At 61.9% G+C, this 115,343-nt stretch carries 93 protein-coding genes and 6 tRNA genes (2 of these 99 cut by a window edge); 43 read left to right on the top strand and 56 right to left on the bottom strand.

Going from position 1 to position 115,343, the window contains the following annotated elements; genetic code table 11:
* Positions 1 to 374: the beginning of a glutamine--fructose-6-phosphate transaminase (isomerizing) gene (gene glmS, locus H6A15_RS03925; RefSeq protein ID WP_204672390.1), read on the bottom strand. The gene continues 1,492 nt to the left of window position 1, outside the view; 374 of the gene's 1,866 nt are visible here — the first part of the coding sequence; it begins with the start codon at positions 372 to 374; the stop codon falls past the left edge of the window.
* 395 nt (positions 375 to 769) lie between these two features.
* On the opposite strand from glmS, the gene H6A15_RS03920 reads away from it, so the two are divergent.
* Entirely contained in the window at positions 770 to 1,897 is a 1,128-nt protein-coding gene (locus H6A15_RS03920; protein WP_204672389.1) for a LacI family DNA-binding transcriptional regulator, read from the top strand.
* Positions 1,898 to 1,909: 12 nt separating this feature from the next.
* On the opposite strand, the gene H6A15_RS03915 is transcribed toward H6A15_RS03920, so the two are convergent.
* Positions 1,910 to 2,560 (bottom strand): HAD family hydrolase, encoded by a 651-nt coding sequence (locus H6A15_RS03915; RefSeq protein ID WP_204672388.1) that lies wholly within the window; start codon positions 2,558 to 2,560, stop codon positions 1,910 to 1,912.
* A gap of 125 nt (positions 2,561 to 2,685) precedes the next feature.
* Between H6A15_RS03915 and H6A15_RS03910 the strand changes: the two genes are divergently transcribed.
* Together H6A15_RS03910 and H6A15_RS03905 are read left to right on the top strand one after the other, a co-directional pair.
* Complete coding sequence (locus H6A15_RS03910) at positions 2,686 to 3,579, top strand: ATP-dependent sacrificial sulfur transferase LarE (protein ID WP_204672387.1); 894 nt, start codon at positions 2,686 to 2,688, stop codon at positions 3,577 to 3,579.
* A 43-nt stretch (positions 3,580 to 3,622) separates the two neighbouring features.
* Positions 3,623 to 3,835, top strand: coding sequence for a hypothetical protein (locus H6A15_RS03905; RefSeq protein WP_204672386.1), 213 nt, complete (start codon positions 3,623 to 3,625; stop codon positions 3,833 to 3,835).
* A 127-nt stretch (positions 3,836 to 3,962) separates the two neighbouring features.
* Here H6A15_RS03905 and H6A15_RS03900 read toward each other — a convergent pair whose 3' ends face one another.
* The 9 genes from H6A15_RS03900 to H6A15_RS03860 form a co-directional block, all read right to left on the bottom strand.
* A complete protein-coding gene (locus H6A15_RS03900) occupies positions 3,963 to 6,032 on the bottom strand; it encodes an elongation factor G (protein ID WP_204672385.1) in 2,070 nt (689 codons plus the stop codon).
* A gap of 376 nt (positions 6,033 to 6,408) precedes the next feature.
* The gene (locus H6A15_RS03895; protein ID WP_204672384.1) at positions 6,409 to 8,037 is read right to left on the bottom strand and encodes an S-layer homology domain-containing protein; all 1,629 of its coding nucleotides are present in this window, start codon (positions 8,035 to 8,037) and stop codon (positions 6,409 to 6,411) included.
* A 209-nt stretch (positions 8,038 to 8,246) separates the two neighbouring features.
* Positions 8,247 to 8,768 (bottom strand): 50S ribosomal protein L9, encoded by a 522-nt coding sequence (gene rplI / locus H6A15_RS03890; RefSeq protein ID WP_204672383.1) that lies wholly within the window; start codon positions 8,766 to 8,768, stop codon positions 8,247 to 8,249.
* 39 nt (positions 8,769 to 8,807) lie between these two features.
* Positions 8,808 to 9,788 carry a DUF2232 domain-containing protein gene (locus tag H6A15_RS03885; RefSeq protein WP_204672382.1) on the bottom strand — a complete coding sequence of 327 codons (981 nt, stop codon included), beginning with the start codon at positions 9,786 to 9,788 and terminating at the stop codon, positions 8,808 to 8,810.
* Positions 9,789 to 9,806: 18 nt separating this feature from the next.
* Positions 9,807 to 10,073, bottom strand: a complete 267-nt coding sequence (gene rpsR, locus H6A15_RS03880) for a 30S ribosomal protein S18 (RefSeq protein WP_087410249.1) — start codon at positions 10,071 to 10,073, stop codon at positions 9,807 to 9,809.
* A gap of 67 nt (positions 10,074 to 10,140) precedes the next feature.
* Positions 10,141 to 10,602 carry a single-stranded DNA-binding protein gene (locus H6A15_RS03875; protein ID WP_204672381.1) on the bottom strand — a complete coding sequence of 154 codons (462 nt, stop codon included), beginning with the start codon at positions 10,600 to 10,602 and terminating at the stop codon, positions 10,141 to 10,143.
* Positions 10,603 to 10,677: 75 nt separating this feature from the next.
* Entirely contained in the window at positions 10,678 to 10,971 is a 294-nt protein-coding gene (gene rpsF / locus H6A15_RS03870) for a 30S ribosomal protein S6 (RefSeq protein WP_204672380.1), read from the bottom strand.
* A 419-nt stretch (positions 10,972 to 11,390) separates the two neighbouring features.
* The gene (locus H6A15_RS03865; protein WP_204672379.1) at positions 11,391 to 12,680 is read right to left on the bottom strand and encodes a DUF4013 domain-containing protein; all 1,290 of its coding nucleotides are present in this window, start codon (positions 12,678 to 12,680) and stop codon (positions 11,391 to 11,393) included.
* A 44-nt stretch (positions 12,681 to 12,724) separates the two neighbouring features.
* Positions 12,725 to 13,264: a hypothetical protein gene (locus tag H6A15_RS03860; protein ID WP_204672378.1), complete on the bottom strand. Its 540-nt coding sequence runs from the start codon at positions 13,262 to 13,264 to the stop codon at positions 12,725 to 12,727.
* Positions 13,265 to 13,524: 260 nt separating this feature from the next.
* On the opposite strand from H6A15_RS03860, the gene H6A15_RS03855 reads away from it, so the two are divergent.
* From H6A15_RS03855 to H6A15_RS03840, 4 genes are all read left to right on the top strand, one after another.
* Positions 13,525 to 13,615, top strand: a tRNA-Ser gene (locus H6A15_RS03855).
* Between the two features lie 44 nt (positions 13,616 to 13,659).
* Positions 13,660 to 13,752: transfer RNA gene (locus H6A15_RS03850), tRNA-Ser, on the top strand.
* Positions 13,753 to 14,301: 549 nt separating this feature from the next.
* Positions 14,302 to 16,260 carry a BMP family ABC transporter substrate-binding protein gene (locus H6A15_RS03845; RefSeq protein WP_204672377.1) on the top strand — a complete coding sequence of 653 codons (1,959 nt, stop codon included), beginning with the start codon at positions 14,302 to 14,304 and terminating at the stop codon, positions 16,258 to 16,260.
* Complete coding sequence (locus tag H6A15_RS03840; protein ID WP_204672376.1) at positions 16,257 to 16,907, top strand: metallophosphoesterase family protein; 651 nt, start codon at positions 16,257 to 16,259, stop codon at positions 16,905 to 16,907. The genes H6A15_RS03845 and H6A15_RS03840 overlap by 4 nt, the downstream gene beginning before the upstream one ends.
* Before the next feature lie 90 nt (positions 16,908 to 16,997).
* Here the strand turns inward: H6A15_RS03840 and H6A15_RS03835 are convergent, their stop codons facing one another.
* The 7 genes from H6A15_RS03835 to H6A15_RS03805 all read right to left on the bottom strand — a co-directional run bounded on the left by H6A15_RS03835 (position 16,998) and on the right by H6A15_RS03805 (position 26,395).
* Positions 16,998 to 18,251 carry a galactokinase gene (locus H6A15_RS03835; protein ID WP_204672375.1) on the bottom strand — a complete coding sequence of 418 codons (1,254 nt, stop codon included), beginning with the start codon at positions 18,249 to 18,251 and terminating at the stop codon, positions 16,998 to 17,000.
* Positions 18,252 to 18,263: 12 nt separating this feature from the next.
* Complete coding sequence (locus H6A15_RS03830; protein ID WP_204672374.1) at positions 18,264 to 19,853, bottom strand: UDP-glucose--hexose-1-phosphate uridylyltransferase; 1,590 nt, start codon at positions 19,851 to 19,853, stop codon at positions 18,264 to 18,266.
* Positions 19,854 to 19,895: 42 nt separating this feature from the next.
* Positions 19,896 to 22,082 (bottom strand): alpha-galactosidase, encoded by a 2,187-nt coding sequence (locus H6A15_RS03825; RefSeq protein ID WP_204672373.1) that lies wholly within the window; start codon positions 22,080 to 22,082, stop codon positions 19,896 to 19,898.
* A 165-nt stretch (positions 22,083 to 22,247) separates the two neighbouring features.
* On the bottom strand, positions 22,248 to 23,096 hold the full coding sequence (locus H6A15_RS03820; protein ID WP_204672372.1) for a carbohydrate ABC transporter permease: 849 nt from the start codon (positions 23,094 to 23,096) through the stop codon (positions 22,248 to 22,250).
* On the bottom strand, positions 23,096 to 23,965 hold the full coding sequence (locus tag H6A15_RS03815; protein ID WP_204672371.1) for a carbohydrate ABC transporter permease: 870 nt from the start codon (positions 23,963 to 23,965) through the stop codon (positions 23,096 to 23,098). The genes H6A15_RS03820 and H6A15_RS03815 overlap by 1 nt, the downstream gene beginning before the upstream one ends.
* A gap of 12 nt (positions 23,966 to 23,977) precedes the next feature.
* A complete protein-coding gene (locus H6A15_RS03810; protein ID WP_204672370.1) occupies positions 23,978 to 25,261 on the bottom strand; it encodes an ABC transporter substrate-binding protein in 1,284 nt (427 codons plus the stop codon).
* 18 nt (positions 25,262 to 25,279) lie between these two features.
* The gene (locus H6A15_RS03805) at positions 25,280 to 26,395 is read right to left on the bottom strand and encodes an ABC transporter ATP-binding protein (protein ID WP_204672369.1); all 1,116 of its coding nucleotides are present in this window, start codon (positions 26,393 to 26,395) and stop codon (positions 25,280 to 25,282) included.
* 457 nt (positions 26,396 to 26,852) lie between these two features.
* Here H6A15_RS03805 and H6A15_RS03800 point away from each other — a divergent pair, with 457 nt between their 5' ends.
* Both H6A15_RS03800 and H6A15_RS03795 read left to right on the top strand, forming a co-directional pair.
* Positions 26,853 to 27,722: an AraC family transcriptional regulator gene (locus tag H6A15_RS03800; protein ID WP_204672368.1), complete on the top strand. Its 870-nt coding sequence runs from the start codon at positions 26,853 to 26,855 to the stop codon at positions 27,720 to 27,722.
* Positions 27,723 to 27,851: 129 nt separating this feature from the next.
* Entirely contained in the window at positions 27,852 to 28,781 is a 930-nt protein-coding gene (locus H6A15_RS03795) for a trimeric intracellular cation channel family protein (RefSeq protein ID WP_204672367.1), read from the top strand.
* Between the two features lie 218 nt (positions 28,782 to 28,999).
* Here the strand turns inward: H6A15_RS03795 and typA are convergent, their stop codons facing one another.
* The 9 genes from typA to H6A15_RS03750 form a co-directional block, all read right to left on the bottom strand.
* Positions 29,000 to 30,838 (bottom strand): translational GTPase TypA, encoded by a 1,839-nt coding sequence (gene typA, locus H6A15_RS03790; protein WP_204672366.1) that lies wholly within the window; start codon positions 30,836 to 30,838, stop codon positions 29,000 to 29,002.
* 230 nt (positions 30,839 to 31,068) lie between these two features.
* Positions 31,069 to 31,521, bottom strand: a complete 453-nt coding sequence (locus H6A15_RS03785; protein WP_204672365.1) for a hypothetical protein — start codon at positions 31,519 to 31,521, stop codon at positions 31,069 to 31,071.
* Between the two features lie 184 nt (positions 31,522 to 31,705).
* On the bottom strand, positions 31,706 to 32,299 hold the full coding sequence (locus H6A15_RS03780) for a J domain-containing protein (protein WP_204672364.1): 594 nt from the start codon (positions 32,297 to 32,299) through the stop codon (positions 31,706 to 31,708).
* A 155-nt stretch (positions 32,300 to 32,454) separates the two neighbouring features.
* A tRNA-Lys gene (locus tag H6A15_RS03775) sits at positions 32,455 to 32,530 on the bottom strand.
* A gap of 49 nt (positions 32,531 to 32,579) precedes the next feature.
* On the bottom strand, positions 32,580 to 33,860 hold the full coding sequence (locus H6A15_RS03770; RefSeq protein WP_204672363.1) for an aminopeptidase: 1,281 nt from the start codon (positions 33,858 to 33,860) through the stop codon (positions 32,580 to 32,582).
* Positions 33,861 to 33,957: 97 nt separating this feature from the next.
* Positions 33,958 to 34,635, bottom strand: coding sequence for a hypothetical protein (locus H6A15_RS03765; protein ID WP_204672362.1), 678 nt, complete (start codon positions 34,633 to 34,635; stop codon positions 33,958 to 33,960).
* The gene (locus H6A15_RS03760) at positions 34,636 to 35,514 is read right to left on the bottom strand and encodes a phosphoribosylaminoimidazolesuccinocarboxamide synthase (protein ID WP_204672361.1); all 879 of its coding nucleotides are present in this window, start codon (positions 35,512 to 35,514) and stop codon (positions 34,636 to 34,638) included.
* 85 nt (positions 35,515 to 35,599) lie between these two features.
* Positions 35,600 to 37,237: a sensor histidine kinase gene (locus H6A15_RS03755; protein WP_204672360.1), complete on the bottom strand. Its 1,638-nt coding sequence runs from the start codon at positions 37,235 to 37,237 to the stop codon at positions 35,600 to 35,602.
* A gap of 7 nt (positions 37,238 to 37,244) precedes the next feature.
* Positions 37,245 to 37,967 (bottom strand): response regulator transcription factor, encoded by a 723-nt coding sequence (locus H6A15_RS03750; protein ID WP_087410225.1) that lies wholly within the window; start codon positions 37,965 to 37,967, stop codon positions 37,245 to 37,247.
* Between the two features lie 157 nt (positions 37,968 to 38,124).
* On the opposite strand from H6A15_RS03750, the gene H6A15_RS03745 reads away from it, so the two are divergent.
* Positions 38,125 to 38,718, top strand: coding sequence for a GNAT family N-acetyltransferase (locus H6A15_RS03745; protein ID WP_204672359.1), 594 nt, complete (start codon positions 38,125 to 38,127; stop codon positions 38,716 to 38,718).
* Between the two features lie 17 nt (positions 38,719 to 38,735).
* Here the strand turns inward: H6A15_RS03745 and H6A15_RS03740 are convergent, their stop codons facing one another.
* The 6 genes from H6A15_RS03740 to H6A15_RS03715 all read right to left on the bottom strand — a co-directional run bounded on the left by H6A15_RS03740 (position 38,736) and on the right by H6A15_RS03715 (position 46,029).
* Positions 38,736 to 39,989: a hypothetical protein gene (locus tag H6A15_RS03740; protein WP_239462325.1), complete on the bottom strand. Its 1,254-nt coding sequence runs from the start codon at positions 39,987 to 39,989 to the stop codon at positions 38,736 to 38,738.
* 4 nt (positions 39,990 to 39,993) lie between these two features.
* A complete protein-coding gene (locus H6A15_RS03735) occupies positions 39,994 to 40,266 on the bottom strand; it encodes a TIGR03905 family TSCPD domain-containing protein (protein ID WP_204672358.1) in 273 nt (90 codons plus the stop codon).
* A 172-nt stretch (positions 40,267 to 40,438) separates the two neighbouring features.
* Positions 40,439 to 41,119 (bottom strand): cytochrome c3 family protein, encoded by a 681-nt coding sequence (locus H6A15_RS03730; protein ID WP_204672357.1) that lies wholly within the window; start codon positions 41,117 to 41,119, stop codon positions 40,439 to 40,441.
* Positions 41,120 to 41,140: 21 nt separating this feature from the next.
* Positions 41,141 to 43,390, bottom strand: coding sequence for an aldehyde ferredoxin oxidoreductase (locus H6A15_RS03725; RefSeq protein WP_204672356.1), 2,250 nt, complete (start codon positions 43,388 to 43,390; stop codon positions 41,141 to 41,143).
* Positions 43,391 to 43,405: 15 nt separating this feature from the next.
* Positions 43,406 to 44,131, bottom strand: a complete 726-nt coding sequence (locus H6A15_RS03720) for a 4Fe-4S binding protein (RefSeq protein ID WP_204672355.1) — start codon at positions 44,129 to 44,131, stop codon at positions 43,406 to 43,408.
* Positions 44,132 to 44,385: 254 nt separating this feature from the next.
* Positions 44,386 to 46,029 carry a helix-turn-helix transcriptional regulator gene (locus H6A15_RS03715; RefSeq protein WP_204672354.1) on the bottom strand — a complete coding sequence of 548 codons (1,644 nt, stop codon included), beginning with the start codon at positions 46,027 to 46,029 and terminating at the stop codon, positions 44,386 to 44,388.
* A gap of 153 nt (positions 46,030 to 46,182) precedes the next feature.
* Between H6A15_RS03715 and H6A15_RS03710 the strand changes: the two genes are divergently transcribed.
* Both H6A15_RS03710 and H6A15_RS03705 read left to right on the top strand, forming a co-directional pair.
* On the top strand, positions 46,183 to 46,965 hold the full coding sequence (locus H6A15_RS03710) for a hypothetical protein (RefSeq protein ID WP_204672353.1): 783 nt from the start codon (positions 46,183 to 46,185) through the stop codon (positions 46,963 to 46,965).
* Between the two features lie 88 nt (positions 46,966 to 47,053).
* On the top strand, positions 47,054 to 47,647 hold the full coding sequence (locus tag H6A15_RS03705) for an iron-sulfur cluster assembly scaffold protein (RefSeq protein ID WP_204672352.1): 594 nt from the start codon (positions 47,054 to 47,056) through the stop codon (positions 47,645 to 47,647).
* Positions 47,648 to 48,007: 360 nt separating this feature from the next.
* Here H6A15_RS03705 and purB read toward each other — a convergent pair whose 3' ends face one another.
* The 3 genes from purB to H6A15_RS03690 form a co-directional block, all read right to left on the bottom strand.
* On the bottom strand, positions 48,008 to 49,354 hold the full coding sequence (gene purB / locus H6A15_RS03700) for an adenylosuccinate lyase (protein WP_204672351.1): 1,347 nt from the start codon (positions 49,352 to 49,354) through the stop codon (positions 48,008 to 48,010).
* Between the two features lie 281 nt (positions 49,355 to 49,635).
* Positions 49,636 to 49,710, bottom strand: a tRNA-Gly gene (locus tag H6A15_RS03695).
* A gap of 160 nt (positions 49,711 to 49,870) precedes the next feature.
* The gene (locus H6A15_RS03690) at positions 49,871 to 50,278 is read right to left on the bottom strand and encodes a heavy-metal-associated domain-containing protein (RefSeq protein WP_204672350.1); all 408 of its coding nucleotides are present in this window, start codon (positions 50,276 to 50,278) and stop codon (positions 49,871 to 49,873) included.
* Positions 50,279 to 50,656: 378 nt separating this feature from the next.
* Between H6A15_RS03690 and H6A15_RS03685 the strand changes: the two genes are divergently transcribed.
* On the top strand, positions 50,657 to 51,166 hold the full coding sequence (locus H6A15_RS03685; protein ID WP_204672349.1) for a bifunctional nuclease family protein: 510 nt from the start codon (positions 50,657 to 50,659) through the stop codon (positions 51,164 to 51,166).
* A gap of 141 nt (positions 51,167 to 51,307) precedes the next feature.
* Here the strand turns inward: H6A15_RS03685 and gyrA are convergent, their stop codons facing one another.
* The 7 genes from gyrA to H6A15_RS03650 form a co-directional block, all read right to left on the bottom strand.
* Entirely contained in the window at positions 51,308 to 54,049 is a 2,742-nt protein-coding gene (gene gyrA, locus H6A15_RS03680; RefSeq protein WP_204672443.1) for a DNA gyrase subunit A, read from the bottom strand.
* Between the two features lie 87 nt (positions 54,050 to 54,136).
* Complete coding sequence (gene gyrB, locus H6A15_RS03675; RefSeq protein ID WP_204672348.1) at positions 54,137 to 56,161, bottom strand: DNA topoisomerase (ATP-hydrolyzing) subunit B; 2,025 nt, start codon at positions 56,159 to 56,161, stop codon at positions 54,137 to 54,139.
* A gap of 123 nt (positions 56,162 to 56,284) precedes the next feature.
* On the bottom strand, positions 56,285 to 56,848 hold the full coding sequence (locus tag H6A15_RS03670; RefSeq protein WP_342635806.1) for a DciA family protein: 564 nt from the start codon (positions 56,846 to 56,848) through the stop codon (positions 56,285 to 56,287).
* A complete protein-coding gene (recF, locus tag H6A15_RS03665) occupies positions 56,838 to 58,001 on the bottom strand; it encodes a DNA replication/repair protein RecF (RefSeq protein WP_204672347.1) in 1,164 nt (387 codons plus the stop codon). Before recF ends, H6A15_RS03670 begins: the two co-directional genes overlap by 11 nt.
* A gap of 66 nt (positions 58,002 to 58,067) precedes the next feature.
* On the bottom strand, positions 58,068 to 59,171 hold the full coding sequence (gene dnaN, locus H6A15_RS03660) for a DNA polymerase III subunit beta (protein ID WP_204672346.1): 1,104 nt from the start codon (positions 59,169 to 59,171) through the stop codon (positions 58,068 to 58,070).
* Positions 59,172 to 59,414: 243 nt separating this feature from the next.
* Complete coding sequence (locus tag H6A15_RS03655; RefSeq protein WP_204672441.1) at positions 59,415 to 61,172, bottom strand: DnaA ATPase domain-containing protein; 1,758 nt, start codon at positions 61,170 to 61,172, stop codon at positions 59,415 to 59,417.
* A gap of 41 nt (positions 61,173 to 61,213) precedes the next feature.
* Complete coding sequence (locus tag H6A15_RS03650) at positions 61,214 to 62,536, bottom strand: ATP-binding protein (RefSeq protein WP_204672345.1); 1,323 nt, start codon at positions 62,534 to 62,536, stop codon at positions 61,214 to 61,216.
* A 339-nt stretch (positions 62,537 to 62,875) separates the two neighbouring features.
* Here H6A15_RS03650 and rpmH point away from each other — a divergent pair, with 339 nt between their 5' ends.
* The 9 genes from rpmH to H6A15_RS03605 all read left to right on the top strand — a co-directional run bounded on the left by rpmH (position 62,876) and on the right by H6A15_RS03605 (position 68,431).
* Positions 62,876 to 63,010 (top strand): 50S ribosomal protein L34, encoded by a 135-nt coding sequence (gene rpmH, locus H6A15_RS03645; protein ID WP_019127408.1) that lies wholly within the window; start codon positions 62,876 to 62,878, stop codon positions 63,008 to 63,010.
* Between the two features lie 14 nt (positions 63,011 to 63,024).
* Positions 63,025 to 63,354 (top strand): ribonuclease P protein component, encoded by a 330-nt coding sequence (rnpA, locus tag H6A15_RS03640; protein ID WP_204672344.1) that lies wholly within the window; start codon positions 63,025 to 63,027, stop codon positions 63,352 to 63,354.
* Entirely contained in the window at positions 63,347 to 63,583 is a 237-nt protein-coding gene (gene yidD / locus H6A15_RS03635) for a membrane protein insertion efficiency factor YidD (protein WP_204672343.1), read from the top strand. The genes rnpA and yidD overlap by 8 nt, the downstream gene beginning before the upstream one ends.
* A 29-nt stretch (positions 63,584 to 63,612) precedes the next feature.
* On the top strand, positions 63,613 to 64,383 hold the full coding sequence (locus H6A15_RS03630; protein ID WP_204672342.1) for a YidC/Oxa1 family membrane protein insertase: 771 nt from the start codon (positions 63,613 to 63,615) through the stop codon (positions 64,381 to 64,383).
* 27 nt (positions 64,384 to 64,410) lie between these two features.
* Positions 64,411 to 64,968, top strand: a complete 558-nt coding sequence (locus H6A15_RS03625) for a protein jag (RefSeq protein WP_204672341.1) — start codon at positions 64,411 to 64,413, stop codon at positions 64,966 to 64,968.
* A 98-nt stretch (positions 64,969 to 65,066) separates the two neighbouring features.
* Entirely contained in the window at positions 65,067 to 65,816 is a 750-nt protein-coding gene (gene rsmG / locus H6A15_RS03620) for a 16S rRNA (guanine(527)-N(7))-methyltransferase RsmG (protein WP_204672340.1), read from the top strand.
* Positions 65,817 to 66,496: 680 nt separating this feature from the next.
* On the top strand, positions 66,497 to 67,297 hold the full coding sequence (locus H6A15_RS03615) for an AAA family ATPase (protein WP_342635804.1): 801 nt from the start codon (positions 66,497 to 66,499) through the stop codon (positions 67,295 to 67,297).
* Positions 67,298 to 67,340: 43 nt separating this feature from the next.
* The gene (locus H6A15_RS03610) at positions 67,341 to 68,177 is read left to right on the top strand and encodes a ParB/RepB/Spo0J family partition protein (RefSeq protein WP_204672440.1); all 837 of its coding nucleotides are present in this window, start codon (positions 67,341 to 67,343) and stop codon (positions 68,175 to 68,177) included.
* A gap of 2 nt (positions 68,178 to 68,179) precedes the next feature.
* Positions 68,180 to 68,431, top strand: a complete 252-nt coding sequence (locus H6A15_RS03605; RefSeq protein WP_204672338.1) for a hypothetical protein — start codon at positions 68,180 to 68,182, stop codon at positions 68,429 to 68,431.
* A gap of 177 nt (positions 68,432 to 68,608) precedes the next feature.
* Here the strand turns inward: H6A15_RS03605 and rlmN are convergent, their stop codons facing one another.
* Positions 68,609 to 69,655 carry a 23S rRNA (adenine(2503)-C(2))-methyltransferase RlmN gene (rlmN, locus tag H6A15_RS03600; RefSeq protein WP_204672337.1) on the bottom strand — a complete coding sequence of 349 codons (1,047 nt, stop codon included), beginning with the start codon at positions 69,653 to 69,655 and terminating at the stop codon, positions 68,609 to 68,611.
* 113 nt (positions 69,656 to 69,768) lie between these two features.
* On the opposite strand from rlmN, the gene H6A15_RS03595 reads away from it, so the two are divergent.
* Both H6A15_RS03595 and H6A15_RS03590 read left to right on the top strand, forming a co-directional pair.
* Complete coding sequence (locus H6A15_RS03595; protein ID WP_204672336.1) at positions 69,769 to 70,728, top strand: D-alanine--D-alanine ligase family protein; 960 nt, start codon at positions 69,769 to 69,771, stop codon at positions 70,726 to 70,728.
* 32 nt (positions 70,729 to 70,760) lie between these two features.
* Positions 70,761 to 73,658, top strand: a complete 2,898-nt coding sequence (locus H6A15_RS03590; protein WP_204672335.1) for a helicase C-terminal domain-containing protein — start codon at positions 70,761 to 70,763, stop codon at positions 73,656 to 73,658.
* Positions 73,659 to 73,764: 106 nt separating this feature from the next.
* Here the strand turns inward: H6A15_RS03590 and H6A15_RS03585 are convergent, their stop codons facing one another.
* The gene (locus tag H6A15_RS03585) at positions 73,765 to 74,706 is read right to left on the bottom strand and encodes a WYL domain-containing protein (RefSeq protein WP_204672334.1); all 942 of its coding nucleotides are present in this window, start codon (positions 74,704 to 74,706) and stop codon (positions 73,765 to 73,767) included.
* Positions 74,693 to 75,742: a helix-turn-helix transcriptional regulator gene (locus tag H6A15_RS03580; RefSeq protein WP_204672333.1), complete on the bottom strand. Its 1,050-nt coding sequence runs from the start codon at positions 75,740 to 75,742 to the stop codon at positions 74,693 to 74,695. The genes H6A15_RS03585 and H6A15_RS03580 overlap by 14 nt, the downstream gene beginning before the upstream one ends.
* A 215-nt stretch (positions 75,743 to 75,957) precedes the next feature.
* On the opposite strand from H6A15_RS03580, the gene H6A15_RS03575 reads away from it, so the two are divergent.
* Positions 75,958 to 79,185 (top strand): M28 family peptidase, encoded by a 3,228-nt coding sequence (locus H6A15_RS03575; RefSeq protein ID WP_204672332.1) that lies wholly within the window; start codon positions 75,958 to 75,960, stop codon positions 79,183 to 79,185.
* A 202-nt stretch (positions 79,186 to 79,387) separates the two neighbouring features.
* Here H6A15_RS03575 and H6A15_RS03570 read toward each other — a convergent pair whose 3' ends face one another.
* The gene (locus H6A15_RS03570; RefSeq protein ID WP_204672331.1) at positions 79,388 to 79,630 is read right to left on the bottom strand and encodes a glutaredoxin family protein; all 243 of its coding nucleotides are present in this window, start codon (positions 79,628 to 79,630) and stop codon (positions 79,388 to 79,390) included.
* 156 nt (positions 79,631 to 79,786) lie between these two features.
* Between H6A15_RS03570 and H6A15_RS03565 the strand changes: the two genes are divergently transcribed.
* Complete coding sequence (locus H6A15_RS03565; protein ID WP_204672330.1) at positions 79,787 to 79,942, top strand: hypothetical protein; 156 nt, start codon at positions 79,787 to 79,789, stop codon at positions 79,940 to 79,942.
* On the opposite strand, the gene H6A15_RS03560 is transcribed toward H6A15_RS03565, so the two are convergent.
* Both H6A15_RS03560 and H6A15_RS03555 read right to left on the bottom strand, forming a co-directional pair.
* Positions 79,912 to 80,736: a class B sortase gene (locus H6A15_RS03560; protein WP_204672329.1), complete on the bottom strand. Its 825-nt coding sequence runs from the start codon at positions 80,734 to 80,736 to the stop codon at positions 79,912 to 79,914. The genes H6A15_RS03565 and H6A15_RS03560 overlap by 31 nt on opposite strands.
* An 88-nt stretch (positions 80,737 to 80,824) precedes the next feature.
* Positions 80,825 to 85,627 carry an isopeptide-forming domain-containing fimbrial protein gene (locus tag H6A15_RS03555; protein WP_204672328.1) on the bottom strand — a complete coding sequence of 1,601 codons (4,803 nt, stop codon included), beginning with the start codon at positions 85,625 to 85,627 and terminating at the stop codon, positions 80,825 to 80,827.
* 590 nt (positions 85,628 to 86,217) lie between these two features.
* Between H6A15_RS03555 and H6A15_RS03550 the strand changes: the two genes are divergently transcribed.
* The 3 genes from H6A15_RS03550 to H6A15_RS03540 all read left to right on the top strand — a co-directional run bounded on the left by H6A15_RS03550 (position 86,218) and on the right by H6A15_RS03540 (position 88,387).
* Positions 86,218 to 86,294, top strand: a tRNA-Ile gene (locus H6A15_RS03550).
* Positions 86,295 to 86,357: 63 nt separating this feature from the next.
* Positions 86,358 to 86,433 (top strand) — tRNA-Ala (locus tag H6A15_RS03545).
* A gap of 259 nt (positions 86,434 to 86,692) precedes the next feature.
* The gene (locus H6A15_RS03540) at positions 86,693 to 88,387 is read left to right on the top strand and encodes a phospho-sugar mutase (protein WP_204672327.1); all 1,695 of its coding nucleotides are present in this window, start codon (positions 86,693 to 86,695) and stop codon (positions 88,385 to 88,387) included.
* Positions 88,388 to 88,612: 225 nt separating this feature from the next.
* Here H6A15_RS03540 and H6A15_RS03535 read toward each other — a convergent pair whose 3' ends face one another.
* Both H6A15_RS03535 and H6A15_RS03530 read right to left on the bottom strand, forming a co-directional pair.
* The gene (locus tag H6A15_RS03535; protein WP_204672326.1) at positions 88,613 to 89,839 is read right to left on the bottom strand and encodes a cysteine desulfurase family protein; all 1,227 of its coding nucleotides are present in this window, start codon (positions 89,837 to 89,839) and stop codon (positions 88,613 to 88,615) included.
* A gap of 37 nt (positions 89,840 to 89,876) precedes the next feature.
* Complete coding sequence (locus H6A15_RS03530; protein ID WP_239462323.1) at positions 89,877 to 90,440, bottom strand: hypothetical protein; 564 nt, start codon at positions 90,438 to 90,440, stop codon at positions 89,877 to 89,879.
* 308 nt (positions 90,441 to 90,748) lie between these two features.
* Between H6A15_RS03530 and H6A15_RS03525 the strand changes: the two genes are divergently transcribed.
* Entirely contained in the window at positions 90,749 to 91,174 is a 426-nt protein-coding gene (locus H6A15_RS03525) for an Hsp20/alpha crystallin family protein (protein WP_204672325.1), read from the top strand.
* Between the two features lie 178 nt (positions 91,175 to 91,352).
* Here the strand turns inward: H6A15_RS03525 and H6A15_RS03520 are convergent, their stop codons facing one another.
* Positions 91,353 to 92,204 carry an MBL fold metallo-hydrolase gene (locus tag H6A15_RS03520; protein WP_204672324.1) on the bottom strand — a complete coding sequence of 284 codons (852 nt, stop codon included), beginning with the start codon at positions 92,202 to 92,204 and terminating at the stop codon, positions 91,353 to 91,355.
* Between the two features lie 47 nt (positions 92,205 to 92,251).
* Here H6A15_RS03520 and tilS point away from each other — a divergent pair, with 47 nt between their 5' ends.
* From tilS to H6A15_RS03485, 7 genes are all read left to right on the top strand, one after another.
* Positions 92,252 to 93,865 (top strand): tRNA lysidine(34) synthetase TilS, encoded by a 1,614-nt coding sequence (gene tilS, locus H6A15_RS03515; RefSeq protein ID WP_204672323.1) that lies wholly within the window; start codon positions 92,252 to 92,254, stop codon positions 93,863 to 93,865.
* A gap of 167 nt (positions 93,866 to 94,032) precedes the next feature.
* Positions 94,033 to 94,581: a hypoxanthine phosphoribosyltransferase gene (gene hpt / locus H6A15_RS03510; protein ID WP_204672322.1), complete on the top strand. Its 549-nt coding sequence runs from the start codon at positions 94,033 to 94,035 to the stop codon at positions 94,579 to 94,581.
* A gap of 169 nt (positions 94,582 to 94,750) precedes the next feature.
* The gene (gene ftsH, locus H6A15_RS03505; RefSeq protein WP_204672438.1) at positions 94,751 to 96,793 is read left to right on the top strand and encodes an ATP-dependent zinc metalloprotease FtsH; all 2,043 of its coding nucleotides are present in this window, start codon (positions 94,751 to 94,753) and stop codon (positions 96,791 to 96,793) included.
* Between the two features lie 207 nt (positions 96,794 to 97,000).
* Positions 97,001 to 98,209, top strand: a complete 1,209-nt coding sequence (locus H6A15_RS03500) for a pyridoxal phosphate-dependent aminotransferase (RefSeq protein WP_204672321.1) — start codon at positions 97,001 to 97,003, stop codon at positions 98,207 to 98,209.
* 69 nt (positions 98,210 to 98,278) lie between these two features.
* Positions 98,279 to 99,085, top strand: a complete 807-nt coding sequence (locus H6A15_RS03495) for a phosphatase (RefSeq protein ID WP_204672320.1) — start codon at positions 98,279 to 98,281, stop codon at positions 99,083 to 99,085.
* A gap of 86 nt (positions 99,086 to 99,171) precedes the next feature.
* A complete protein-coding gene (locus H6A15_RS03490; protein ID WP_204672319.1) occupies positions 99,172 to 99,771 on the top strand; it encodes an FmdE family protein in 600 nt (199 codons plus the stop codon).
* A 179-nt stretch (positions 99,772 to 99,950) separates the two neighbouring features.
* Positions 99,951 to 101,525 (top strand): lipase family protein, encoded by a 1,575-nt coding sequence (locus tag H6A15_RS03485; RefSeq protein WP_204672318.1) that lies wholly within the window; start codon positions 99,951 to 99,953, stop codon positions 101,523 to 101,525.
* Here H6A15_RS03485 and rlmD read toward each other — a convergent pair.
* Entirely contained in the window at positions 101,508 to 102,857 is a 1,350-nt protein-coding gene (gene rlmD, locus H6A15_RS03480; RefSeq protein WP_204672317.1) for a 23S rRNA (uracil(1939)-C(5))-methyltransferase RlmD, read from the bottom strand. The two genes, H6A15_RS03485 and rlmD, sit on opposite strands and share 18 nt — an antisense overlap.
* Positions 102,858 to 103,127: 270 nt before the next feature.
* Between rlmD and H6A15_RS03475 the strand changes: the two genes are divergently transcribed.
* Entirely contained in the window at positions 103,128 to 105,812 is a 2,685-nt protein-coding gene (locus tag H6A15_RS03475; RefSeq protein ID WP_342635803.1) for an ABC transporter ATP-binding protein/permease, read from the top strand.
* Positions 105,813 to 106,089: 277 nt separating this feature from the next.
* Entirely contained in the window at positions 106,090 to 107,571 is a 1,482-nt protein-coding gene (locus H6A15_RS03470) for an RNA-binding domain-containing protein (protein ID WP_204672315.1), read from the top strand.
* Positions 107,572 to 107,635: 64 nt separating this feature from the next.
* Here H6A15_RS03470 and H6A15_RS03465 read toward each other — a convergent pair whose 3' ends face one another.
* The 3 genes from H6A15_RS03465 to H6A15_RS03455 form a co-directional block, all read right to left on the bottom strand.
* Positions 107,636 to 108,418, bottom strand: a complete 783-nt coding sequence (locus H6A15_RS03465) for an amino acid ABC transporter ATP-binding protein (RefSeq protein ID WP_342635802.1) — start codon at positions 108,416 to 108,418, stop codon at positions 107,636 to 107,638.
* 82 nt (positions 108,419 to 108,500) lie between these two features.
* Positions 108,501 to 109,154, bottom strand: coding sequence for an amino acid ABC transporter permease (locus H6A15_RS03460; RefSeq protein WP_204672314.1), 654 nt, complete (start codon positions 109,152 to 109,154; stop codon positions 108,501 to 108,503).
* A gap of 181 nt (positions 109,155 to 109,335) precedes the next feature.
* A complete protein-coding gene (locus H6A15_RS03455; protein WP_204672313.1) occupies positions 109,336 to 110,214 on the bottom strand; it encodes an amino acid ABC transporter substrate-binding protein in 879 nt (292 codons plus the stop codon).
* 168 nt (positions 110,215 to 110,382) lie between these two features.
* Between H6A15_RS03455 and H6A15_RS10650 the strand changes: the two genes are divergently transcribed.
* The 4 genes from H6A15_RS10650 to H6A15_RS03435 form a co-directional block, all read left to right on the top strand.
* A complete protein-coding gene (locus tag H6A15_RS10650; protein ID WP_204672312.1) occupies positions 110,383 to 111,126 on the top strand; it encodes a GNAT family N-acetyltransferase in 744 nt (247 codons plus the stop codon).
* A 698-nt stretch (positions 111,127 to 111,824) separates the two neighbouring features.
* Positions 111,825 to 113,228 carry a replicative DNA helicase gene (dnaB, locus tag H6A15_RS03445; RefSeq protein ID WP_204672311.1) on the top strand — a complete coding sequence of 468 codons (1,404 nt, stop codon included), beginning with the start codon at positions 111,825 to 111,827 and terminating at the stop codon, positions 113,226 to 113,228.
* A gap of 195 nt (positions 113,229 to 113,423) precedes the next feature.
* Positions 113,424 to 114,710, top strand: a complete 1,287-nt coding sequence (locus tag H6A15_RS03440; RefSeq protein WP_204672310.1) for an adenylosuccinate synthase — start codon at positions 113,424 to 113,426, stop codon at positions 114,708 to 114,710.
* A gap of 113 nt (positions 114,711 to 114,823) precedes the next feature.
* A protein-coding gene (locus tag H6A15_RS03435; protein ID WP_204672309.1) for a DegV family protein crosses the window boundary here: on the top strand, positions 114,824 to 115,343 show its 5' portion. It continues 392 nt past the right edge of the window; 520 of the gene's 912 nt are visible here — the first part of the coding sequence; its start codon is at positions 114,824 to 114,826; its stop codon lies off the right edge, out of view.

The raw sequence follows: 115,343 nt of genomic DNA, 5'->3' as shown, positions 1-115,343 counted from the left end.
AAATGATGGCCGCGTGCCTGCAGCGCCTCGCGGAGTTCGGCGAAATTCTCGATGATGCCGTTGTGCACGATGGCGATCCTGCCGTCACAGCTTGTGTGCGGATGTGCGTTTGCCACACTTGGGCGGCCGTGCGTCGCCCAGCGCGTGTGGCCGATGCCGCAGGTCGCGTCTGCATCGACGGCAGCGAGTTCTGACTCGAGGCCCGCCACCTTGCCGACGCGTCGAATGACATCGATCGACGTCGAGCCGTTTGGGGCGACGCGCTCCAGGGCCACGCCCGCCGAGTCATATCCGCGATACTCGAGACGCTTCAAACCGTCGACGAGGATGTTTTTCGCCACGTCCAAGCCGGTATAGCCCACGATTCCACACATACCGCACGCTCCTTCGTTTCTGCTGCCATCGGCGGCTTCGCATGAGGCAATTCTAGCGGAGTGTCGCCCCGGTGGCGATATCTGGTATGTAAATCACGATACCAGCATGACCCCTCATTCACTTTGGTGTCGCGAGCGACCAGAGCATGACGGTCGGCCACCCGAATCGTTTTGCGCCAGAGCACCTGAAAGAGCCGCCCCGCACGCCCCTGCGCGTGACCCATCGGCCTTTCGGCACCCGCCTTCTCGGGGTGGCTCGATCACAGCCCTCCCAAGATATGCCCCTGCGCCGCACTCAAGCCGGCAAGGACCGCCATACACAGGATTAAAGCGCTTCAATCTTTGCTATCATGACCTGTATCTACGCTGCAGGGACACCATTCATGGGGGGCACCATGGCAAAGGTGAAAATCATCGACGTCGCACGCGCCGCGGGCGTGAGCCTTGGCACCGTTTCCAACGCGCTCAACCATCCAGAAAAAGTTCGGCCCGAGACACGTCGTCTTATCGAGGAGACCATCCGGGAGCTAGGATATACGCCCAACCAGAGCGCCCGCATGCTCGCCGGAGGCCACAACAACATGATCGGGCTGGTACTGCCCCAGCTCAACCACGGCTTTTGCCTCCAGATCATCAGCGGGGCGCAGAACGAGGCGCAGAAGCATGGATACTCCTTGATCTTCGCCGTGTCGGGACGCGACGAAGATCTTGAGGAGCAGCTGCTGCGCCACTTCATGGGCACCCAGCTTGCCGGCATGCTCTTCCAGCCCATCCCCCGTCCCACATGGACACCACGTCCCAACCCGACCGTGCCCATCGTATACCTCGATGCCGAAGGCCCCGACGAAGGCGCGTTCGTGACGGCGGACAACGAGGCCCAGGGTCGCCTCATCGCCGAGCATGCGGCATCATGCGGCGCGCGCCGCGTCGCCGTGATCGGATGCGCGCATGAAGGCGTGCTTTCACGACGCGTCACCGGAATCCGCGAGTCGCTCTCGACGCGCCCCGACATCGAACTCGAAGTTCTCGACGCAGGCGAATGGGACGTGTCGGGAGACGGATTTGGGTTGGGGCAGCAGCTCTCACGACGCGACGGTGCCGAGCGACCCGACTTCATCATCGCCCTCAGCGACGTGTTGGCAACGGGCGCCATTGCCGGAATTCGCGCCGCCGGACTCTCGGTCCCCGAAGACATCCGTGTGGCAGGCTGCGACGGCAACCCCCTCGCCTGGAGCGGAGCCGTCTCGCTTACCACCTGCGCGCCCGCAGGCTATGAGATGGGTCGAAAAGGGGTGCAGCTCCTCGTCGAGATGATTGAGGCCGAGCAGGAGCCGCAGGCAAGCCATGTACGCCTTGGAAACAGAGTGCAGAGCCCTCGTACGGAGGACCATCCCGCGCGGCGAATCGAGACCGTGCGCCCCTTCCTGCTTGAGCGAGCGAGCACCCGCGGCGCAGCAGCCACGACCAGCTCCGCCCATCGTTCCCCCCAGGTTCCTGAGACCAATCTGGGCGCCTACCTATAGCCTCTCCCCGCGCTACCCCAGCCGCTCGATGGCAGGCAGAAGGTCAAAGAGACTTTCCAGCACCCCGTCGCACATCCCTGCGATCTCGGGCGTGGGAGCAATTCGATCGGGCACCATGAAGACGTGCAGGCCGGCTGCGTGTGCAGAGCGGACCCCGTTGGGGGAATCCTCTACCGCCACGCACTCGCTCTTGCCCACGCCTGCGCGTCGTGCCGCAAGCTCATACATCTCGGGATCGGGCTTGCCGTGGACGACCTCGTCGCCGCAGGTCACCGTCTCGAAGCGGTCCATAAGGCCGAAGCGGGCGAAGTTTCTTTGGACGGTCGGCAGACGGGAAGAGGTTGCCAGGCCGACATGGGTTCCGGCGTCGCGCAAGGCATCGAGCACCTCGCGAGCACCCGGCTTGAGCTCAAGACCTTTGTCGGCAAGGTCGTTCTCGATCTTGCGATGCAGGCCGTACAGCTCTTCGGCACGGCCGTGATCGCCAACCTGGTCAGCGATGATGTCGATGACGCCCTCACGCGTACGGCCGATGAAGCTCTCCACCGTATCGGAGCTGAGACGGATGCCCGTCTGCTCGCTCATGATCCTCCACGACTCGACGCTCAGCCGCTCTGAATCTACCAAGGTGCCGTCCATATCGAAGATGACCGCCTTGATCATATCGCTTTCCCTCCGTGACGTTGGCGCCATGCCAATCCCGTTCGATTCCGCCGCCTATTGTGCCAGAATACGGGACGTTGATGGCCATAGCCGGCACACAGCGCCGATTTATCCCAAGGAGCACCATGACCAGCGATCTCACCCACAAGCTTGAAGAGCTTGTCGCGCTGCTCAAAAGCTACGGCGGCGTGGCACTCGGGTTCTCCGGCGGCGTCGATAGCACCTTTCTCGCCGCGGTGGGCGCGCGTTTCATGCCGCGGTCGACAACCCTCGTGCACCTCATCAATCCCTTTGCCGCAACGCCCGAGCAGAACTCGGTACGACAGCTCGCGCACGTCGAAGCCGACGGCACCAAAAGCGCGATGGGCCTTCCCCTCATCGAGATTCCCCTCGACACCCTCTCCATGCCCAAGGTTGCATGCAACGCACCCGACCGCTGCTATCAATGTAAGCTCGCAGGCTTCTCGCTCGTGGTTGCAGAAGCCCGGGCGCGCGGCATCCAAAGCGTAATCGACGGCAGCAACGCCGACGACGTCGATGACGATCGACCCGGCATGCGGGCCTTGCGTGAGCTTGGAGTACGCTCGCCCCTTCAAGAGACGGGCTGGCACAAAAGCGAGGAGCGCGCGTTGCTGAGGAGCTGGGACGTCCCCGTCTGGAACCTGCCTGCCGGCGCATGCCTCGCCACGCGCGTGAAGACAGGGGAGCCCCTGACCTCCGAGAAGCTCAACGTGGCCCGCGCGTGCGAGGACTACCTGCACGGCCTTGGCCTCAGACAGGTCCGCGCCCGCATCGAGGACGGCTCGGTTCGCATCGAAGCCGCCTATGAGGACCTGTCCTGCCTCGAGGCGCTCGCCGCAGGCGGGGCCGAAGACGTCGGGGCCGCGCCAGAACGGCGCTCGAGCGAATCCTCGGGGAACGATCGCGGAATCGGGCTTTCCCCCGCCATCCTCCACGAGCTCCGGCGCCTCAGCAATCGCAGGGTCGCCGCACGCGCCGAGGTATATCATTCTGGATAGAGAGCGTCGGCCGGCTCGTTCAACTTAAGGGGGCCGACGGCACATGAGCAAGAACGACCAGACTCCAAAAGAACTGAACACCATGCGAGCTGTTCTAGCCGGTATTCTCCTGCTCATACTCCTTGCACTTTTCTTCTTTCCAGAACTTCTCACCAACGACGCGCTCACCGCCGTCGTCGCGCTTGCCGGCGTTGCCGGCATAGTCCTTTCAGCTGCGGCGCTCCGCCTCACTCGCAAAAGGAAGGGCGACAAGTAAGAACAGGGTGAGCGGCAGGTCTGTCTCACTCCCGGAAACGTCCGCGCAAGCAAGCAGAGGGGCGCCCGAGAGCGCCCCTCTGCTACGTTTTCAAACCTTGCACTTCGCGCAAAGCGCTCCGCACAACCTACTTGTTGCCAGCGGCGCGGGCGTCCTGGTACTCCTTCACCAGGCGCTCCTGCACGTCGTGCGGAACCTGCTCGTAGCCGGCGGGCTCCGTGGTGAAGTCACCGGTGCCGCGGGACAGCGAGCGCAGGCGGGTTGCATAGTCCGTGAGCTCGGCATAGGGCACGGTCGCCGTGACCACGGTGTCGCCGCGATCGTTGGTGTCCATGCCTGTCACGCGGCCGCGGCTCGCAGACACATCGCCCATGACCGCGCCCGCATAGCTCTCAGGAATGGTCACGGTGATGTTCTCCATGGGCTCAAGCACGACGGGGCTCGCGTCGGCACACGCCTTCTGCAGGCCGATACGGGCGGCGGTGCGGAACGCCATCTCGTTGGAGTCGACCGGGTGATACGAACCGTCGTAGACGGCAACACGGATGCCCGTAAGCGGGAAGCCGGCGATCACGCCGCCCTTCATGGTCTCCTGGACGCCCTTGTCGACCGCGGGGATGAGGGCGCGAGGAATGTGGCCGCCGACGACCTCGTCCACAAACTCGTAGTCCGTGCCGTCGGTGAGCGGCTCGACGCGCAGCCAGCAGTCGCCAAACTGTCCGGCACCGCCGGTCTGCTTCTTATGGCGACCCTGGGCGCTTGCGACGCGGCGGATGGTCTCGCGATACGGAATCTTGATCGGCACGCTATGAGCCTTGACCTTCGTACGCTCCTCAAGCCTGTTGAGCAGCACGGAGACCTGCGCCTCACCCACCGCAGAGATGATCGTTTGGGCGGTCTCCTCGTCACGATCGATATGCATGGTGGGATCGGCGTCGCAGGCGCGCTCGACAAAGGTGAAGAGCTTCTCCTCGTCGCCACGATTCTCGGCCTCGATGGCGATGCGGTACTGCGAGTTGGGGAACTGGAAGGCAGCGGCCTCTACCTTGCCGGAGACCGACAGGGTGTCGCCGGTGTCGGCAGCGATCTTGGTGGTCACGATAATATCGCCCGCCTCGGCCTTGCCGACCTCGGTCATCTCGCGGCCGCACATGACATACAGGTGTGCCAGGCGCTCGCCCTTGCGGGTGCGCGCGTTCACCAGCTCGATGCCCGGCGTGAGGGTACCGGTAAGGACCTTGATGAAGGAGATGCGTCCCTGCTGCGGGTCGTTCAGGGTCTTGAAGACGAAGGCAACCGGACGGTCGTCGGTCGAGGAGATCTTCAGGGTGTCGCCGTCGACAAGCGGCATCTCGCCGTAATCCGTAGGGCTCGGGAAGTAGGTGACGATGTCATCCATGACGGAGTGGACGCCGAGCTCGCGCGTGCAGGAACCGACGAACACGGGGACGAAGAGGCGCTGGGCGATCGCCTTGCCAAGAAGGTTCTCGACCTCGTCCTGCGTGAGCGGCTCGCCCTCGAGATACTTCTCCATGAGGTCATCGTCCGCCTCGGCAACGAGCTCGCAAAGCGTCTCGCGCGCGGCCTCGGCCTGGGCGCGGTACTCCTCGGGAATGTCGTATTCGGTCTGCTTCACGCCCTCGCAGTGGCGCGCCTTCATGCGCACGATATCGATGACGCCCTCAAAGTCGTCTCCCGTGCCCCACGGCAAGGTCACGGCGCCCAAACGCATGCCAAAACGCTCGCGCAGCAACGCCATGGTCGAATCGTAGTCGGCGTTCTCCTTATCGATACGATTGATGAAGACGGCGCGGGCGAGGCGCAGGTCCTCGGCGGCATACCAGAGCTTGACGGTTGTGGGCTGCGGCCCCTCGGCAGCGTCAACCACAAAGAGCGCGGTCTCGCACACGCTCATAGCCGCATAGGCGTCACCGATGAAATCGGGATAGCAAGGCGCATCCAACACGTTGATGCGGTGGTCTTTCCAGTCGATCGGAGCGATCGATGTGGAGATGGAAACGCCGCGCTTGACCTCCTCGGCATCATAGTCAAGCGTAGGCTTCGTGCCCGCATGACCACCCAGGCGGGCAGTTTTGCCTGAAAGGTGCAACATCGCTTCTGCCAGAGAGGTCTTTCCTACTCCTCCCTGGCCAACCAAGACGACGTTCCTCACTTTGGCAGTCTCGGGTGCACCCATGGCAACCTCCTTTGGTTGGGGCGCACGGCTGCAAAGCCCCGCAGGCACAAGGCGACGCGGGAGAGCTTGGGCTGGCACCGTGCGCGCACAAACTCATACATTACTGACGAGACTACCCGTTGTTCCCAGGCGGCATGCCCACCTTTCGCCCAGCGCGCACTCGTTTGCGGTAAAGGGGGAGCGGCGCTCGATTGCAGGCGCCGCGTCAAACGAGAAAGGCCCCCGCGCCGCTGCGCAGGGCCCGTCTCGCCGCAAGTGCCCAAGATCGATGGACATGGGAGCTCTCCGCCCCCTGAACACACGACTCCCCGCCCCAGAAATGGCGACGGCTCCAGAGCTGGTCGGCCTGCGTGGACAACGGCAGGTCCCAACGTGGTCATTCGCCCAGCAACCCCTGCTGAATCGCGCGCATGATAAAGGTAGCCCCTTCGGCCCTGGTGCAACTGGAGGCGGTGCGGAGCTCGCCGTTGTTCCCCTTTAGGAGACCAATCTCCAAGGCCTGCAGAACGTTGTCTCTCGCCCACGCCGAAGTCGCCGGCGCATCACGATAGCCGGCGAACGCCGCCAGCGTCTCGTCGCTCACCGGGAACTGTCTGCCCGATGCCCTCAGCAGCATGGTGACGACCTGTTCGCGCGTAACGGGATCGTCCGGACGGAACCACTGCCCGCCAGCGGCCTCTACACCGCTGATGACGCCGGCCTGCACGGCCCAGTTGGCTGCACCCGTATACCATTGGCCGCCTCCAATGTCGGGCAGGTCCGTCTCGTTAACGGCGGTTGCCGCGTTGTAGCTCGCATCTGCCTCCGGCTCGAAGTAGCGCCACAGAATCGTTGCGAACTGAGCACGCGTCATATTGCCGTTGGGGTCGAATGCCGTATCGCTCACCCCGGACATCAGGTTGTTTTCAACCATAAATTCCAGGACTCCCGAAGTCACGTACCAATCGTTCTCATGAACGTCGCGGAACCCGTATGGATGCACCACCGCAGGCTCCCAATACGTCTGCCAGGTTACGCTGTCATAGCGCGTGTCCGGGCTCGAGAAATACTGATACCAATCATAGTGATCGAAGGAGAAGTAGTCTTCGGACTTCAGGAAGTATGTCTGGCGCACCACGGCCGGCGAGCCACCGATCGGGTCGTCCCACGTAACGTCGACGTGATACCACTGGTCGCCGACCATGATCTGGTTCCAAGCATGATTCATGTTGGGAGACTCGACGCCGCAGGCACCAAGACCGGCGCGGGCGCACAGGTCGCGGTATAGGTTGGCGTATCCCTCGCACACCGCGCTTCCATTGACCAAGGCGCCGTAAGCGCTGTGGATGTACTGGAAGGTGTCAGATGACCATGACTGTGCATAGGAGCAGTGGATGACGATGTAGTCGTGCAACGCCTTCGCTTTCTCCGCCTGCCCCATGCCGGCGTCTACCCAGTCGAGCGCTTCTGCGATCTTCGCCTCATATGTCGCCTTCATTGCGGGAATCTGTTCCATGGGAAAGTCGTACATGGGGATGATGTAGTCCGCCATGCCTGGCCGGTAGCCGGCATATCCGCCGCCGCTCACATAGAAGAGGTCCGGAAACGAGTTCTTCACCAGGTCGTACAGCGCCATCGCCTCATCGCCCGTCAGGTTGAACCGGCTGATATCGATCATGGTCTCGAGGCGCTGAATCGCCTGGCCGACATAGACGATCGCATCCGTCGAGACTTCGAGCGGCTCAACGACGGCTTGCGGCTCAAGGCCATAGGAGCCATCGGGGTTTTGCACCTGAACACATGTGTACGGAACCTCGACCACACCGTTTTCCTCGACCAGGTCCAACCACGGGGAGGGACCGGGATCCTCTTGGGCAAAGAGAGGGGTGGGCAGCGCGGCGGTCAGAGCAAGCGCAAGCATCGTCGCCAGAGCAACCACGAGGGCACGGCTCGATCCTGCCCGCTCTCCATGCATCCCTCGCTGGGCACATGGCGTCGCCGCCGTCACGTTTCGCAACACACCCATATGAAACCCCTTCCCACAGAGCGTTCGCGCCTGCTGCTATCGTAAGGGGTGTTATTCGATGTTGGGACGCCAAAGGCGCAGGCGGCACTGGCGGCTCGGCAAATGAGCGGATCGGCGCAGAGACGAATGAGGCGCACGGTACGAAAAAGGCCCCGCGCCGTTGCGCAGGGCCTTATCGCTCAAAAGCATATGTGCCAAGAGGCGCGAGGCTACTCGGCGGTCTCCTCGGCTGCGGCCTCCTCTTCGGCGACCTCGGCCTCGGCATCCTCGGAGACGAGCTCCTCGGGCTTGACGCCGACGAGCACCACGACGGTGGTGCGGATGTCACGATAGAGCGAAATCGTAACCTCGTGGGCACCGGCAACCTTGATGGGCTTGCCGAGCTCGACGCGCTTGCGATCGATCTCGGTACCCAGCTGCTCCTTGATCGCGTCGGCGATCATGGCAGCGGTGACCGAACCAAACAGGACGCCCTCGTCGCCAACCTTGACGTCAACGGTGACCTGCTTGCCATCGAGGGTCTCCTTGAGCGCGGTGGCGTCGGCCAGACGGACGGCCTCGCGCTTCTCGATGTTGTTGCGGCGCTCCTCAAGCTGCTTCAGGTTGCCCTTGGTAGCCGCAACGGCGAGCTTCTTCGGGAAGAGGTAGTTCTCGGCGTAACCCTGAGCGACATCGACGATATCGCCCTCGCCACCCTTGCCCTTGATCTCACCAAGAAGAACGACTTTCATGAGATCTCCTTCGAACGCACCGCGTGTGCGGCGCTTTGATTACGTAAGTGCCTCTGCGTCAGAACCACCGCGAGCAAGCTTGCGGAAGTTGGCCCAGACGTCGATGAGGCCGACGATGCTCAGGATAAAAGACATCGCCTCAATCCAGACTGCAAAGCAGATGATAAGCGGCCGAAGCATGCAACCCGTGCGCAGGCGCATGAGCATGCTGGAGAGCACGCCCAACCCCTGGGCAGCGAAGATGATACGGACGTTCATGAATACCGTCGCCGACACCGTGCGAACCACGTCTGCGTACGGAATGTCCGCAAACGAGGCGCCCATCCCCAGGATGGAGAGCGCGAGCGCTGCAACCGACCAAAGGGGGGCGTCGAAGTTCGCGAGCTGGGGAGCCCGGCAGGGAGCTGTCCCGCGAGGTGCGGCGACAAAAGCGCCGATGCCAGCGCCAACAGCATTCACCATGACCGTCAAAGAGTACACGAGAGGCCATAAGGCCCGCACGAGAGGCTCAGCGGCGCTGACGATTGCGTCGGAGGCGACGCCGTCTCCTGCCGCCAGGCGCACGGTCTCAAGCAAGGCCCCGCAGGTGGTCTCGGCAACGCCGAGGCCTTGTCCCGCGAGAATGATCGCGTCGACCGCCAAGCTTGCGAGAGTTCCCGCAACCACGACGGAAGACACGGCCGTGACGCTCGCGCGTCCGCGACACATGAGCGTCGCAAGCGCGAGCGAGGTGAATGCAGCGGGCACCAGGACCAGGCCTTGGGACAGACCGAGCATCGCCGCAAATGCGACGATGGGCACCACTGCTGCGAGCACCACGCCCACAAGAGCGCGGTGACCGCCACGATCGACGATAGTACGCGCCACGCCAGCAAGCAGCATGACGCCAAACAACGGGTACCAGCTCACCATCGCAACCGAGAGCGCAACGCCCACATACCACAGCGGCGACAGCGCGCCGCCCTGCTTGGGCGCTGGAACCAGCTCGTTTCCCGGGATGTTCTGGCTACCCTGAACCATCTGCTACGCTACAGCCTGTTAGCCGCGATCACGGCCGCCGCGGGAAGAAACCACGGGGACGGTGTACGGCAGCAGGGCCATCTCGCGGGCGCGCTTGATGGCGTTCGCGATGTCGTGCTGATGCTGCGTGCAAGCGCCAGTGACGCGACGGGGCTTGATCTTGCCGCGGTCGGTCATGTACTTACGGAGGAGCTGAGTATCCTTGTAGTCGATGTACTCAGTGCCCTCCTTGCAGAACTGGCAGTACTTACGACGCGGCTGACGTGCTGAATAATCATTAGCCATGTCAAAATACCTTTCTTGCGGCGCGGGAGCAGATGCTGCGCGCGCCCTCACTGAAGTCTGACGATCCCTAGAACGGGATGTCCTCATCGTAGACGTCCACCGCAGGCGGAGCCTGGACGGGCGCCGCAGGTTGGGGCTGAGACGCATACTGACGCGGCGCCGGGGCAGCAGGCTGCCCGTAACCGCCGTCAGGCGACTGCTGGCCGCGGCTCATGAACTCGATTTCATCGACGATGACCTCGAGCTTGCTGCGGCGCTGGCCGTCGCGTTCCCAGGAGCTGTAGCGGAGCTTTCCCTCGATCGCGACCTTGGAACCCTTGCTCAAAAAGCGGTTCACGGCCTCGGCGCGGGTCCCGAACATGGTGCAGTCCACGAAGTTGGGATAGTCCTCCCAGTCACCCGTCTGCGGATTGCGGCGACGGTCGTTGACCGCCACGCCAAACGAAAGCACCTGGGTGCCGCCGCTGGTCATACGCAGCTCGGGATCACGCGTGAGATTGCCCGAAATATTCACTCGGTTGATGCTCATGTGACTCACTACCTCTCAAACCTACTGCACGCATTCGCGTGCCGGGGCGCAGGCGCCCCCATCCGACGCTGTCGCTTACTCCTTGTCGTCGCGACGAACGATCATGTGACGCTCCACCGCATCGGTGATGCGAAGAACGCGATCGAGCTCGGCGATCTGGGTGGGATCTGCGTGGAAGTTGATGAGGGTGTAGTCACCTTCGGTGAGACCGTTGATCTCGTAGGCGAGCTTGCGCTTGCCCCACTCGTCAACGTTGTCAACCTTGCCGTTGCCCTCAGCGATCGTGGTGTCGATACGCTTCATGACGGCGAGACGGGTCTCGGGGTCGAGAGCGGGGTTGACGAAGAACAGCAGTTCATAGGCCTTCATGTGGTCACCTCCTCTGGGCATAAGGCTTCAGGTCGTGAAGGTGCGCCTGAAGCAGGAAAGGACTCAGAAACTATACCTTCTTGGACCGGAATTCTCAAGAAGTCGTTGAGCCCCATCATGACCTCCACAATTTGGCCTCCACCTGGCTTTCCTGGCCACGCGCTCGAAGAGGGCGCGCCTGGAACCACATCTTGCTACACCCCTCTTGCCACAATCTTTCACATCTCTTGTCGAAACCATCGCTCAGGCCTTGCCAATATCCAACAAAGGCATCGCTCGCCTGCTTGCGCGCGCCGACTGATGCAAATTCCCAATCGGGCAACGTGCACCGCCTGCGGCAGCTCCAGAGACTCTCCATGAAAAGACCCTGCAGGCATCTGCCCACAGGGTCCGCCATCAGCTATGTTCAAGCGCGTCCGCTAGCCCTCCGAAATCGGGCCGCCACCCTCGCGATCTGTCGAAGCGATCGGGCCGAACGCTTCATCGTCCTCGCCCTTCTCAGAGCCATCAACTGAGGACTGCTGGGGCAACACGGTAGTCGGAGCAACGCCGCTTTCCGAAGATGACGGCGAGGCGAAACCCGCCGCGGCATCGCTCGGCTTGTCGGGCGTCCTCGGCGTTGCCAGCGATCCCCCTGAAGAGTATTCGGAGGCCGAAGCGGACGCGGCGTATGCCGCAGGCGACCAGTCGCTAGGCGCGGCTCCGGCAACGGATGGGGCATCGGCGGCAGTCGCGCCCGGCTGTACCGGGATGTCAGAGGGCGCCGCGGGACCACCGCTTGCGGCGGCGTGGGTCGGCTCGCCCTGCGGGCTAAAGCCCGTCACCGTGGGCGCGCCGTCAGGCAGCGGATCCGAAGACAGCCCCCAACGATCGACCGAGAAGCGGCTGAACCACTGTCCGCACGCATTGATGTTGACGAGCTCCATAGACACCGTCACCACGGCACAGGCAAACACGGCAAGGATCATCAGCAGCACCGCCACGAGCATGAACGACGGGCCAAGCGAGAACAGCTGATGCAGCAGGTAGCCCATGCCATCGTGGCCCCACGAGTCGTAGCTGTAGCCTCCAGAGAAGACGATGCCCAAGGCGCCCCCTGCGATGAAGATGCCCCCGATGATGGCGAGCACCGCGCCGCACGCAACCACGATGGCAGTCGACGCAAGGGAGACTACGCACACCCGCAGAAAGCCGCCGAAATCTCGACCGACCATCTGGCACAGGCGATCGAGGCGCCAACCGGCGCCAAAGCTGTCATACAGCGTCGCGCGCATCATCGCCATATGGATAAAGGTCCCGAGCATCATTCCGACGGCCGCGCCCAAAAGGCCGATCCCGCGCAGGTTCATGTCGAAGTCCAAAAACCACGTCCGAAGGCCGACCGAAAGGGGCGTGAACGTAAAGCTCACCGCGCCCGCAGTAAGCACCCCGCACACAAGAGACGCCGCGATCCCCAGCGTGAGATACACCGCAAAGGCGCGGGCGCCGGTACCGAGAACCTTGCCCACATCGACGCCGCGCTGCTTGGGCGCCGCGTCGATTCCCCATGCGGTCAGGCGCGCCCATTCAAAGCCAAAGCCCAGAATCGCCATGGGTCCCACGATGGGAACCCATCCCACGAGCGCCAAGATCAGCACCGGCTTGATCCACCCCTTGTCGCGCGTGAGCATGTGCCACGACGACGTGAAACCAACTTGTTGAGAAAGCATCGTCACTCCTTGCTCGCCCTCGTACCTCGACCCGTAATTCAACGCTAAACGAACAGCAGCGTCCCCGAAAACGCCCCCAGCCGAGCATTCGGCGACATGGTTCTTCGCTGCAGCTGACTTGTCACGCCGACGCAGGCGTACGCATCGTCAAATACGTATCCATTTTCTCCGATTGTATAAGGCAGCGCGAGAAGGGTCGCCTCCGAATCGCCGCGCCGCGCGGCCTCGCACACCACCGCATCGGTATGTCGGCCATCCACATCGATCGAGCCGTCGTAGCACAGCACATACGCTTCGGGGGCGACGCGCGCAAGAAGCGTCTTGACCCCCTCGTACACCTCGTCGCTGCTGGCGGCTGGATGATCGGCCATCTCCATGCCGCTTGGGGTGCACACGACGGTGAACGGCATGAGCGCCCCATCGCGACGCAAGAGCTCGCATGCCTCCCAGAATGCATGGCGAACAGCCATCTCGAGGGCGCCGGCGTCTTCCAGCGCCCGGTCCGAGACCGATATCGCCGATGCCTTCGGCACCTCTCTTACCGAAGCCTGCCATGTCAGCGTATGTCGCATATCCTGTGTCATTCGTACATCTCCTCACGTTATCTGTGAGTGTAGATGCCATCCTGACGTCAGAACGTCCGATTCCGTGGTATTAAGAACAGCTTCCGCGCGATATAAGGGCGCCTTAAGTAATTTGAGCGACCTGCATCCTACCCAGAAGCGTGAGCACCACCTCTAGCTGCGACGTCCACAAAACGCCCGCAAACTGCATCAAATGCGGACCGTATGAAAAATCGCATTTGCATTGCGGGCGATATACGGTACAATTTCCTGTGCTTTACGGAGAGTTGTCCGAGTGGCCGAAGGAGCACGATTGGAAATCGTGTAGGCGTCAAAAGCGTCTCCAGGGTTCAAATCCCTGACTCTCCGCCAGATCATCCCACGGCGCACCACGGTGCGCCGTGTTCACCCCATGCGGAGGGGTGGCAGAGTGGTTGAATGCGGCGGTCTCGAAAACCGTTTATCCGGTGTTCCCGGGTACGAGGGTTCGAATCCCTCCTCCTCCGCCAGTTTCCCTTTCTACAACCAAATCATTTGAGACCTATAGCTCCTTGCAACTGGTTGCAGGAGGGATTCGAACCCGTAGGGCGCGGAGCGGAGCAAACGTGATAAACGTTTGCCGCGCAGCGCGCAAGGAGGCCACAGGCCTCCGCAGCGACCCGGGGCTTGCGCAGCAAGACCCGGACATCCCTCCTCCTCCGCCAGTTTCCCTTTCTACAACCAAATCATTTGAGACCTATAGCTCCTTGCAACTGGTTGCAGGAGGGATTCGAACTATGGCGCTCTCGCCATGATGTCGATTTCACATGGCAGCCCTCCGCTGGAACCGCACGACTCCGGCTCGACCCATGTCATCAAGACGAATAACTGTATATTGATATATTTCTATATAATATACGTTCTTTTTCATATATACCGAAAAAGAATCTACCACCATTTGCCGAAATGATATTCAAACCCGCCCAATCCCGACGCCAGCTTCTGTACGATGGTCCCATCGGCCGCGCTCACCGACACCCCTGAGCGGGCGCACACCAGACGAAGAAGTGGAGGGCATCATGCTGGAGGATTATCGCAAGGCGCGCAAAGCTGGCATCAAGCAGATCCAACGCGACGTCGCAGCAGGCCGCTATCCTTATCCTCCGGCACTCGACGATATTCTGAAAGGCCAGGGCTCACAAGGCGAAATCCCCATAGGCCTTACCGAAATCGATACGGCACTCATCGCCGGCACCAAGACGCGTGGCCGGCAGAATATGTTTTCAAGCGACTTCATGCCCCTTCCCGAAGCATCTTCGGAGTTTGCGGGAAAATGGAGCAGCCTCATCGATTCCCAGCGCGAAGAGGGCCTTCGAGACCCCATCATCGTCTATGAGTTCATGCAGCGCTTCTATGTGCAGGAAGGCAATAAGCGCGTCTCGGTCATGCGCTATCTCAACATGCCGACGATCCTCGCCAGCATAACGCGTGTCGTCCCCATGCCTTCCGACTCCAAGGCGTTTCGTGTCTATCAGGAATTTACGCGCTTCTATGCGGTCGCTCCCGTCTACGGCATTCTTTTCGATGAGGAGGGGTCCTATGTTCGCCTAGCGGCAGCCCTGGGCGAGACGCTCGACCGCGCCTGGCCGGACGAGAAAGTCAAATCTCTCAGCACGGCCTTCTATACCTTCTCTTCTGCCTGGAGGCGCAAGGGCGGCACCTATTTGGACATGGCGGTGGGCGAGGCGTTCCTCATCTACCTGAAAGTCTACGGCCTGGGCGAAGCGGCGGGAAAAAGCGAGCGTGAAGTCGATGACATGGTCGAACGCATGTGGAGCGAGTTCGTGGTGTCGTCGAAACCGGACGCCATAGACTATCTGGAAAACCCCACCCCTTCAAAGCCTAAGCTCCTGCCCGAACTCAAGACCATCTACAAGGGGGCAGTGCTTGCCAAGCCTTTCCGCGTGGGATTCATATACGAGGGAAACCCCGTGCTCGATGGATGGGAGGCCCTCCACGATCAAGGTCGACGCACGCTCGAGGCGCGTTTGGGGGCTACGGTGAAGACGGCGGCCTATCCCGACTGCAAGGCAGACGACGAGTTCGACTGGGCAGTCGACGAAGCGCTCGACGCTGGATGCGACCTCATCGTGACCGTCCATCCGACCCAGATGACCCAGGCGCTGCGCGCTGCGGTGGCACACCCCGACGTCGACGTCATCAACTGCTCGGTAAGCCTTTCACATAGCGCGGTCCGCACCTTTTACGGCCGCATGTACGAAGCGAAGTTTCTGCTGGGAGCGCTCGCCGCCTCTATGGCGGAAAACCACAAGGTGGGCTATGTCGCCGAGACCCCGGTGTTCAGCACCGTGTCGGAAATCAACGCCTTCGCCATCGGCGCCGCCATGATCGACCCCAAGGTCACGGTGTACCTGAAGTGGTTCTCGGCAAAGGACTATGACTGGAAACGCGAGCTCCATGAAGAGGGGGTGCGCATCGTCTCGGGGCGCGACTATCCCGTCCCCGCAAAACCCGACGAGCCCTGGGGCCTGTACCGCGTCGAAGACGATGAGACGGCCACGCATCTCGCAGAGCCCGTATGGCAATGGGGTCGGTATTACGAGCTCATCGTGCAATCCATCCGCAACGATGCCTGGAATCGTGAAAGCAGCGTGCGGCCAGACAAGGCCCTGAACTACTGGTGGGGCATGCGGACGGGCGTCCTGGACGTCAAGCTATCGGGAAGCCTTCCCCGAGGGCAGCGCGTACTTAACGAGGTGATTCGACAATCCGTCTTGAGCGGGCGCATCAACCCGTTCGCCGGCGAACTCGTTAGCCAAAGCGGCGTCATCCAGCAGGAAGGCGACGGACGCCTCTCGAGCGAGGAGATCGTTCGCATGCGCTGGCTGAACGAGAATGTCGTAGGGCGCCTTCCCGAACAGCGAGAACTCTCTGAGGACGGCCTGGAGAAGGTCGAGGTCGCCGGAGTGATACCGCTCGACCCCAGCGCCCTTGTACAGTCGGGAACCGCGCAATGAGGATCTTGGGCATCTCGGATGTCGAGGAGGACTGGCTCACCACCTATTACGACCACGAGCGTATGCGCGACGTCGACCTCATCATCTCATGCGGGGATCTGCCCGCGCGCTACCTGGAGCACATCGTGACGCTCGCCAACGTTCCCTTGCTCTACGTGCCCGGCAACCACGATACCGACTATGCTCGCCATCAGCCCGAGGGATGCATATCCATCGAGGGCGGCATTCGGTCTTTCCGGGGGCTCCACATCATGGGCCTCGGCGGCTCGCTGAAATACAACGGGACGGTCTATGGCTTTTCCGAACAGGAGATGCGCTGGCGCGCGGCAAAGATGTCGCTGCTCGCGCAGTCGACGGGAGGGGTCGATATCCTGGTCACCCATGCCCCGATTCGCGGATTCGGAGATCTCGACGACCTCCCCCACCGCGGATTCGAGGCCTTCGATACGCTCGTGGAGCGTCTGCGCCCGCGCCTCATGCTGCACGGGCACATTCACATGGCATATGGCCGCGTGGCGCGCACGCGCACCCATCCTGTAGGAACCACGGTTATCAATGTCTGCGGCGCCCATATCATCGACATCCCCGACGACGAGCTGCCTGCCGCAGGAGAGAGACGCGGGCTGCTCAAGGTGGACGAAGTCTAGAATGCGGCGGCGCGCCGAGAGGTCCACATCCCGGCGCGCCGCCTTGTCGGGCAAGACGAGCCCGACCCATCGCATGAGGCAGGCGCTTGCCTACATGCTTCCCAAGCACACGGCACCAGTCTGGCGGATGCCGGTACGGTAAACGTTCTGTGCGCCAAAGTAACCGGCCATGAAGTCCACATAGGCATCGGTCTTGTCCTTGGGCACCGCACACATGATCACACCGGCGAACCCGCCGCCGTGCAGGCGGCACACGCCCGCGCCGGCGCGACGCAGGAAGATTTCAGTAAGCGCGAGCGCGAGCGGAATCGACTGTTCAGAGGGGTCGCTCGCGACATAGGCATTCTGCAGCCACTTCCACGAGGAGTTGCCCGAAGCCTCGATCATCTCGAGCACCTTGGCCTTGTCGCCGGCCTCGAGCGCCGCCACGGCGGTGTCCACCCGGCCGCACTCCTCGAAGTAATGCAGGGCGCGCAGAATGGCACGGTCGTTGCCCACGCCCTCGCGCACGGCCTCCAGGTTCTCAAGCAGCACGTCCTCGTTGGTCTCGCAGAGGTTCTTCACGCCCAGGGCGGCGGCGACCTCACGCATCTCGCCCGGCACCGAGGAGTACTCGGCCGAGAGGTCCGCATGGCCCTTGCCCGTGTTCACGATCACCAGGTCAAGGCCCAAGGCGTCGTAGGAGAAATCGACCTTGCGATACCTCACGCCGTCTGAGAAATCCAGCAGGATGGTACCGCCCACCGCGCAGGCCATCTGGTCCATGAGGCCCGAAGCCTTGTCCCAGAAATGGTTCTCGGCGTACTGGCCGATGCGGGCATAGTCCGCGCTCGGGATGGAATCGCCGTTGAACAGGTGGTCGATGATGGTGCACACGAGCATCTCGAACGAGGCCGAGGAGCTCACGCCGGCGGACGGGATGACCTCAGAGGAGACGGTAGCGTTGAAGCCGCCCACCTCGTAGCCCATATCGCGGGCCGCGACGATCATGCCCGCCACGAGCGACACGGTGCCCTCGCAGTGCGGGGTCTCGGCGGCGGTGGCGACGTCGATGACGACCTCCTTGTCGTAGCCCTCGCTCGTGATGTGCACCTCGCCGTCGGCACGCTTGGCAGCCGCTGCGACCGTGTCCATGGTGATGCTCGCCGCGAGAATCTTGCCGCCGTTGTGGTCGGTGTGGTTGCCGATGATCTCGGTGCGGCCCGGAGCGGAGTAGAACTCGAGCTCTGCCTCGCCATAGAGCTCGTGATACCACGTCTCCAGGTGCTCGAGGCGTTTGCGGGCCACCTCGGCCGCCTTGCCGTACACCAGCGGCAGCATAACGCTGTCCTCGTTACCCATCATGTCCTCCGTCTCTTATTTGACGCTTTCGATAAAGCGAGCGAACGCCTTGCGTCCCTCATGCGTGTCGGCAAAGACCGCACACTGCTCGAGCACCTTCGAGAACACCTGGCCGATTTCTTCCTGGAGCACGTCATCGAGCGCGTCCGCGTCGGCCTGCTTGATGCCCGACAGGTTCTCGGGCCGGTACTGCGGATACTTCTCCAAGATCTCGGCCGCCCAGGCGGCGTGCGCGGCGACCTCGGGCACCTGGGCGGGGTCCTCGCCGGCAAGAATCACCTTGCGCAAGCGCTGCATCTCGCCCAGCAGGCGGGAGGGCAGGACCGCAAGCCCCATGACCTCGATGAGGCCGATGTTCTCTTTCTTGATGTGGTGCAGCTCCGCGTGCGGGTGGAAGATGCCGAGCGGATACTCGTCGGTGGTGCGGTTGTTGCGCAGCACCAAGTCGAGCTCAAAGAGCTTGCCGCGGCGGCGCGCGATGGGCGTGATGGTGTTGTGCGGGGTGCCGCCCGTGTGCGAGAGCACCCCCACCGACTCGTCGGAGTAGCCGCGCCAGGCGGCGAGGATCTTCTCGGCGAGCCTCACGAGCGGCGTGGGCTTCTCGGCATCCAGACGGATGACCGACATAGGCCACTCGACGATACCCGCCTCGACCTCCTCGAAGCCCGGAAAGGTGAGCCGCTCGCGCAGCTGCGCCTTGGCCATGGCGAAGGTGTAGCGGCCTCCCTGGTAGTGCTCATGCGTGAGGATGGAGCCGCCCACGATGGGCAGGTCGGCGTTGGAGCCCAGCGTGTAGTGAGGGAACTGGTCCACGAAGTCCAGCAGGCGCACAAAGGTGGTGCGGTCGATCTTCATGGGCACGTGCTGCTCGGAGAGCACGATGCAGTGCTCGTTGTAGTACACATACGGGCTGTACTGCATGTACCAGCGCTCGCCGCCTGCCAGGCGCAGCGGCATGAGGCGGATGGTCTCGCGCGCGGGGTGGTCGAGGCGCCCCGCGTAGCCCTCGTTCTCGCGGCAGAGCTGGCAGCGCGGATACGGCTCGGGGCCACCCTCCTTCTGCTTCTCGAGCGCAGCGGCGATGGCCTTGGGGTCCTTCTCGGGCTTGGACAGGTTGATGGTGATGTCCAGGTCGCCGTAGCGCGTAGAGGTGACCCACTTGCGGTCGCGCGCGATACGGTAGGTGCGGATGTAGTCGGAGTCGAGCGAGAGCTTGTACAGATAGTCGGTGGCCTTCTCGGGCGAGACGCGCAGCCGCTCGCGGAACTCGCGCACCACGTCGCTCGGACGCGGCGTGACCACGCCCATGAGGCGCGTGTCGAGCAGGTCGCGACTTGCGATGCCGCCATCGATGACGCCGCGCGAGACGGCATCGTCCAGCAAGGCCGCGAGGATCTCCTCGAGCGAGGGACAGGCCGCTGCCGCCGTAAAGCGGGCGCACGCCCGCTTGGGCACAAAGGTTCCGGCTGGCTCATAGCGCAGAATGTCAAACATGCCGTTTGACGCATAGGTGACATCGCTCTTGCCGATCAGGCCCCGCTCCAATGCGTAGGCGACGAGCGCCGCCACGCCGTCCTCGGGACCCGAAAACCACGTACGGTCCATGTTGGCTTCCCTTCCCCGCCGGCTCTCAAACCGGCGGAAACCTTAGTCGATTCGCTCGAATCGGTACATGCGACTCGCATACGGTGCACACGACACCGGCAGCGGCAAACCCGCATCCATGAGGGCATCCGCCATGAAGATGCGCCCCGAGACCGCCTCACGGTAGGCGGCTCCAGGAGTCAGGCCGCGCGGCGTGACATATTCGGCCTCGCCGTAGCCCTCGACCTTCATCACGACGGCAAACACCACGGCGCAAGATCCGTCTTCGGTCGCATATTCCCAGGCAAAGACGTCGTCTTTTGGCGTGGTGAGACGGTATAGCAGGCCCTCGCGCACGAGCGGCTCGATCTCGCGATAGGTCGATACCTGGCCGCGGATGATCTCGCAAGCGCGCTCGGGAAGTTCGAGCAGGTCGAGCTCGTATCCAAAGCCGCCGCCAGCCATTGCCACAAGGCCGCGCGCCCCCAGCGGAACGTCGCGCCCGTTGACCTCATTGGGACAGGCGGAGACGTGCGCGCCCATGGTGCTCGCCGGATAGATGAGCGACGTGCCGTACTGTATGGTCATGCGGTTGTCCGCGTCGGTGTTGTCGCTCGTCCAAATCTGAGGCGTGTAGTACATCATGCCCGCATCAAAACGGCCGCCGCCAGCCGAGCAGCCCTCGAAGAGCATGTTGGGATAGCGCTCGTGCAGCCGCTCGAGTAGATCGTACAGGCCGAGCATGTAGTCGTAGAGCACCGTGCCCTGGTTGCGGGTGCCATGCGAATACACATCCACGATGCTGCGGTTGTAGTCCCACTTTACATACTCGATGTTCGCCGAGTCGAAGACGGCGCAGAGCTGCTCGTAAAGATTGTCGCGCACCTCGGGGCGCGAGAGGTCGAGCACGAGCTGGTCGCGGCCGAGCACCGGCTCTTTTCCTGGCAGGGCGAGCACCCAGTCGGGATGAGCGCGGAACAGGTCGCTGTCCTCGCTTACCATCTCGGGCTCCACCCAGATGCCGAATTTGAGCCCGAGCGCGTTCACGCGTTCCACCAGATCGTGCAACGAGCCGCCGAGCTTCCCCTCGTTCACCGTCCAGTCACCAAGCGCGCGGAAATCGTCGATTCGGTTGCCAAACCAGCCGTCATCCATGACGAGCATGTCCAAACCGAGCTCGGCGGCCTTCTCGGCAAGCCGCAAAAGTGAGTCGCCGGTAAAGTCAAAGTAGGCGGCCTCCCAGCTGTTGATGAGCACCGGGCGCGGGCGGTCACGCCAAGGGCCGCGCACGATGTGCTCGCGAATGCAGCGGTGCAGATTCTGCGAGAGGCGACCGAGGCCGGCGTTGGAGTAGGTGAGCATGACCTCGGGGGCGACGAGCTCATCGCCCGGCTGGAGCGGATAGGAGAACTGGTTGTCAGAAAGTCCCATCTGCATGCGGGTCTGCTCGTACTGGTCGCGCTCCACCTGTGCCTCAAAGCCGCCGCTGTACACGAAGTTCATAGACCAGCAGCGACCCGCGGTCTCGGTGGTGTGGCGCTCGGTCAAGATCATGGCAGGGTTGTACTGGTTTGAGGACATGCCCCGGCGGCTCCCCACGCGGAAAGCGCCGTTACCCACCGGATGGCGGTCTGGGCGGCGCTCCATGGCATGGCGACCGTTCAGCGTGATCACATCATAATCACCATGGACAAAATCCAGGCAGGCCGTCTGCGCGCGCGTGACCGTGACCGCTTTTTGCCCAACGTTTCTGATGACCGCGGCACGGGTGATGACATCCATATGTGGCAGGACGCCGTACAGAAGCTCCACCTCAAGCCCCAGGCGCGGGTCACCGAGTGTGATGGAGAGCGTCTTCGCGTCGTCCCCCTCACCAGCATAGGCCGCCGGCAGCCCCGGCAGGCCGTACTTGCCCTCGCGCAGCTCGTGACGCACGTAGCGCAAGTCGCAGCCCCACGCGCCCTCGGCGTCGCGCACCTCGAACAGCGGGCAGCGCATATCTCCCGTGCCTTGGAAGGGGTACTCCTGAGGGAGCACGTCGAGCGAATAGGTCCTGTCGGCCACATCATGCGGAGATCCGCACATGCCGCTGCGGTCGGCATAGGTGATGAGGTAGTCCATGGTGCCCTCGGTACGAGAGCCATAGTAGAGATGAAGCAGGTATCCAAACCGGTCGACCTGCATCTGATAGGTCGATCGATCCGTATGGATAGTAAAGGTCTTCGTCTCGGAGTCATAGACAAGCGGCATGGTTCCTCAGGCTTTCTGTATCGTTACAGGGTGTTTGAAGTTTCTATCGCCCCACACCGTCGGGCCCTGTTGCCAGGGCCCGACAGGGGGGTGAGAATCTGCATCAGTATAGCTGCGGCACCTAGAATATCCAGCGGATTTATGCCCCGATGCCAAGGCTCACCGCTACTTCACGGCACCGTTGGTGACACCGCCGATGATCTGCTTCTGCGCCACGATGTAGAAGATAATCATGGGCAGCATGGCAAGCAGGTAGCTGGCAAATGCCAAGTTGTAATTGGTGGAGAAGGCGGTCTGGAAATTCATCTGCGCGAGCGGCAGCGTGTTCACACCCGAGCCTCCCATGATGACGAGCGGCGTCATGACGTCGTTCCACACGGCGAGACCGGTGATGACGGCCACGGTGGCATGCATGGGCTTCATGAGCGGGAAGATGACCTTCCAATAGGTGGTCCAGGTGCTGGCGCCGTCGACGCGGGCGGCCTCCTCCAGCGCGATGGGGATGTTCTTCAGGTAGCCGGTGTAGAGCATCATGTTCATGGGCATGTAGAAGACCACATACAAGATCATGACGCCCACCATGTTGTCCAGGTGCATGATGGCGGTCTGCTTGACGAGCGGCATCATGAGGATCGCGAAGGGCACATACATGCCGGCGATGATGAAGTAATACGACCACTTGAAGATGCGCTTCTTGTCCATGTTGCGCCCGATGGCGTAGGCGGCGAGGCTATGGATCAAGATGGACACGACCACGGCGACCACCGTGATGATGAGCGAGTTCAGGAAGGAATTGAAGAAGTCCGTAACCTGAATCGCCTCAATGAAGTTGTCAAGGCTCCAAGAGCTCGGCAGCGAGAGGATGCCGGCGATGTCGTTGGTCATCTCGGACGGGTCCTTGAAGGCGATGACCACCGCCATATACAGCGGGAAGATGATGGTGATGAGACCGATGATGAGCAGGATGGTGATTGGCCAGTTAACCCGCTCTTTGACCTTTTCGGTGTTAGCCATTAGAGCTGCTCCTCCTTACTGTTCAAGAACTTGGTCTGCAGGATGGAGACCACGGCGATGAGGATGAAGAAGATCACCGCGTTGGCGCACTGGTAGCCAAACTGGCCGCCGGCAAGGCCGTTGTTGTAGATGAGGTAGGAGATGGACTCCGTCGACTGGGCCGGGCCGCCCGACGTCATGGAGACGATCTGGTCGAAGACCATGAGCATGTCCTTCATGACAAGAACCATGTTGGTGGTGACGCTTGGCATGATGAGCGGGAACGTGATGTAGCGGAACTTGTCCCAGCCGGTCGCGCCGTCGAGCGCTCCTGCCTCGTAGACATCCTCGGGAACCGATGAGAGGCCGGTCAGATAGATGATGGTGGTCTGGGCGCATGCCTGCCACACCACCACGATCACGATGGCGACCCATGCCCACTCGGTACTCGCGAGAATCGATTCGGTGCCGGTGATAGCCGGGACGATATAGGTGAAGAAGTAGCTGAACACGTAGCCGACGACCAGGCCGCCCAGAATGCGGGGGACGAAATACAGGCCGCGCAGGGCACTCTTGAACTTGATCTTGCTCGACAGCCCGATAGCCAGAATGAGCGAGATGATGTTTGTGCCGAGCGTTGCCACCACGGCAACCTTAAACGTGAACAGATACGAGTTGAGCACGCGGGCGTCACTGAACAGGTCCAGGTAGTTCTGCACGCCCACGATGTTGAACGCGCCGTACCCCTTGGAGTCGGTAAAGCTATAGAAGAAGCCCGTGAGCAGCGGGAATGTGTTGAATGCTACAAAGAGCACAAGCACCGGGATGAGGATCAGCATGAAGGTGCGATTGCGATCCGACCCGTTCTTGGCCATTGCGAGATTTGCCATGTCCTCTCCTCCTTACTCTTGGCTCTCGGCAGCTTGGACCTTACGGATGACGCTGCGGTTATAGCGCTGCCAGTCGGTATCCCACTTCTCCAAGAACGCGTCGATGTCCTTGCTGAGCAGCATGGTCTGGAGCTGTGCATCGCACGCCATGGCTGAGGGATAGGAGTGGTCGAGGTAGTCGAGCACCTTGCCCTCTTCAATCCACTCGGCAACGCCGTCGAACAGCGGATCGAGCGTGAAGTCACCCTCCAGGCACGGGATGGCGCGCTGGTCGTCGATATAGGTCTGGATGTTCTCCGGCTGAGCCAGGAAGGAGATCATCTCATAGACGGCATCCTTGTGCTGGCAGCTCTCGGCCACGCACCACTGCAGGTCGACGCCGGAAACCACGATGCGGTCGTCGGGATTCTTTGCAGAGGGCATGGGGAACATGCCGATATTCATCTCGGGATTCACCGAGAGAATCTGCGGCACGGCGAAGCTGCCGCATGGATACATCGCCGCCTGCCCACGTGCGAAGGCGGTGCAGGCGTCGTTGTAGCTGTAGGCAAAGGGGCCTTCCTCGGCGTAGTCGAGCATCTGCAGCATCATCTCGGCGGGCTCGCGATAGTAATCCGAGAACTTCGCGGTTCCGGCATTCACCTGTCGCGCCAGATCGGAGGGCACGAGGTTGGTGGTGATGGAGTTCCACGGCGACAGGATCGTCCACGTGTCGAGGTAGCCGAGGTAGAACGGCAGCACCTCTCCCTCTGCCTTGATCTCGTCGCACAGGGCGATGAGCTCGTCCCAGGTGGTGGGAATCTCCCAGCCCTTTTCCTCAAACATGTCCACGTTGTAGAGCATGCCTGCGGCATTGGCCACATACGGCACGCCAAAGACGCCGTCCATGGGCACGTAGGTGACGCTCTCCAAGATGTCGCGATAGGCAGGGTTGACTTCCTCCATGGTGGGGCAGTCCGACACGTCGGCAAGGATGTTTGAGTCGGTAAAGCTCGCGTAGTCGGCGTCGCCACCGATGCCGATGACGTCAGGATAGTTCTCGCGCACAAAGCGGGTCTTCATGACGGTCACGGCGTCGGCGGGACTTTGGATATTGAGATAGATGTCGTCGTGGGTCGAGTTGAACTCATTCATGAGCTGCTCGAAGATGCTCACGGCCTCCTGCTTATAGGAGACGATCTCCACTTCGACCTTGCCGTCCGAGCGCTCGGTTGTGCAGCCGCTGAACAGAAGCGAAGCCGCCCCGGCAGCGCCGAGGCCCAGAAGCGAGCGTCGTGTGATTGGCTTATGCAGCATGCTTTACGCTCCTTCCGCTTAGTGAACGATGGCCAGCTCGGACTGCTTGTCGAAGACGTGCAGCTTGTCGACGTCGAAGGCGACCTTGATTCGGCTGCCCACGCGCGCCGGATTGGTGGCGGAGACATGGCTGGAAATGGCGCCGCCATCGACGTCGGCGTAGATCATGGCCTCAGATCCCAGCAGCTCGTAGACGGTGACCACGGCGTCGATCGTTTCGGAGAGGTTCTTGTGCTCAGAGTATTCGTTGGAGTCCACGACGTCCTCGGGCCGGATGCCGGCGACGACGACCTTGCCCACATACCCCTTGTCCTTAAGGACCTTGCCCTTGGCGTCAGGAAGCGTGATGACGTTTTTGCCAAAGGTGAGGGTCACCTTGCCGGCGGCCTCGCCCACCGCGGCGTCGATGAAGTTCATCTGCGGAGAGCCGATGAAGCCGGCCACGAACAGGTTGCACGGCTCGCCATACAGCTTAGACGGAGTGTCTACCTGCTGCATGACGCCGTCTTTCATGACGACGATGCGGGTGCCGAGCGTCATGGCCTCGGTCTGGTCGTGCGTGACATAGATGATCGTTGCGCCCAGACGGTCATGGAGCTTGGAGATCTCGGCGCGCATCTGGACGCGAAGCTTGGCGTCGAGGTTGGAGAGCGGCTCGTCCATGAGGTAGACCTTGGGGTTGCGCACGATGGCGCGGCCCATGGCGACGCGCTGGCGCTGACCGCCGGAGAGCGCCGAAGGCTTGCGGTCGAGAAGCTTCTCAAGGTCGAGAATGCGGGCGGCCTCGCGCACGGCCTTGTCGATCTCGGCCTGCGGAGCCTTGCGCAGCTTCATGGGGAAAGCCATGTTGTCGTACACCGTCATGTGGGGATACAGCGCATAGTTCTGGAATACCATCGCGATGTCGCGATCCTTGGGCTCGACATCGTTTACGACGCGGCCATCGATCTTGAGGGTGCCCGAGGTGATGTCCTCAAGACCGGCGATCATGCGCAGCGTGGTCGACTTGCCGCAACCAGAAGGGCCGACGAAGATGATGAACTCCTTGTCGGCAATCTCCAGGTTGAAGTCCTTGACGCCCTCATAGCCGTTTGGGTACTTCTTTCCAATGTGTTCGAGTGAAAGTCCTGCCATGACACAGCCCCTTCCTGCGCGCTCGGCCTCCTCCGGACCGGCGGCATATCTTTACCGTGTCTTCATTCTATGTTGTCATTATTCTTTCTTTTATTATAAGTTTGATATATTTTATTCATAAATTAGTGTTATTGCAGGTATATAGGTATATATTTCCTAATACTCTTTCTCACATCTTTCGCCAAACGGTATCTTTTACGCTGCCAACGGACTACTTCCGATATGCTATCTAGGCCTATTACCTCGTAGTTTTTTATCTTTAGCACTATCAAGTCATCAGTTGAGCATTTCTCGCATAATGGGTTATATATCATTATACTAGTTGTATTCCATAATAATTTATTGTATTTGGAGTTAAATAGTGCTTTCTGGTATATATAGTTGGTAACGGGTTTGGCCTGACAACGCAGTAGGGGTATTGTCTTGGCATATTGTATGAACAAATAGGAGTTGTCCCATGCCTGTTCATGACCTGCAGTTCGCTACGTTCTCCGGCAGCAACTTCATCGACCTCATGCCATATCAATATGGCCGCGAGATCTGCGAGCCCGGACATGCCTTCGGTCCCGCTCAGAGGCGGCACTACCTCTTCCATTACATCATCTCGGGTCGCGGGACGCTCATCGCTACTGACGACAACGGCGAGCAAAGGCGCTTTGAGCTTTCAGCGGGCGAGGGCTTCCTCATCTTACCCGGACAGGTCAACACATACCTCGCCGATATGGAGGATCCCTGGGAATATACCTGGGTCGAGTTTGACGGCGCCGTGGTAAAGGAGACCATTCGCGCAACCGGCCTAACCAGCTCGTCCCCCGTCTATCGCTCTGCCGACAACGACCTGCGCGACGCCATGGAGCAAGAGATGCGACACCTCGTCAACCACCGTGACGAGTCGCCGTTCCATCTCGTCGCACACACGTATCTCTTTCTGGACTATCTGAGACGCTCCATCGTCCCGCGCCAGCTTCCCGCGACGAGCAAGCTGCAAGACTTCTACATCCGCGAAGCGATCTTGTTTATCGAGCAGAACTACCAGAATGACATCTCGGTTGAAGACATCGCTCAGCAGACCGGGCTCAACCGAAGCTACTTCGGCAAGGTATTCAAAAGCGTGGTCAACAAATCGCCGCAACAGTATCTCATCAACTTCCGCATGGGCAAGGCGACCGAACTCCTCAAGCTCACCGCCTTATCGATCGGTGAGGTCGGCAAGGCCGTGGGATATCCCAACCAGCTCCATTTCTCTCGAGCGTTCAAATCGGTCTTCGGCATGTCTCCCCGCGAGTGGCGCAAAGAGAACACGCAGCAAGAGCCGCCGGTGCGCTAGCTTCTGCACGCACTCGCCATCTGACAGGTATCATAGGAGCGGCGCGGGCGGAGCTCCTCGCCCGAGCCGCCGCCGCATCATCCCGCCACCGCTCTTCGGTTGAGCCAACTTCCATGAAAGGACGCCTTCATGACCGCTCCCCTCGTCGCCGGCATCGCCGCCGTCGCGATGGTTACCACGAACGGCGATGCCCCCGCGCCGCAGGTCTCTATCCCGCTGTGGATCGAGATGGTCGCGGTGGTGGTGGCGTCGGTATCCGGCGTTCTTACGGCTCGCGAAAAGAAGCTCGACCTGGTGGGCGCCGTGTGCCTCGCGGTCACATGCAGCTTGGGCGGCGGTCTTCTGCGCGATATGACCCTGCAGGTGGGAAACGTCTACATCTTGAACCAACCGCTTGCACTGCCCGCGGCAATTCTGACCGCCACGGTGGTATTTATCATCCCCTCGGTCGTGGAGCGACAAGACAGGCTCATCGCCATACTCGACATCTTCTCGGTGGGCCTGTATGCCGCTACCGGCGCCGACAAAGCCCTCGCCTACGGATTCAACCCCCTTATCGGCATCACCATGGGCTTTTTCACCGGCGTGGGCGGAGGCATGTTGCGCGACGTCTTCCTGGGTCAGACCCCGTATATCTTCCAGCGCAGCAACTTCTATGCCGTTGCCGCCATCGCCGGGGCCGCCGTGTACGTCGCGTTTGACGCCGCCGGAATGTCGCACGTGACGGGTGTGGTCGCCTGCGTAGCGGTGACCATGGGACTCCGTTGGATCTCGCTGCACTACAACATCATGAGTCCCACCGAGGTCGATCTTGCCAAGATGGTCCCCCATGGCCGGAGAAGGCGCCGTGGAAGCGATGCTGAGGATACCGACCAGCGGGAGCCGGCCGCCAAGCCACGCCTGGATCGCCCCGACCGCTCCAGCTCAGAGCTTGCCAATCGCCGGCGCCGCACGCTTGCAGACATCGATCGTCGCCGCGAGGAGGAGCGCCGCGAGGAGGCCGTCGCGCGCATCAAGCGCATGCGCCGCAAACGCCGCCAGCGAAAGCTCGACATCTAGGGAAACACTGATTGATTGATTTCTCGTGCCTCGCATCGGCATCGAAGCCCATCCGCTTATCAGACAGGTGCCGGCACCGGCGGGAACCCCTCTCAAAAAAAACCAGGCGGCACGACGCAAAGCGACCCGGAACACAGAAACGCCGGCCCATAAGGGCCGGCGTTCACAGAAGCCATCTTGGCAAGTCCTCGACTCACCCAGTCCAGGACAAACGGACGTTACTTGTTCACCTGACCGGAGCGAACAGCAGCCTTTTTACGGTCGATGGCCGAAAGCAGGCGCTTGCGCAGACGAATATTCTTGGGCGTGACCTCGACCAGCTCGTCGTCAGCGATGTACTCGAGCGCCTCCTCAAGCGTGAACGTGCGGGGAGGCGTGAGCTGCACGGCGATGTCTGCCGTGGAGCTGCGCTGGTTGCCCAGGTTCTTGGTGCGGGCGATGTTGACCACCATGTCGCCGGGCTTGTTGCGCTCGCCCACAAGCATGCCCTCGTAGCACTCGTCGCCAGGGCCGACAAAGAGCTGTCCGCGCTCCTGCAGGGTGCCGAGAGCATAGGCGACCGCCTTCTCGGTCGTCATGGAAATCATGGCGCCGTTGTTGCGCCCGCCGATCTCGCCGGCATACGGACCATACTCCAAGAAGGTGTGATAGAACACGCCCTCGCCGTGGGAGACGTTCAGGATGCGATTCTTGAGACCCATGATGCCGCGGGTGGGGATGCGGAACTCGATGTGGGTGACCGTGGTGCCGGCATGCATGTTGGTCATGGTGCCGCCTGCGTTGCCAAACAGCTCGATGACCTTGCCGGCATACTCGTCCGGGCACTCGACCACGGCCTGCTCGACGGGCTCGAGGCGCTCGCCGTTCTCGCCCTTCTTGAAGAGCACGCGCGGACGTCCGACCTGGAACTCATAGCCTTCGCGGCGCATGGTTTCCATAAGCACCGAAAGATGCAGGATGCCGCGGCCGGAGACCTCGACGCCGCTCTTGTCCTCGAGCTCGGTGATGCGCATGGTCACGTTGTTCTCACCCTCGTTGAAGAGGCGCTCCTTGAGCTGGCGTGCGCCGACGATATCGCCATCGCGCCCCACGAGCGGAGACGTCGAAGCCTCGAAGACGACCGAGAGCGTCGGGGGATCGATCTCGATGGGATCGAGATGCACGGGGTTCTCCGGATCGGTGTAGACGTCGCCGATATCGGTGCGATCGATGCCCACCACGGCGCCGATGTCGCCGGCCTTGACCTCATCGCATTCGGTACGTCCCAGATAGTCGAAGGTATACAGCTGGCGAACGGTGGCAACGGAGCTCGTTCCGTCGTTCTTCACGACAAGGATCTTGTCGCCGGTGTGAACGGTGCCCGAATACACGCGACCGATGCCGATGCGGCCCACATAGCTCGAGTGGTCGATGGTCACGCACTGCATGGCGAGCGGAGCGTCGAGATCGACCTCGGGAGCGGGCATGTCCTCCAGAATCATGTCGAGCAGCGGATACATGTCCGCGTTGCCATCCTCGGGGTCGCGGCGGGCATAGCCGTTCACCGCGCTCGCATACACCACGTGCTCCATGGCAAACTCGAGCTGCTCGTCGGTGGCGCCCAGGTCCGCCATGAGGTCCAGGCAGTCGTTGTAGGCGCGCTCGGGCTCGGCGCCGGGACGGTCGATCTTGTTGATGACGATCATGATCTTGAGACCGCAGTCGATGGCGTGGCGCAGCACGAAGCGCGTCTGGGGCATGGGCCCCTCAAAGGCGTCGACGAGCAGAAGGGCGCCGTCGGCCATCTTGAGCACGCGCTCCACCTCGCCGCCAAAGTCAGCGTGGCCGGGGGTGTCGATGACGTTGATCTTCACGCCCTTGTACTCAATCGAGCAGTTCTTGGCGAGAATGGTGATGCCGCGCTCGCGCTCCTGGTCATTGGAGTCGAGGACGCGCTCCTCGACCTGCTGGTTGGCGCGGAAGGCGTCCGTAGCCCGCAGCAGCTTGTCCACCAGCGTGGTCTTGCCGTGGTCGACGTGGGCGATGATGGCGATGTTTCTCAAATTCTCTGCTCGCATGTGGTGCTCCTTGTACCTATCTGCCCCGCGGTGCCGCGGAGGGTTCTTGCTGCTCGCTCAGCCTCGCTACGCTCAGAAGTCGCGAACGGCAAGAACCCTCCGCGGCCCGCGTCAGCAAAGGCGACATATGCACACAAACTGCGCGAGAATCCTTCGTGGCATATCAAGAACCTACAGGTGACATGCAAGAAAGGACACCTAGCGCAAACGCTCATAATAGTAAACGAAAATTAGAGGAGTGGTGGCTCTTCTCCGGCAGGTTGCGGATCACTCCATACAAATTGGTCTTCGTCCCCGAAGCCGTCATACAGAACATAGGCCGAGTAGCCGGTGGAAAGGCCTCGCTCATAGAAGCTCACCAGAAGGGCATCCGCGTAGGCCCCGTCTTCGTCCTGCACGCAGCCGGCATAGGCGACGGCATAACGAGCCGCCGGCCCCACATTCTCGGCGGGAATCCCCTTTTTCGAGCGTTTGATATATGTGCGAGCGGCCTCCAGGCAGGCCTCTTCGCCATCATCGGTAAAGGCCACCTCTACCCGCGTGGACGACGCATCCTCCAGGCACGCCACGACACCGGGGTCTTCGCCTGCGGCAAGGGAGTCCAGCATGGCGCCGATAAGGTCGCAGACCATTTCGTCCAGCTGGGGCGACACGGCATTGGTGTTGCTTGCGTCATGGCTCATGTCGCAGATCCTTTCAAGAATTTCGTAACACGGCAAAGAGGCTAAGGATTGGCAACCGGCTATGCTGCGCTCGATAGCGGCCTATGCGCGAGAGCCCAGGCAGCTTCGCATCATGCTCGGAGCCGTTTTGGCTTACGACCCTTCTGCTTTTTGCGTTGAGCAACGTCATTCTAGCATGTGCCTTCTAGAGCTTCCTTGCCTCTTCTGCGATCTTCCGAGCGGCGTCACGGGCCTGGAGCAGGTCGCGCGAGCGCGATTCAAGCGCTGACACCTGGGTTCCCATGGATACGACGTCGACCACGCCCCATACGACGAGCATGGTGGCGATCGATGCCACGATGCCGCCGATTCCCCCTCGCATGCGAGAAAACACGATGGCCACCACGGCGGCGACGGCCGCCATCACCGCCATGGACCGGCGGCGCTCACGCATCGTGCGCAGCTGGGCGACGACGGTGAGGCGCGCGGTCTCCGCCGCATGGGCTCGAGCCTCGGCCTCAAAGACGATCTCCGAGGGCGTCATGTCCCTTCGCCGCGACGTCTTTGAACCCCTGCCGGGGCGGGTGGCGCCAGATGATGCGCGCGACCCCTTCATCAGCACGTCGCGCGCCTCGTTGATGGTGCGCATCTGCTGCTCGGCGCGCTCGCGCAGGCGCTTGTTGTCGCCGAATTTATCCGGATGAAGCATCTGGGCAAGCTCGCGATAGGCTACCTGCACCTCACTCGGCGTGGCGTCGCTTTTGAGCCCCAGCACCCTCAGCGCTTCCTCGCGCGTCATGGGGACACCTCCCGTCACGCCGCAGCATCGTCTCCGTGCTTCACCGTGTCGCACAAGACCGCCTGCGCTTGGTCAGCAGCATGTATGGTAAGAGGCGAGGTGACCATGGCCGCCTCGCCTCTCTCCATCCGAGCACAGCTCGGAATCCGTTCCTATGGTGGGCCGTCAGGGGTTCGAACCCTGGGCCTTGGGATTAAAAGTCCCCTGCTCTGCCAGCTGAGCTAACGGCCCGCATGGGTGATTGTAACACGGACCATTCTCTACCGCCATGTCTCGACGTTTACTCCCAGCTCCACTGGCCGTTCACAAATACCGGCACCTCGCGTCCATCAGCGGTGATGCCCGTGATGTCGAGGTCGTCGGTGCCGATCATGAAGTCGACATGCGTCGTCGACATGTTGACACCATGCTCGCGCAGCTCCTCGGACGTCATCTCATAGCCGCCCTCGTAGCATTCCGGAAAACCGATTCCCAGCGCCAGGTGGCAGCTCGCGTTCTCGTCGTAGAGCGTGTCGTAGAACAGGATCTCGCTTTCGCGAATCGGCGTGTTCTTGGAGATGAGCGCCACCTCCCCCAAGCGGTTTGAGCCCTCGTCACGCTCGATGATGGAGCGCAGGGTTTCGAGACCGACCTCGGCACCAAAATCCACCACCCGGCCGGCCTCGAAGCGCAGCCAGAAGCGGTCGACCTTGTTCCCCTGGTGAATGAGCGGCAGCGCGGAATGCACCACCCCGTCGACGCGCTCGCAATCGGGAGACGTGAAGACCTCCTCGGTGGGGATGTTGGGGAAGAAGGGGTGGCCGTCGGGCGTGGCAGAACAGCCGCCCTCCCACACATGGCGATCGGTGAGCCCGACCACAAGATCGGTGCCGTTGTCGGCCTTGTAGTGGAGGCGATCGAAATGATGGTCGTTCAGGAAGCGCAGATTCTTCTCGAAGGTCGCATCATGCAGCTCCCAATCGCTCTCGGGATCCTCGCCGTCGGCGCGGGCGACCGAGAGAATCGAACACCACAGCTTATAGATGGCGACCTCGTCCTCCATGCCCGGGAATACCGTGCGCGCCCATGCCGCCACCGGCGCGCCCGCGATGCACCAGGGGTTGATGTTAAAGTCGAGCCCGCGACGAAACACGCGGCACTGGGTGTTTTTCGCCTTCGAGCTTGCGGCGGGCTTTGCCGGGTCGATGCCCTTCAGGGCCTCGGGGTCGGCGCCCTCGACAAACACGAAGCATGCGCCGTCCTTGGCGAGCGAGTCGAGCTGCTCGCGCTGCCAAGAGGGAACCGTCTCGAACCACGAAAGCTCGACGTGCTCATAGGTGAGGCGCGTCACCACGTCATCGCTCCAGATGACGGTCACGTGGCCCGCACCCGCCTCGTACGCGCACTTCACCAGCACGCGCACAAAGGAAGCGGTCTCGACCGGTGCGTTGACCACGACCTCCTGCCCCTGCTGCACGTTGACGCCCTGACGCATGATCAGGCGTGCATAGCGCTCGATCTTGGGCGCCAGGGCCTTCATTCCCGAGCGGGCGTCACTCACCGTCAGCGCGGCTCGAATCATATCTTCCTCCTTTTCATGCATAAGGGCGGTCGCGAGACTTACATCGTCCCACGACCGCCCCTCTTGTTTTGGTCGTCTGCATCACCCGGCGCCGACATTAGCGGCGAGAGCGATGATCCTTCTTGCGTCCGGACTTCTTGACCGGGGCGTTCTCGGGAGCAGCGTCGGCGACCTTTACCGGCTCGGATCCCTTCGCGTCGGCATCCTTTTTATCACGCGACGAGGTCGCTGCGTCCTGCTCGATGAGCTGGGTCAGCTTCTTCTCGGGCATGCCCTCCGCCTGCGCTCGATAGAAGTTGCGCAGAGGACGAATCTTGACGAAGTCATAGATAAACGTGCCGATGATGAAGGCATACGAGATGATCACGCCGGCGATCTGGATGGCGTAGGTGGACTGGACCATCTCCTCGTCCATGCCGAACAGCATGATCCACACCGCGATGATGAACACCAGCCCGATGCCGAGCATGATCCAGAAGTTGCGACGCTTCTTCTTGTACTCGGGATCCTTCTTGAGCATGATGTTCGAAGCCGTGTAGACGCGGTCTTCGCGACGGCGCTCTTCCTGCTTGCGGGCGCGCTTCTCCTCGCGCGACAGACCGGCAAGCGACTCTCCGCGCTCCGCCTCTTTGCGGCGAGCCTTCGAGGAGGCCGGCACCACGCGCACCGAGCCTCCGGCGGCGCGGGCAGGCTTGGCGGAGGCAGCGGACTTTCGGCCCATGCCCGTATACTCCTTGGTCTGGGTGCGCTTGTTGTTGGCGCTGCGCGTACTCACTTACTTGCTCTCCTTCATGCTTACAAACGGCTCGCCGGTGATGATCTCGTACGCCTCGCGATAGCGCGCAGACGTTCCCTCGATCACCTCGGCGGGCAGATGAGGGGTCTCGCCGGTCATATCCCAATTGGCGCGCAGCCAGTCACGTACGAACTGCTTGTCGTAGCTGGGCTGGACCTTGCCCTCCTCATAAGAGGCGGCAGGCCAGAAGCGGCTTGAATCGGGAGTGAGGCACTCGTCGATGAGCGTCACCTTGCCGTCGATGACACCGAACTCGAACTTCGTGTCTGCGATGATGATGCCGCGGGTGGCAGCATACTCGGCAGCAGCGGTGTAGATCTTAAGCGACAGGTCGCGAATCTGCTCCGCAATATCAGCGCCCACGAGCTCGACCGTGCGGTCAAACGAGATGTTCTCGTCATGGTCGCCGATCGCCGCCTTCGTGGAAGGGGTGAACAGCGGCTCAGGGAGCTTCGACGCCTCGGTGAGACCGGCGGGAAGCTTGATGCCGCAGACGGTGCCGTCCGCATCGTAGGTCTTCTTGCCGGAACCGGTGAGATAGCCGCGCACGATGCACTCGATCATGATCGGCTCGGCACGACGCACCAACATGGCGCGGCCCGACAGGTAGTCGCGATACTCGGCGAACTCGGCGGGGAAATCGTCGACGTCGATGCTCACCAGATGATTGGGAACCAGGTCGGCAAACTTGTTGAACCAGAACGCCGAGATGCGATTGAGCACCTCGCCCTTGAAGGGAATCTCGTCCGGAAGGATATAGTCGAAAGCCGAGATGCGATCGGTGGCGACCATCAGCAGGTTGTCGCCCGCCTCATAGATGTCACGAACCTTACCGCGAGAATCGGGGCGACGCTCCATGGAAGTCACTGAGGATCAACTCCTATCGAACGAACGAATAGGGAGCTGGCATACCGAGCATGCCAGCGGCGGCCCAAACAGACAGCTAATGCTCCATTGTAGTAGAAGCCGAGTCAGGCATGTGCTCACGCGGGAGATGAATCGTAAAAGTCGTACCCTTCTCCAGCTCGGATTCCACCGTGATGAAGCCATGGTGGCGCTCGATGATGAGCTTGGTGACCGCGAGGCCGACGCCCAGACCACCCTTTTCACGCGCACGGCTTGCATCGGCGCGCCAGAAGCGGCCAAAGATCCTTGACAGATCTTCCTTCGCGATGCCGATGCCCGTATCGGAGATGCTCACCATGACATACTTGCGATCGCCCTTGACCGACACGACCACCCAGCCGCCTTCGGGGGTGTAGCGCATGGCGTTGCTCATGATGTTGATGATGGCCTGCGTGATCATGTCGGGGTCGGCGTCGACCGTGCTCGAACGACCCTGGGTGTCGTCGACAAACTTGAGACGCAGGTCGTGTGATGAAAACAGCTGCTGCTGGCCGCCCACGATGCGCTGCACGAAGGCGACCATGTCCACCGGCTCCAAATTGATGTCGGCGGTACGGTTCTCCATGCGCGATAGGTCGAGCATCTGCTGCACAAGGCGCGACAGGCGGCGGGTCTCGGAGGCGACCGTCTCGAGATGCTCGTCATCTGCTGGGAGGACGCCGTCTTGCATCGCCTCCACCGTAGCGAGCATCGCCATGAGTGGGGTGCGAAGCTCATGTGCCACGTCCGAGGTCAGGCGACGCTCATGCTTGAGGTCCTTTTCAAGCGAGGTCGCCATTTCATCAAAGGTCTCTCCGAGCTGGTCGATCTCGTCGTCGCCGCGCAAGCCGGTGCGCGCCGAGAGGTCCCCGTCGCGAATCTGCTTTGCCGTGGCGGTGATACGGCGGATGGGGTTGGTGAGCATGTGCGACATGAGGAAGCCCATGAGCACGGCGATGGCGATGGCGATGATTGCGGCGAGGGACATCGCGTTGAAGGTCTTCTCGCGGAAGGCAGTGTCCGCCTTGGTGAGCAGCGCGTCTGAGCCGAGCACCCACAGACGAACCTGACCCACGGTCTCGCCGTCCGAAAGCTTGATCGGCTCGGTCACGGCGCTGTCGGCATCGGTCGGAGCGGTCGAGACGGGGCTGTGCGAGGCTTTCGCCGCGGCGTCAGAAGATCCAGAGGAAACCTCGCTCGAACCTGTCCCTGCTGACGAGGCACCCGTCCCCTCATCTTCGCTCGCCGCGTCCTCGTCTTCTCGACCGCGGCTGGCGTCTGCCGCCGCCGGCGCCGCGGGCCAGGAGTCATCGTAGAGGATGGTGCCGTCCTCATCCATCACCTGCAGCCCGATATCGCTCGACACGAGATTCGACTCGGCGATAGACGCCAGGAACTCGGTGCTCCACTCGCCGTCCTCCTCATAGGAATCCGCCAGGCGCTGGGCGGTGAGCTGGGCTATCTCTGAGATATTGGCGCGGGTGTAATCGCTGAAGACCCCGCCCCAAACCACGGTGACCACGACGGTGAGCACGAGTACCGTCATGAGCGAGGTCAAGGCGAATGAAAGCGCCATGCGCGAGGCGTAGCTCAGGCCGCGCCTCGAATCGGAACGAGGCGTGTTCCAGCTTGCGCGGGAACTCGCCTCGTCAGACTGCTTGTGTTTTTGTCCAATTTCAAACCGTGCGAAGAGCATAGACCAGCTACTCCGTCTTCTCCTTTGCAGGCTGCTGGGGGGCCTCAAAGCGATAGCCGACACCATGAACGGTATAGAGCCACTTCGGCTTCTTGGGATCATCTCCCAGCTTGGCGCGCAGGTTCTTCACGTGGCTGTCGATGGTGCGCTCGTAGCCCTCGAAGTCATAGCCGAGCACCTTCTCAACCAGCTCCATGCGGTTGTAGACGCGCCCAGGATGACGGGCGAGGGTGGTGAGCAGCTTGAACTCAGAGGCGGTGAGGTCGACCTCACGGCCTTCGACCAGAATCTTATGGCCCGAGATATCGATCACGAGGTCACCGAAATCGAGCACTTCGACCTGCGGCTCATCGCTCTGATGGGCGCGGCGGAACAGCGCACGCACGCGGGCGACGAGCTCGCGCGGGCTGAACGGCTTGATGAGGTAATCGTCGGCGCCGAGCTCGAGGCCGATGATGCGGTCTTCAACCTCGCCTTTTGCCGTAAGCATGATGATGGGAACATCCGAGGTGTCGCGAATGGCGCGGCACACGCGCTCGCCCGAAAGCTTGGGGAGCATGAGGTCGAGTACGATGAGGTCGAACTGATGCTTCTCGAACTCCTCGACGGCGGACTGTCCGTCGCCAACGCCCACGACCCAATAGCCCTCGCGCTCGAGATATGCCGCGACAGCGTCGCGAATGGCCTTCTCGTCCTCAACGAGCAGGATCTTTCTTGCGTCCGAAGCCATGTCTGGGCCCCCTTGTCTCATCCGGAAGAACAAACCTATTGTAGCGCACAGAAACGCTACACTTGTCAGCAGGGCAGTCCGGTCGCTAAACGGGAGCGACTGAGCAGACTCTTAACCCATTATGCCCAGACTCGCTCCGTTTCTTCCAGGAGGGCTCGTGTCATTTCGAATCCGTATCGCCACGCCTGACGATGCCGAGGAGCTCCTCGGCCTGTACGCCCCCTATGTGCGCGACACCACCATCAGCTTTGAAACCGAAGTACCTACCGTCGATGAGTTTCGGGCGCGCATCGAGGAGCACCTCGAGAATACCTGTCACCTGGTTCTTGAGGATGCCGATGCGGGGCGGGCGGCAGGCTTTGCCTACAACAGCACCTTTCGCGCGCGGCCTGCCTATCGCTGGGCTTCCGAGACATCTATATATATTAGTGAGGCCTATCAGGGGAACGGCCTCGGCGCCATCCTGCTCGAGGCGCTTGAAAACCTCATGCGTGCACAGGGGATTCGCATGAGCGAGGCGTGCATCACATCGAGCAACACGGCCTCGATCGCCTTCCATCGCTCGTGTGGATACCGCCTTTGCGGAGAGCAGGCGTCCTGCGGCTACAAGCTTGGCACCTGGCTTTCGATTACCTGGATGGAAAAGCAGCTTCTGCCTCTCGACACCGATCCCGAGGCGCCCCACGCTCCGTCGCCCCAGGCGATCGAGGCGGCGCTTGCGGCTGCAAACGAGCGCCTCGCCAGCCATTAGGAAGCGTCTTCGGCAGGCTACACCGCGAAAACCCGCGCGGTCACGCTTGCCGGAATCCCCTGTTCGTTTCGCACGGTCGCATAGGTGAGCAGGCGATCTGTCACGCCCTCACTCGCCGTCCAATCTCCAAAATCCAGGCAGCGATCGGGCGCCGAAAGCACCGAATAGGTCTGTGTCGACGGGTCGATCACAAAATGCGAGGCCTGGGACTTCATGACATAGCGCGAACCAAGCATCAAGGCACAGCTCTGGGGTTCGCGGCGCAGGTATACATAGGGACCGCCCTCGACGCCCACATAGGTTCCCATGTTCCCCAGGCTGCCCACGCCGTTGTAGCTCGCCTCAATCGAGAACGCAAAGCTCTCGTTAAAGTAGGTGGCCTCGAAGGGGGCGACGCTTCTGGGCAGCACAAGCTGGGCGCGGCGGGCGTTGTCGCCCGCAGTCAAATCGATCGCAGTCAGCCCGTAATACACGCCCTCCTCGTCGCGAACACGCGGCACGATGGTCAAGATGTTGTCCGCCACACGGGGAGATGCCGAAAAGCGTCCGTGCGAGGTCCAGATCTCTTGCCCCTCGGTGTCGCCCAGCGTCCATTGGTAGCAATGAGAGTCCTCAGACGAGCTGTTTCCCGAAGCCTGGGGCATGTGATACCAGATGACGCTCGTTCCCCATACCGTGAAACGCGGGGGCTCCCAATCGGAATCACCCTCGTCGAGCTTTACCGCATCGCCGGTAAGCGTTCCCTGGGATATGCCCTGGCCGATCAGCGCCCAAGAACGGTTTGTGTAGTCGACCTCGACCCACGCGAACACCCCGTCCGAGCAGCGCACGTCGAAAAACCCGTAGCCCTGTCCCTGGCTCGGTTCGGTAATCAGGGTGATGAGGTCTCCACTCGAAAGGCTCATGACGCCCAGCGTATTCACGTTGAGCGATGACTCCGGCGCCATCATGGCAGCCGCCCACGACCCCTCCGTATGGAAAAGCACCGTACCAAGCGGTAGGGTATAGGTAGCCGATGCGGCGAGATCGCCGTCGACGTTTTCATAGTCGTCCACGACGTCGACGATCTGGGAGTCATCCGTAACCACCTGGGGCTCGCCGTCGTCGGTGTTTTGGGTGTCGGAGCATCCGCCCAGGCTGATCGCCGCCATGCCCGCCCCTGCCGCCGCGAGGCTGCCCAAGGTAAAGCGGCGGCGCGTGATGCCGCCCTGCCTCACGGCACGGGAATCATCGGCAGAACCGCGAATGATCCGCCTCCAGGGCGCTGCCATAGGTTTACTCCTCCGCCTTGGCAAGATCCTGGGCGGCGTCGAGCGCGCAGCACAGCTGGTCGGCGCACGACGTGGGGCGGGCGCCGCACGTGTTGCCACGCAGGATCGAGGTGACCTGATCGACAGGCATGCCGTTGATGAGCTTGGAGATCGCCTTCAGGTTGCCGTTGCAGCCTCCCGTGAAGGCGCAACCTGTGACGGTGGTTCCCGAGTCGTCCAGCTCGACGTGGATGTTGCGCGAGCAGACGCCCGTGGGCTTGTAGTCGATCGAAACCATATGCGTTACCTCCAGCTTGCACGTGCGAAGCGAATTCTCGTGCACCTACTATACCCGCGCACGGGCGCCGCAGGCGCCCAAACATCCATCCCACATAGGCACGGGGCACAAAAGAGGGACCCCGCGCTCGCGCACGGGGTCCCCGGACAGATCCCTCGAGGGGCTCTAGACCTTACTCGGCGTCGGTAAGGGTGGTCTGCGCGGCCCATCCCTTGGGCAGATACGTCGTCTTACCCTCGACCTCGGCGGTGTCGGTCCAACCCTCGGGCACGTCGCCCTCGCCCGCATAGGCGCCGATCTGATGGCAGCCGGTGCAGGTGAGCACGCTCTGATCATGCATGCGGTGGCAGGAGTTGCACTGCTGCACGACGCCGCCGTGATAGGTGCTGTGCGGGTCGAAGCCGTAGTCGGCCGTGGAGGACTCCGTGGCGCCCGGCATCACGCCGGCTCCGGTGTGGCAGCCGCTCTGCAGGCAGAACTCGTTGGAATAGGTGACCTTGGCCATGGGGTCGGTGTAGTCACCAGAGAGCTGTACCTGCACCTCGTGCAGGGACTGCGTAATCGTGGTCTCATGGCAGCCCAGGCACTGGTTGTTCACGACGCCCTTGTGGGCATACGCGAGCGAGGTGGTGTCGTTCACGAACGAATCGTAGTAGCGGCCCATCGTGCTGTGGCACAGGGTGTCGCAGTACTCGGGGGTGGCGCGCCATGCCCAGCCGGCGACGCCGAGCACCGTGACCACCACGACGGCGGCGATCACGATCGGCAGGCGCTTGGCCTTCCAGTTGCGCTTCTTCTTCGGGGCGGCATCGGTGGCCTTGGCCTCCGTGCCCTCCTTGATCTCGTCAGCCATGTTCTCTCCTCTCGAGGCGCTTTAGGCGCTGAGCGCCGGGTTGTCGCCGCAGTACTGGGACAGAATGCCGTCGTACTTGCGGGTACGCTCGTCATAGGACGTGCCGCCGTCGGGCAGCAGGCCAAGCTCCTCCAGGTCGGAGGCAACGTCGTCGAGGCCGAGGTCCTCGAGGCACTGCTTGGTGGGGCAGCCCAGCTCCTCGTCCCAGCCGAAGCGCTTGTACACCATGGTGAGCGCCGTCTGGAAGTCGTCCTTCTCCATCTTGTCGGTGCCGGCGGTGAAGGGCTCGATGTCCGGGTCCTTGGTGAAGGGCCACTCGGTGATGACGTCGTGGACGTTGCGGAAGTCGTTGCAGCCCATGTTGCCCTCGGCGTCGGTCATGCCGCGGACGGTGTTGGCACGCTGGAGCGTCATGACGCGCTCGGCAGCCTTGTAGAGGTCGTCGATGGTGACCTCCTTGCCGGTGACGGCGGTGTAGAACTGGGCCTCGAGGTCCAGGTCGCCGCGGTAGCTGCGCTCCTTGGCGGGCGCCATGGCCATCGGCCACACCCAGTTGCACACCGTGAGGCAGTCATGCAGGACGTCCGTCACGATGCTCCACCAGCAGAACTCCGCCTTGTGCTCGTTCATGGGCGTGTAGTTCTTGTCGGGGTCGATCGCGTCCTCGCCGCCCCACATCTCGGCAGCCATCTCCTTCTTGAGGTCGATGGGCAGGCCGCAGCCCTGGAAGTTGACGGCGGAGTGAATCATGTCGTCGCGGTTGAACATCATGTTGTACACGCCGCCGACCTGGCCGAAGCACTCGATGGCGTGGTGCACGGGCCAGCCGCGATAGTTGATGAGGCACGAAGCGGTGGTGTCGAACCACTTCATGTCGTCCCACTTCTCGCACCAGACCATGGGGCCATGGCCCAGCCACGCGATGGGCTTGTTCTCGGTGTCGTTGGCCGCGATGTCCGAGAGAATCTTGATGAAGGGGGTGCCGTCGCCGTTCATGATCGCGTCGAAATCGTAGTCGGCGTAGTTGGGGCACTCGCGCTCGAGGATGCCCTCGACGTAGGTGTGGGCAAGGTCGCGGTAGAGCTGTGCGTAGTTGCACCACAGGCCGAGGTCGTCGACGGTTGCCTGGATGAGCAGGTTGTAGACGACGGACTGCTCGGTGAGGGTGCCCTCCTCGGTGGTGGTGCCGGGCACCTTCATGATGGACTGCATGTAGCTCGAGAACGGGAAGTTCGGCACGCAGGTGTTGCCCATGGACTGGTAGCCGGTCTTCTCGAGCACGGTGGGGTGCTTCACCTGGGCATAGCAGCGCACCGGGCAGCCGTGGCAGCCGGCCATCTTGACGGTGTACTTCTCGGCCTCGGGACCAAGGTCCTTGGTGGACTTCATGCAGCGATAGCCCATGGTGTTGGGCTCGAAGGGCTTGGGCTCGCCGGTCTCGATGGCGCCGCCCTCGGCAGCCGCCCAGTACAGACCCTTCTTGGCGGTCCAACGAGAACCCTTGTCGTAGTACTCAGCCCAGGACTGCTGGGTGGACGGAACGACGTGGTTGTTGTTGGAGCCCAGGACCTGGGCGATCATGTAGTCGGAGAGGGCGGAGACCATCTGCGGGTCGGCGACGTTCACGGCCTTGGTGCCGCGGACGACGACGGCCTTGCACTTCTTCGAGCCGAGCACGGCACCCAGGCCGGCGCCGGCGGAGTGGCTGCGCGAGTTGATCACGCAGGCGTAGGGCAGCAGGTTCTCGCCGGCAGGGCCGATGGCGGCGACGCAGGCGTCGAGGCCGTGCTTCTTGCACAGGGCCTCGTTGGTCTCACGGGTGCCCTTGCCCCACACGGAGGAGGCGTCCTCGATCGAGATCTTGTCGTCGTCGATGAGGATGTAGACGGGCTTGTCCGAGGCGCCCTCGATGATCAGGCCGTCATGGCCGGAGTACTTGAGCATGGCGCCGAGCTGGCCGCCGCAGTGGCAGTCGACGACCTGGTAGTCCGTGGTGAAGGTGGAAAGCGTCGCCCACGTGGAGCGGCCGCCCAGGGGTACGCCCGAGCCGGTGAGGGGACCGACGGCGAGGACGGCCTTGTTCTCGGGGGCGTCCCACGCGGTGCCGGGGGCCACCTCGTCATACATGATCTTGTTCGCGAAGCCCATGCCGCCGATGTAATCGTCCTGCATCGCCTCGTCTGACTCGACGGAGATGGTTCCGTCCGTCAGGTTGACGCGAGCGATCTGGCCCGCCCAACCGTAAGAACCGAAAGTGGCAGTATCAGCCATTGCGTATCTCCTTACTTACTCAGCGATCTTGCCGCCAGCGATGAAGTCCTGCTGCTCGCTCACGAGCGGCAGCGGGTTCTCCTGCTTGGTGGGACCGGACGAATGGTTGACGTTCTCCCACTCGATGAGCTCGAGCGCTCCGTTGGGGCACTGCTCGGCGCAGCGGCCGCAAGCGATGCACTTCGAAGACTTGCCGGTGACGGTGTTCACCACAGGCATGTGGTAGGGGCATGCAGCCACGCAGGAGCCGCAGCCGACGCACTTCTCCTGGTCCACATAGCGAACGCCCTTGTCATCGGTCAGGATGGCGCCGTGCGGGCAGGCGGTCTGGCACATAGCTGCCTTGCACATGTGGCACTGGCGGATGTTCCACTCCATGGAGTAGAAGATGCCGTCGCCCGAGCCCAGCTCCTTGCCGTATTGGTACCCGTCATGCACGTGGATGCGGGCAGCAGCGGGCTGCGACACGCCGTCGTTGGTGAGCGTGCAGCTCATCTCGCAGCGCTGGCATCCGGTGCAGCGGGCGCGGTTGATCTTGAGCACGTGAGACGGCGCGGCGTAGTAGTCCACCTTGCCCTCAGAGCTCGTAGGGACCGCGGCGGCCTCATCGGGCAGCAGGCCGAGCGCCACCATGCTTGCCACGAACGCGCCAGAAACCTTCACGAACCCCCTACGGGTGAAGAAGGTATCGAGGCGGTCCGCGCCGGAGCCAACCTGCTCCAAAGCGGTGTTCTCGTTCATAGTTCCCTCCCCTTTGTTCCTTCGCGGGCGCGATTGGCCCGCATTACAGAGACGACCGGGCGTGTGGCGAGCACGCCCAACTTGTCAGCGTAGATTATCCACGACCTCTCCTCAATTCGTTCCCCCGCTTCCGGGTAATTTTATTAATCTGAGGGATAAGAGGGTTTACCTGCGTGTCCCCTCTTTAAGGGTACATACGGGGACGGCAGGTGAACGCCGCAGATGGCAGGGTATGAGACCTGAGAGCCCAGCCCCTAACGCGAGGCGCGACCATACTCATTGATATAGTCCAGAATCTCCTGGCGCGAATGGAGGTCCGTCTTCTCGTAGATGCGCTTGATATGAGTGTGGACCGTATTCTGCGACAGCTGGAGCTCCTCACTCACGCGGGCCTGGGTGTGGCCCAAGGCGTATAGGGTGAGCACTTCGACCTCTCGACCGGTAAGGCCGAAGCGCTGTCCCAACTCGAGCACAGCCGTCGCGATGCGGGCGTCAGGGGTGACGCTCGGCAGGGGAAGCTCGGCCTGGGGACGCAACGCCATGACCCCCATGAGCGGGATGCGTCGGACATCGTCGCGGGTGATGGGACCGCGCTCGGCGGCTTCGGGGCGGGCCGCGTCTGAGCCTTCCTCGTTTTGCTGCAGGGGCGCCGAAAGGAGCTTGGTGAATACGACCTGGGCGCTCACGAGAACGAACAGGCTCATGATCGAGATGATGACGGGGGTGTTGTCAAAGAACACCCGAGACAGCATGCGGTCGATTTCTATGCCGGCAGCGGTGAGCAGATTCATGCTGACCCAGGCGGCTGAGGCGTAGTAGTAGGCGTCGCGCCAGCCAAAGCTGATGAACGCGATGGTGAGATACCAGATGCAGGCCTGGAGCACGAGCGCGGACGCCATGACAAACGATGCGCCCACGCCGATCGACCGCGGCCAGATGGCAAAAAAGATGGCGCCCAACGCCAGCAGGATCTCCATCACCACCCAGATGCTGGTGGTGATGGCACGCATGCGCGACGCCATGCCGTGACGCACCCACACCGCGCTCACCCCGCACACGAAGATCAGGGCGAGGAATCGTGGAACGGGGCTCATATATATGGCGTCTCCAGCAGGAAACCCCCTCCCCATTCCCATGGGGATCGAGATGAACCAGATGCCGAGGGCCGCGACGGCAAGAAAGCCCCTGTTCGAGAATCGGTCGCGATCGGTACCAAAATAGGATTCAGAGACAGCAGGAAACTGGTCGCTCGGAACATCCAGGGCTCGTGAAACCCTCACGAAGAAAAACTGGGCGAACGCAAGAACAAACGCCGCCCCATGCGCCGGGACAGGTCCCCAGAAACTTGCAACGAAGGTCATGAGCTCCGAGACCGCGAGCGCGCTAAAGGCAACCACCACGACGGCTTGCGCCGAGGTGCCGCGGAGCTTGCGCATCCAGTAGAAGCTCAACAGGGCACTCGCCGCTGTCAAGAGGCACTCGAGGGGCACCTCAGCGATGGAGTCCGGCGCCGCCACGTCCAAAAACGCAAGCACGAGCGCCGAGATGCCCGATACGTGAACGGCCAGAAACGTCATGAGCGAAATCGCCCGCTTGTTGTAGCGCTTCACTGCAAGCGTTGAGGCAAACAGCACCGCGACCAGAGCGCAGGCGGCGACCATGGTCAGGCCCCCAGCGCCCGATACGCCCGTCGTTCGGTGGGCCTCCTGGGCCACGACGTTTATGGATGCCGTCGCCGCCGCGATGCCCGCGATGGGCGGAAACAGTACTTTATAGGTCTCAAAGCTAAAGGGGGGCATGGCGGTCGTGGAGACGTCCGACTTGCCGGCTGAGGAGGGAGCAGCGATATCGGGGGCGGCGGCTTGCTTCTCCGCCGCAGCTCGACGCGCTCGTGCCATCTTCATACTCCTCGTCTCGTGCCCACTCAACCCCTCGTCGGTCCTCGGCATACGCCAAGCTAGCCAGGAGGGTCACCTCTTTCAGGTGAATAGCAGTATACCTTGTACTACACTTGTTTTCACATTGAGGGTTATGAGCACCGAGGGAGGGCCATGGAAACCACCACGCAGGAGACGCTTGTGGGCGGCGCGGCACAAAGCGATAGGGCTGCCGAGGGCATCCGGACGGCGCACACCGAGCAGTCGCCGGAAGAAGTTGAGGCGACGCACGAGCGCAATGCCTTCCTTCGCGCGGTCGATGCCGTGCTGACCGATATTCGCCAGCGCTCATACGAAGGCAAGATCACCACGTCTTCGCGGTGGAAAAAGCGCTCGTTTGCCCCTGAGGGCACGGACGCCAAGGCGTTTGAAGAGCAGGTCCTTCTCTATATACAGCAGCGCGACCACGCCGAGCCCACCGAGGTGCGCGGCAAACTCGTCGCTCCCAAGCCGCTCGACGTGCAGCTCGAGGGCCAAGAGGTCGACCCCGACGAGCCCCTGCCCGAGCCCGAGGTGTGCGATATCGCACTCATCATGGGCAAGAAGGCAATCTATCTCTATTCTGCCGCGCTCATGTCGCACAGCTTCGCCCACGCGCTCTTCCTCGCGGCTGAGGATGACGAGGTGGCAACCTTTGTCGACGTCGTTCGAACCGAGTCACGCCTGTACCCTCGCCCCGTCGCTCAAGACAGCTTCATGAACCCGCCGTACCTGTGGTCGCGTGCCCGCACCAAGAAGGTCTTTGAAAAGGTGGTGGCAGACGACGCCTTCAAGGACATCCACGTCACGCATACGAGCGCCGGAGAGGCCTACTACTATTCCGACTGGTATCTCAGCGAGGCACAGGGCAAGGCGCTCGCCCAGTGGTATGGCGTCGAAAAGGGCCTCAACCCCTAAAGAGATATCAATGCCGCTATGAGGAACGCCTGCACAGGCGGCCTCGCGGAGCCTTCGCCCGAAATTCATCGCCCCGTTAGGAGAAGCTATGCCCAAGCAGCACATTACCGAAGACACGCCCTTTCTTCGCACCCCCGACATGTATCAGATTGAAAACGACGCACCCATCACCGAGTATTCCGAGCGTTCCCTCGACCTGATCGCGGACGCCCGCAACGGAGGCGTACCCGACGGCGCCAATGCCTTCTGCAGCGTTGGCAAAGAGAAGCGCGGCACCGTGCAGATGCAGCTGTTCGCCGTCATGGACCCCGAAACCGACCGCTTCGTCGAGGTGGGCTTCAGGAGCCACGGCTGCCTCGCCGCCATTGCCTGTGCCACCGTCGTGGCCGACATGCTCACAGGCAAAACGGTCGACGAGGCGCTCGCTATCACGCAAGACGACGTTCTGGAGGCAACGGGAGGCCTTCCAAAGGGACGCCTCTACACGCTGTATTTTGCCGAGGAGGCCATCAAGGCGCTTGTGGGCGACTACTACCTGCGTGTAAAAGGCTACTCTCTCGCCCAGCTTGACGAGGCACTCCCCTGCGACAAGATGTGCATGAACTGCCTGCTCACCGAGAACTGCTCGCTGCGCGACGAGCGCGTGGACCAGGAGCTTCGCGAAGCCGGCGAGATTGAGTAGACAGGGCCGTTGAGGGCTTTCTGGGCGCCGGGCGAGGATTCGTCCCGCGCGCAGTTCGCAAGGCGCTGTCTGAGCACGGGACGAGTCGTCACCCGGCGCCCAGAAAGGCTGCCGCAACAGGCGCAACTCCTCCTCATAAGAAAGAATTAGCGGTCCCCAGCGCTTACATGCTGGGGACCGCGTTCGGTTTGCGGCGGTTTTCTATCGACCGTTGGATGGGAGCGGCTGGAAGCTGCAACGTTCCTCGTCCACACTCGAAGCCAGCTTAATGACGGTGCGCAGCTGCCCACCTCATCTCCCACGCGCGGCTCCACGTGCGTGTGGAATAAACCCCCACCGCCCCCTATCGCTCAGTCGGAACTAGTCGAAGTTCAGCTCCTCGAGGCGGTCAAAGACGCGGTCGATGCGCGTCAAGAAATCCCACGGATCGAAGATCTCGTCGAGTTCTTTAGGCGAAACCGTGCAGCGGGGATCCGCCTCAAGCTTCTCGCGGAAGGTGGTGCCGGGCTGGCACTGCTGAACCTCGCGCCAGGTGGCCATGGCGTTTTCCTGCACGATGGCGTAGGCCTCTTCACGGGTGATGCCCGTCTCGACGAGAGCGAGCAGCACCTTGGAGGAGAAGATCAGCCCGCGCGTCTTGTTGAGGTTTGCCTTCATCTGCTCCGGATAGAGGATGAGGCCATCGATGACGCGAATCAGGCACTGGAACATGTGGTCAAGCGCGATGAAGCTGTCCGCCTGGGCGACGCGCTCGGCGGAGCTGTGCGAAATGTCGCGCTCGTGCCACAGCGCCACGTTGTCAAAAGCGACCTGCGCATTGGCCTTCACCACGCGGGAGAGGCCGCAGACCTTCTCCATGGTAATGGGGTTGCGCTTGTGAGGCATCGCGGAGCTGCCCTTCTGACCCTTCTTGAACGGCTCCTCGGCCTCAAGGGTATCGGTCTTCTGAAGGTTGCGGACCTCGGTCGCGATGCGCTCGCACGTGGCGGCCGTGGTGGCAAGGACGCCTGCGAGATATGCATGATGGTCACGGCTGATAACCTGCGTGGACAGCGGGTCGTGCACCAGGCCCAGATGCTCGCAGACATACTCTTCGACAAAGGGATCGATGCTCGAATAGGTGCCCACCGCACCAGAGATGGCACCGAAGGCGACGTTCTTGCGGGCGTCGACGAGGCGGTCGAGATCGCGCTTGAGCTCCCATGCCCAGCTGCCGAACTTCATGCCGAAGGTCATAGGCTCGGCATGGATGCCGTGGGTACGGCCGGCACAGAGCGTATCGCGCTCCTCGAAGGCACGGCGCTTGCAGATCTCGCCAAGCTTTTTGACGTCCTCAATAATGATGTCGGTCGCCTGAACAAGCTGGTAGCACAAAGCGGTGTCGCCCAGATCCGACGACGTCATGCCAAAGTGCACCCAGCGGCTGGGCTTGGGCTCGCCCTCGGGAACGTCCTTATCGATATACTCGCCCATATTGGTAAGGAAGGCGATGACATCATGGTTGGTTACCGCCTCGATTGCATCGACCTCTTCCTTGTTGAAGGTCGCATGCTCACGAATCCATGCAGCCTCTTCTTTGGTGATGCCGATCTTTCCCAGCTCGGCCTGTGCCTCGCAGGCAAGCACCTCGATCTCCTGCCAGACAGCGTACTTGTTCTCCAGCGAGAAGATGTGACCCATCTCGGGACGGGTGTAGCGATCAATCATGTGCTCTCCTTGCATCGAAGGCCTTGTAGGCGGCTTACCGCGGCAACGCGGAATAACGGCACTTCGTATTGTATGGCACCGCCCGCCGCTACGCCCACAGCAGCTCTCCAGAGCTCTGAGTCTTTTGCCGAAGCTCAGTTATTCTTCAAAAATCAGGTCAATTTTGTAAAAAAGCCGAGCATCGGTGAAAAGCAAGGCCACCGAAGCTCGATTTGTTGCGAGCAACGATGCGGCGAATCCATACAAAAAAGGTCTCCATCGCTGGAGACCTTTTCAGTCAATGGAGCGGGCAACGGGACTCGAACCCGCGAGTGTCAGCTTGGGAAGCTGATGCCTTACCACTTGGCGATGCCCGCGAATAAACGCGCCGCGCTGAGCAGCGTAGGGTGTAGTATACCCTGCCACAGAACACCGGGCAAGAACGAGGCGGCGGCAGGAGCGCGATTAGCATGAAATCAGCTCACACGATGATTTGCCTTGTTGGCCGATTTTGGCAAATACGAACGATTGCCAAAGCTACCCTTGGACCCCTGTGACCTCGTAGCCCGCCGTCCGGATCGCCTCGGCGAGGGCATCGAGGTCAATCGGGCGCTCCCCATGCACGAGCACGGTATTCGGCAGCCTCACTTCAGCCACGATGCCGCCGAGTGCTTGGAGGGCGTCCTCGACGCGACGGGCGCAGTTGTCGCAATGCATGCCATCTACCCGTAACTCAACAGAATATGGGTAGCTGGACGCCCCTTTCACCCGCCCCGCCGGACGTCTCTGGCGCCGCGTGCGCGGCGAGCCTCCATCGCAGCCGCAGCCACCGCCGCGACCGATGCGCATTACCTGCCGCGCAAGAATGAATACCGCAAGCGCCAGGGCTGCGCCGACGATGAGATAGTCGATCATAAGGTCCTCCACAAATGCAGCAACGCCCATGCTATGAAGCGTTTCCCATATAAAGTAAACTTAGTCTAACATTATTTGCCTTCCAAGGCGCCTCTCTTCCTTGGCATCTCAAACTCGAACGCGACCATGATGGATATCGAGTCAATCGGCTTCGCGCTCCGTCTCGAGTCGCCGAACACGGCAGACGCGCTGAGGGCGCTCATGGCATAGAGCATAGAACGAACCTCCCGTAGGCCGACTCGATATATGCTTAGCCATCTCAAAAAGACCTTTAATAAGTTATGAATAACGGAAGAGACGTACGATTTTGGGTACTATTACTATCCAGTTCAGCAAGAAAATACCACCGCCCCGGTCACATGTCGTGATGGGATGGCGGCGGTAGCGACCACCCAGGGAGGTGCCATAATGATCCGCGTAGACATCGAGACCATTATTATGGCCTCTGGTGCGGTTCCGTCCCTCATCGTGCTGCGCGAGCGTCAGGCCAACCACGCAAGCGATGCCCCGCTGCGCGCGCTCTCCATCCAGACGGGCTCCTTCGAGGCGGCATCTATTAGCCGTGGCATCGACGGGACGAAACACACGCGTCCCATCACCCACGATTTGTTCATCGACACCCTGCACCAGCTTGGCGCGCGTGTGGAGCGCGTCGAGATCAACCGGGTCGACGCGCCCGTCTTCTATTCGAACATCATCATCGCCCGCGATGGCGAGGATGCGGTCGAGGTGTCCATCGATGCCCGTCCGAGCGACGCGCTGGCGCTTGCCGTGCGCTCAAACGCACCCATCTATGTTGAGGACGACGTCATGAACCGCGCGGGAACCATCTCCTACCACGCCGACAAAGACGCGGGCGACGAGGAGTTCAAGCAGTTCGATCAATTTGTCCAGACGCTTTCCCCGGACGATTTCTAACGCGCCGCCAGACCTAGGGCGACGCTCGAACCACAAGCACTGCGCATACATGCCACGAGGGGCCGCATCCGACACTGGATGCGGCCCCTCGTCTCATAGGCGCCCGCCCCCGAAGGGGGCAGGCGCCGTCTTTCTCACGTCCTACTCGTCCATGAGGTCTTCGAGCGCCTCGTCGGCAGCGCCGATATCGACGCGGTCATCCTCGACCTCGCCGGCAGCACCTAGGTCGAGCGTCTCCTGGCCCTCGGCCACGGCCTGCGCCTTCGGCTTCTTCTTGGCGCTCGTCATGCGAGCCACCGCGGTCACCCGGTCGCCATCGGCCACCGAGAGGATCTTCACGCCCTGCGTGGCGCGTCCGGTCTCCGAGATGTCAGTGCTCTTCACGCGAATCACCGTCGCGCCCTCGGTGATGATGAACAGCTCATGCTGCGGGCCGACCGTCTTCATGGCGGCGAGCTTGCCCTTCTTGGCCGTCATCTGAATGGTATAGACGCCCTGGCCGCCGCGGTTCTGCGACGGATAGTCGGCGATGGGAGTGCGCTTGCCAAAGCCCAGCTCGGTGATCACAAACAGGTCGCCGCGACCGTTGGAGATCTCCATGCCCAGGACCTTTGCGTCATCCTTGAGCTGGATGCCTCGCACGCCCGAGGTGTCGCGGCCGGTGGCGCGGACCTGGTCCTCGTCGAACATGATGGCCTTGCCGGCGGTGGTGCCCATGATCACCTTGTCGCCCGGACGCACGCGGCGCACGTCGAGCAGGGCGTCGCCCGCCTTGAGGTTGATGGCGATGATGCCGTCGCGGCGGCTGCGGTCATAGGCGCTCATGACGGTCTTCTTCACCATGCCGTCGGTGGTGGCAAACAGCAGGTACTCGTCATCGGGGAACTCGCGGCAGCTGATGACGCTCGCGATGCGCTCGCCTTCCTCGAACGGCAGCAGGTTCACGATGGCGGTGCCGCGCGCCTGGCGGCTTCCGATGGGAAGCTCGTGCACCTTCAGGCGATACACCTTGCCGCGGTTCGAGAAGAAGAGCACGTATTCATGAGTGCTCGCAATAAACATCTCGGCGATGACATCGTCCTCTTTGAGGTTCACGCCCGAGACGCCCTTGCCGCCGCGCTTCTGGGAGCGATACGTCGCCACGGGGATGCGCTTGACGTAGCCGGTGTGGGTGATGGTCACCACCATGTCCTCGTCGGCGATGAGGTCCTCGACGTCGAGGTCGCGCTCGGCAGCGGCGATCTCGGTGCGGCGCTTGTCGCCATACTTCTTGGAGATCTCGCGCATCTCGTCCTTGATCACGCCGAGGATCTTCTCCTCGTGAGCAAGCAGGTCCTCGTAGTAGGCGATGGCGCGGCGCAGGCCGTCAAGCTCGGTCTCAATCTTGTCGCGCTCGAGGCCGGTGAGGCGGCGCAGGCGCATCTCGAGGATGGCCTGGGTCTGCTCGGGCGTGAAGCCGAAGCGGGCGATGAGGCGCTCGCTCGCCTCGGAATCGGTCTGCGAGGAGCGGATGATCGAGATGACCTCGTCGATATGGTCGAGCGCCATGAGGTAGCCCTCGAGGATGTGGGCGCGCGCCTGTGCCTTCTTGAGGTCGAAGCGCGTGCGGCGAGTCACCACGTCGACCTGGTGGTCGATGTAGCAGCGCAGCATCTCGGTGAGCGACAGGCACTTGGGCACGCCGTTCACGAGCGCGAGGTTGTTCACGCCGAAGGTGCTCTGCAGCGAGGTGAACTTATACAGGTTGTTGAGCACGACCTGCGGGATGACGCCCTTCTTGAGCTCGATGACGAGGCGCAGGCCCTTCTGCGTGGACTCGTCGCGCATGTCGGAGATGCCCTCGATGCGCTTCTCGTTGACGAGCTGGGCGATCTTCTCCTGCAGGGTGCCCTTGTTCACCTGGTAGGGAATTTCGGTGAACACAAGGCGGTTGCGGCCGGTCTTGGTGGACTCGACATGCGCCTTGGCGCGCACGGTGATCGAGCCGCGGCCGGTCTCATAGGCCTTGCGGATGCCGTCGCTGCCCATGATGACGGCGCCCGTGGGGAAGTCGGGGCCCGGCATGATCTGCATGAGCTCGTCGACGGTCGCGTCGGGATGGTCGATGAGGTGGCAGGTGGCCTCCACTGCCTCGGAGAGGTTGTGGGGCGGGATGTTCGTTGCCATGCCGACGGCGATGCCCGACGATCCATTGACCAGAAGGTTAGGGAAGCGCGCCGGCAGCACCTGGGGCTCGGCGAGCGACTCGTCGTAGTTGGGCTGCCAGTCGACGGTGTCCTTCTGCAGGTCGCGCAGGAGCTCCATGGCGGGCTTTGCCAGGCGGCTCTCGGTGTAACGCATGGCCGCGGCGCCGTCGCCGTCGATATTGCCGAAGTTGCCGTGGCCGTCGATGAGCGGCACGCGCATGGAGAACCACTGCGCCAGGCGCACCATGGTGTCATACACCGCGGAGTCGCCGTGGGGGTGGTACTTACCGATGACCTCGCCGACCGTCCAGGCCGACTTCTTGTGCGGACGGTTGGGATAGATGCCCGACTCGTTCATGGCGTACAAGATGCGGCGATGCACCGGCTTCAGGCCGTCGCGCACATCCGGCAGGGCGCGCGCCGTGATGACCGACATCGAGTACTCGATGAAACTCTGGCGCATCTCGCGGCCGAACTCCGACACCTGGAGCTGTCCGCCGTTGATGTCCTCGCCTGCGGCCTCGCCGCGGTCGACGGTGCCAAAGCTCTCCTCAAGCTCGCCGTCGTCCTCTTCTTCCTCGTCCCCGTCGTCCTCGACGTAGACGTCGGCGCCCTCTTCGTCCGCCTCGGCTCGGGCTAGCATGCGCCTCAGATCTTCCGGCAGCGCATCCGACGACGCGTCCGGCGTGTTGTTCATATCGTCTGCCACGTATTCCTCCTACGTAGGTCATTTGGGGACGGGTTCGTTTCATCCACTTCCCCGGGGTTGTCGAGATGCCCGAGGCTAGGCGTCCAGGAACCTCGCGTCATGCGCATGCTTCTCGATATACTCGCGCCTGAACTCGACCTGGTTGCCCATGAGCTCGCGCACGGCGCGGTCGGCTGCGAGGGCATCCTCGATGGTCACGCGCTGCAGGATGCGCGTCTTGGGATCCATGGTGGTCGAAGCCAGCTGCTTGGGATCCATCTCTCCCAGGCCCTTGTAGCGCTGCACGGTGTAGCCGCGGCGCTTCTTGGTCACCTTGCCGGAAGCATCCTCGTCCTCGGACTCGTCGGGGTTGAGGCCCAGGCTCTTGATGGTGTCGCGCAGGATCTCTTCCTCGGGCTGGCGGCCGTTGGGATAGACGTAGTGGATCTTGTTGCGCACCTTCACGCCAAAGATGGGCGGGCACGCCACATAGACGTAGCCGGCGTCGATGAGCGGGCGCATGTACTTGTAGAAGAACGTGAGCAGAAGGATGCGGATGTGCGCGCCGTCGACATCGGCGTCGGTCATGATGATGATCTTGTGGTAGCGCGCCTTGGTGATGTCGAAGTCGCCGCCGTCGCCGGCACTGGTGGTCACGCCGCAGCCGATGGCGGTGATGAGCGACTGGATGGTGTCGCTCGAGAACGCGCGATGGTCGCCCACGCGCTCCACGTTCAAGATCTTGCCGCGAAGGGGCAGGATCGCCTGGATGTCGCGGCGGCGGCCGTCCTTGGCCGAACCGCCTGCGGAGTCGCCCTCTACGATGAAGAGCTCGGTCATCTCGGCGTCGCGCACCGAGCAGTCGGCGAGCTTGCCGGGCAGCGGCGCCGTCTCGAGCAGGCTCTTGCGACGGGTTGCCTCACGCGCCTTGCGGGCGGCGTTGCGCGCCTTGCTGGCCTGTTGCGCCTTCTTCACGATCTCGCGGCCGGCCTTGGGATGCTCCTCGAGGTAGTCGGTAAGCCCCTCGGTGACCACCTTGAGGGTGAGCGTGCGCATGAACGAGCTGCCGAGCTTTGCCTTGGTCTGGCCCTCAAACTGCGGGTCGGCCAGCTTCACCGAGATGACGGCGGAAAGGCCCTCGCGCACGTCGTCGCCCGTCAGGTTGGAGTCCTTCTCCTTGAGCATGCCCTGTTTGCGCGCATAGTCGTTGATGACGCGGGTGAGCGCGGTGCGGAAGCCCTCGAGGTGCATGCCGCCCTCGGGGGTGTAGATGTCGTTCGCGAAGCTCATGACGGTCTCGGAGTAAGAGGTGTTCCACTGGATGGCCACCTCGACCTCTCCCGTGCGGTCGACGGGGGCGTCGTCCTCGCTCTTGCCAGAGAGATAGATGGGGCGCTTGAGGCCGTCAGGAATCTCTTTGCCCTCGTTCAGGAACTTCACGAAGTCGATGATGCCGCCCTCGTAGCAGAACTCGTCCACGCGCGGCGCCAGCTCGCGCTCGTCCTTGAGGACGATCTTGAGGTTCTTGTTCAGGAAGGCCGTCTCCTGCAGGCGGTTGCGCAGGACGTCGTAGTCGAAGATCGTGGTCTCGAAGATCTCGTCGTCCGGCCAGAAGGTGGTGGTGGTGCCGGTGGCCTTGGAGTCGCCTATCACCTTCATCTTCTGCGTGGTCTTGCCGCGTGAGAACTCCATCTCGTAGATGTGCCCGTCGCGCTTGACCTGGACGTTCATCTTCTTGGAGAGCGCGTTTACCACCGAGACGCCGACGCCGTGCAGGCCGCCCGAGACCTTGTAGGCGTTGTTGTCGAACTTGCCGCCGGCGTGCAGGACGGTCAGAACCACCTCGAGGGTGGGGATCTTCTTCACAGGATGCTTCGCCACGGGGATGCCACGGCCGTTGTCCACCACGGTGATGGAGTTGTCCGGGTGCACCGTGACCTCGATCTTGGTGCAGAAGCCAGCCATGGCCTCGTCGACGGAGTTGTCGACGATCTCCCACACCAGGTGGTGCAGGCCGCTTGAACTCGTAGAGCCGATGTACATGCCGGGGCGCTTGCGAACGGCCTCGAGACCCTCGAGGATCTTGATGTCGCTGGCGCCGTACTCGTTGTTCTTCGCCACGTAGGTCTCCCTCTCATATGAAAAGGTGCATTGATGCTGCAATCTTCCATATGATACCGGATTTCCTGGCCCGTCTTGACCGTGTGCAAATACCTCTACAAGGCCACCAGAATGGATTTGCGGCTAGTTCCCAGCACTTTGACCCTTTTTCCACTCAAGGCTCGCCCTCATGGCCGATTTGAGGGCGTCGCGGAGCCGCTTGTCCTCGACGGGCGCCACGGCGGCGTCGAGGGCGGCGGCCTCCTCATGGGAGAGCTCCCGATGGGCCGGGCGCGGCGGCGGGGCGGACGAGGCGACCTGGGCTCGATGTTTGCGCTGCACGGCCTCGCCCCCATACCCCGGCCTCGAGGTGCGGAACACGAAGCCGTCGAGGTCCACCCCCTCGCGCGCCATGCGGGTCCGAATGATCTCGCGGAGCATGGTGAGCTCCTGCGTCCAGGCGGGGGCGTCGGCATAGACCAACAGTTTGTTTGACTCGGGCAGATATCTCAGGCCCGTCACGTGGCCGCCCTCGCGCGTCCCGCCGCATACGGCGTTCCACGCCCGATACACCTCGCGCGTCCGCTCGGCGGCATGCATCTGCTCCAGGCGCTCCGGAGTGGCCGCGTCGATGATCCGGCGGCGCTCGCCGCCGAGGTATGCGTCGAGCCCCACGGTCTTGCGGGCGCGCTGGCCGTCATGTTTCACGTGCAACCCCGCCTTCCACGCCGTCGTCTCCGTCGCCCACGCGGACGACCTTGGCCCGCGAGAGAATCTCGTCCGAAAAGTATCCCAGATTGGTGGTGGTGATGACCGTCTGCACCTCGCCGGCGATGAAGCCCAGAAACGCCTCGCGCCGGTGCGCGTCGAGCTCGGACATGACGTCGTCGAGCAAAAGCAGCGGCGGGCGGCCCAAGATGTCGCGTGTGACCTCGACCTCGGCGACCTTCCAGGCGAGGACGAGACTGCGCTGCTGGCCTTGGGAGGCAAAGTGGCGGGCATCGCGTCCGTCCACAGTGAGCAGAATCTCGTCCCTGTGGGGGCCGGACAGCGTGAGCCCGCGCCGAAGCTCCTCGTCGGCACGCTCCTCGAGGCAGGCCAAGAAACGCTCCTGGGCCTCGAGGCGAAGCTCCGCGCGCGCCGCCTCGTCTGCCGATGTGGCAGCACCGGCATGCTCGAGGTCCCCGATGGAGGGCTGGTAGGCCATGTCCGCCACCTCATGGGGGGCGATCGACGCATAGGCGCGCACAAAATGGGCCCTGATGCGGGCGAGCAGGGCGAGCCGGTGCACGAGAAGCGAGGCCCCCGTGGATGCGATGGACTCGTTCCAGGCGGCAAGCAAATCACGGGTGCAGAACCGCTCTTTCAGCAGGTTGTTGCGCTGTTCCACGGTGCGCTCGTAGGCGCTCACCAGCTGGGCGTAGCGTTCAGACATCTGCATGCCGAAGCTGTCGAGCGCGCCCCGGCGGACGCTGGCCGAGCGCTTGACCATGTCGAGGTCGTCAGGGCAGAACAGCACCGACGGCAGCGCGCCGCGCACGCCGGAGGCCGTGCACTTCTTGCCGTTTCGCCGAAACGACCGGCGCGCAGACGCCACCACCAGCTCGTGGTCGAGCACGCGGCCGTCCCCCTCGAGCCTCAGTGAGAGCGAGCACCCCTCCTCCCCCGTCTGCACGAGTTCGGCGGGAGACGGCTTTCTGAACGACTGGCCTGCGGTGAGCAGCTGCAGGGCCTCGACGAGGTTCGTCTTGCCCTGGGCGTTTCTACCCACAAGCACCGTCACGCCCTCGTCGAGCGCGAGCTCGTAGCGCTCGAAGTTTCGATATGAGCGCACGCTCAGGTCGCGCGCGAAAATAGCCATCTCCCCTCCCTTCACAAACGAGGCGACGTCACGCTCCGGCCGGGCCGCCGGGCGGAGGGACCGAACCTAGATGCGGACGGGCATGACGAGGTAGAGATAGTTGATCTTGTCGTAGGCCTTGAAGACGCCTGCGGCGGCATAGCTCTTCAGCTCGAGCGTGATCTCCTTCTCGCGGCCGAGCACGTTCAGGCAGCCGAAGATGTAGTGGTAGTTGAAGGCGATGACACCGCTTTCGCCCTCGACCTCGACATCGATGGTCTCCTGCGCTAGGTCCTGATCGTTTGAGATGGAGGAGAGCGAGAGCGTGCCCGCCTGAGCATCGATCTCAAACTTCACCGCGGGATTGCTCGTGGCGATGACCGCGACGCGCTTCAGAGCCGCCGAGAACGCGTCCACGTCGATCTTCACGCTCGTCACGCAAGAATCGGGGATGAGCTGCTTGTAGTTGGGATACACGCCCTCGATGCGGCGCGACACGTAGCAGGTGTTGCCCGCCTCGAAGACCACCTGGGTGTCGGTGGCGCCCACCTGGATCTGCGGCTGGTCGCTCATGATGGAGAGCGCGTCGTTGAAGGCGTCTGCCGGCACGTTCAGCTCGAAGCTGCCCTCGAGCGAAGAGGTCTCCACCTGCGTGTCCACCACCGCAAGGCGGAAGGAGTCGGTGGCCACCAGGCGAATGGTGTTGTTCTCGACCGTCATGTGCACGCCGCCCAGGATCGGGCGCGCCTTGTCGTTTGAGGTCACGCGCCACACGCGGCCGACCATCTCGGTGAGCAGGCTTGTCGGAAGCTCGACCGCCGCCTCGATGGCATAGGTGGGAAACTCCGGGAAGTCTGCCGCGTCGAGGGTGTTCAGACGGAAGCGGCTCTTTTCGCAGCTGATGAGCACCTGGCGGTCAGACTGCTCGAATCGAACCGGGGCGTCGGGCAGGGTCTTGGTGATGTTGGCGAGCATCTTGCAGGGAATCACCATCTCGCCGGGCTCCTCTACATGGGCCGCGATACGATGGCGAATGGAGATGGTGTAGTTCGACGTCTGGAACTCCAACACGCCGTCCCCAGCACGAACGAGTACGCCCGAAAGGATGGGTAGCGTCGATGCGCTTGCGACGCCTTTCGACACGGTCGCGATGGCGTCTGCGAGCGAACCTTGGCTTACGGTGAACTTCATGGCGCTCCCTTTCTTTATATCTATATAGATATATCTCTCATAATAGTAATAAGACCGTGGACGGTGTGGGTAAGTGGCATCGACGCTGCTCAGGGCCTATGGATTTGTCGACCACAGCCTGTTGAGAACAAGGGTGGTTGTCCACAGGCATCTGGGCACCCCACAATTCTCCACGTATGGGACCAACTTCTCAACAACGTTTCCCACTCCTTTTCACACCTTGTCCCCTCACCATTCGCACTGCTACGAGCGAAGGATGATCTTGTTGCGGAGGAGTTGCAGGTCCTCGACGAGGCTTCGGTCCTCTTTGACCTTCTTCTCGATGACCTTGATGGAGTTGAGCACGGTCGAGTGGTCGCGCCCGCCGAACTCCGCGCCCACCATGGGCGTGGTCATCTCGCACATGTCCATGGCGAGATAGACCGCTACGTGGCGCGCGAAGGCGATGTTTGCCGGGCGCCTGGGGCCGATGAGGTCTTCGTGGCTCACGTGATAGAATTCCTCGACCACCGCCTGCACGGTGTCCACATGGATCTTCTTGTGCGCGGTGTCGAAGTATTCGTTGGCGATGCGGTCGATGTCGTCTCCGGTGAGCTCGCCGCCGGCCTGCTCCTTCTCAAAGGAGTCTCCGGCGCAACGCTCGCAGAAGCTCTCGAGCTCGCGGATGTTCGTCCCCGAGATCTCGGCCATGTGGCGCAGCTGCTCGTCGGTGAGGTGTCCCCCTCCCGAGCGAATCTGCCCCAGCAGCGAGTCATCTGCGGCGCCCCCCGCGCGCTCGGCCTCGGCGGCGGGCAGGATCGTGTGCTCGTAGTAGCGCTTGAGGATGGTGTACTTCATCTCAAAGCCGGGTTCGGACACCAGGCAGAGCATGCCGGCGTTGAATCGGCTGGTGAGGCGTTCGTCCATGCCGAGCTTCTTGGGCGCGCGGTCCGAGGCGATGACGATCTTCTTGTTGTCGCGGATAAACTCATCCATGAGGCGGAAGAAGTACTCGATGCTCGCCGTTTTGCCGATGATGTTCTGGATGTCGTCAATGATGAGCACGTCGGCGTCGTGGTAGTCGCGAAGAATCGCGCGCCCCTCGGTCTTTTGAATGGCCACCTCGTTGATGAAGTCGTCGATGTACGCCTGGGAGTTCGCGTATTTGATGCGGATGTAGGGCTTGGTCTCGTTGAGGTAGTTCTTGATGGCGAGCAGCAGATGGGTTTTCCCCAGGCCCGAGTTGCCGTAGATGAACAGCGACGTGCAGCTGCCGGGCTCCTCTGCCATGGCGGCAAAGCGAACGGCGCTCTGGTAGGCGTGCTTGTTCTCGTCGCCATAGACGAAATTCTCAAAGGTGAACTTGGAGTTTGCGTGCGAGGCGTGCGCAGCCGGCGCCTCTTCGGGTTGGGGCGCCTGCGGGGCGGCGGGCACCACGGCCGGCTGGGCGGGCTGTCCGCTCTTCATGGAGGCCACCATGCGTCGAAATTGCTCGGGGGACAAGGTGTTGGTGACGGTGACCTTGGTGTCTGCCCCCGCCGTGAAGGGCGACGCGGCGGGGGGCGCCGCCGGCGAAGCTGCCGGCGCGGCATCTGGGATTGAGGCGACCTCGGCCGCGTGCGCTGCTGGGAGATTGTCCTGAATCGTGGGTGCCGCCTGATTCGGGGTAGCAGTCTCCGCAACCCGCTCGCCAGCATGGGGCGCAGCGGACGGTGTTGCGGCTCTGGTCGCATCGGCCGCAACGGGAGACGTGGCACCGCCCGCCGCGGCGGGGTCTTGAGGAACCGTGACGTGCAGGGTGAGCGGGCAGAACGCGATCTCTTCCAGGTAACGCTCGATGACTTCGCGCTGCTTCATGAGGTAGGCGTAGGCAAAGCGCGACGGGGCCTCGATGGTGAGGCTTTCGTCGGTAAGTTCGAGCGGCAGCGATTGGGCAAGCATGTTGATGAGGCGGGCGTCGCGCCCGTCTCTCCTGCAGAACGAGATGGTATCGTCCAGGATGATTTTCGCCTCGTTGTCCATATCGTCTTTCACCTATCTCGCGTCTGCTTTCTTCGCCTTACTTATTGGGCCCTCATCCAGGAGGAGCCCAGCTCGGTGAGGTGGTATTTCTGCCCCCGCTTCATCACAAAGCCGCCCTCGCTGAGCGTGGCGAGTTCTCGCGACCACGTCGGGCCCGACTGGCCGTATGCCCCCGCAAGGTCGGTGGGGCCTGCCTGCCCGTGCTCAAGCAGGTAGGCGAGCGCCAGCCTGCCGCGGTCGCTTACATAAAGGCCGCCTTGTGCGTTCTCTTGCTGCCCGCCGCCCGCGGGCTGGGGCATGGGCGTCGTCGCGGTCGGTTGATATCCGTATGGGTACCAGCCACCCTGCTGGGTCCACCCGCCCGAAGGAAGGGGAGATGTTGGATACGGCTGCGCGGGCTGTGGCGCCCACATCTGCTGACCCCATGGTTGCTGCCATCCTTGTTGATAGGGATTTTGCTGGTATGGGGGTATCTGGTAGGGCGCCTGCTGGGCCTGTTGTCCTGCCGGCTGTTGCGGCCAGCCAGCCTCGTCGGGCATGGGCATGGGCGCGCCGCCATACGGCGGCGCCGGATAGGCGGGGTTCCCTCCGATGCCTTCCCGCCCTGCTCCTCCCGCCGGCGCATGGGGGGCGGCGCTCCCCATGCCGGGCGTGGTCCCCGCCGCGGCGCCTGGGACGTTGCTTTGAACCGGCGTTGCCGGGCCGGCTTGCGTGCTGCTTTCTGCTGCATGGGAGAACCTCACCGCCGCTCCGCGCGCCGCGGTCGAGCGGATCTCCGTCACTCGTGTGGGGTCAAGGCTTACCGTGACGACGGTGCCTGCTCCCAGATTGTCCTCTATCGAGACCGCCCCGCCGGCCGCCTCGAGGTATTGCTGCACCATGGGAAAACCCGCCCCGGTGCCTCGTATGTATCGCTTCATATCGCGGTCCGCCGAGGTCACGCCAAACTCGAAGGCGCGCTCTTTGTCGGCAATCCCCGGCCCTTGGTCGGCAAAGCGAATCGTATTGCCCCCGTCGAGGATCGAGATGATCGGCTCGACGAAGTGCGCATGGATAAAGTTCTCCACAATTTCGCGGATGACCATGAGCGAGACGTTCCCACCCTGCTCTTTCATGCATCTATATACCGTGTTGGTCACTTCCTCGAGATAGGGGCGCACCTCGTTGGGCTCTATGACCACCACGCGCGGCGTGGAAAACATGTCATCGTAGATTGCGATGCGTGTGGCAAACGCCGCCTTTGGAGCCGCCGCGCCGTCCTTCCCCGGCGTGTCGGCGTCCCTGCCGTCCGACGTTCCAGTTATATGGCTGTTGTCTGGAGCTCGGTCGCCCGAGTCAACAAAGGGATAGAAGTCGTCTGCCATGGTTTCTCAATCTGTCGCGTTTTCCCTCTAGATAGTATCTCACCCTGCGGTCGTGCACAGCTTTCCACAACTTTTCAAACTCTGTTGAAAACTGAAGAAAGATTGCGAAAAGTTATCAACACAATTCACCAGTCCTGTGGAAATGTCTATGAAAGAACGTGAAATAATTCACCGAGCGGGACAACGTGGTGAGAAAACCTTCGTTCACCTGTGGTGACTTCGGGATATATGTCATTGTTTTGTTGACATTCGTGCACCGTATTCCATACAATCTTGAAGCTCAAGTGCCTGTTAATTCGGCCTTTCATTGATTGCAAGAAATGCAGCAGGAGGACAACGATGAAACGTACCTATCAGCCTAACAAGCGTAAGCGCGCCAAGACCCACGGCTTCCGCGCTCGTATGGCAACCAAGGGCGGCCGCGCGGTGCTGGCTCGCCGTCGCGCCAAGGGTCGCAAGCGCCTTACCGTCTAGTCGACATACTTGGTATGAGGACCATCAAGTCCAAGATGGATTTTGAGCGCGTGTTCACCCAAGGACGGCGCTATAACCATCCCTTGATGCGAATGGTTATATGTGATTCTTTGAGCGAAGGCGATCCAGGGCGGGTCGCCTTCGCTGCACCGAAGCGCCTTGGCTGCGCCGTGGTGCGCAACCGTTCCAAGCGGGTGTTGCGTGAGACCGCGCGTCATCAGGGGTTTCCCGCGGCTGGCCGCGAGATTATCCTGTTTGCCACGCGCGGCACCGCCTGCGCACGGCCCGAGGAGCTTTCAGGAGCTCTGAAGTCGCTGTGCAAACGGGCAGGTCTTGATGGCTGAGGGGTCGTGGCGCACGGGTGCTCGCCGCATTGCGGTGGCACCCATCCGGTTTTATCAGCGGGTTATTTCTCCGTTGCTCCCGGCATCGTGCATCTACACCCCCACATGTTCGCAATATGCTGTCGAGGCGATTCGGCGCCACGGCATCGTTAAGGGCGGCTGGCTGGCGGTCCGGCGCATCGTGAGATGCAACCCGCTCCATGCTGGCGGCTACGACCCCGTGCCCTAGGTGCACGGCAACTCGGAGGTTTACTACACATGTGGGATTGGATCGTAAACATTCTCTTCCAGATCCTCGCGGTCATTCAGAGCTTTGCGGTCGACTGGGGCCTTTCGATCATCATCCTGGTGCTCATCGTGCGTCTTATTCTGACGCCGCTGCTGCTCAAGTCCACAAAGTCCACAGCGCGCATGCAGGTGCTGCAGCCCAAGCTTATGGAGATCCAGGAGCGCTACGCAGACGATCCTCAGCGTATGAACGAGGAGATGCAGAAGTTCTACTCTGAGAATAAGTTCAATCCGTTCGGCGGGTGCCTGCCCCTGCTTATCCAGATGCCCATCCTGTTCGCCCTGTTTACGCTGCTTCAGAATCTTCCCAGCTATTTCGAGGGCAACAGCTTCTCCTTCTATAACATTCTGCCGGACCTGACCACTTCGGTTTCGGCCACGATGAGCCAGGGCATCACCGTTGCGCTCCCGTATATCATCGCGCTGGTCCTGTTTGCTGTTCTCACGCTGATTCCTCAGCTTTACACGGCGCGCAATCAGACGGGCGCCCAGGCATCTACGATGCGCACCACCGCCATCGTCATGGCTGTCATGATGCTGTTCATCGGTTGGGGACTGCCCGCTGGTGTTCTTCTGTACTACGATGTATCCACGTTGTGGCAGGTTGTCCAGCAGGTGTTTGTCACCCAGCGTGTTATTGAGAAGGCCAAGGCTGACGAGGAGGCTCGTCTTGCCAATGCGCCCATCGAGGTGGATGTTGTGCGTCGTGAGCGCAAGCAGCGTCCGCACAAGAAGAACTAATTAGGTACCTAACTATCTGGAGTTCATATGGATGACCTCACGAAAGACAATTTGGACGAGACTCCGACTGGTGAGTATCCTGAACTTGCTGAGCGCTACAAAAGCGGTGAGCCGCTGAGCGATGAGGATCTGGACACCATTGCAGATCTTTCTATCTCTGTATTGCGTTCTATGCTCGGCTATTTCGGTGCTGAGGGTTCGCCCATTGACGAGTATGAGGGTGACGACGGCGAGCTCATCCTTGATGTCACTGCACCTGATCTCGCGGTTCTCATCGGTCGTCATGGTCGCACCTTGGAGGCTTTGCAGACCTTGTTTTCTCTTCTGGTCAGCAAGAGGCTCGGCTTTAGGTATCCCGTTGTTGTTGACATCGAGGGATATAAAAGCCGGCGCCATGACAAAGTGACCTCTATGGCTAAGTCGGCTGCTGCCCGCGCTGTTCGTCAGCATGGGTCTGTTTCCCTTCCTCCGATGAATGCCTATGAGCGTCGCCTTGTACACATCGCTCTTCGTGATAACGTCAATGTTGAGACCCACTCTGAAGGGATCGACCCCGATCGCCACGTTGTTATTTCTGTCATCTAGTCTTTCATGACATCGAATCTTTCAGGGAGTGCTTCGGCACTCCCTTTTTTGTCTCAACTTCTTGCTACACTCAATTCAGTCAGGAGAAAGGTTTTACTATGACTGAGCTTTCATCTTGTATTCTTGATACTGATAGCAATGATCTTCTGCATCAACTACAGAGCCTCTGTCTTGATGCTGGACTCACTGTTTCTGATGATCAGCTTCAGATGTGCCTGGATCATCTATTGCTTGTGATTGAGAAGAATAAGGTTATTAATCTCACCCGCATCACCTCCCTTGAAGACGCGCTTGTCCTTCATATTCTTGACTCATTGCTTTTGCTCCCATATGTTGAAAGAGCGCCTCATGGATGCTTGCTTGATATGGGGACAGGAGCAGGATATCCTGGATTACCGCTTCATATCGTGTCTGGCCGTTCGTCTACGTTGTTGGACTCTGTCGGTAAGAAGGTTCACGCTGTTCAAGAGTTTATTGATCAGCTTCACCTGAAGGATGTCCGACCTGTTCATTCACGACTTGAAGATTATGCTCGTGATCATCGCTCTCAGTACTCGGTGGTGGTTGCTCGCGCGCTGTCTTCTCTTCCTGTTCTTGTCGAGTATGCTGCACCATTTCTTTCCCATGGTGGTCTCTTCATTGCTGCAAAGGCTCGACCTGATCTTGATGAGCTTTGTTCTGGTGATCAAGCCGCTGATATGTGTGGCATGCGTCGTATCGATTTTGATGAGTTTGACCTACCTTACGGTCTTGGTCATCGTACTGTTGTCGTATATAAGTCAGTTGCTCTACCTTCGATTAAACTCCCTCGTCAGTCTGGTACTGCTAAACGAAGTCCCTTAGCCTGAGTTCATCTGTGTCTTGATTGCGCTCCTTCATTCGTTAATTCTTGAGGGAGCGCGTTCCTCTATCTCTATGATTTGCTGTATGTTTCACGTGAAACAGTTGAACACCTTTGATGCGATAATCTCAGATTGAAGCGATAATGATGTTAGGCATTTTGCAGTAGTGTATTTCTGTTAGCTGCTTTTTCAAAAATCACCTATTGCTGCTTCTAAAGAATGAATTGAAATCGAAGCAGTGTATACGAACAGTCTACTTTCTAATGTTCTAACTCAGACCAATAGATAAATAGTGGCAATACGCACTAAATCCGTAATCACCTAGATAGTGACGTAGAAGTGATTCAATAGAGTTGCAATATTGGTTTCAATCATTTCTACTATATTCAGCATTCTTATATCGCATGTCTACATTCATACTCATTGGGTCGAAATCAACTATTGAAATCAACCAAAAACTTTTTCCAATAGATCAATACTGAATGCAGTTGAGTTGTCTCACTCATTATCATCAGTCTGATTTGGATTGATTGTCTACTAATATTGGCAAGCATTCTCCAAGTTCACCCTTGTATTCATGTTTCACGTGAAACATAATGGATATGGAGTTTCGAAACATACTGTTTCACGTGAAACATCCTCCAAAAGGTATGTAATGCACTTAAACCGTAGAAATGGGAGGAATAGTGGGATTCCGAGACGTCAAGCGATCGAAAAGCACAAAAGATACGCGTGTGATTGCAATCATTAATCAAAAAGGCGGCGTTGGAAAGTCAACAACAGCGGTTAATCTATCAGCCGCATTGGGGGAAATGAATAGAAAGACACTCCTCGTTGATTTTGACCCCCAGGGTAATAGCACAAGTGGTTTAGGTGTTGAAAAAGAAGGGCTTGAGCAATGTGTCTATGATGCGCTGCTCAACGATGTGCCTATAGAAGAACTGATTCAAGATACGGAGAGCAAAAAAGTATTTGTAGTGCCGGCTACAATTCAGTTAGCAGGTGCAGAAGTAGAACTTGTATCTGCAATGGCACGAGAAACACGTTTAAAAGAGGCGTTGGAGCCAATTAAAGATGAATTCGATTTCATTTTTATAGATTGCCCACCTTCTCTTGGATTGCTAACGATTAATGCGTTGACTGCGGCAGATAGTGTACTCATCCCTATTCAGTGTGAATATTACGCATTGGAAGGTGTAACAAAGCTGCTTGAGTCAATGAAAATGGTGAAAGGGCGCCTAAATAAGAAGTTAGATACATTCGGCGTCCTTCTTACGATGTTTGATTCGAGGACATCGCTATCGAATCAGGTTGTTGAAGAGGTTAAGAACTACTTTGGTGATACAACATTCAAGACACTCATTCCAAGGACGGTAAAGCTGTCCGAAGCTCCATCATACGGTATGCCGGTTACTGAATATGCACCAAACAATAAGGGTGCAAAAGCATATATGAGCCTGGCAAAAGAGGTGATAAGCCGTGCCTAGTCCAAAAAGGAAGAGCGGTCTTGGTAAAGGCCTCAATGCTTTGATGGGTGAAGCCCAAACAGAGACGGGGTCAGCTGCTGCTGAGAAAAAGATCCCAATCGAGGACATTACACCAAATCCAAATCAGCCACGTGTTCACTTTAATGAAACTGAGCTTCGGGAACTAAGTAACTCAATTGCAGAGCATGGGATACTGCAGCCATTGCTTCTTCGTAAGAAAGGCAAAGGATTTGAAATCATTGCTGGAGAACGTCGATATCAAGCTGCAAAGCTTGCAGGATTAGAAGAGGTTCCTGCAATCGTTCGGGATGTGGACGATCAAGAGATGCTTGCTCTTGCATTGATAGAGAATCTGCAGCGCTCTGATCTGAATCCTATTGAAGAGGCTAAGGGATATAGGCAGCTCATTGATGCGAGCGGGATGACTCAGGAGGCACTGTCAAAGGCCGTATCAAAATCGCGTTCCGCAATTACTAACAGTCTGAGGCTCCTCGACCTCCCAGCGGCGGTACAGGATATGATATTCGCTGGACAGCTCACTGCTGGTCACGCGAGAGCCATCTTGGCTGTCCCTTATGAAGATGCAAGGATTAGGCTGGCAGAGAAGGTTGTGAATGAGGGTCTTTCTGTCCGTGCGACAGAAAACCTTGCCCCACTGTTTTCAGTCGGAGATACACCTCGTGCTCCAAGGACGGTGACACCACAATCCTATAAGAAGGCTGCGCGAGTATTGAGACAGGCTTTGAATACGAATGTTAAGGTAAAAAGCCTTCGAGGTAAGAATAAGATTGAGATTGAGTTCAAAGATGAGGACGAGTTGAATGGAATACTCACCCAAATCGTTCAGTCTTCGAGCATGAGCCCAATGGATGAGGTGTAACCATGAGGCGAATGATTGCAGCGGGGGTATTTGTTGCGACAGCTGTTGCGACGTCGTACATTACATATCGCTTAGTGAGTGACAAGCAGTTGCGAGAAACACTGCTCAGCAAAGCAAAGACGATGGCGTCAACAACACGAAGCACCGTTGACGCGATGAGCGAAGAGGTGGCCCTTCGAACGGCTCAGATGACTCGTAATCCAAAAATCAACCAGGAATGGGTCGCTCATCAGTGGGAAAGCGTTGGATATTAAATAATAATTAGGTACCTAAATATATCCATCGAGATCTATAACGCATCAAATTCAAATGTGTAGAGCCCCCATGTTTAACGTGAAACATGGGGGCTCTTGCTGTCAGCGGTTCGTCAGCGGATTGAGGCGTAGAAAACCTTCTTGGAGAGCTGTTGAGAGTGCCAGGAGTGGCACTTGTTAGCGGTGAATGGTGAGGCGCTGCTTGAGCTGACCGCAAGCTGCGTCGATGTCACTCCCCCGCGACACGCGAATGGTGGTCTCGACGCCACGGGTCATGAGGCGTCGCTGGAGTTCTTCAACCTTCTTCTGGGGTGACGGTTTGAAGGGGCTGTCAGGGATGTTATTCAGTTGGATCAAGTTGACGTGGCACAGCGTGCCCTCGCAGAAGTCGCAGAGCGCGCGCATCTCGGGATCGGTGTCGTTGACGCCCTCGATCATCGCGAACTCATACGTTGGGCGACGACCGGTCTTCTCCGTATAGAGCTGAAGAGCCTCGTAGAGACGAGGAAGGGTGTATTTCTTGACACCGGGCATCAGCTGGTTACGGGTCTGCTGGATAGCCGAGTGCAGCGAGATGGCGAGGGTGAACTGCTCGGGAAGATCGGCGAAGGCGCGAATGCGGGGAATGATGCCGCAGGTAGAAACGGTGAGGTGCCGAGCGCCGATATTCGGCCCGTGTTCGGAGTTGAGCTTGCGAAGCGCCTCGACGGTGGCATCGAAATTGTTGAAGGGCTCTCCCTGCCCCATGAACACCACGCTCGTGACGCGCTCGTTGAAGTCGTTCGCCACATGAAGTACCTGGTCGACCATTTCCTGTGCGGTAAGCGAACGCGTCAGACCGGCGATGCCGGTGGCGCAGAACACACAGCCCATGGCGCATCCAGCCTGCGTCGAGATGCAGACAGCAAGCTTGGAGCGGCTGGGCATCGCGACGGTTTCCACAGAGACGCCGTCAGAAAAACGGAGCAGGTATTTGCGAGAGCCGTCGGAGGAGACCTGGCGGGCAATCTCCTCGGGCGCGTTGAAGGAGAACTGCTCTGCGAGCTGCTCCCTCAGGGCCTTGGGAATATTGGTCATCTCATCAAACGAACTGACGTTCTTGTCAAAGACCCATTCAACAATTTGCTTTGTGCGGAATGCCGGCTGCTTGAGGTCGCGCAATATCATTCCAAGCTCATCAGGGCTGAGCGTGCGGATGTCGGTGCGCGCTTTTGTTTCTTCCATCTCATACCTTTCGAAGGACAGGACTGAATCGTATCTATATACAATAAGATACCGTGAGTCTGAACCAGGAATGGATGCGAGGCGTGAAAATCCACCTCGGGAAGGAGTAGGCCATGGGTAGGAAGAGCCGTGAAGCGATGCGAATCGTCGTGCTTGCGGGTGGTATCTCCGACGAGCGCGAGATTTCGCAGGCGTCGGGCGCCAACGTGGCTACGGCGCTCGCCGAGGCGGGCTATGGCGTTGTGGACATGATGGACCCTGCCGACGAGAACTTCTTGAGCGAGCTTTCGAAGGGTGAATACGATGCGGCGTTCATCGCCCTCCATGGTCTCGGGGGCGAGGACGGAATGATCCAGAGCGTCCTTGAGTACCTCCACATCCCCTACACCGGCTCCGGGGTCGCGGCGAGCGCTTGCGCTGCCGACAAAGACATCTCCAAGGTGCTCTACGAGCATGCTGGGATTCCTATTGCAAAGGGCGTGGTGGTGGAGCGCGGAGACGCCGTCGACGCCGACGAGCTTGCTGAGCAGCTTGGCGGAGAGATGTTTGTGAAGCCGGCGGTGAACGGTTCGAGCTATGGCGTGAGCTGCGTGAAGAGCCCGTGTGAGCTCGATGGCGCTCTTGAGGTGGCGTTCGAGCATGGTGACAAGGCGCTCGTTGAGCAGCGTCTCGTGGGTACCGAGATAACCGTCGGCGTCTATGAGGGAGAAGAGCTCGTGGCTCTTCCTGTTGTGGAGATCCGCAAGCAGGAGGGCTCGGAGTTCTACGACCTCAACGTGAAATACATCGACCCGGCGCTCGTTCATCGCATTCCCGCGAAGCTTGACCCGAACGACTATGCTCGTGCGCAGGAGCTTGCGTGTGCGGCACACCGCGCGCTCGGATGCTCGGGCTTTTCGCGGAGCGACTTCATCGTGACCCATGGTGGACCGGTGATTTTGGAGACCAACACCATCCCGGGCATGACGGATACCTCCCTGTATCCCGACGAGGTACGCCATGCCGGAATGAAGTTCTCCGAGGTGTGCGACCGACTCGTCGAGCTCGCACTTGAACGCGCCGGCGATAAATAGCAGGTAGAAAGACGAATCGAAGGATACAGCAAGTGACCATAGACGAGGCTGTTCTGCCGGGCACGCCCGCGTTTGTCGTCGAGGCCTACGCGACGCTCGCCGAGCGTGCCAAGACGCGCGAATTCGGTCTGCTCGAAGAGGATGTGATCATCCTCGACACTGAGACCACGGGGCTTTCGGTGCAGGAAAACGAGCTGATTGAAATCTCCGCGGCACGTCTCTCTCGCGGGAAGATTGCCGAGCGCTTCGACACCTTCGTTAAGCCATCGGGACTCATTCCCCCAGAGATCACGCAACTCACGCATATTACGAATGCGGATGTGGCGCACGCCCCCACGGCTCGCGAGGCGGTCGCGAAGCTCGCGGAGTTTGTTCAGGGGTGTCCTGTTGTCGCACACAACGCCACCTTTGACCGCACCTTTATCGAGGCGGTTCGCGGGGGCGTGAACGTGAGCGATATATGGATCGACTCGCTCGCCCTGTCGCGCATCGCCCTGCCGCGCCTCTCGTCACACAAGCTCTCGTCCATCGCTGAGCTCTTTGGGTGCAGCTCGGTGTCGCACCGAGCAGGCGATGACGTCGATGCGCTTGCTGGCGTGTGGCATATCCTGCTAACCGCGCTCTCCGACCTTCCGGCGGGTCTTGCGGCGCGGCTTGCCGACATGCACCCCGACGTTCCGTGGGCGTATCGCCCCATCTTTTCCTATCTTGCACAGGAGACGCCCGGCGCGGTGTTCTCGTTGGCCTCGGCGCGCACCGAGGTGATAAACGCCGACGCCGCGCCCGACAAGGTCGATGCCAACGACCTGCCGGGCATACAGATGCCACGCGCCGACGAGATCGAGGCGGCGTTTGCCCCTGGCGGCTTGGTGAACCGCATGTATCCGGCTTACGAGCCGCGCGCGGAGCAGATTGAGATGGCCGTCGAGGTGCGTGACGCGCTCGCGACGGCATCCCATCGCGTCATCGAGGCGGGGACCGGCGTCGGCAAATCCATCGCCTACCTCGTTCCCCTTGCCGAGGCGGCAAAGCGCAACAACATAACGGTGGGCGTCGCTACGAAGTCAAACAACCTCGCCGACCAGCTTATGTTCCACGAGCTCCCACGCCTTGCGCGCGAGCTCGAGGGCGGTCTTGCCTATTGCGCCCTTAAAGGTTATGACCACTATCCCTGTCTGCGTAAACTGGAGCGTATGAGTCGCTCGGCGAGTGAGATTCACACGACGAAGGACCCAGCCGACACGCTTACGGCGATGGCGGTGATCTATGCATATGTGTGCCAGTCGCCGGACGGGGACTTGGACTCGCTGGGAATTCGTTGGCGGAGCGTGAACAGGCAGGATCTCACTACGGGGTCGCGTGAGTGCGCCCGCCGCCTGTGTCCGTTCTTTCCAGATAGATGTCTTGTCCACGGCGCTCGACGTCGCGCCGCGCGCGCCGACGTGGTGGTCACCAATCACTCGCTGCTGTTTCGCAACGTCGCAGCGGAGGGCAAGATACTGCCCCCGATTCGCCATTGGGTGGTGGACGAGGCCCACGCCGTCGAGCGCGAGGCGCGCCGCCAGTGGGCGGTGACGGTTTCTTCCGACGAGTCTCGTTCGGTGTTTGAGCGCCTGGGCGGCGAGCGCTCCGGCGCCTTGGGCCAGGTCACACGCGATCTGGCTGCGTCGGATGCGGCGACGCTGTACATGGGGCTCACGGCAAAGGCGATCGCCGCGACAAACCGCGCGTCTATTGCCATGGCGGGGGTATTCGATGCCGTGCGCGAGCTGTCGGCGCAGGTAAAGAGTGGCGGTTATGACCAAACGAATACATGGGTGGGGCCTGAGCTGCGTGGAAGTAGCGGGTGGGCGCAATTTTGCGTGCCAGCCCAGGTCGCGCTGGACGCCCTCGAGGCGGCTGACCATACGCTTGTCGCCCTCGTGCAGACCGTGGGAGAAGAGCGCCCCGAGGCAGTGGTCGATGTGGCCGATGGAGAGCGGCGCCTGAAGGAGCTGCTCGAAGGCCTTCGCCTTATCGTCGAGGGCACCGATGAGCGCTATGTGTACTCCTTCCAGGTCAACAGGCGCTTGAAAGCCGGCGGAGAGTCGCTGTGCGCCGAACGCATGGATATCGGCGAGGCGTTGAGCACCCAGTGGCTTCCCGAGGTCAAAAGCGTCATTTTTACCTCGGCAACCGTGAGCATCTCAGACAGCTTCGACCATTTCAACCACGCTATCGGGCTCGATAGGCTTCCGTCGGGAACGTCGCGCGCGCTACATCTGGATTCGAGCTATGACTTTGATTCGAATATGGCGGTCGTGGTTGCGGGCGACCTTCCCGACCCGCGCAACCGCGACGCCTATATCTCTGCGCTCGAGAAGCTGCTTGTCGACGTCCATCGCGCCATGGGAGGCTCGACGTTGACGCTGTTTACCAATAGGCGTGACATGGAGGAGCTCTACGACCTGGTCGAGCCCCAGCTTGCTGCGGATGGGATTGAGCTGAATTGCCAGCAGCGGGGGTCGTCGCCAAAGCGCCTGCGCGACCGGTTCCTTTCGGAGAAGGCCTCGTCGCTCTTTGCGCTCAAGGCATTCTGGGAGGGGTTCGATGCATCTGGAGAGACGCTTCGCTGCGTGGTGATTCCCAAGCTGCCGTTTGCGAGCCCGACCGATCCGCTGTCTTGCGAGCGCAACTTGCGAGAGGACCGCGCGTGGGCACGCTACGCCCTTCCCGACGCCGTGCTCGAGGTCAAGCAGGCCGCCGGCCGTCTTATTCGCTCGTCATCCGATACGGGCGTCTTGGTGCTCGCCGATTCACGTCTCGTGAGCAAGGGCTACGGTAAAAAATTCCTCAGCTCGTTGCCGGTAACGTCCTATCAGCGCATCGAGGCCGCGCAGGTGGGGCATTACCTCGAGCTGTGGCGCCGCTCGCACGAGCGCAAGCGATAGGGCGTCGCCCGAGTCCTCGTCCGCTTTAGCCTCAGGGTCCATCCTCGGCAGGCGTTTTAGGATTTTCGGTCATAAAGCTGTGCGTGCCCGCGCCCGCCTCCCACTCTCAGGCGGGCGCATCGCCCTGTTGGGCGGCAGGCGAGCCCAAAAGGTGCCTGGCGTAGGCGGCGAGCTCGCATCGCATGTGCGCGGGCTCTTCGATATACATGCGCCCGCCCTGCGCGAGCACCTGGTCAAAGAGCCATTGTTTCGAAGTGACGAAGACCGCCACCAGCATATGGCCGGGCCTCTCGGGGTCCCCATCAAGTCTTTCGACGGCTTTCCAATCAAGGGACTCGGCCGTTTCGCGCTCGACCGAGAGGACGACGCGCCGCCCCTCTTGAGCGAGGCTGGAGGAGACGTCTTCGTCGCGATACGGGTGGGGTGTAACCGAATCGTCGGTCAAGGCGACATGGGCGATTCGATCCAGGCGGTAGCGGCGCTGGGCGTCGGCATGGATGTCCCAGGCGATGAGATAGGCCGCGTCCGAGGACGTTTCTATGGCATGAGGGTCGACGATGCGCACGCGCGGAGCATCTTCTCCCTGAGTGCGATAGCCCATACTGCAGCGCACGCCGTCTTGAATTGCCTCGCGAAGCGTCTGGAGGCAGGAGCCAAATGACACCGTGCCGGCAACACGGGCGTTTTGATCGCCTGCGATACCCGGCGGCAGCAAGGCATGTGAGATGCGCTCGGCGATATCGGGCTCGATATGCAGGTCTGCAAGGACGCATGAAAGCGCTATGCCCTCGCTCAGGGTGAGGCGCAGCGGCAGCAGGCGCCCTGCTTCGCCCTCGAGGACGATGTCGTCGTCCACACGATGCACGATGGCGCGCGCCCCGCTCGATCTGTCGGCAAGGTTGGATATAAGCTCGCAGCAGCGATCGAGCTCGTTGTCGTCGATATCGAGCTCCTCTGCGGCATGTCGTGCAGATATGTGTTGGCCAGGTGCCGCAGAGAGCATTTCGAGCAGCTCGAGCGCCGCGTGGAGCACCTCATCGGTCTTCATGAGCGCTCACCACCTGTTCGATCATCGAGGTCCATGTCTCAACGAGCTCGGAGGGTTCTTCTGGACGCATGCCGGACCGAGCGCGTGCCAGGGCAAATGCTGCTGCGGCTGCGACGTCGCGCACCTCGACCTGCCATTGCCAACGCCCGCCGCCGTCATGCGAAAGCGTCCCGCGTCCGTGTCCTATGGCTATCGCCTCGTCGCGTGGCGTGCCGTCAGGCAGGCTGAACCGCGCCAAGATGGGGCTGTCGTCCGAAAAGTCGAATGGCAGGAAAAGCCATTCGCGCACATCGAAGTCCTCAGGGATGCGATACGCCCCCCGCGGGCGCCAGGCGCGCTCGATGCGGTCGACGCGAAACGTGCGCACCGAGCCGGTGAGGTCGTCAAGGCCGGTGAAGTACGTGTTCCCGTCGTGAGAGAACAGGCCGTAGACGGCAACGGTGCGCCGCGTCTCGCCGCCGGCGGCATCGCGGTAGGCGATGGGAAGCTTGTGCTGCAGCATGAGCGCGCTCCATACCGCATCGACCATCTGCTCGGCTTCCCTGCAGCCCTTGCCGTCGGCTTCGTTTGCGGGATGTCCTGAAGTCGCGCCGCCCGCGCCGTTCGGGCAGGCGCGGGAAGCATCGTTGCAGGCGCGGACGAGTTTGCGGCAGACGCCTGCGAGCGGCCTTCGAAGCGGCGTGCCCGGGACGGAGAGGTAGTCATCGATTGCGTGGAGGAGCACGTCGGCGTCGTCTGCGGTGATGATGCCGCCGGCGGCAAAGGTTCGCGCACGGTCGATGGCCCAGCGGGCCTCCTCGTTTTCCGGCGTGCCTTCGGGTCGGACCTCGGCGATGATGACGCCGTGTCGTGCGAGCTCGTCGCGATCGCGGCGGAATTTCCGCTCGTCGGAGGCGCGATGCCCGGAGCCATAGCCAATATCGGAGTCGCTCACGATCTCTTCGGTGGAAAGCGGGGCACACGCGCTCGAGAGGGCGAACAACAGGTTTAACAGACGTTGCGCCGAGTCCTCGCGCTCCGTTGTCGATCTCGGCATGCCCGGTCCTCCTCGGCGGTTTCGTGCGTTTGCTGCATAGCTCCACCTATTCTAGTGCATGTGGAGATAGGTGGTATTCGGTTCGGCTGTATGGGCGTATGGGTACTAAAGCTGCAGATATATTGGAGTCGCGGTATACTTTCGACAGAATATAGCGGACACATGGCTGCATCCAGTGTGTCCTTACGTTTAGAAAGATAGGATACGGAGCGCAGATGGCCACAACGCAGAAATACCTCAACCATCTTCTCCAGAACACGGGGATTACGCCGGCATGCAGCGAGGAGGAGCGCTCAGCGGCTGAGGATCTGGCCCGCATCTTTGCAAACCATGGTTTTGCCCCGGAGCTTCAGGAGTTCAGCGCGTCTGGGTCGCGCAAGATCGTCCTTGCCGGTCTGGGCGTGGTGGCGTTTTTGGGTGCCGTTCTCATGGGTGTGGGCGGTGCCGTGGGAGTCGTGGGGCTCTTGCTGGCTATCGCCGCCGCCGTGCTGTACACCATGGAGCGCACGGGACGTCCCGTTCTCTCCAGCTTCGGTGCAGGCGGGCTTTCCCAAAATGTAATCGCCTACCACAAGGCTTCGGGTCCGCTGGCGTCCCCGCGCAACCGCCCCGTCGTCGTCGTCGCCCACTATGACTCCCCCCGCGCCGACATCTTCTCCCGCATGCCCTATGCGTCGTATCGTCCCGTGATCTCCAAGCTGCTTCCGATCGCCATGCTCGTGCCGGCGATCGTCGCGGTGGTGCGTGTGCTGCCGCTGCCCGATGCTGCGAAGACGATCCTGTGGATCGTTGCGATCGTGGTCGCGCTCGTCCCGCTTGCCAACGCCGTCGCGGTCTTTTTGAACCGATTCATGCTGCCGTATACATCTGGTTCGGTGTGCAACAAGTCCTCGGTGGCGTCGATGCTCGGCGTCATGGATGCCGTCGCTCCCTTTGAGCGCGGCGAGGAGTTCCCCGAGGACACGCCGTTCGAGGAGTACTACGCGGAACAGCAGCGGATTGCTGCCGAACAGCTCGCCGCGGCACAGCAGGCGGCGAATCCCGACTACAGCGACTATCTTGATGAAGAGCCCGCCGAGGCGCCCGGCTTTGATGAGGAGGCGCTCGAAGAGCCCGAGCAGCTTGAGGAGCCTGCTACCGAGGGCGCCCTCGAGTCGGCCGCTGCGCCGGCTCCTGCGGCCGACCAGCTCGGATCGACCGTTGCCATGCAGATGCCGCCCTCGCTGTTTGATGAGGGCGAAGAGGACGGCGACGCGGAGCAGGTTGAGGAGCTCGAAGCTGCATTCGATGAATCCGTCGAAGCGTCGGCTGATGGGGATGCTGAGCCCGCGGCTGACGAGGTCGTCGTGGCCGAGGCGCCCGAGCCTCAGGATGCGGGCCCGGTGAACGCGGCTGGCAACTACCGCTTCGGCGCCGACGCCATCCATGCGCTCGGCATGGTTCCCGACTCGACGGTGCTTGAATACATCGAGCCGGAGCCGCCGGTCGCCCCGGCGCCCGCGCCCGCGGCGCCTCAGCCGGAAGAGGCCCCTGAGGTTGTCGAGGAAGTCGGTCAGGATGATTTTGATGCCGACAAGACCGGCGTGTTCTCTGCAATCGAGGATGAAGCTCCTGAGCGCATCGAGACCGAAGAGGTCGTTGATTCCTACGATGAGCCCGCGCCTCGCCGTCCGCGCCCGGAGATTCCCTATCGCCCGCCCGTGCGCCATCAGCCCATCCAGCAGGTGACGCCTGCGCGCTCCGGCATCGCTGACGCCCTGTCGAGCATCCGTGAGGGTGCGGCGCATTTCTTTGGCAACGCACTGCAGTTTGGTAAGGATGCGGTCGAAAAGATCGAGTCTACAGCTCGTAACCTCACAGGAGCTTCCGAGGAGGAGCCCTATGAGGATATCGCTCCTGAAGATGTCGAGATGACCGAGGGCCACGACGAGACCTATGAGGGCGGCGAAGAGCTTGACGCCTTTGAGGAGGACGGATCCGTCGATGAATACGACGAGGAGTACTCCGAAGAGGATGCTGTCGATCAGGATGGCATCGAGGCGCTTGATGGCGATGAGCTCGAGGACGAGCCGGTTGACGAGACCGATGCGCCTACGATGGAGGCGACTGCCGTCTTCCAGCCGCTTTCCACCCATGACGGTGCTACGCAGACCGGCTTCTCGATTGTTGAGGACGACGTCGACTCCCCCGAAGACGATGGGGCCGCCGACGCTGAGGTCGCGTCGGTATTTGATGAAGACCTAGATGATGAGGGCGCCTCGTCCTCTCCGGTTGCCGAGGAGTCTCCTGCATCTCCCAAGGAGCCCCAGGCAGAGCAGGCAGAGGTGGTGGACGTCTATGGCGACACCCAGCTCTTCGTGATGCCTCCCGCAGGCGCCCCGTCGGCCACTTCTACATTGGTGTCTACCCCATCCAGCTCCCCTGCGAGGCCGGAGGCTTCGCAGGGACCTGCGGCGGCCAGCGAGGAGGAGACCATCGACTCCCTCATGGCCGAGATCAATGCAAACCGTCGTCCCGCGCCGCGGCCTACGCGTCCGGCGTTCTCGACGGTTCCCGACCCTGCCCGTCCCTCGCTCAACCAGACGCCGGTGTCCAGCCGTGCATCGCTGTTCGACCTTCCCGATCCGTCTTCGGCGCCCGTCGACCCCTTCGTGTCAGAGGTTCCTGCGGAGCGCCGCGTGCCTACGCCGCCGTCTGTCGACGATGCACCTGTCTCTGAGCCCGAGGAATCTCCCTTTGAGACCATCTCGGCTCCGAGCGGAAACGAGTCTGCTCGCCCCGCGCGCTCGCGTGGAGGCCTGTTCCGCCGCAAGAAGCAGGATGAATCCAGCATGAGCGACTGGCTTGGGGTCGATGAAAGCTTCGATGCGAAGCGCACCGGAGGCGATATCGGTTCGTGGGATAACTTTGAAAGCGATGACTGGAAGGGCGGCGCCACGGGTGTCGAGGGCGTGACCGAGCGTGAGCTCCGCGACGCGATCACATCTATGGGTGATGACGAGCTCCTTGGACATGACATCTGGTTTGTGGCGACCGGTGCCTCCGAGTACGACAATGCAGGCATGAAGGCGTTTTTGTCCACGCATCGTGACAAGCTGCGCGGCGTGTTCCTCATCAACCTCGAATGCGTGGGCGCGGGCCAGCTCGCCATGGTGTCTACCGAGGGCGAGGAGCGCGTGCTTAAGGGAGACAAGCGTATCACCAACCTGGTGCGTAAGGTGTCCGCGGCATTCCATAACGAGTTTGCCGCCGTCGAGATGCCTTATGAGACCACCGATGCGTATGCTGCCATGAGCATGAGCCTGCGTTCGCTCACCATCGCCGGCATCGATGGGCCCAACTTCGCCTGCTCGCACAGCGAAGCGGACCTTCCGTACAACGTGAACCCCGAAAACGTCGACTTGGTTGCCGACGTGGTGACTGAGGTCATTCGCAGGTCGTAACGGTCCAGCTGCTCATAGAGAGCGCCCGCCCCCCTTGTTTGCGCATCCCTTGGTGTGGGGAGCGAAGCAAGCCGGGGCGGGCTTTTTGTATGGCGACACGCTGTGCTGCGACGTTGCGCGTATGACCGATGAGGTTCTGCTGGCATGCCGCATGCGCGACGAGCGTTCTGTGTGAAGGACGATCGAGGGAAGACGATGGAGCCTAGCTCGCAACATGGGTCGAGAGATAGGTGATGATGTCGTCGGATTCATAGAGCGGGGTTCCATCGATAAAGAGGCATGGGACCTGGACCTTTCCTCCGACGCGCTTGAGTTGGTCGCGGGCTGCGGGGTCTGCGGTGATGTCGCGCAGAGGAATCTCCATGTCATGCGCTTCCATATAACGGCGCACCTTGAGGCAATAGGGGCACGATGGCATATGGTAGAGGGTAAGCTGCCTGTTCATGAGAATCCTTTCTACGCTCGATGGGTTGCATCTCTCATGTGTACCCGGTTTTACCGGAAAATGACGTGTTGACGCGATGGGAAGAGCCGTGCGGGCTGCGATGCGGGCCAAAAAGCTGGTAGCATACGATAAGTCCGAGATGATTTGGAGGGCGCTGTGTTTTCGTTCATCAAGAAGCACTGGCTTGTATATATCATCGGCGCCGCTCTTGCCGTGGCGCTTGGGTTTGGCGCCGCTTATGTGGTCGGCGTGATTGGTTCGACGCCGGATGATGCCCCCTCTCAGACGGGCAGCTCGTCGGTCATCATGTAATCAAGCTCGTCGATGACGCAGCCGTAAGAAAGCGTCCGCTGGTTTTGCCAGAGGCCGTAGCTGCAGGTGCAGAAGGTCCAGAGCTGATCGATGGGGCCTGGGTCGTATCGCACCACTTCGGACGCTGCGAGCTTCTCGTCGATCCAAGACCTCAGCTCCTGTTGGGATGAAAACGACGTCCTCACGGTTTCTTCCGAGGCGTCGACCGCATTTGCGGCGAACAGTTCGATATGGCGTGCGTGCGTCGGATCGTAAAGGTAGACATCTGCGTGCTCATCCATGACGCCTTGCAGGTGGTTTTCGCTAAACGCCGACAGCATGGATCCGTTGAGTTGCTGATGTCCATATATGAGCGGCGCCTCGCTAGAAAAGCCCGGCACGGCATTTCCCGCATCTAGATAAATCGTTCCTTGGTTGTTGGGATAGGAGACAGCTCCCTCAAAGGTGGTGTGAAGATACCGCTCTGGGTCGTCTGGCGGCGCTTGGACGACGGGATAGTCGATAGGCGTGTTGGGAACGTATATCCATCCAATAACGTCGGGATTGATGTCTCTCAAAGCGCTCCAATCCACGGTGCGCTGCATCAGGGGGTCTGATGGCGGGGCATCGTGTGCGGAGGCGGTGGGAAGCGCGGCGTCGCGATGTGTTGCAGGAGAATCTGCCAGCTTGCGCAGGCGCGCGTATTCTGCCTCGCCTTGCAGGTAGGGGGCGGCGAGCCAACCAAACGCCGCAGATATGACGGCCAGCGGGGCCAGAAGGCAAAGGGAGCGGCGACTCACGATAGGCCTGGACATGGCCTGCCTCCTCGAAGGGTTCAATGAGAGGAGCGCCGCCCTGCATGCCTCATGCGTGCGGCGGCGCCCCTATGGTTGCGGGCAACGATTATGAGGTGTGATGGATGCCCCATCCGTCGCGTTCGTCATGCTGGCGAAGCTTGCGATAGCCGACGAGGCCGCCGGCTCCCGCGAGGGCGCAGATGCCCCCGACGATAGGCAGGACGCCCATGGTCATATCACCGGTCTTTCCAAGGTTCTTCTCCTCATCAGGGCCTTTCGTCTGATTGTCCGACGGCGAGGGCGTTTCCTGGCCGGGGTCGGTGTCGTCCGGTTTGTCAGGCTCGGGATCTTCGGGCGTCGTGTCCCCGGGTTCGTTGTCATCCGGGTCACTCGGCTCCGGCTCATCTGGGTCGTCTGGCTCGGGGTCATCGGGATCAGGCTCGGGCTCTGGTCCGGCCGGCTCGTCGGGCTCGGGGATCTCAACGATTTCCGTTGCCTCGAGAGGCTCGGGCAGGTCGGGACTCTCGAGGGTCGCGGTGTTCTCAGCCCTCGTCACCTCGATGGTCTCCTCGACGGTGGCGATGTATGTGATGAGCACCTCGTCGCCAGCCGCAAGGTCGCCCAGCGAAACGACGAATCCGTTTCCATCCATGGTTACCTCGGCGTCGCGCATCTCGTCGTTGACGCGAACCTCCAGGGATGCATCATCGATGGCGAGCCCTTCGGGGAGACCGCTGTCGGACACGGTCGCATCAGAAAGATCTCGACCGGCATGTGCCGTGATGGCGTAGGCGACCTTATCGCCAACCTGCGCCGTTTCCACCGAGGCCTTCTTATCGATCGTGCTTTCGTCTTCGCCCACGATGTTTACCACTGCCTCTGAGGTCAGGGGCTCGTCCAGGCTTTCGCTGGCGAGCGTTGCTATGTTGGTGACCTGTGTTCCCGCGAGCTCGTCGTCTTGGGCGGTCGCCCTGTAGGTGATGCGTATCGACTCTTTCGGCCTCAAGTCGCCAAAGTCGATGGAGAAGGTGTTGTTTTGAATGTCGGCTGGTACGGGCGTGATCTCGTGGTCTCCAAGCCAGGCGCGTATGCTTGCCATATCGATGTGCATGGCGTCAGGGAGGCTTGCGTCGCCTATGGTGACGTTCAACACCTCGCCGGCTTCTTCTGCAACTGCTGCCTCTATGGTGTAGGTAACCGTGTCTCCTACCGGTATCGTGTCCCTATCGACGGATTTGTGCAGCGAGATATCCGGCTCGTCGAGGGGTATGGTTACATAGGCATCGGCGCGCAGGGGATCTTCAAGCGTGTCGGACGTGAGGACTGCGGTGTTTACCACTGACTGCCCCTGCAGGCCCTCGTCGCGAACCTGTGCCGTGTAGGTCAGTGTCGCGACCGATCCGGCTTCGAGGTCGCCCAGGTGGACGGCAAAGCCGTTGTCCTCGACATCAATGGTCAGGTCGTCGACGCGCACGCCATCGATTTCAACCACGATGCCGCGCAGGTCGACCGGCATGCCTTCGGGCAGGCTCTGATCGCATATCACCACATTGGCGGCGGGATGGTCTGCAACGCTTGCGGTGACCGTGTAGGTCGCGGTATCCCCCACGCGCTTCTGTTCATCGTCGACGGTCTTGGTGAGGGTGACCTCGGCATAGGGGTCCACGATGCGGACCTCGTGGTCGTCGACGCCGTCGAGCGCATTGTCCGCCGACGCCTGGACCTTGTTGCCCAATATGGTTCCCGCGACTTTCGTCTCGACGTCATAGGTCACCGTGATGGTCCCCTCGTCGGGCAGGTCGGTGTTCGTGACAAGCTCGAAGCCGATGACGTCCCCCGTCTCCTCATCGGTGATGTAGACGGGTTCGGCGTCGACGACCTCGTCATCGGGGCCGATCGCCTGAATCGATCCTTCGACGATATGCCCGATCCCCGCGTCATCCATCTGGTCTTTTATGACGACGTTCTGCGCGACCACATCCTCGCGTGTCTGCGTGACCGTGAGGGAGTAATGGGCGATCTCGCCGACCTGGTAGACGTCCTTATCAGAGGCTTTCTCCACCGCCAGCCGCGGCCCCTTGACGTCGACGACCTCATCATCGGTGGTTTCGGTATGGGGCTCGTCGGTCACGGCGAGCGCCGTGTTGTCAACCGTCTGGCCGGCGAGGTCGGCATCGTTGATCTTGACGCGGTACTCGACGGTGATCTCGGTTTCGCCCTCCTCGCCAAGCGGATTGGCGCCTTCGTGGTCGGTCGTGGCGCCATCCTCCCAAACAGGATAGGTGTCCGAGCTGGAAACGATGTTTCGGTGCGTCTCGACAATGAAGGTCTCGCCGCCCTGTGGGGCGTGTTTGAAGGTCACGGTGCAGCTCTCGGTGATGTCCTCGCCGCGGCTGTCATAGACCCTGATGGTGTCTCGAAGCAGCTCGACGCCTTCTGTGTGGGCGAGGTCGGAGATGATGAGGTTTCGACCGAAGGTCCCCGGCGTCTCGTTGGTTACCGCTACGTGATAAAGGATCTCGTCGTTTACCGTAAACGAATCATTGCTTGCCTTCTTATCGACGGCGAGATGCGGCTGGTTGACCCATACCTTTGCCGTGTCGTCGTCGGGCAGGCTGTTGTCCGCCTCGACGTCGGCCTTGTTTATGATTTCCCAGCCCGATACCGAATCTTCGGGATACGCGCGATACACGACGACGATCTCGGTCCCGAAGGCAAGGTGGTCGACGGAGAGCCGCCATCCTGTTCCCGCGGGGTCGAGATTCCACTGCGGCGTGATCGTCGTGTATTGGTCATGCGTGTGGTCGTCGTCGCCTATGCGATATTGAATGTCCGAGAGCGTGCCTTCGGCGCGGTCTCCAATCCAGGTCATAGCGACCTCTGAGTCGTTTTCGGTGAAGCTTTCGATCATGAGCGAGCCGTCATCGTTGCGGCCAAGCTTCATGCCCTCGGGCAAGCTGTCGTCGGTGATCACGACCCCGTTTGCCACCGTTCCCTCTTGAGTATTGGACACGCGCACCGTGTACTCGAAAAAGCCTGGGTCGCGGTCGCTTGCGCCCACATATCCTTCGTAGCGGTCGACGTCTTTCGTCACTTCGAGATTTGCCGTGTTGACATAGATCTCTTCGGGGTCGTCTGCGTCCGCAGCGTTGTTTGCGTGGATGCCGGCGTTATTGATGACCTCCTTGCCCACGCCAGACTGGCGAACGCGCGCCTGATAGGTGACCACCAGCTCGTCTCCATAGTTGAACTTGTCAAAGTCGAGCGACCATTCGTTGCCGTTGACCTCGACTGCGGGAAGGTCTTTGACGCCCGTTGCGACCACGCTGTCGGAGATGAGCTCGAGATATTCGGGCAGGTTGTCAGAAACGATGGTGTTGCGCGACTGGGCGTTTGCCACCGTCTGCTTATAGACGACGGTGTAGCTCACGATGTCGCCCACCTCGTACTCATAGGTGTCAGCGGTCTTATCGACCGAGAACACTGGCTCGAGGAGCTCTGTGTCCACGTTGTTCGAAGGCACGCGCCCCGCGTTGTTGATGAGGGCATATGAGCTGTTTCTAACGTACAGCGAGCCATCGGCGGGATACTCGGTCAGCTCTGCCGAGAAGATGAAACGATAGTGCTCGCCGGACATGGGCATGGATGTGAGGTACTCGCGGTTGAACTCGAACCGTACGGTGTTTTCTACCGGCCGTTCGTTGTCGCCCTCGTAAACCACCACGCCTGCCTGCTCGGTGATGTCGTTGCCGTCTTCATCGAGCAGACGGCCGGTGCCGTCGACATAGCGCATCTCGGCCGGAAGAACGTCGATGATGTCGAGCGCTGTGTACCGATAGCCCAGTCGGCAGTTCACGCCTTGCTCATGAGCCTGATAGTCAACGGTGTACTCCACTTCGTCGCCGACGGAGACGCCTGACGTTTTGTCCGCCGTCTTGGTGATGTCGGTCTGGCCAGAGGGATTCTCGTTGGGGTTGGGGAGCGTCAGAAAGTCGCTTGTCATGGCGAAGAAGGCCTGGGTGTCTCCACGGTCTCCGTGCCATGCAGGGTAGAAATACAGCTCGATTGGCTGGCCGAGCTGTCCTGACTCCTCCGTGGTGTCATAGAACACCTCAACAAGGCCGTTCTTATACTCATCCGGGGAGTTCCTGAAGTCGACCGACAGCGGGTCGGTAGAGCTCTGCACATAGGTGTCGTCACGCTCGAGCGACAGATGGTCGTTTTCAGCCACGATGCGTCCGCCGGTGACGGCGCCGCCAAAGGTAAAGGCTTGCGACGTATCGAGATCTATGCAGGTCATGTGCCCTTTGGCTGGGAATGGCGTCGAGGTGTCGGCATAGACGAATTCGACGGAAACCTGTAGCTCGTCCAATCCTACGGTGTAGATGTTGAAGTTTTGGTAGCCGGCGTCCTTGTCCGATTGCGCCTTGTATGCCTGGGAGATGTAGACGCCAGGCTGGAAGATCTCGTGGAACTCGTAGCTCCAGTGGCTTTCCCATCCATCGACGGGCTCGAGCACGTGCCAGTCCTCAAAGGTGACGATGGCGTCGTATTCGTCATTGCCGTAGGTGCCGCCCGTATAGCGAAGCGCGGCTCGCCCTTTAAGGCTGTCGTCGGTCCCGTCGAGCGCCCATCCGGCGCTTCCCCTCACCTGCCCGTAGAGGTCGTCGGGATCGATGGTCTCGCCCACACCCGGGTCTCCTGCGCCGCGGTGGTCGTAGTAGACGCCGATGTCCGATACGGTCTGGAAGCCATCGACGACCTGTATGTCGGTAAAGTCGATAGACGCCTCGTATCCCAGGGGCTCGAACTCGTTTTCGGCAACCTGCTCGATGACGGCGGTGCCGGGTGCCGCGTAGGCGCTCCAGATGAGGGGCAGTGTCACGCCAAGCACGGTCGCCCCGCCCACGAGCGCTCCGAGAAGGCGTCGCGTCCTCCTCGGTATCGTCCGACTTTCGCGTTCTCCGAGACCACGCTTCCACGGTCCATCGCGAACGGCCTGCCTACATGCACGGTAGACGTTGCTGAGATGGTTGCGGATACCCATACCCTTCCTCCCATCACTCGGTGGAAGGCGAGCGTATGCCCGGTCATCTAACGATTTGGACACCTATTCTCTCCCAAATCTTTCACAGTCCTTCCTAAAACCTAACGTGCTGTTGTTGCCGCAGGTATAGGGGGCCATCAGCTGTCCAACATTCCGGTTCACAAGAGGTTCTCGCTGCATGAATAATCGAGAAAAAGACACGCGCGCAACGTTGCGACACGCCGTGCAGCCTGGCTGACGGGCAAGCGCCCGCGCTCGGACGATGGCTCGACGCGGCTCCCGCCGCCGTTCCGACGGGCAGCTCCTGTGGACCTCGGTCTCGTGGCCAGGGGCGGGGAGGGCTCCGATGCTCGATTCGGGTGCAAGAGAGGATTGTTCAAACTGATGCAAAAGAATCTGAAAAAAGTTGTTGACGCGTCGGAATGTTGTGGGCTATTATTTGTGAGCGCGATGGACCTGTAGCTCAGTTGGTTAGAGCGTCCGGCTGATAACCGGGAGGTCACAAGTTCGAATCTTGTCAGGTCCACCATTCCTTTCGCAATAAACACCCCAGCGAGAGCCGAGTCGCCGCTGGGGTGTTTATTACTACAGTGGGGGTTTAGCTCAGCTGGGAGAGCGCGGGCTTTGCAAGCCTGAGGTCAGGGGTTCGATCCCCCTAACCTCCACCACGAACTTTCAACCTCGCCCCGGCGAGGTTTTTTCATATCTGGTGCCCGCCCGCCCAATGTGGCCGGGCCCCATGTGCGTCGGCGCTCCCGGGCGACCATGCCCAACCTGCCGCCCTGCAATACGATACGCTCGCCGGTAAATCGAGTTCGCCTGTCGATACTTGCCGTATCATTTCGAGTGAGCGCCTCGCGCTCGCCGCCTCTGCTGCGCACGGGCAGCAGGGCAGATTTGTTGTGGCTCGAAAGGAAGGCACCCCAAATGGTCGACGTACATGAGCTTCTTGATGCGTGGCTTGCCAATGTCAAGGATGAAGAGCTCTTGGCAGAGCTCAAAGGTATGAAGGAGTCCGGCAACGAGGACGCCATCACCGACGCGTTCTTCCAGGACCTCGAGTTTGGAACGGCTGGCCTGCGCGGCACGCTGGGCGCCGGTACCAACCGCATGAACATCTATACCGTCGGTCGTGCCACTCAGGGCTTCGCTGAGTACCTGGTCAAGAACTTCGAGAACCCCACGGTCGCCATTGCGCGCGACAGCCGCAACAACGGCGAGCTCTTCGTGAAGACCGCCGCAGCCATCTTTGCCGCCAACGGCGTGACCGCCAAGCTGTATCCCAAGATCTCGCCGGTCCCCACCCTTTCGTGGGCCGTGCGCTATCTGGGTTGCTCTGGCGGCGTGTGCGTGACCGCTTCGCATAACCCCGCGCAGTACAACGGCTACAAGGCCTATGGTCCCGACGGGTGCCAGATCGCATCCGAGGTCGCCGACGCCATCTCTGCCGCCATCGCAGGCGTCGACATGTGGAACGGCATCAAGACCATGGACTTCGACGAGGCTGTCGAGCAGGGCAAGATCGAGTGGATCGCCGACGACTGCCTTGAGGCATACTACGATGCCGTCGTCGACAAATCGGTGAGCTGCCTCACCGACGAGCAGGTCGCCGAGGCTCCGCTCAAGCTCGTCTACACCCCGCTCAACGGCACGGGCCTCATCCCGGTGACCACCGTGCTCAACAAGGTGGGCATCACCGACATCACCATCGTGCCCGAGCAGAAGGATCCCGACGGAAACTTCCCCACCTGCCCGTATCCCAACCCCGAGATCCGCGAGGCCATGCAGAAGGGTATCGACCTGTGCCAGGAGGTTCAGCCCGACCTGCTGCTTGCAACCGACCCTGACGCCGACCGTGTGGGTGTGGCTTGCCAGGACGGCGATGACTACACGCTGCTCACCGGCAACGAGATGGGCGTCCTGCTGCTCGACTACATCTGCAAGATGCGCGCCGCCCGCGGCGAGGACCTCTCCCGCAAGGTTGCCGTGACCACCATCGTTTCCTCCGCCATGGTGGATGCGCTCGCTGCCGAGTATGGCTTCGAGATGCGCCGTTGCCTCACCGGCTTCAAATACATCGGCGACATCATCACGAGCCTCTCGGACGCCGGCGAGGTCGACCGCTTCATCTTCGGTTTCGAGGAGAGCTACGGCTACCTCTCGGGCGACCATGTGCGTGACAAGGACGCCGTGAACGCCTCCATGCTCATCTGCCAGATGGCGCAGTACTACAAGCTCGAGGGCAAGAATCTCGTCCAAGCCATGCGCGACCTGTATGAGAAGTACGGCTACTATCACAACAAGACGATCTCCCTCAGCTATCCGGGTGCCGACGGCGCCGCGAAGATGGCTGGCATCATGGCAGGCCTGCGCGCCGAGGCTCCGACCGAGATCGCTGGTTCCAAGGTCGAGGCCGTCGTGGACTACGGCGAGGGCGTGAACGGTCTGCCGAAGGCGAACGTCATCGAGTTCGACCTCGAGGGCGGCAACAAGGCCATCGTGCGTCCTTCCGGCACCGAGCCCAAGATCAAGCTCTACATCTTTGCCAAGGGTGCCGATGCCGCCGAGGCCGACGCGCTCATGGACAAGATCGAGGCTGACGGCCGCGTGCTGCTTTCGTAAGCGCGCCATGGCAAGGCACCGCGCAGCGGTGCCATGATCGAACGACTCGGGCGGGCGTCCTCAGGGGCGCCCGTTTTTCATATCAGGAGAACGCCTGGCCACGTGTGCGGCAGGGGGCGAGAGATTGTCGGGGGAGCGGCCAGCGACGAGACGGAGGACCTTCGTGTGCCGGTGGGCACTTCGGCACGCTTCGATCCCGATGGTGCTCGCTGGGCCTGCTGCCCGCTAGCCCATGGCGCTCATGACGCGCGCGCGCCGGATGGCAGCCGGAACGCGCTCACAGAGAACATCGACGTCTGTGTTGGTCACGTCGTCGGCAAGCGACAGGCGGAGCGCGCCATGGCTCCAAGAGGGATCCGTCACGCCAAGCGCGGCGATGACGTGGGATGGGTCGGTGGATCCGGTGGAGCAGGCCGAGCCCGTCGCCGCCGCCACGCCGGCCCGGTCAAGAAGCACCACGAGCAGCTCGCCATCGACGTCATGGCAGATGAAGGAGGCGATGCCTGGGAGGCGGGCATCGCGGGCGCCGGTGATGCGCATATCGGGAACTTCGGCCACGATGCGGTCCATGAGGCGGTCTCGCAGGGCGGCCACCTCGGCGCCGCGTTCTTCGAGGGAGGAACATGCCTCGTCGAGTGCGGCGGCGAGGCCCACGATGCCGGCGACGTTTTCGGTTCCCGCGCGCTCGCCGCGCTCCTGGGCCCCGCCTTCGATAAGGGGTGGAAGCGAAATGTCTCGCCGCAGCACGAGCGCGCCCGTGCCACGTGGTCCATGAAACTTGTGGCCGGAAAGCGACAGCGCGTCGACGCCGAGACGTCGCACGTCGACGGGAATATGTCCCACCGCCTGTACGGCATCGGTATGGAAAAGCACGCCATGCGCCTGGGCGACCGCGGAGAGGGCGGGGATGTCCTGGATGGTGCCTACTTCGTTATTGGCGAGCATGATGGAAACGAGCGAGGCGGGGGGCATCTCGAGGCCTTGGGAGCGATCGGCCGAGCGCGCCTCATCGAGCGCCGCCTCGAGGTCGGCCGCGGATACGCGTCCCTCGGTGTCTACGGGGAGATAGATGACTTCGACGCCGACGCGCTCGAGCGCGCGACAGCAATGCAGGATGGCATGGTGTTCAATCTGGGAGGTCACGATGCGAGTCGGCGCCTGCATCCCGTAGCGTTGACGCCAGCGTGCGACGGCGCCTCGAAGCACCCAGTTGTCTGATTCGGATCCTCCGCTGGTGAAATACACCTCGTCCGGAGCGGCGCCGAGGTGGCCCGCGACGGATGCCCGCGCCTTGTCGAGCGCCACGGCGGCCTCGCGGGCGATGCGATGGATGCCGCTCGGGTTTCCGAACGTCTCGGTAAGGAAAGGCATCATGGCGTCGAGCGCCGCATGGGAGAGGGGCGTGGTCGCCGCGTTGTCGGCATAGATGTAGGGCGAAGATGCGTCTGTCATGGCTGCTCTCAGGGGGTCGTGGGCTCTATGTTCTTTGCTAGCGAAGGAAGAAGAACCAAACCAACGCGATGATGACGGCGAGCAGCAGCACGACGATCACGGCGCGCATGCTGCGCCTGCGCGAGCGCTCGTAGCGAGAGGTGAAGATCGTTTTTCCAGGTTTCGGCGTCTCGAGGTAGCGTTCGTAGTGAAGTTGAGAACGCCGATCGGTCTGTCGCTGTCCCGGCGTCTGAGCCGCATCCGGTGCTCGGCGCGTCCGGCCATCAACCGGTGGAAGATACTGCGGATCGGAGGTCGCGGTCCCCATGTGGCGTCTGCCGGATGCCTGGCCTCTTGTGGCGCCGCGCATGGCAGGGCCTGGCTCGCTGACGTAGGAGATGCCGTCGTCGGTGATGGGGTCTTGCGTGATATGGGCCGCGTGATGACGGTAGGGGCTGCGCGCTGCAGCGGCGTTCTGGGGAACGTCCTGTTGGAGGTCCTGCGGCAGGGGGTTGCTTCTACGCGGAGCGTTGTCGCGCGCGGGATAGGCATTCGCCGCCGGCCGCGCTTGTGCCGCTCGGTCTGGGGCGGGCGCGTTCTCTAGGTGCGCGTGACCGTCCATCTGTCCGCCTCGCGGCGCACGTTCTGTCCTCGCTTGGGTATCCATAGCATCCTTTGACAGAAACGGTTCAGTACCCCCTCATTGTAGTTGGGTGCCTCGAGTAGAGAGACAGCGTCCCCGCCATCAACCAAAAAAGCAGGTTCATCAAATCTAAGTCTTAAAGACTTAAGTTTGATGATAGTGTGACGCTTAAAAAATTTGATATGCCATGAATGAAACCAAGGATGCCGGGAATAACAGGAGTGTCCAAAGAAGTCCCCAGCGGGCCAAAGCAACGCTGGGGCAATCCACAAAAGGAGTGGTTGATTATGGCAAGCATGATTCCGTATCGTTCGGTTTTTGGTCTCCGTCCCACCTCGAGCCTGTTTGATGCCTTCGATGACATGATGGACTTTGCGAACGCGCCGCTCGCCAAGGCGTTCCCCATCGATGTCGAGGACACCGGCGACGGCTATGAGATCAAGGCATATCTCACCGGCGTGAACAAGGACGACATCGACGTCGAGCTCAACGAGGGCCGTCTCTCCATTGCCGTCAAGGTCGAGGAGAAGGAGGAGGACAAGGGCAAGAACTATCTGCAGAAGGAGTTCACCGCCTACAGCGCGACCCGCGGCGTGTATCTGAAGGACGCGGCGAGCCAGGGCCTCTCTGCCCGCTATGCCGACGGCATTCTGACCGTTACCGTGCCTAAGATCCAGGAGAAGAACAACGTCACCAAGATTTCTATCGACTAGGTGCAGCGTTGATTGAAGGGGCGGCAAGTGCAGCAGCTTATACGTCCCGACGGCGCAGACCCCTATGAAACGGCCCCGACGAGGCTTCTCGGCGGGGCCGTTGCCGTGTGTATCGGTCGACGTGGGTCGGCCTTGTCAGCCTCGCGCACTCGCGCGACGGCTCATGCTCACGGTTGCCCTACCACACGCTGATGGGGCGATTCTGTCCGGCGGCGCGGATATGAAGGTCGGGATGCGCCTTCCTGGCCAGGGTAGCCGAAGACCCCAGCTCGTTGTCGAGCGTGGCGCCAAGCGCCTCGGCAAACGACCGCACGGCGAGGCTCGGCCGGTTGTTTTCTTGGGAGATGTGCATGGCGACAAGTTCTTGCGTGCGCTCGGTCACCAGCTCGCGCGCCGCCTCCGCTGCCTGGGCATTTGAGAGGTGCCCGCGCTCGCTCATGATGCGGTCTTGCAGGGCGCGCGGATAATCCCCGGTCCTCAGCATCGGGACATCGTGGTTGCTCTCCAGCGCCAAGATGCGCGCGTCACGCAGAAGCCGGAGGGCTCCCGGAGGCAGGCATCCGGTGTCGGTGGCGAAGCCGATGGCGTCCTCTCCGCATGAGAAGCGAAAGCCCACGGGGTTCACGACGTCGTGAGAGGTCGGAAAGGTCTCGATGCGTATGCCCGCGACCTCGAAGGCGTCGCCCGGCATGAACTCCTGAAACAGAAGGTCGCAGATGGCTTTTCTGGATGCTGCCGTGCCGGCGCTGGCGAAGAGATTCCCATCGAAGCGGCGGCACCACACCGCCACCCCGCCGATGTGGTCGCTATGCTCGTGGGTGAGCATGAGCGCGCGTACCTGGTTCTCGTCCAATCCAAGCTCATGCATCCGAGAGAGCGTTTCGCGGCGGGAAAAGCCGTCGTCGATCATGATGAGGCCCCCCGGGCCTTCGATAAGCGAGCAGTTTCCCTTGGACCCGCTGCCCAGAATATGCAGATGCAGGCATGCTTGGCGTGCTGCCGGCCGAGGCTTGGCGGGTGCTTGGGTCATGGTGAAACCTCCGCAGGATACAATGTGGCTAGATAAAGGAGGCGCGTATGCCAACGGTGGCACAGCATTATATCCAGAGCCGGTCTTTGGCGACACGTCGCACCAAGGGCTCGAATGACCTGCCTGCAGCGCCCGTGGTGCTCATGGTATCGGGCGGCGCGGACTCGACGGCGCTCACCGTGCTGGCGTGCACGTCTGCGCTTGACCTCGAAGACGGGCGAGGCCCTGCGCGTATCGCCCGCGAGCGCCTGCATGTGTTGCACGTCAACCATCATCTGCGCGGCGACGCGTCCGACGCCGACGAGGCCTTCGTGCGCGAGCTTTGCGAGCGCTACGGGCTGCCGCTCTGCGTCGAACATGCCTCGTTCAGCGACCTAGGCGGGCAGAACCTCGAGGCTGTGGCACGTGATGTGCGCTATGCCGCCGCCCGCCGCTACGTGCGCGAGCTGTGTGAGGAGGCGGGCTGCCCCCGTACGGCCGCCCGCATCGTCACGGCGCACACGGCGAGCGACCGCGCCGAGACCTTCTTTATGAATGCCATCAAGGGGTCCGGTCCAGCCGGCCTTTCGAGCATCCCGCGCCGCCGCAACATCATCGTGCGCCCGCTGCTTGATTTCACCCATGAGGAGCTTTGCCATCGCCTCGAGGTGGCGGGAATCGCCTGGCGCGAGGATGAGTCCAACAAGGATACGGCCTACCTGCGCAACTTCGTACGTCATCGCGTGCTTCCCGTGGCGCGTCAGCGCAACGAGAACCTGCCCCGCATCATCGGAGCGACCTGCGACATTCTGGGTGATGAGGACGCATTCATGTCTCAGCTCGCCGCCCGCGCGCTGCGCACCTGCACGCGCCGCCGACAGGACGGGCTGATGGTGCTCGACGGGGCGCGCCTTGCCGCTTCGGAGGTCGCCATCGCGCGGCGCATGGTACGCCTGGCGGTGAAGGCCCTCGATCCCGAAGCCCGCCTGGAGATGCGTCATGTCGAGGCAGTTCTCGCTTGCGTCGCCGCCGGCGCGGGCTCGCTCACCTTGCCGGGCGGCATCGACGCACGCATGGAGTTCGGGGCGCTCTCGCTGCGAACGTCGGACGCCCGCGAGCGCCTCGTCGCAGGATGGCTTTCTGTCCCCGGTCGCATGCCGCTCGCCAACGAGGCGACGCTCTCGGCAGAGCTCCTGCGCGTTCCGGCGGGAACCGACGCCGCGGCGCTCGCGCGCGACGAGGCCCGTGCCGCCCGGGTGCTCGACCCGTCCTCAACGGGTGAGGACGGGCGCGCCCAGGGCGCCGCGGAGACGCGCGGCCCGTCTCACATCGAGGTGGCCTTTGTGGACGCCGCAGCGCTTGGGTATGCCGAGGCGGACCTCGTGCGCCTCAAGGAGGCGGGAGGAGTTCTTCCCGCGGAGGCCCGCACGGCGAGGCTTTGGGTGGATGCTCCGGCTCCCGGCGACATCATGTGTCCCCTCGGCATGCACGGCAGGTCTAAGAAAGTGTCCGACATTCTGGGTGAGGAGCAGGTTCCGGTGGCGGAGCGCCTCCTCGTTCCCGTCGTGCGCACGGCGCCGGGCGGCGCGGTGGTGTGGCTGGGCGGTCTGAGGCTCGACGACCGCTTTAAGTGCACCGCCTCCACCCGGGTGCTCATCAAGCTCACGCTTCGGGTGATATAGCTCGGTCCAAGCGGCATGTGAAAAGCCTACTACCTGCGCTCATCTGCCGAAACCGCGTCGAGGCTGGTACTATATTACGGATACACCTTGACCAACGTCGACCAGGGGCATGGCCCTGGTTGTGCGGCCGGGGCGTCGAACCGTCTCTCGCAACAGAAAGGGCACACATGAGCACCGTGCATCCTGACGTCGAAACCGTCTTGTTCTCTGAGGAGGAGATCGCCGCGATCGTGCAGCGCTTGGGCGATCAGATCACCCAGGACTACCAGGGCAAGGACCTGGTGCTTATTGCCGTGCTGCGCGGTGCGGTCGTCTTCATGGGCGACCTCATGCGCGCCATCAAGACGCCGCTGTCGATCGACTTCATGGCCGTCTCGAGCTATGGCGACAAGGCCAAGAGCTCGGGCATCGTGCGTATCGTCAAGGACCTCGACATGGATATCAAGGGCCGCGACGTGCTGATTGTCGAGGATATTCTCGACTCTGGCCTCACCCTCAAGTATCTCATGAAGAACCTTTCCAGCCGTCATCCCGCCTCGCTCGAGGTTGCGACGTTCCTATGGAAGGACATCGAGGGCAAGCAGGCCGCAATCGACCCCAAGTATGTGGGTACACACTGCCCAGATGCCTTTGTGGTGGGCTATGGCCTGGACTTCGCCGAGCGTTACCGCAACCTGCCCTACGTGGGCATTCTCAAACCGGAGGTTTATTCGTAGCATGACGTTTTCCACACACGACGATTTTGATGCCGTCGCCCTTCTTGCCGAGGGCGACGGCTCGCGTAAGGACGACGGGTCGGATCCGGACGGCGGCTCCCGCGAGGGCAAGGGCCGCGACGGCTCTTCGCGCCGATCCGACGACCCGCTGTTCGGAAGCTTCGATGACATGCTGATGGGCGGCAAGGGAGGCCTGGGCGGCCGCGACCCGCGCCGTCCGCCGTCGCGCGCCACCTGGCTTTATTTCCTGCTGGCCTGCGTGCTGCTGGGATACCTGTTCTTCAACATGGGCAACGGGTTCGGCGGCGGCGAGCAGGTGCAGGATATCCCGACCAACCAGATGGTTGCCGCCATCGAGGACGACCGGGTGGATACGCTGACCTACACGGTCGCGAACGGCTCGGTTTCGGGCGCCTACTGGCCTGAAGACGCCGACACCTCGAACCGCGACGAGCTGGTGCGCTTCAGCTCCACCTATGTGGGCTCTGATGCCTTGGCCGAGCTTATGGCCGACCATCCCGAGACCACCTATGAGGTGGATACGCGCAATCCCAACTTCTGGAGCGACTTCCTCATCAGCGTCGTTCCCACCCTTCTGCTCATCGTGCTCATGTTCTACTTCATGCGCCAGATGATGGGTGCCAACAGCAAGACCATGCAGTTTGGTAAGACCAACGCCAAGACCAACGAGGCCACCCGCCCCAAGGTCAAGTTCAAGGACGTGGCGGGCATCGACGAGGCGGTCGAAGAGCTCGAAGAGGTGCGCGACTTCCTGGCGTCGCCCGAGCGCTACCGCAAGCTGGGCGCCAAGATCCCGCGCGGCGTGCTGCTGGTAGGGCCTCCGGGTACGGGCAAGACGCTGCTTGCCAAGGCCGTCGCCGGCGAGGCCGGCGTGCCGTTCTTCTCCATCTCGGGCTCGGACTTCGTGGAGATGTTCGTGGGCGTGGGCGCTTCTCGCGTGCGCGACCTGTTTAAGGAGGCCAAGGCACAGGCCCCGTCCATCATCTTCATCGACGAGATCGATGCGGTGGGTCGCCAGCGCGGCGCAGGTCTCGGCGGCGGGCACGACGAGCGCGAGCAGACCCTGAACCAGCTGCTGGTCGAGATGGACGGCTTTGAGGAGACCGAGAGCGTGATCCTCATCGCCGCCACGAACCGCCCCGACATCTTGGATCCCGCGCTGCTTCGTCCGGGCCGCTTTGACCGTCAGATCACGGTGGACCGCCCCGACGTGGCTGGCCGCGAGCAGATCCTGAGGGTCCACGGTCGCAACAAGCCGCTCGACGACGACGTGAAGTTTGACAAGCTCGCTCAGCTCACCGTTGGATTCACCGGCGCCGACCTGGCCAACCTCATGAACGAGGCGGCGCTCCTTGCCGCGCGTCGCAAGAAGTCGCTCATCTCGATGTCCGAGGTCGAGGAGTCCATGGAGCGCGTCATTGCCGGCCCGCAGCGCAAGAGCCGCGTCATGACGCAGCAGGAGCGCACCACGATCGCCTTCCACGAGAGCGGCCACGCCCTGGTGGGGCACGTGCTCGAGCATTCCGACCCGGTCCACAAGATTTCGATCGTGAGCCGCGGCCAGGCGCTCGGCTACACCATGCAGCTGCCCACCGAGGACCATTTCCTCAAGACCAAAAACGAGATGCTCGACGAGCTCGCGGTGTTTCTGGGAGGCCGCGTGGCCGAGGAGCTCATGTGCTCGGACATCACCTCGGGCGCTTCGAACGACCTCGAGCGAGCCACCAAGATGGCCCGCGAGATGGTCACCCGCCTGGGCATGAGCGAGGAGCTGGGCACCATGGTGTTCGGCGAGGCGCAGCACCAGGTGTTCTTGGGTCGAGACTATGCCGACCATCAGGACTACTCCGAGGAGACGGCGCGCCGCATCGACGCCGAGGTCCAGCGCATCATGCGGGAGGCGCACCGCCGCGCCGAGGCCATTCTCGAGGAGCGTCGCGACCAGCTGCAGCTGATGGCCGAGGTCCTGCTCGAGCGTGAGACGGTCGAGGGCGACGCCGTCGAGGCGTTGCTCGACAACACGTGGGACGAGTACCTTGCTCGCGAGCAGGGCGACGACGCCTCCGGATCGGGTGCGAGCGACGGCGCCGCGAAGGCTTCCCGCAAGCCGCGCATGAGCGACGAGGAGATCGCCGCCGACGCGGCTCGTTACGCGGCGGAGGCGGTGGCCGCCGAGGAGGACGACTCCTGATCGCTTGGGATCGCCTCTGATGACGGCTGCATATCAACGGTAGATGCGAGGGGCGTGTCCTGAGGGCGCGCCCCTCGGTCGTTGCGGGTTGGGAAATTCGCCCGCCGCGTGTTCGGGGAGCGGTCCTGCTGCCGTATGATGCTGGGGCCGGCGTCGCGCGCTCGCGCGCCGGCTGCAGGTGCACCAACGCTTGGCGAGGGGGAGAGCATGCTCAACGAGACGATGTATGGCTACGGGGCCGAGAGCTCTAAGATTCGCGAGATCTTCAGCTATGCCAACGAGCGCAAGGCGCTTATCGGCGAGGACAAGGTCTTCGACTTCAGCCTGGGCAACCCGAGCGTGCCGGCGCCGCCTGCGGTCCGCGCCTCCATCGAGCGCTCCCTCGCCCTTCCTCCCGAGCAGCTGCACGGCTATACCCCGGCGCCCGGTCTTCCCGAGGCGCGTCAAGCGGTCGCCGACTCGCTCAATCGCCGCTTTGGTTGCGCCTACAGCGCCGCAGACGTCTTTATGACGGTGGGAGCTGCGGCTTCGGTGTCGTGCGCGCTGCATGCGGTGGTGTCTCCCGGCGAAGAGGTCGTGGTGATCGCCCCTTATTTCCCCGAGTATCGCGTGTGGATCGAGACCGCGGGCGCCTCGGTGGTAGAGGTGTTGGCGGACCAGGAGACCTTCCAGATCGATCCCGCGGCGGTGGAGGCAGCTCTTACCGAGAAGACGGCGGCCGTCATCATCGATTCTCCGAACAACCCCACCGGTGCGGTGTATACACGTTCGAATCTCGAGGCCCTTGCCGCCGTGCTCGAGCGCGAGAACGCCCGCCGCGAGGAGGCGCTGGGACATGCGCAGCCCATCGTGCTCATATCTGACGAACCCTATCGTGAGATCGCCTATGGTGCCGAGGTCCCATGGGTGCCCGCTCTCTATGAGCATACGGTGGTGTGCTATTCCTATAGCAAGTCGCTGTCGCTTCCTGGCGAGCGCGTGGGCTGGGTGCTCGTGCCCCAGGTGAGCGAGGGCGCCCGCCGCGTCATGGCGGCGGTCGCCGGCGCCGCCCGCGCCCTCGGCTTTGTGTGCGCCCCCGCCTTGTTCCAGCGCGTTGTCGTCGACTGCGTCGACGAACCCTCCGACGTTGCCGCCTATGCGCGCAACCGCGACGCCCTCACCCAGGCGCTCGCCTCGTACGGCTATACCTATGTGGAGCCCGACGGCGCCTTTTACCTGTGGGTGAGGGCGCTCGAAGACGACGCCGAGGCGTTTTGTGAGCGCGCCCGCGCCTACGAGCTCTTGCCGGTTCCGTCCGACAGCTTCGGCGTGCGCGGCTGGGTGCGTATCGGATATTGCGTCGCCTACGAGGTCATCGAGCGCTCTTTGCCGGCATGGAAGAAGCTTGCCCGGGATTATGGAGCGCTGCCGGCGTAGGGAGGGACGTCGTCTGGCAGGTGTGGGACAACTCACGTATCATATCGGCCATACGACCAAGGAGGCGCCATGTCCTACACCATCGCGACCGACATCCACACCCACACGCTGTTTTCGCGTCACGCCTATTCGACCATTGCGGAGAATGTCGCGGCGGCGCGCGCTGCCGGCCTCACGCTTTTGGGGTCGGCGGACCATTTCAGCTCCATGCTCTTTCCTGAGCAGGATATCCGCAACTTCCAGTTCTTCTACAACCAGGGCGTCTGGCCCAGGGAATGGGACGGGGTGACCCTGCTGCGCGGCGCCGAGGCTGATATCGTGTCGCTTTCCGGCGGCCTCTTCGGCCAGGACATCCATTGCTCAGAGAGCATTGTGGGAAAACGGTTTCTATGCGAGCGGACGCTCTACGACCGCGTGGTCGAGTCGCTCGACTACCTGGTGGCGAGCGTCCATAACGGGGAGTTCACCGAGGGGGCGTCCATTCGGCAGACCACCGAGATGTATGTGCGGGTGCTGCAAAACCCCAAGGTCTTCGTGCTTGGCCACACGGGGCGTTCGGGGATTCCCTACGATCTTGACGAGGTGCTTGGGTGCGCCAAGGAACTCGGCAAGCTCATCGAGATCAACAATCACAGCCTCGAGAGCGCCGGGCGACATCGCCGCGCGTGCCGCGAGATAGCCGTGCGCTGCGCAGAGCTGGGCGTGGGCATCTGTGTCTCGAGCGACGCGCACATCGCGCCTGCCATCGGCAAGTTCCCGCATGCCCAGGCCCTTTTGGACGAGGTGCATTTCCCCGAGGAGCTTGTGATGAATCGAAGCCGCGAGACGCTTTTGGCCTCTCTGACGGCATCGGGGGTCGCGTCGTTTGCAGAGTAGCCCGCAGGGCGCGCTGCCGGACGCGAGCGGGCGTCGGCAGGGACAACGGGTACGATCGCGCCGGCGGCGCAAAGGAAAGGAACGCCATGCTGAAGCGGACATTTGAAGAGGACCTCGATCGCGCCGTTGCCTTCCATGGGCACCTCTGTGCCGGGCAGGCCATCGGGACGCGCATGGCTCGCGTCGCGCTCGAGTATTTCCATATCGAGGACCCCGATGCCTATCGCGACCTTGTCGCGTTTGTCGAGTGCGACCGCTGCCTGGCCGATGCGGTCATCTCGGTCGCCCACTGCCACCTTGGGCGCCGTCGCCTGAAATGGTACGACTACGGCATCATGGCGGCGAGCTTCCTCGACTTGGCAAGCGGTCGAGCGATTCGCATCACGCAGCGCCCCGGCGTGCCGAAGGCGCCGCATGACAAAGAGGAGATGCTGGCGTTTTTTGCGGGATACTCCGATGCGGAGCTGTTCTGCGTGAACGAGGTCGACCTGCCCGACTTCCGCGAGCTCGATCTTCCTGGTCGTCCGCGGGCCACGCAGGTCTGCGAGGTGTGCGGCGAGCGCGTGCATGACGGCCGCGGCGTGGAGCGTGACGGGCATGTGTACTGCAAGCGCTGCGCGGGGGAGCACGTGTACTACACCCTTGGCCGCGAGCTCACCTCCGATGAGCTTGCAGCGGGCGTGTAGCGGCTCTGCGACAGCGGCCGCCCAGCATGGTTCCGCCGCAATGTCGCCATGCCGAAGCGCGATATCGTGACACGAGCGTTCGTACAACCTTATAAAAACGTAAGGACTCGTTCACAGGTGGTCCATGGCTGCTTGATAAGCTGGCAGAACAAGCGATAGAGGGCTGGGGGTGCATCTGCATGAGACAACCGGAAGACATGCTGTCGGCTGCCCATGTGGCGCGCCTGGCCCTGCGCAGGATTCCCTTTGCCGTGCTCGTGGTAGTGTTCGTCGTCGTGCTCGCCTGTCTGTTCATGCTGGCGTATCGCTACGAGCAGACCAGGCGGGGCATGGGCGGGGTCTCGTCCCCCGGCGCCGCCTATGGCGACACGCTGCCTCCTTCGGGCCGTTTCACGTCAAACATCACCTATACCTGTCTCGATGCCGATGGGTCGGGCGAGGTCTCGGCAGACGTGCTGTGGGACGATGCCTGGTTTGCGGGCGACGCCACGGTATATAACCACGATCTTGCCCGCGCGTGCTCCGTGCTCTCGGCGCTGGCATATTCGGAATCTGGCTACTACCAGGAGGGGTCGACCCAGCCGGCCTATATGGAGGACGCGCTTGCAGACCTTGGCTTCGACCGGGTTTCGACAGAGTCCTACCGCTATCGCAGCGAGATCATGGACCAGGTGCTCAACCTGGTGATGCAGCGTGAGGACACGGTCGCCTATGCCATAGCATCGAAGCGCATCGACGAGTCTTCTGAGGCAGCCGGCGCGACGGGCGGGGCGGCGAGCACGCGTACGGTGATCCTCGTATCGATTCGCGGCAGCTACGGGTCCGAGTGGCTGAGCAACTTCAAGCTCATAGCCGACGGCGGGGCATCTGCCGACGACTCGCCGGCGTCCTCTCCTGCCGCGGATGGTGATGGGGCTCAAGGCGATGCGTCGTCCCCAGACGTCCTGTCGCTTCTGAGCGGCGCGGGCGCCGGCTCCTCTGCGGAAGCATCGGCGCAGGACGATTCTGCGACAGAGGAGCCGCCGTCGTGCTATGCGAGCGGGCGCGCGCTGGGGCATCCCGGCTACGTCGACGCGGCCGGCGAGATCATCGGCGAGCTCAAGACATGGGTCGATGAGGCCCACGCCCGCGGCGACGAGGTGAGCCTGGTGGCGACCGGGCATAGCCGCGGGGGTGCCGTGGCGAACCTGGTGGCGGCCGCGGCTCTCGACAACCTTGCCGCGACGGAGCAAGATGATGCCTCCGAGCAGGGGAAAGCTGACGGAATAGCGGATGAGGCGTTGCTTCGTGCCGGCGATACGGCCGCCGCCTACACGTTCGCCGCGCCCGCCTCGACCACGTCCCGCGAGGCGACGTCGGAGCGCTATGGCAGCATTTTCAACATCATCAATCCCTCCGACCTCATGCCCCACCTTCCGCTTGAGGAGTGGGGATATCGGCGCTACGGCGTCGATCTGGTGCTGCCCGCCCTCGATGACGCCTCATTTGAGCAGCGCTACGAGAAGATGTGCGCCTGGTATGAGGACGCCATGGGCAAGGCGAGCTCCTACGAGCCCGAGGACGCCCGCGCCGTCGCCGCGGTGACCGAGGACATCGCCGAGCATGTCGGGTCGGTGGACGACCTCTTCACCCCATGGGGCGTGGCCGAGACGATAGCCGCCTGCGCGCGCCACGTGGACCCCGCGCGCATACTGCTGGGCCACTATCCAAGCGTCTACATCGCCTGGATGTACTCACTAGATGCGACGTGGTGACAGACGTTGCGCCCGCGTGCATGCGTCCTGGCGCTCGAGGGTCGCCACGGTCTCGACGTGGTCGGTGTGGGGGAACATGTCGACCGGCGTGAGGCGGCTGAGGCGGTACCCGACCTCGGCGAACGCCTCTAGGTCTCGCGCCTGCGTGACGGGGTTGCAGCTGATGTAGACGATGCGTCGGGGGGCGACCGACGCCGCCGCCCGTATGAATTCGGGGGTGGAGCCCGCCCGCGGCGGATCCATGGCCAAGACGTCGACATGGGCGCCTTCGCTCGCGGCGCGCAGCATGAATGACGTCGCGTCTTCGGCGATGAAGGACGATTGGTCGGAAAGGTCGTTCACCAGGGCGTTCTCGCGCGCATCATCGATGCCTGCCGCGTTGCGTTCCACGCCGACCAGCCGTATCGCCACGCCGTGCTCGCGGGCTTGCTGCGCGGCGGCGAGGCCGATGGTGCCGCTGCCGCAATATGTGTCCAGAAGCACGTCTCCCTCATGCAGGTCCATGCCGTCGATGGCAAGCTGATAGAGGACTTCGGTTTGCTGCGGATTCGTTTGGTAGAAGGCGGTGGGGGAGATCTCGAAGGTGCAGCCGAGGAGTCGGTCGCGCATGCGGGGGCTTCCGGCGCGTATGGACGTCTCGGGGCCCAAGATGGCGTTGCCGGGGCGCGGGTTTACGTTTTGCGCGATGCACGACAGGCGGGGCGAGAGCTCCGAGAGCGCCTGGATAAACGCTTCAAGTCTCGGCAGGTCGCGATGTGCAGACACCACGGTGAGCATCGCCTCGTCGCTTCGCCATCCCATGCGTACGATGGCGTGGCGGAGCATGCCGCGCTGCACGTCTTCGGCATAGGCGGGAATGCCGCACGACTGCGCCGCCCGCGCGACGCCACGCAGGATCTCGCGCGCTCCAGGCGCCTCGACCGCGCACGTGGGCGCCTCGACGATGGTGTGGGTCCCACGGGCGAAAAACCCGCAGCGCAGGCTGCCTTTCGGGCCGGGGGCAAAGGGCGTGGCGGCCTTGTGGCGAAAGCCGCGCGGCGCCGGAAGCTTGCCGTCTTGCGTCGTGACGACGGCATCGGCGAGCGGGTTGAAGCCGGGGCGTTCGCGCGCGCCGTCCTCGAGCATGCGCATGCCGACGATGGGGTCGATCCCGGCATGCCAGCCAAGGCGCCCAAACAGCTCCCCAAAGAGCTCCGCCATGGCGTCTTGCTTGCGCGCAAGCTGCTTGTGATAGGGCATGCCAAGCCAGGCGCATCCGCCGCAGGAGCGCATGATGGGGCAGGGTCCCGTGGCGCGCTTACGGGCTGCGCGTTCCTGTGCACGTGTGGACATGGCGGCTCCTGTCTGGTCTGGAATGGGGCGGCGGCCCCGGTATTCCGGCTCTCGTTTGGCATTGGCACGACTCAGTATAGCCAAGCCGGCGGTCATGGCCTCGGCACAAACGGGCGGCTCCTTTACGGCGCTAGGCAGGTCGCGGCTGTCTGCGACCCATGTCTGCGACAAGAAAATGGGTACCATACATCATTATTGCCGCGGCGCCCCCCTCCACGCGCCGTCATGGCTCTGGCGCCCGCCATGGCGCCCCAACAAGAAAGGCCCATCGTGCTTGAACTCAAAGGCATCACCAAAGATTATCCTTCGGGCGACTCTGTGGTCCACGCGCTCAAAGGCATCAGCGTCACGTTTCGCGACCAGGAGTTTGTGAGCATCCTCGGCCAGTCGGGTTGCGGCAAGACCACGCTGCTCAACATCATCGGCGGTCTCGACCAATACACCCGAGGCGACCTCGTGATTAACGGACGCTCCACCAAGAGCTACCTCGACCGAGACTGGGACACCTATCGCAACCACTCGGTGGGCTTCGTCTTCCAGAGCTACAACCTCATCCCGCACCAGACGGTCATCGCCAACGTCGAGATGGCGCTCGTGCTCTCGGGCACCCCTGCCTCCGAGCGCCGGCGCCGTGCCGAGGAGGCGCTTGCGCAGGTCGGCCTTGCCGAGCAGATGCACAAGCGCCCCAACCAGCTCTCAGGCGGTCAGATGCAGCGCGTGGCCATTGCCCGCGCCATCGTGAACAACCCCGAGATCATCTTGGCAGACGAGCCGACCGGCGCCCTCGACACCGAGACGTCCGTCGAGGTCATGGAGATCTTGAAGCGCCTGAGCCGAGACCGGCTGGTGATCATGGTCACGCATAACCCACAGCTCGCCGAGGGATATTCGGACCGCATCGTGCGCATCTCGGACGGCCTCATCACCGACGACTCGCGCCCGGTCGATGCCGCAGCCGAGCGTCTCACCCCCGAGCAGATCCAGCGCCATGCGGTCGAGGACGCCAAAAAGGGCAAGCGCTCCATGGGGTTCCGCCAGGCCATGTCGCTGTCGTTTACCAACCTCATGACCAAGAAGGGCCGAACGTTCCTCACGGCGTTCGCGGGGTCTATCGGCATCATCGGCATCGCGCTCATCCTGTCGCTCTCCGACGGCGCCCAGAACTACATCGCCGAGACCGAGGAATCGACCATGGGGAGCTACCCGCTCACCATCCAGGAGACGAGCGTCGATCTGGCGAGCATGATGAGCTCCATGATGGGCGCGGCGGCCGATGTGACGCGCAAGGCGGCAGAGGGTACGGTGGAGTCGAAAGACCTCGTCACCGACATGGTGTCCAGCATGGCGTCGGGCGCCAACGAGAACGACATGCGCGCCATCAAGACGTGGCTCGACAGCGACCCCGAGACGGACTCCGGCGCCCTGAGCGAGCTCGTCACCGACATCCAGTACACCTACGCCACGCCGCTCAACGTGTATAAGTGCGATACGACGGACGGCGTGGTGCAGGTGAACCCGGCGACGGTCCTCGATTCGCTCGGCATTGCGATGGGCGAGACCCAGACCGAGATGATGAGCAGCATGAACGGCGGCAGCGGTTCCAGCTACGACGTATGGACCGAGCTGCTCAGCAACAAGGACACCTGGTCGCGTGATTACGACGTGGTCGCCGGCCATATGCCGGAAAACTGGAACGAGGTCGTGGTGTATGTCGACCAGAACGACCGCATTTCCGACTACACTCTCTACGCGCTGGGGCTTTTGGACCAAAGCGACCTGCGCGGCATGATGAGCGACGTCATGGCCGGCGAGAAGGTGGAGGCGGCCGACGAGACCAGCTACACCTATGACGAGCTGCTGGGGCTCACCTTCAAGCTGGTGCCCGAGAGCTCCAAGTATGCCCAGCAGGACGACGGGACCTGGGCGGACATGAGCGAGGACGACGCGTTCATGCGCGACGTGGTCGACGGCGCCGAAGAGGTGCGCGTGGTGGGTATCGTGCGGCCCACGGAGGAGAACGACGCGGGCAGCAACTGGGGCGCGGTGCTCTACACGCCCGAGCTCATCGAGCACCTCATCGAGCAGGCGGACGAGAGCGAGGTCGTGCAGGCGCAGGAGGCCGACCCAACCACGGACGTGTTCACCGGCCTGCCGTTTTCTGACGACGTGGGCACCAGCCTCTCCATGGAGCAGATCGATGCCATGATCGCCCAGATGCCCTCCGACCAGGGGCAGCAGATTCAGGCATATGTGGATCAGATGCGCGAGTCCGGCATGAGCGACGAGGAGATCGCGGCGGCGTTCTCGGAGCGCATGGCCGACCAGACCGATAACGCCACCTACGAGGGGAATCTGGAGACGCTCGGCAAGGCGGACCTCGACGCGCCGTCGCAGATCAGCATCTACCCGGCGGACTTCGAGGCCAAAGAGGCTATCGACAACCTGATTGCCGACTACAACGACGAGATCCGCGCCTCGGGAGAGGGCACCGAGATTCAATACACCGACATCGTGGGCATGCTCATGTCGAGCGTGACCGACATCGTGAACGCGCTCACCTATATCCTCATCGCCTTCGTGGCCATCTCGCTGGTGGTGAGCTCGATCATGATCGGTATCATCACCTACATCAGCGTGCTCGAGCGCACCAAGGAGATCGGTATCCTGCGCGCCATCGGGGCGAGCAAGCGCGACGTGAGCCGCATCTTCACGGCGGAGACCTTTATCATCGGCGCGGTGAGCGGACTGCTGGGCGTCGGCGTGACCGTTTTGCTGGATATTCCGGTGAACGCGATCATCTACGAGGTCGCGGGCGTGGAGAATCTGGCCGCCGTGCCGGTTGGGCCGGGCATCGCGCTGGTGCTCATCTCGATCGTGCTGTCGCTCGTCGCCGGCCTGGCGCCGAGCCGCATGGCGGCAAAGAAGGACCCGGTCACGGCGCTCCGCACCGAGTAGCTCCACCTCTTTGAGCGCCCGATGTTGCCGCCCCGGCGCCGGCGCCGCTTCACCTGTTGGGGCTTCGCTTTTGGGGCGACGTGCGGCACATGAAAACCCGCCATGAATGATGTGGGGGCACGGCTTCAACGGCCGTGCCCCCTTCGCTTCAAAACTCGATAACTCGACATCCATCTTGTCGAGTACTCGACAAAACTTGCGTCGAGTACTCGACAAATGTACTATCGAGTTATCGAATTTGCTGAGTGAAGGCATATTCATGCAGGTAGGAGGTCCTATGTCCATCCCCATTAACCTCGGCGACCTAGTAAACCTGCGCACGGTCGAATCGACGCGCGTCGAGTTCAAGACGGGGTTCAATCCCAATCCCATCATTCATACGATTTGTGCGTTTGCCAACGACATCGATAACATAGGCGGTGGATATATCGTCATCGGTATCGAAGAGCGGGACGGCATGCCTGTCCTTCCTCCCAAAGGTATCAAGCAGTCCGAAGTCGACGGGATTCTCAAGCGGCTTGTCGGGATGTGCCGCACCATCGAGCCGCTCTACAATCCCATCGTGGAGCCCGTAGAGTTCCAAGGGGCGTACCTTATCGTGATTTGGGTGCCCGCAGGGTTTGGGCGCCCCTACAAGGCGCCGCGCGACGTGCTTGCAAAGAATGCAGCGGACAAGCGCTACTACATCAGAAAGTTCAGCAGCACGCTCGTCGCGTCTCCGCAAGAGGAGCGCGAGCTATTCTACGTGTCATCAGACATCCCCTTTGACGACCGGCCAAACCTACTTGCCACCATCGACGATCTTGACCTTGGCATCATGCGCGAGCACGTGCGTGCCGTCGGGAGCGCGCTGGGCGAACGTCCGGCAATAAGCGTCGAGGAGCTCGCCGATGACTTGCAGCTATTGTCGGGGCCGCCAGAGAACAGGCATCCGCGCAACGTCGGAATCCTCATGTTTTGTGAGCATCCCGAGCGTTTCTTCCGATACGCCCGCATCGAGGTAGTGGACATGCCCGATCCGACTGGTGACGGGATGACCGAGATGGTCTTTACCGGTCCAATTCAGAGACAGCTGCGTGACGCTTTGGGCTATCTGGAAAGCTATGTGATCAAGCGAAAGACGTTCAAGGAAGCACATCGTGCGGAATCGGATGTGGTGTACAACTATCCCATGAAGGCGGTCGAAGAGATTCTTTCCAATGCGGTCTACCATCGCTCGTATCAGGTGAACGAGCCCATTGTGGTGCGCGTGACGCCGGCGAGTCTCGAAGTGACGAGCTTTCCTGGGTTTGACCGCAGCATCACGGACGAGGACATTCGGCAGCATAGGTTCCGTGCGCGCGTATACCGCAACCGTCGCATCGGGGACTTTCTCAAAGAGCTGCGTTTGGTTGAGGGGAGAAACACAGGCTATCCCGCGGTGTTCGCGGCGCTTGCGGCCAACGGCTCGCCGGAGCCAGCGTTCGAGATGGACGAGGCGAGGGGATTCTTATCCGTGACGCTGCCGGTGCATCCCGCATTCATTCGTAACGATGCGGCTCAGAAGAGGGCCGAGGCGTACGAGCAAAAGCTTGTGGATACGCTCGCTCGAGCAGGGGAGCCGCTTTCCATGACCGAGCTCGCACATGCCCTGGGCTATAAAGGCATCACGAAACGCCTGTCGGACGCCGTCGAGGCGATGGTGTCGTCCAGAAGGCTCGAGCGCGTGACGGTAGCGGGGCAATCGCGCAGCAAGCTGCAGGTGTCGCGCAGCAGGTAACGGTGGGCGAGCGGATCACTTTTGGATTTGTCGCCTATTCGCCGCTGTCTGTTGGGCGGCCTGCCTACTCGCTGAGATGCGAGAGGAAGGCGCGGGTGCGCGCCTCGCGGGGATGGTCGATGACCTGCTCCGCCGGACCCTCTTCCACGATGACGCCGCCATCCATGAAGAGTACGCGGTCGGCGACCTCGCGCGCGAAGCCCATCTCGTGGGTCACGATGACCATGGTCATGTTCTCGGCGGCGAGCGCCTTGATGACGCGCAGCACCTCGGCGGTGAGCTCGGGGTCGAGCGCGCTCGTGGGCTCGTCAAAGTAGAGCACCTCGGGATTCATGGCGAGGGCGCGGGCGATGCTCACGCGCTGCTGCTGGCCGCCGGAGAGCTGGCAGGGCACCTTGTTCTCGCACCCCTCGAGCCCCATCTTGGCGACGAGCGCCTGCGCCTCGAGCTCGACCTCTGCGCGTTGCCGCTTCTGCACGCGCACCGGCGCATCGGTGATGTTTTGCATGACGGTCATGTGGGGGAACAGGTTGTAGTTCTGAAAGACGAGGCCAAAGTGCTCGCGCGCCCGCTTGAGCTCGGGGCCTTTTACGTAGTGGGTCTTTCCGCCCTCGTCGCGCGCGACCGAGAGCTCGCCATAGCTCAGCGAGCCGGCGTCGAGCGTCTCAAGCAGGGTGAGGCAACGGAGCAGCGTCGACTTTCCGCCGCCGGAAGGCCCGATGACGGCGACGACCTCACCGGGGTCGACGGAAAGCGAGACGCCGCGCAACACCTCGTTGTCTCCAAACGCCTTGCGCGCCCCGGCGAGGGCGACGACAGGGGAACTCTGCTGCTTGATGGTGCTCACGGTGTACTCCTCAGCGTTTGGATGGTGGATGGTCTTGTGGCGGCGGGTCGCCGGCGTCGGCTGCGACGATTCGCCAGCGTCGCTAGTCGTGGTAGTAGTCGAGGCGTTTCTCGAGCAAGCCGAGCACCATTTCGACCAAGAAGTTGAAGACCCAGTAGAATGCGGCCGCGATGGCGAAGGGGGCCATGCTCACCTGCGACGCGACAAGCGCGCGTGCCGTCGAGAACATCTCGGCCACGCCGATGGAGAATGCAAGCGAGGTGTCCTTTACCAGCGTGATCACCTCGTTGCCCATGGCGGGCAGGATGCGCTTGACCACCTGGGGGAGCACGATGTGCACGAAGGTCTGGACGCGCGAATAGCCCAGCACCTCTGCCGCCTCATACTGTCCGCGCGGAATGGACTGGATGCCGGAGCGATAGATCTCGGCGAAGTAGGCGGCGTAGTTCACGATGAACGCCACGATGGTCGCATACCACTTTGAGTCGGTGGTGAGCTGGATGCCGAAGACGTAGTACGGAGCGAAGTAGATGGCAAACATCTGCAGCATGAGGGGCGTTCCGCGCATGATGGAGATGTACAGGCGCGTGATCCAACGCACGGGTGCGACGCGGCTCATGCGCAGCAATGCCACCACGATGCCCAGCGGCACGGCGCCGATGAGTGTGAACGCGAAGATCTGCATGCTTACGAGGAAGCCCTCGAAGAGCATTTGCAGCATGGTTGCGATATCCATATCTCCTCCGGTCGTTGGCAGGTGGGTGTGCTGGCGCGCTCGACGGCGACGGATGGCCTCGTAGCCACACGGGGACGGGGCCACTCGTCACACAGCTTGCAGGATGACGAATGGCCCCGTCCCAAGCGACGTTGCCGCGCGATGCCGCTCGGTGTCCGGCATCGCGCGGCGTTGCATGGGGTTACTCCAGGACCCAGTTGTCGTAGGTAAGGCCGTACTCGGCGTACTTGTCGCAGAGCTCCTGGACCGTTCCGTCAGCGTTGAGCTCGCGCAGCGCCTCGGTCACGGCATCGGCGGTCTCGGTGTCGCCCTGCTTGAAGCCCACGGCGTAGTGCTCGGACGAAAGCGCCTCGTCAAGCTGGAGGTAGGCGTCGGGGTTTGCTGCCAGCTGATAGGCGGCGATGGAGAGGTCGCAGGCGACGGCGTCGACGGCGCCGGACTCGAGCTGCATGAAGGCGGTGTTGTACTCGCCGATCTGCTCGAGCGACGCGAAGGTGGCGGCAAGGTCGGCCTGGTCGCCCTCGAGGACGTCGAGCGCGGCGGAGTCTACCTGGGTGATGACGGTCTTGCCGGCGAGGTCCTCAAGGCTCGTGATGCCGCTGTCGGCGCGAACCACGACGACCTGCTCGTTGAGCATGTAGGGCTCGGAGAAGGTGTAGTCGTCCTCGCGGCCCTCCATGGTGAAGCCGTTCCAGATGCAGTTGATGGCGCCGGAGTTGAGCAGCGTGTCCTTGGCGTCCCAGTCGATTGCCTCATACTGAACGTCCCAGCCGAGCTTGTCGGCGACGGCGGCGGCAAGGTCGAGGTCGAAGCCGGTGAACTCGCCGTCATCGCCTACGAAGCCATAGGGAGGATACGACTGGTCGAAGCCGACGATGAGGGTGCCGGTGGCCGACGCGCTGGTGTCCTCGGCGGCGCTGCCGGTGTCGGCAGAGCCGGCCGAGCCGGCGGACGGCGTGGAGGAGTTGCATCCGGTAAGCAGCGCGACGGCGCAAGCCAGGGTGGCGAAGCAGGCGAGCAGTGCAAACCTGCGGCGCGAGGGGGTGCGAGTGTTGTCCATGAGAGACCCTTCCAGAGAAATACTTTAGTTAACTAAAGTACCGTGCAAAGCACTTGTGACTCTACGCTTTACTTTGATGGAGCGCAAGAGTGAGTTTCAAGATGTTGCGAGATGATGAGCCGGGAGGGTACCATGGGCGGTCGGTAAGAGGTGAAAGGGGTGGCCGCCGTGCTCGAACACGTTCATGCGTTTATCGCGTCGCAGGAAGATCCCCGCGAGCTCGTGACCCTGGATGAGATGCTGCGCCTCGGGCGGGCGGACTGCCTGTACGCCGGAGATGACGGCGTTCTCGCCCGGGTGCGACGCTCGGGGATGGTCTTCATCGCCGGACGCGACGTCGAGGCGGCCTGCTCCATTGCCCGGTTGCCGCTGCTTCCGGGCGGCGTGACCCTGGCGGAGGCGGCCAAGCTCCCCGATGGCGAGCGTCCCATCACCATGTCGCACGACGCCCGCCAGCCCGAGGCGATCGGGTTTCCCGTGACGCCGGAGACCTGCTACAACATTTGTATATATGAGGGCGAGCGACCCGTTGGGCTGTCGGGCGGCCTGTCCATCCGCCAGCTCGGTCTGGACGACCTGGATGCCGTCGTCGCCCATTACGACATGATCTCGCCCGCGGATGTCGCCCGCCACCTCGAAGACGGCTGGGTGTGGGGAGGCTTTGATGCCGCTGGCGACCTGGTCGGCTTTATCGGCGAGCACGACGAGGGGTCCATGGGCATGCTCGAGGTGTTTCCCGAGCATCGCCGCCGCGGATACGCGCGCGAGCTTGAGGGATATGCCGTGAACCGAATGCTTGAGGCGGGCCGCGTTCCGTTTGGGCAGATCGTCATCGGCAACGAGGCGTCGTTTGCGCTGCAGGCAAGCATCGGGATGACGCGCCTTTCGGGCGTGCAGTGCTGGACTGAGTAGGCCGGCTTGCTCTTGGGGCCTGGCGGCGCCGCGGCAAACGCGACGCCTGCCGCGCGGCCCCGGTATGCCGGAGCGATGGCTTCTCGAATGCATTTCCGTTCCCGCCTCTCGCCCCCGAGGCGTCGGCGGGGCGGTTCGCGTGTCGACAAAAAGATGTCACCCGTCTTGACAAATCGAACAAAGAAGAAATCCACAGGTCGGCTGCGCAATACTGGGAAAAGTGCCGGGCGAACAGGTGTTGTGCACAGGCCGTTTGCCAAGGAGACACGATATCATGCGACAGTGTTTTCCTGCGCAATGTATAGCATCTGCTCAACTACCTGCGGTTTCACTGAATCTACAAATAAATTTCTGTAAAGCAGCAGAAAGATGATGGTAAAACCGAATAATGGCAGGTCAGCGGTAGGGATGTGGATAACTTGAAACGAAGCTCCCATCAAATTGTGGAAAACGTTGAGAACCGTTGTTTTCGCAGGGTCGCCGCACGAGGTTATCGACAGCTTCATGTGGAAAGAAAAACTGAGCAGGTCAGCCACCATGCCTGCCGTGGATACCGTACCATGGATGGCCCGGTGCTGGATGGGCCGCCCTCATCTTGCGGCCGAGTCTTCCCGAGCGGCTTTGGAGAAAGGGCGCGCGCCTGCCCGCTGAGGCCTGTCTTCGTCCGGCTCCGGCCGATGAGCTATCAAGGAGAGAACATGGACGCATCGACAACCGAGTATGGCGACTACGCGTGGACTCCCGCCGGCGCCTCCGATCGGGGCGCCCGCCAGGGCCTGCCCAATAACGCCGAGGCCGAAGCGAACGTGCTCGCCGCCATGATCCTCTCGCCCGAGGTCGTCTCCGACGCCATCTCCGAGCTGCGTCCGGACGATTTCTACCGTCCGAGCCATCGCACGCTCTTCACGGCCATGATAGAGATGAACGAGCGCAGCATCCCGGTCGACTCCATCTCGCTGATCGACTATCTCACCTCAGAGGGGACGCTGGCGCAGGTGGGCGGCGAGGCCTATATCCTGGAGCTGGTGGGCAACACCATCGCCCTGGTGAACTGGCAGCACCATGCGGGCATCGTGCGGCGCGACTCCATGTTGCGCGAGATCATCGGCGCCACCAACCAGATCAACGCGCTTGCCTACGATGCCCCCCTCGACACCAAAGAGGTCGTCGAGCGCGCCGAGAGCATGCTGCTGTCGGTGACCGAGCGCGAGGTGTCGAGCTCATACAAGTCGCTCACCGAATTCATGATCGAGGCATACAACGAGGCCTCGGAGGTCTGCGCCGCCGGAGGACAGGCGCATGGCGTTCCCACGGGCTTCCCGAGCCTTGACCGGCTGCTGCTGGGGTTCCGCGAGGGCCAGCTCATCATCATCGGCGCGCGTCCTGCCGTCGGTAAGACCTCGTTTGCACTCAACCTGGCGCTCAATGCGGCGGCCGCGGGCTTTACCGTGGGCTTCTTCTCGCTGGAGATGTCCGGCAAGGAAATCGCGCAGCGCCTGATCTGCGCACACGCGATGCTCTCCATCTCGGATTTCCGTACGGGACGCATCACGCCCGAGCAGTGGGCCAACATCAATGAGGCCACGCAGGAGCTCTCGAAGCTCGACATCCTCATCGACGACACGCCGGGCACCACGGTGACCGAGATTCGCGCCAAGGCGCGCCGCATGCTGCACAACAAAGAGAAGGCCGTCATCATCCTGGACTACCTGCAGCTGGTGAGCCCGCCGCCGGGACGCCGCGCCGAGAACCGCGCCGTCGAGGTGTCGGAGATGAGCCGTGGCCTGAAGATCATGGCCAAAGATCTCGAGATTCCCCTCATCGCGCTCTCGCAGCTCTCCCGTGCGGTCGAAAGCCGCACCGGCAAGCGGCCCCAGCTTTCGGACCTGCGCGAGTCGGGCTCGATCGAGCAGGACGCCGACATCGTCATGTTCTTGGACCGCTCGTCGGACGAGCAGGAGGCGAGCCGAGACGACCGTCCGGACGAAGGCGTGACGCGCGTCATCGTCGCCAAGAACCGCTCCGGCCCCATTGGCGACGTCGACCTCATGTTCCTGCCGGCGTCCACCAAGTTCTACGAACTGGACGGCATGCACGAGTAGCCGCCTGATCGGCCGTCCATGCGGTTTGCGGCGTCGTTCGCGCCGCCTGCCGAGCCTGCATGGTTAGTCGCCGAGGCCGTTGATATAATAAAAGGGTTGAGTCGCCGCGCGACGCCTGAGTCATGGCGCGCGGGCGAAGGAAACGATACTCGTCCGGCCAAGGGGCCGGAACGACGGTTCAGAAGGAGATGCATCATGCCGTCGACAGTGTTGGTCGGTACCCAGTGGGGCGATGAGGGCAAGGGCAAGATCTGCGACCTGATCGCCGGGGATTTCGACTGCGTCGTACGCTATCAGGGTGGCAACAACGCCGGACACACCATCGTGGTGGGTGATAAGAAGTACGGTCTGCACCAGGTGCCCTCCGGCATCATGTATCCCGAGTGCATCTCGGTCATCGGCAACGGCTGCGTGGTCAATCCCAAGGTGTTGCTCGAAGAGATCGACATGTTTGAGCATGACGGCATCTCGACGAAGAACCTCAAGGTCTCGGGCAACGCCCACATCATCATGCCCTACCACATGGACCTCGACGGCGCCTACGAGCAGCTGCTGGGCGACCACAACATCGGCACCACCAAGCGCGGCATCGGCCCGTGCTACCAGGACAAGATGGCGCGCGTGGGCCTGCGCATGCAGGACATGCTCGACGAGGGGGTGTTCCGCGACAAGCTGGGCCGCGCGCTCGATCGCGTGAACCCGCAGCTGGAGAAGATCTTCGGCATGCCCACATACACCGTGGAGCAGATCTGCGACGAGTACCTGCCCATGGCGGAGCGCCTGCGTCCCTACATCTGCGAGAGCGGCCTTCTGCTCAACGATTTGGTGGAGCAGGGGAAGAACATCCTGTTCGAGGGCGCCCAGGCGACGCTGCTCGACATCGACCACGGCACCTATCCGTATGTGACCTCGTCCAACTGCACCGCCGGCGGCGCGGTGACGGGCTCGGGCGTCGGCATGAAGAACATCGACCGCGTGCTCGGCATCATGAAGGCCTACACCACGCGCGTCGGCATGGGCCCCATGCCCACCGAGCTCGCCTATGAGACGGAGGAGGGCCACACCCTTACCGAGAACGGCTACGAGTACGGCGTAACCACCGGTCGCCGTCGCCGCTGCGGCTGGTTCGACGGCGTGATCGCAAACTATTCCGCTCGCGTGAACGGCCTGACCGACATCGCGCTCACCAAGCTCGACGTACTCTCGGCCTTCGATACCATCCGCGTGTGCGTGGCATACGAGTGCGACGGCGTGCGCTACACCACCGTGCCCGAGCACGAGAGCGTCTTCGCCCATGCCGTCCCGGTCTATGAGGATGTCCCCGGCTGGAAGTGCGACATCTCGGCATGCCGCAGCTTCGACGAGCTGCCGCAGGAGGCCAAGGACTACGTGGCGCTGGTCGAGAAGCTCTCCCATACGAAGGTCTCCTTCGTATCGGTCGGCCCGGATCGCGACCAGACCATCAATCGATTCTGGAACTAGGGTTTGAATCAGGGGGCGGGTGGGTACCCGCCCCCTCTGCCCGCCGGGCGTGAAGCTGCTCGGCACTAAGGTCCTCGTTTTGGCAGATAGCCCGTTTGCCGTCAAGGAGCATCATGAATAAGTTTGCCGTGGTCACCGATAGCGCCGCCGACATCCCGGTCGACCTTGCCCAAAAGCTCGACATTCGTATCGTGCCTCTCCATGTGACGTTTATGGGGCGCGACTATCGCGACGGAGAAGACATATCCACCGCCGGCCTGCTTGACCTGATGCGAGGGGCCGAGACGCTTCCGCAGACGTCGCAGCCGACTCCGGCGGACTTCTTGGAGGTCTACCAGCAGCTCTACGACGAGGGCTATACGCAGGTCTTGTCCATACACCTCTCGCGCGAGCTATCCTCTACCATCGAGAGCGCGCGGGCGATCGCCGGCCGCATTCCCGAGGGAGCGCGTCTCGAAGTGGTCGACAGCTGCTCTGCCACGGTGGCGCAGGGCGCCATGGTGCTCGAGGCGGCCGTGATGGCGCAACACGGCGCGACGCTCGACGAGGCGCTGAAGCGCGTCGAGGACATCCGCGCCAGCTATTCCATTTTGTTTGTCCCGGATACGCTCGACAACCTGGTGAAGGGCGGTC

The organism is Enorma phocaeensis (assembly GCF_016901575.1).
GTDB classification, from domain to species: Bacteria; Actinomycetota; Coriobacteriia; order Coriobacteriales; family Coriobacteriaceae; genus Limicola; species Limicola phocaeensis_A.
Note: the sequence above shows the minus strand (reverse complement) of the source record. Positions and strands in the feature narration are given on the sequence as shown.

What these genes read in the sequence shown, in the direction of transcription:
- rpmH (WP_019127408.1), top strand. Translation starts at nt 62,876, where the DNA reads ATGAAACGTACCTATCAGCCTAACAAGCGTAAGCGCGCCAAGACCCAC.
- H6A15_RS03875 (WP_204672381.1), bottom strand. Translation starts at nt 10,602, where the DNA reads ATGAGCATCAACCGAGTGAATATTTCGGGCAATCTCACGCGTGATCCC.
- H6A15_RS03585 (WP_204672334.1), bottom strand. Translation starts at nt 74,706, where the DNA reads ATGAAGACCGATGAGGTGCTCCACGCGGCGCTCGAGCTGCTCGAAATG.
- H6A15_RS03575 (WP_204672332.1), top strand. Translation starts at nt 75,958, where the DNA reads ATGGCCACAACGCAGAAATACCTCAACCATCTTCTCCAGAACACGGGG.
- H6A15_RS03625 (WP_204672341.1), top strand. Translation starts at nt 64,411, where the DNA reads ATGGATGACCTCACGAAAGACAATTTGGACGAGACTCCGACTGGTGAG.
- H6A15_RS03630 (WP_204672342.1), top strand. Translation starts at nt 63,613, where the DNA reads ATGTGGGATTGGATCGTAAACATTCTCTTCCAGATCCTCGCGGTCATT.
- H6A15_RS03440 (WP_204672310.1), top strand. Translation starts at nt 113,424, where the DNA reads ATGCCGTCGACAGTGTTGGTCGGTACCCAGTGGGGCGATGAGGGCAAG.
- tilS (WP_204672323.1), top strand. Translation starts at nt 92,252, where the DNA reads ATGCCAACGGTGGCACAGCATTATATCCAGAGCCGGTCTTTGGCGACA.
- H6A15_RS03860 (WP_204672378.1), bottom strand. Translation starts at nt 13,264, where the DNA reads ATGACACAGGATATGCGACATACGCTGACATGGCAGGCTTCGGTAAGA.
- H6A15_RS03730 (WP_204672357.1), bottom strand. Translation starts at nt 41,119, where the DNA reads ATGGCTGACGAGATCAAGGAGGGCACGGAGGCCAAGGCCACCGATGCC.
- H6A15_RS03910 (WP_204672387.1), top strand. Translation starts at nt 2,686, where the DNA reads ATGACCAGCGATCTCACCCACAAGCTTGAAGAGCTTGTCGCGCTGCTC.
- H6A15_RS03520 (WP_204672324.1), bottom strand. Translation starts at nt 92,204, where the DNA reads ATGACCCAAGCACCCGCCAAGCCTCGGCCGGCAGCACGCCAAGCATGC.
- rplI (WP_204672383.1), bottom strand. Translation starts at nt 8,768, where the DNA reads ATGAAAGTCGTTCTTCTTGGTGAGATCAAGGGCAAGGGTGGCGAGGGC.
- H6A15_RS03530 (WP_239462323.1), bottom strand. Translation starts at nt 90,440, where the DNA reads ATGGACGGTCACGCGCACCTAGAGAACGCGCCCGCCCCAGACCGAGCG.
- H6A15_RS03785 (WP_204672365.1), bottom strand. Translation starts at nt 31,521, where the DNA reads ATGAGCCATGACGCAAGCAACACCAATGCCGTGTCGCCCCAGCTGGAC.
- recF (WP_204672347.1), bottom strand. Translation starts at nt 58,001, where the DNA reads ATGGCTATTTTCGCGCGCGACCTGAGCGTGCGCTCATATCGAAACTTC.
- H6A15_RS03710 (WP_204672353.1), top strand. Translation starts at nt 46,183, where the DNA reads ATGGAAACCACCACGCAGGAGACGCTTGTGGGCGGCGCGGCACAAAGC.
- H6A15_RS03535 (WP_204672326.1), bottom strand. Translation starts at nt 89,839, where the DNA reads ATGACAGACGCATCTTCGCCCTACATCTATGCCGACAACGCGGCGACC.
- H6A15_RS03690 (WP_204672350.1), bottom strand. Translation starts at nt 50,278, where the DNA reads ATGGGCGTTGCTGCATTTGTGGAGGACCTTATGATCGACTATCTCATC.
- yidD (WP_204672343.1), top strand. Translation starts at nt 63,347, where the DNA reads ATGGCTGAGGGGTCGTGGCGCACGGGTGCTCGCCGCATTGCGGTGGCA.
- H6A15_RS03820 (WP_204672372.1), bottom strand. Translation starts at nt 23,096, where the DNA reads ATGGCTAACACCGAAAAGGTCAAAGAGCGGGTTAACTGGCCAATCACC.
- H6A15_RS03795 (WP_204672367.1), top strand. Translation starts at nt 27,852, where the DNA reads ATGACCGCTCCCCTCGTCGCCGGCATCGCCGCCGTCGCGATGGTTACC.
- H6A15_RS03540 (WP_204672327.1), top strand. Translation starts at nt 86,693, where the DNA reads ATGGTCGACGTACATGAGCTTCTTGATGCGTGGCTTGCCAATGTCAAG.
- H6A15_RS03805 (WP_204672369.1), bottom strand. Translation starts at nt 26,395, where the DNA reads ATGGCAGGACTTTCACTCGAACACATTGGAAAGAAGTACCCAAACGGC.
- H6A15_RS03900 (WP_204672385.1), bottom strand. Translation starts at nt 6,032, where the DNA reads ATGGGTGCACCCGAGACTGCCAAAGTGAGGAACGTCGTCTTGGTTGGC.
- H6A15_RS03885 (WP_204672382.1), bottom strand. Translation starts at nt 9,788, where the DNA reads ATGGTTCAGGGTAGCCAGAACATCCCGGGAAACGAGCTGGTTCCAGCG.
- H6A15_RS03830 (WP_204672374.1), bottom strand. Translation starts at nt 19,853, where the DNA reads ATGGACCGTACGTGGTTTTCGGGTCCCGAGGACGGCGTGGCGGCGCTC.
- dnaB (WP_204672311.1), top strand. Translation starts at nt 111,825, where the DNA reads ATGGACGCATCGACAACCGAGTATGGCGACTACGCGTGGACTCCCGCC.
- H6A15_RS03470 (WP_204672315.1), top strand. Translation starts at nt 106,090, where the DNA reads ATGTCCATCCCCATTAACCTCGGCGACCTAGTAAACCTGCGCACGGTC.
- H6A15_RS03490 (WP_204672319.1), top strand. Translation starts at nt 99,172, where the DNA reads ATGCTGAAGCGGACATTTGAAGAGGACCTCGATCGCGCCGTTGCCTTC.
- H6A15_RS03760 (WP_204672361.1), bottom strand. Translation starts at nt 35,514, where the DNA reads ATGGAGCGTCGCCCCGATTCTCGCGGTAAGGTTCGTGACATCTATGAG.
- H6A15_RS03580 (WP_204672333.1), bottom strand. Translation starts at nt 75,742, where the DNA reads ATGCCGAGATCGACAACGGAGCGCGAGGACTCGGCGCAACGTCTGTTA.
- H6A15_RS03895 (WP_204672384.1), bottom strand. Translation starts at nt 8,037, where the DNA reads ATGGGTGTGTTGCGAAACGTGACGGCGGCGACGCCATGTGCCCAGCGA.
- H6A15_RS03485 (WP_204672318.1), top strand. Translation starts at nt 99,951, where the DNA reads ATGAGACAACCGGAAGACATGCTGTCGGCTGCCCATGTGGCGCGCCTG.
- H6A15_RS03720 (WP_204672355.1), bottom strand. Translation starts at nt 44,131, where the DNA reads ATGAACGAGAACACCGCTTTGGAGCAGGTTGGCTCCGGCGCGGACCGC.
- typA (WP_204672366.1), bottom strand. Translation starts at nt 30,838, where the DNA reads ATGCGAGCAGAGAATTTGAGAAACATCGCCATCATCGCCCACGTCGAC.
- H6A15_RS03825 (WP_204672373.1), bottom strand. Translation starts at nt 22,082, where the DNA reads ATGCCGCTTGTCTATGACTCCGAGACGAAGACCTTTACTATCCATACG.
- H6A15_RS03685 (WP_204672349.1), top strand. Translation starts at nt 50,657, where the DNA reads ATGATCCGCGTAGACATCGAGACCATTATTATGGCCTCTGGTGCGGTT.
- H6A15_RS03740 (WP_239462325.1), bottom strand. Translation starts at nt 39,989, where the DNA reads ATGGCAGCGCCCTGGAGGCGGATCATTCGCGGTTCTGCCGATGATTCC.
- H6A15_RS03725 (WP_204672356.1), bottom strand. Translation starts at nt 43,390, where the DNA reads ATGGCTGATACTGCCACTTTCGGTTCTTACGGTTGGGCGGGCCAGATC.
- rpsR (WP_087410249.1), bottom strand. Translation starts at nt 10,073, where the DNA reads ATGGCTAATGATTATTCAGCACGTCAGCCGCGTCGTAAGTACTGCCAG.
- H6A15_RS03845 (WP_204672377.1), top strand. Translation starts at nt 14,302, where the DNA reads ATGCTGGAGGATTATCGCAAGGCGCGCAAAGCTGGCATCAAGCAGATC.
- H6A15_RS03715 (WP_204672354.1), bottom strand. Translation starts at nt 46,029, where the DNA reads ATGGCACGAGCGCGTCGAGCTGCGGCGGAGAAGCAAGCCGCCGCCCCC.
- gyrA (WP_204672443.1), bottom strand. Translation starts at nt 54,049, where the DNA reads ATGAACAACACGCCGGACGCGTCGTCGGATGCGCTGCCGGAAGATCTG.
- H6A15_RS03810 (WP_204672370.1), bottom strand. Translation starts at nt 25,261, where the DNA reads ATGCTGCATAAGCCAATCACACGACGCTCGCTTCTGGGCCTCGGCGCT.
- hpt (WP_204672322.1), top strand. Translation starts at nt 94,033, where the DNA reads ATGAGCACCGTGCATCCTGACGTCGAAACCGTCTTGTTCTCTGAGGAG.
- H6A15_RS03500 (WP_204672321.1), top strand. Translation starts at nt 97,001, where the DNA reads ATGCTCAACGAGACGATGTATGGCTACGGGGCCGAGAGCTCTAAGATT.
- H6A15_RS03770 (WP_204672363.1), bottom strand. Translation starts at nt 33,860, where the DNA reads ATGATTCGAGCCGCGCTGACGGTGAGTGACGCCCGCTCGGGAATGAAG.
- H6A15_RS03750 (WP_087410225.1), bottom strand. Translation starts at nt 37,967, where the DNA reads ATGGCTTCGGACGCAAGAAAGATCCTGCTCGTTGAGGACGAGAAGGCC.
- H6A15_RS03650 (WP_204672345.1), bottom strand. Translation starts at nt 62,536, where the DNA reads ATGGCAGACGACTTCTATCCCTTTGTTGACTCGGGCGACCGAGCTCCA.
- H6A15_RS03835 (WP_204672375.1), bottom strand. Translation starts at nt 18,251, where the DNA reads ATGATGGGTAACGAGGACAGCGTTATGCTGCCGCTGGTGTACGGCAAG.
- H6A15_RS03705 (WP_204672352.1), top strand. Translation starts at nt 47,054, where the DNA reads ATGCCCAAGCAGCACATTACCGAAGACACGCCCTTTCTTCGCACCCCC.
- rlmD (WP_204672317.1), bottom strand. Translation starts at nt 102,857, where the DNA reads ATGTCCACACGTGCACAGGAACGCGCAGCCCGTAAGCGCGCCACGGGA.
- H6A15_RS03610 (WP_204672440.1), top strand. Translation starts at nt 67,341, where the DNA reads ATGGGTGAAGCCCAAACAGAGACGGGGTCAGCTGCTGCTGAGAAAAAG.
- rlmN (WP_204672337.1), bottom strand. Translation starts at nt 69,655, where the DNA reads ATGGAAGAAACAAAAGCGCGCACCGACATCCGCACGCTCAGCCCTGAT.
- H6A15_RS03735 (WP_204672358.1), bottom strand. Translation starts at nt 40,266, where the DNA reads ATGGTTTCGATCGACTACAAGCCCACGGGCGTCTGCTCGCGCAACATC.
- rnpA (WP_204672344.1), top strand. Translation starts at nt 63,025, where the DNA reads ATGAGGACCATCAAGTCCAAGATGGATTTTGAGCGCGTGTTCACCCAA.
- H6A15_RS03840 (WP_204672376.1), top strand. Translation starts at nt 16,257, where the DNA reads ATGAGGATCTTGGGCATCTCGGATGTCGAGGAGGACTGGCTCACCACC.
- H6A15_RS03655 (WP_204672441.1), bottom strand. Translation starts at nt 61,172, where the DNA reads ATGGACAACGAGGCGAAAATCATCCTGGACGATACCATCTCGTTCTGC.
- ftsH (WP_204672438.1), top strand. Translation starts at nt 94,751, where the DNA reads ATGCTGATGGGCGGCAAGGGAGGCCTGGGCGGCCGCGACCCGCGCCGT.
- H6A15_RS03525 (WP_204672325.1), top strand. Translation starts at nt 90,749, where the DNA reads ATGGCAAGCATGATTCCGTATCGTTCGGTTTTTGGTCTCCGTCCCACC.
- H6A15_RS03455 (WP_204672313.1), bottom strand. Translation starts at nt 110,214, where the DNA reads ATGGACAACACTCGCACCCCCTCGCGCCGCAGGTTTGCACTGCTCGCC.
- H6A15_RS03460 (WP_204672314.1), bottom strand. Translation starts at nt 109,154, where the DNA reads ATGGATATCGCAACCATGCTGCAAATGCTCTTCGAGGGCTTCCTCGTA.
- rpsF (WP_204672380.1), bottom strand. Translation starts at nt 10,971, where the DNA reads ATGAAGGCCTATGAACTGCTGTTCTTCGTCAACCCCGCTCTCGACCCC.
- purB (WP_204672351.1), bottom strand. Translation starts at nt 49,354, where the DNA reads ATGATTGATCGCTACACCCGTCCCGAGATGGGTCACATCTTCTCGCTG.
- H6A15_RS03755 (WP_204672360.1), bottom strand. Translation starts at nt 37,237, where the DNA reads ATGCTCTTCGCACGGTTTGAAATTGGACAAAAACACAAGCAGTCTGAC.
- H6A15_RS03865 (WP_204672379.1), bottom strand. Translation starts at nt 12,680, where the DNA reads ATGCTTTCTCAACAAGTTGGTTTCACGTCGTCGTGGCACATGCTCACG.
- H6A15_RS03815 (WP_204672371.1), bottom strand. Translation starts at nt 23,965, where the DNA reads ATGGCAAATCTCGCAATGGCCAAGAACGGGTCGGATCGCAATCGCACC.
- H6A15_RS03800 (WP_204672368.1), top strand. Translation starts at nt 26,853, where the DNA reads ATGCCTGTTCATGACCTGCAGTTCGCTACGTTCTCCGGCAGCAACTTC.
- H6A15_RS03905 (WP_204672386.1), top strand. Translation starts at nt 3,623, where the DNA reads ATGAGCAAGAACGACCAGACTCCAAAAGAACTGAACACCATGCGAGCT.
- H6A15_RS03560 (WP_204672329.1), bottom strand. Translation starts at nt 80,736, where the DNA reads ATGTCCAGGCCTATCGTGAGTCGCCGCTCCCTTTGCCTTCTGGCCCCG.
- H6A15_RS03570 (WP_204672331.1), bottom strand. Translation starts at nt 79,630, where the DNA reads ATGAACAGGCAGCTTACCCTCTACCATATGCCATCGTGCCCCTATTGC.
- H6A15_RS03595 (WP_204672336.1), top strand. Translation starts at nt 69,769, where the DNA reads ATGGGTAGGAAGAGCCGTGAAGCGATGCGAATCGTCGTGCTTGCGGGT.
- rsmG (WP_204672340.1), top strand. Translation starts at nt 65,067, where the DNA reads ATGACTGAGCTTTCATCTTGTATTCTTGATACTGATAGCAATGATCTT.
- H6A15_RS03780 (WP_204672364.1), bottom strand. Translation starts at nt 32,299, where the DNA reads ATGACGCGCGAGGAAGCGCTGAGGGTGCTGGGGCTCAAAAGCGACGCC.
- H6A15_RS03915 (WP_204672388.1), bottom strand. Translation starts at nt 2,560, where the DNA reads ATGATCAAGGCGGTCATCTTCGATATGGACGGCACCTTGGTAGATTCA.
- dnaN (WP_204672346.1), bottom strand. Translation starts at nt 59,171, where the DNA reads ATGAAGTTCACCGTAAGCCAAGGTTCGCTCGCAGACGCCATCGCGACC.
- H6A15_RS03920 (WP_204672389.1), top strand. Translation starts at nt 770, where the DNA reads ATGGCAAAGGTGAAAATCATCGACGTCGCACGCGCCGCGGGCGTGAGC.
- H6A15_RS03605 (WP_204672338.1), top strand. Translation starts at nt 68,180, where the DNA reads ATGAGGCGAATGATTGCAGCGGGGGTATTTGTTGCGACAGCTGTTGCG.
- H6A15_RS03495 (WP_204672320.1), top strand. Translation starts at nt 98,279, where the DNA reads ATGTCCTACACCATCGCGACCGACATCCACACCCACACGCTGTTTTCG.